Below are 113,165 nucleotides of genomic sequence, written 5' to 3'. Positions count from 1 at the left end.
TCATGCACGGCGGCCCGTTGGGACCGTTGCACGGATTGCCGCTGGGTGTGAAGGACCTGCAGGACACCGCGGGCCTGCTGACCACCTACGGCAATGTCGGGCTGCGCGGCAACATTCCAGTGAAAGACAATTCGCTGGTGGCCAAATTGCGCGCAGCGGGTGCCATCGTCACGGCCAAGACCAATGTGCCCGACATGGGCGCCGGTGCCAACACCCGCAATCCGGTGTGGGGCGCAACGGGCAACCCCTTCAACCCCGCGCTCAACGCCGGCGGTTCTTCCGGCGGCTCGGCCGCCGCGCTGGCCGCCGGCATGCTGCCGATCTGCACGGGCTCCGACACGGGCGGCTCGCTGCGCATTCCGGCGGCGCTTTGCGGTGTGGTCGGCCTGCGGCCTTCACCCGGTCTGGTGGCCAATGACGCGCGGCCGCTGGGCTGGTCCGTGATCTCGGTGCTCGGGCCGATGGGGCGCAATGTGGCCGACACGGCGCTGCTGTTTGCCGCCAGCGTGGGGGCGAATGCACACGACCCGCTCTCTTATCCAGTGGACGCCTCCACCTTCTGGCCCCTGAAGCAGGTGGATCTTTCAAGCCTGCGCGTAGGCACCACGGAAGACTTCGGGATGTGCATCGTGGACCCGGAAATCCGGCGCGTGTTCCGCCAGCGCGTGGAAGCCATCCGGCCACTGGTGGCCAACTGCGAGCCGGTCGACCTGCAACTGGGCGACGCCGACCGCGCCTTCGACACCTTGCGTGCCGAAAGCTTTGTGGCCGCCTTCGCCGAGACCTATCGCAAGGCCCCTGAAACGCTGGGGCCCAATGTGCGGGACAACATGGAGATAGCCGCCGCCATCACGCTGGCGGACCGCGCCTGGGCGCACCTGGAGCAGACACGCATCTCGCGCCGCTTTGCCAAAGCCTTCGAACAGTACGACCTCATCCTGGCGCCCACCACACCGGTGACGCCCTTCCCCTGGACGGAGCTGTATGCCGGCAACATCGACGGCCAGGCCATGCGCAACTACTATCACTGGCTGGGCCTGACTTATGTGGTGACGCTGGCCACCAACCCGGCGCTGGCCCTGCCCTGCGGCAAAGACGAACACGGCATGCCGTTTGGTTTGCAGGTCATCGGGCGCCTGCATGGCGATGCGCAACTGCTGGCAGCGTGTCAGGCGCTGGAAGAGGTCTTTGAGACCGATGACAGCTTGCGAAGGCCCCAAGCCGACTTGCAGGTTTTGCAGGAGGCGCGGCCGGAACTCAAGTCCATCGTCACGCATCCGCCGGAAATCAGCGCGGCGCCCGGCATGGGTGGTTTCACGGCTGTGTGAGGATTTTTTTGCCCGGTTTATGCACCAAACAGGCCCGCAGCGCAGGCAGAATCTGCGCGAGCAGCTATAAAATCAATAGCGCACGGAAGTCATTGACATTGGTGTGCGTCGGTCCGGGAATCACCAGCCCACCCAGCGGTTCGAAGTAGCCATAAGCGTCATTGCGGTCCAGGTACTGGTCCAGCTTCATGCCTTTGGCAAGTGCGCGCTGCAAGGTATCGGGCGCCACATAGGCGCCCGCGTTGTCTTCCACGCCGTCAATGCCGTCTGTGTCGGCTGCCAGTGCATACACACCGCTCTGGCCTTGCAGGGCCAGCGCCAGGCCCATACAGAACTCGCCGGCGCGACCGCCTCTTCCACGTTGTTCGCGTGGCGTGCCTTCGGGCTGCTTGCGCACTGTCACGGTGGTTTCACCGCCGCTCAAGATCACGCAGGGCTTGCTGAAGGGCTGGCCCTTCATCGCCACTGCGCGGGCCAGTGCCGCATGCACCTTGCCGACTTCGCGGGACTCGCCCTCCATCTCGTCGCTGAGGATGTAGGTCTGCAAACCGGCTTCGCGCGCCACGGCGGCGGCGGCCTCCAGGCTTTGCTGGGGCGTGGCGATCATGTGTACTTCATGGCCTTTGAATGCCGCGTCACCGGGCTTGGGCGTTTCCAGCGCGCCCTGCTCCAGCAGGCTCATGATGGCGCCCGGCACTTCGATGCCGTAGCGCTGAAGAATGGCCACTGCGTCGGCGCAGCTTGTCGCGTCGGGCACCGTGGGGCCGCTGGCGATGATGGAGGGGTCGTCGCCCGGCACATCGCTGATGGTGAGCGTCACCACACGCGCCGGCGCGCAGGCCGCAGCCAGGCGCCCGCCCTTGATGCGCGAGAGGTGCTTGCGCACGCAGTTCATCTCGGAAATGTTCGCGCCGCTGTTGAGCAGCGCCTTGTTGATGCGCTGTTTGTCTTCCAGCGTCAGGCCTTCGGCCGGCAAGGTCAGCAGCGCGGAGCCGCCACCTGAAATCAAACACAGCACCAGGTCGTTTGCCGTCAGGCCCTGCACCATGGCCAGGATGCGCTGGGCCGCTTCGAGGCCGGCCGCGTCGGGCACGGGGTGCGACGCTTCGACGATCTCAATGCGTTGCTTGAGGCCTTCAGGCCGCGGCGGAATATGGTGGTAGCGCGTGACGACCAGGCCTTCAAGCGGCGCATCGGACGGCCACAGGGCTTCGACCGCCTGCGCCATCGAGCCGCCGGCCTTGCCCGCGCCGATGACGATGGTGCGGCCGCCGCTTTCGGGTGTGGGCGGCGTGGGCAGGTAGCGCGCGGTGTTCTCCAGCGGCAGTGCGCGCCTGACGGCGGCCTGGTAGAGATGCTCCAGGAATTCGCGCGGCTGCTTTGCCGGGTCGGGTGTGGGGGCTGGGGTGAAAGTCTTTGCTGCAGTCATTGAAATGTCTCCACCCCGGATTGTGCCGTGGTAACCGGGCAGTAACCCGGCAGAAGGGGAGGGTGTTTTAAGGGCAATGCGCTGAAGCCCGTCCCTAGAATCGTTCGTCACCACCACCCAAGAAGAAAGCAGCATGAACTCCTACCTCGCCTTGGGCATCGCCATCATTGCCGAAGTCATTGCCACCACGGCCCTGAAGTCCAGCGACAGCTTCTCGCGGCTGGTGCCTTCCTTGATCAGCATCGCCGGCTACGGCATTGCACTTTATCTTTTGACGGTAGCGATGAAAGCCATCCCCACCGGCATCACGTATGCGATCTGGTCGGGCCTGGGCATCGTGCTGATCAGCATCACCAGCTTTCTCGTTCACAACCAGAAAATCGATCTCTGGGGCATGCTCGGCATGGCGCTGATCATTGCGGGCGTGGTGGTACTCAACCTGTTCTCGAAGTCGACCATGGCGTGATGCGCCAGCCTCAAGGTCAGGCTCAATCTGTTTTAGCGCCCGCTTCAAACCAGCTCTTGACGGCCAGTCGTTCGGCGTCGGTCATGCCGGTAGCGTTGTTCATGGGCATGAGTTTGCTGACGACGGCCTGCTGGTAGACCTGCTGCGCGTGGCTCTTCAGCGCAGCAGGTGAATCAAGCCGCACATTCTTCATCTGCAACTGCGCGCCGTGGCACATGTAGCAGCGCTGGGCCATGATGGCCTGCACATTCTTATAGTCATGTTTGCCGCTAGCCATTTCTGAACCTTGGGATGTAGCTACCGAATTGATAGCAATCGGTGCGCCCGTCGTGGCAGCTGTTGCGGCGGACGGCTCCGGTTTCATCCACACAATCACGCCGATGATGACAGCCACCCCCACCATCGCATAGGCCAGCGGGTGCCGGTTGCGGCCCAGCTTGTAACCGTGGCGCAGCACAAAGAACTGGCGGACGGCCGCACCGGCCAGCATCATCAGGATCAGCACCAGCCAGTTTTGCGGATGGCTCCAGGTGAAGCTGTAGTGGTTGCTCAGCATGGCAAACAGTACCGGCAAGGTGAAGTAGGTGTTGTGCACACTACGCTGCTTGCCGCGCTGGCCGTGCACGGGGTCGACCGGCTCACCGGCCTTGATGGCGGCCACCACCTTGCGCTGGCCTGGGATGATCCAGAAGAACACATTCGCGCTCATGGCAGTGGCCATCATGGCGCCCACCAGCAGGAAGGCGGCACGGCCGGCGAACCAGTGGCAGGCCAGCCAGGAGGCTGCACAAACCAGCACCGCCACCAGCGCGCCGACGATGGCATCACCATTTTTCTTGCGCCCGAACAGCTGGCAGATACCGTCGTACAGCATCCAGAACACCACAAAGAAAGACAGCGCCACGGCGCCGGCCGCACCGGGCGACCAGTTCATCAGCGATTTGTCGATGAGGTACGTGCCGGCGTTCCACAGATAAGAGATCGTGAAAAGCGCAAAGCCCGACAGCCAGGTGCTGTAGCTTTCCCAGTAAAACCAGTGCAGGTGGGTCGGCAACTGTGGCGGCTTGACGGCGAATTTGACGGGGTGATAAAAACCACCGCCGTGCACGGCCCAGAGCTCGCCGCTTACGCCCTGCTTTTTGAGGTCTTCGTCTTCGGGCGGCGTGAGGCTGCTGTCAAGAAAGACAAAATAAAACGAAGAGCCAACCCATGCGATGGCGGTGATGACATGGACCCAACGCAGCAGCAGGTTGGCCCAGTCGAGGAGGTAGTTTTCCATTAGCGCTCAACTTGTGCAAAGCTGCTCACCACTGCGGGCGCTGTAAGCAGAAAACTTCGGTCACGAACAAGAGAAAGTGTGGGTTGTGGCCCTCCTTCTTTCCCGGCTCCGCTGCGACCTCGTGATCCGAGTTTATCGGCTTTGGGCTTTAGCGCAAAGCCTGCGCGGCCTCCTCTTGGGTCGTATTGATGGTTTGAAGGAGCTGAGCTGCCACGGCGACGGCGATGACTTCAGGCTCTTTGCCGGCGACGCCTGGCACGCCGATGGGGCTGGTGATGTGCGCCAGCTCCTCGGGCGTAAACCCTCTGGTCTCCAGCCGATGGCGAAAGGCCGCCCATTTGGTTTTGCTGCCGATCAGGCCGATGTACGGCAAGTCGGATTTTTCGCGCTGGCGCAGCAGGCAGGCAGCCACGATGTCCAGGTCTTCGGCGTGGCTGAAACTCATGATGAGCACACGGGACTGCGGAGCCAGTCCTGGCACCGCGGCTTGTACCGGGTCCGAATGTTCGGCCTCCACGCGCGGTGGCAAACTGGTCGGAAACACGCCGTCGCGGCTGTCTATCCAGGTGAGTGAAAAAGGCAAGGGTGCCAGCACTCGCACCAGCGCATGGCCGACATGGCCGCCGCCGAACAGGGCCACCGGCGTCAGCGCGGCCTGTCCCAGCCGCTGAGCCAGCACTGGCGTGTCAACCGCACCGACACGTTCAAAGCGCAGCTGGACCACACCGCCGCAGCACTGGCCCAGCGACGGGCCCAGCGCCACGCGCTGTGTTGTCGCCTCGCCCTTGCCCTGGACGGCGCGCTCAGTGTCATCCGCCAGCAGCGCCCGCGCTCTGGCGATGGCGTCATATTCCAGGTTGCCACCGCCTATCGTGCCTACCAGCGCATCGGCAAATACCGCCATCCAGGTGCCCGCCTCGCGCGGCACCGAGCCTTGCGTCTGCGCGACCTGCACCAGCACCGCCGATTCTGAAATCAGGCGGGTCAGAAATTCATCGAGTTGCAGGCTGGAGACACTGGAAACCATTGGTGACGAGTTGGCGAGTGGGTGGACAAAATATTGGGCAAAATGCCTTGGACCCCACCTTAGCACCACCTTGGCGCCGGGCAGTTACCGGGCGTGATGGCAGGTATACAAAGAATCCAATGGGCCGGCCACCAGAAAAGCCGGCAAAGGCAAGCATGATGAGACACGATATGTCCGATTCCACACCACGCCGCTTCTGGTTGATGGCCCTGCTTTCGGCGGCCGCCGCAGCCGTTGTAAGTGCCTGCAAGACCGCGCCGGAACCCGCGGCTCCTACGCCCACCAAAGCCCCAGAACCCTCTTCTCCGGTGGTAGGACCCGTCGCGGGACCGCAAGGTTCAGCCAGAAGCTCCGGGGCGACTACGCCACGCGCTTACCGGGAAGACGGTGCCACACATATCTACGGGCTCAATTCAGACCGCATCTACAAAGGCCGCATGCCGCCGCTGCTGTATGCCATTGGGGTGCTGAATGTAGAGATCGACAGGGTGGGCCGGGTGACCCGCCTGGACTGGATGCGGGCGCCGCGCCATGCGCCCGAGGTGATCGCGGAAATCGAACGTACCATCCAGCAGGCATCTCCCTTCCCGGCGCCTGCGCGCATGGGCAAGGTGGTTTATACGGACACCTGGCTTTGGCACAAGAGCGGCAAGTTCCAGCTCGACACGCTGACTGAAGGGCAAGACTAGCCCCCACGGTCGCTCACTGCGTGTAGCTTCCTGCCCCCCGAGGGGGCCGCCCGCCTGTGGCCCGGCAAAGCCGGTTCCACGGCTCATGCTGGCCTTGTTACGGCTCGCTTCGCATCGCCTTTCGCGTCGCCTCAGCAGCCGTTCACATCACTCTATCTTTAAGTTCTGGGTTTTGACGACGTTGCGCCAGGCGCGGTAGTCGGCTTCGATGAAGTGGCCCAGCAGTGCGGGTGAACCGGGGGCTGGCTCTACCGCGTCGGCCTTGAAACGTGCGATCACATCGGGCTGGGCTACGACCTTGTTGATCGCTGCGTTCAACATGTTGACGATGGCCGGTGGCGTACCAGCGGGTGCAGCCAGGGCGAAATAGTTGACGACGTCGATGCCGGCCAGGCCGGCTTCGGTCATGCTGGGCACATCTGGTAGAGCGCTGGAGCGTTTGGCGCTCGTTACGGCCAGCGGCTTGATGCTGCCGTTCTTGATGAAGGGCAGCAAGGCCGGGATGGTACCGGTGATGAGCTGGATTTGCCCGCCAATCATGTCCATGGTGGCAGGGGCCACACCGCGGTAGGGAATGTGCGTGATGAAGGTGCCGGTACGGGCCTTCAGCAGCTCCAGCACCAGGTGATTGACACCACCCGCGCCGGCCGAACCGTAGTTGAGTGCGCCGGGCTTCTGCTTGGCCAGCGTGACCAGCTCTTTCATGGTGTTGGCGGGCAGCTTGGTATTGGCCGCCCAGACCAGCGGACCACTGGCGATCATGCCGACCGGGGTGAACTGGCGCAGCGGATCGTAATTGGCGCTGGGCAAGGAGGCCGCCACCGTGGTGAAAGGTGAAGCTACCAGCAGCAGCGTGTAGCCGTCAGCCGGCGACTGGGCCACATACTGCGTGCCGATGGCGCCCGAGGCGCCGGCCCGGTTGTCCACCACAAAGGTGGCGTTCAAGGTTTCGCCGAGTTTTTGCGCGATCAGGCGGGCCATGGCATCGGTGCCGGCACCGGGCGCAAAAGGCACCACGATCCTGACGGCGCGGTCGGGATAAATGCCGGAGGGGGCCGACGCGGCGCTTGAGGGAGCCTGGGCCAAGAGTGCAGAAGCAGGAACTACCAGGCTGGCAGCAGTACCTGCAGACAACAGCAGGGCTTGACGGCGACTCAGGGCGCTCATTGGCTTGACATTCATGGGAGGAGAGGAATAGTTATCAAAACACTCGATTGTCGCCGCGACGCATGACGCCGCGGTGACACGGTGGCGACCTTCCCCCAAGTCCCAATGTCCGGAGAGTCTTCAGCTGCCGCGGTAGGTGGAGTAGCTCCAGGGGCTCACCAGCAGAGGCACGTGATAGTGCAGCCCGGGGTCGGCCACGCCGAAGTCCAGCGTCACCTTGTCCAGAAAAGCCGGCTCGGGCAATTTCACGCCGCGCGCCGTGAAGTAGCCCGCCACATCGAACACCAGGCGGTAGGTACCGGCCTTCAGGCTGGCGCTGTCATACAACGGACCGTCCGGGTTGCGGCCGTCTTCATTGAGGGTGAAGTGCTTCACCAGTGTGGCCTGCCCCGCGTGTGTGGTGTAGAGCGACGCCTTCATGCCGCCCGCCGGCACGCCGTGCATGGTGTCCAGTACATGTGTGCTCAAGCCCATGGCAGTCCTTGAAGAGTGTTTAATTTCGGTTCACTAAAAGTGTATACACTTTTTGGCATTCCGGCTATTATCGAACGATGGAATCGTCCACCACCCATAGCATCGTCGAAGCCCTGACCAAGGCCATTGTGGAGCACAGGCTGCATCCTGGCACCAAGCTGGCCGAGCAAAAGCTGGCCGACCATTTCGGCGTGTCGCGCACCCTGGTGCGGCAGGCCCTGTTTCAGCTCTCGCAAAACCGCCTGATCCGCCTGGAGCCGGCCCGTGGCGCTTTCGTGGCCGCGCCATCCGTGATGGAGGCGCGGCAAGTCTTTGCCGTGCGCCGCATGCTCGAAGCCGAGATGACGCGAGCCTTCGTACGCGAGGTCACCCCCGCCAAAATCAGGGCACTGAAAGAACACGTCGCTCGCGAGAAATCCGCGGTCGACCTGGGCGATATTTCCGGCCGGACCGAGCTTCTGGGCGACTTCCATGTGCGCATGGCCGAGCTCATGGGCAACGAGGTGCTGGCGCAGATGCTGGGAGAACTGACCTCGCGCTGCGCGCTCATCACGCTCATGTACCAGACGGCTACCGCAGCTGAACACTCCAATGACGAGCACGGGAACATCGTCAAGGCGCTGGCCGCCAGGGACGAAGACCTGGCTGTGCGCCTCATGAACGAACATCTGCTGCACGTCGAGGAAAATCTTGCTTTCGACCGCAAGGTGCCTGGCAACGACATTTCAATGGCGCTCTCATGAATAAAGATAACAAGCAATTTTCCGCCGGGCCGCCCCAAGGAAAATTAGCCCCTACTTCCGCTGAAAGGGGCAGCGTACCGCCGCAGGCACGCGAAGCGACAAGCGTGGGGGCCATATACCCGCGGGATCTGATTGGCTACGGTCGCAACCCGCCGCAAGCCAACTGGCCTGGCAGGGCCCGCGTCGCCGTGCAGTTCGTGCTCAATTACGAAGAAGGCGGTGAAAACTCCGTGCTGCATGGCGACGCCGGCTCCGAACAGTTTCTGTCCGAGATGGCTAACCCGCCCAGCTTTGCCGACCGGCACCTGAGCATGGAAGGCATCTACGAATACGGTTCGCGCGTCGGTGTGTGGCGCATCCTGCGCGAGTTTGAAAAGCGCCGCCTGCCGCTCACAGTCTTTGGCGTGGGTATGGCCCTGCAGCGCCATCCCGATGTGGCTGCGGCTTTCACCGAACTCGGCCACGAAATCGCCTGCCATGGCTGGCGCTGGATCAACTACCAGCAGATCGACGAAGCCACCGAGCGCGAACACATGCGCCTGGGGCTGGATGCGATTGAACAACTCACCGGCACGCGCCCGCTGGGCTGGTACACCGGCCGCGACAGCCCCAACACGCGCCGGCTGGTGGCCGACGACGGCCGGCTGGAGTACGACAGCGACTACTACGGCGACGACCTTCCTTTCTGGACCGAGGTGACACGCACCGATGGCCAGATGGTGCCGCGCCTGGTGGTCCCTTACACGCTGGACACCAACGACATGCGTTTTTCCCTGCCGCAAGGCTTCTCGCAGGCTGATGATTTTTTTATCTACCTGCGCGACAGTTTTGATGCGCTCTATGCCGAAGGCAGCGCGTCACCCAAGATGCTGAGCATCGGCATGCATTGCCGCTTGCTGGGACGGCCGGGCCGCATTGTGGCGCTGCAGCGTTTTCTGGACCACGTGCAAAAGCATGAGCGCGTATGGATCTGCCGCCGCATCGACATTGCCCGCCACTGGCAGGCCCACCATCCCTACAAGCCCCGGCAGGAAAGCTGACCATGGCCATCACCCTTGAACAGGTCAACACCGCACCGCGCGCCGAAGCGCTGCAACTGCTCGACGGCCTTTATGAGCATTCCCCCTGGATTGCCGACAAGGCGCTGGACGCCCGTCCCTTCCAGTCGCTTGCCCACCTGAAGCACACCATGGCGCAAGTACTGCGCGAAGCCGGCAGGGACGCGCAGGTCAAGCTCATCCAGGCCCATCCCGAGCTGGCGGGCAAGGCCATGGTCAGCAAAAGCCTGACGGCGGAATCCACGAATGAGCAAGGCAAGGCCCGCCTCACCGACTGCACGCCCGAAGAATTCGCCACCCTGCAAAAACTGAACGCCGACTACAACGCGAAGTTCGGGTTCCCCTTCATCCTGGCGGTGCGCGGCCCGCGCGGCGACGGTTTGGGTAAGCAGCAAATCATCGAGACCTTCACACGGCGCCTGCAGAATCACCCTGACTTCGAGCTGCAGGAAAACCTGCGCAACATCCACCGGGTGGTCGAGCTGCGGCTCAACGACAAGTTTGCTGCCGCAACCGCACCAGGCGACGATGTATGGGACTGGCAAGAAACGATGTCGCAATACAGCGACCCTGGCTACCTTGAAAAAGGCCAGCTCACGGTGACCTACCTCACCGACGCCCACCGCGCCTGTGCGGCCTACATCAGCAAGACCATGCGTGCGTGCGGTTTTGACGAAGTGAAAATTGACGCGGTGGGCAACGTCGTCGGTATCTACAAGGCAGCCACGCCTGGCGCCAAAACCCTGCTCACCGGCAGCCACTATGACACCGTACGCAACGGCGGCAAGTACGACGGCCGGCTCGGCATTTTTGTGCCCATGGCCTGCGTGCGCGAGTTGCACCGCCAGGGCAAGCGCCTGCCCTTCAATTTTGAAGTCGTCGGTTTTTCCGAAGAGGAAGGCCAGCGCTACAAGGCCACCTTTTTGGGTTCAGGCGCATTGATCGGCGACTTCAAGCCCGAGTGGCTGGACCAGAAAGACGCCGACGGCATCACCATGCGCGAGGCCATGCGCAACGCCGGTCTCAAACCCGAAGACATCGGAAAAATCAAACGCGACGCAGACAACTACCTTGGCTTTGTCGAAGTGCATATTGAGCAGGGACCCGTCCTGAATGAGCTCGACCTGCCACTGGGCATTGTCACCTCCATCAATGGCAATGTGCGCTACCAGTGCGAAGTCACCGGCATGGCCAGTCACGCCGGCACAACTCCCATGAACCGCCGCCGCGACGCCGCTGCGGCCGCGGCCGAGCTGTTGCTGTATGTCGAGCGGCGCGCGGCGCAAGACGGCGACTCCGTTGGCACCGTCGGCATGCTCCAGGTGCCCAGCGGCTCCATCAACGTGGTGCCGGGGCGTTGCTTCTTTTCCCTGGACTTGCGCGCACCTGTCGATGCGCAACGTGACGCACTGGTAGCCGACGTGCTCGCCGAACTCAAAAACATTTGTGAGCGGCGCGGCGTGCACTTCACAACGGAATTAACCGAACGCGCTGCAGCAGCCCCCAGCGCGCCCGTCTGGCAGCAACGCTGGGAAGCTGCCGTGCAAAGCCTGGGTGTACCGCTTCACCGCATGCCCAGCGGGGCAGGACACGACGCGATGAAGCTGCACAAGGTTATGCCGCAAGCCATGCTCTTTGTACGCGGCCAGAACTCCGGCATCAGCCACAACCCGCTTGAGAGCACCACGAGCGACGATATCGAACTTGCAATCCAGGCCTTGATGCATCTGCTCACCCATCTTTCTCCTGAAAAACAATGACCCTCACTACCGACTACGCCCGGCTCGACAGCTGGATCGACGCTCATTTCAATGAGGAAACAGCCTTCCTGCAGCAGCTCATCCGCGTGCCTACCGACACGCCCCCGGGCAACAACGCGCCGCACGCGGAGCGCACGGCCGAGCTCATCAAGGCTTTTGGTTTTGAGGCTGAGAAACACCCGGTACCCGAAGCGGATGTGCGCGGCTATGGCATGGAGTCCATCACGAACCTGATCGTGCGCCGCCACTATGGCAACAAGGGTGAAGGCATCACCATTGCCCTCAACGCCCACGGCGACGTGGTGCCACCTGGCGAAGGCTGGACCAAAGACCCCTATGGCGGCGAGATTGAAGGTGGCAAGATCTATGGGCGCGCATCGGCCGTCAGTAAGTGCGACTTCGCCAGCTTCACCTTCGCGGTGCGTGCGCTCGAATCATTGGGCGTGCCACTCAAGGGCAGCGTCGAGCTTCACTTCACCTACGACGAGGAATTCGGTGGCGAAATGGGGCCGGGCTGGCTGCTCAGGAAGGGCCTGACCAAACCCGATCTTCTGATCGCGGCAGGTTTTTCTTATGAAGTTGTGACGGCGCACAACGGCTGCCTGCAGATGGAGGTCACGGTGAACGGCAAGATGGCGCACGCCGCGATTCCCGACACGGGCATCGATGCGCTGCAGGGCGCCGTGCATATCCTCAACGCACTGTATGCACAAAACGTGCACTACCAGCAGGTGACATCACACGTGGAGGGGATCAAGCACCCCTACCTCAACGTGGGGCGCATTGAAGGCGGCACCAACACCAACGTCGTGCCAGGCAGGGTGATGTTCAAGCTTGACCGCCGCATGATTCCCGAAGAGAACCCGGCTGAAGTCGAAGCCAGCATTCGTAAAGTGATTGCCGATGCGGCCGCCGGCTGCAAGGGCATCACGGTCGATATCAAGCGGCTGCTGCTGGCCAACTCGATGCGGCCGCTGCCGGGCAACAAGCCCCTGGTCGAGGCGATCCAGAAGCACGGGAAGGCGCTCTTCGGCCAGGTTATCCCGGCCATGGGCACGCCGCTGTACACCGATGTTCGGCTCTATGCGGAAGCCGGCATTCCCGGCGTGATCTACGGCGCCGGGCCGCGCACCGTGCTGGAGTCGCACGCCAAGCGCGCCGACGAACGCCTCGAGCTGGAAGACCTACGCCGCGCGACCCAGGTGATTGCGCGGACGCTGCTCGATCTGCTGCAGCCCGGCCCGGGCTGATGGCAAGTCACTCGCGCGTGTAGTCCAGCAGCGCAAGGTATTCCTTGCGATCAGCCTTGACCCACTGCTTGACGCCGATCTCGGACATGATGCCGGCGGACTGGCTGTTCATGGCCAGCAGGGAATCCGTCAGCCGGCTGATCATGTCCGCCGGCACACCAGGGGCGGCCAGCACCGACCAGTTCACCACCGGCTGGGTTTCACCAATGACACGGCCTCCGCCTTCCTGCCATTTCCTGGCGATGGTTGGATTGACCGCACCCACCTCGGCAAGGCCTGCCGCCACCTGTGCCGACACGGAATCCTGATAGCGCGTGTAGGAAATATAGGGTTCGCGCACGTTCAGGCGGCGCATCTCGGCACGCGCGACCGCCACCGTAGCGGAAGACTCGTCGGGCATCAGTATCTTCTTGCCGCTCAGTTGCCCGACGTTGTTGATGGGCGAACTGTTGTTCACGATAAAGGCGGCCTTGTAGGGCTCGGGCCTGCGCACCAGGGGTTGGTAACCCCCGTCGCGAACCAGCTTGGACAGCTGGTTGACGGATTTCCCAAACACCATCAAGGGCTTCTGCTCCGACGATGCCTGCCGGACGAAATTCTGGATGTCGATGACGGGATCTACAACCACCTGCTTGTTGCGGATCTGCCCCCCCAGGTAATCGGCCAGGCCCCGGTAACGCAGGGCCAGCATCGAAATACTGAGGTCTGCCGTGACAGCCTCATTGATCAGGAGCCTCCAGCGATCCGCCCCTCCCAGCAGGCTCGCCGCCTGCTGGCTCCAGCTGAACATGGGAAAGCCAGCCACGGCAACCGCGGTGCCCATCACACCGCGAAGAACCGCGCGGCGACCGGTAACTTGTGACAGCAACGGAGTATTCATTTGATCACCTTCAAAGGGTTAATTGCAGATTGCACAGTCTTCTTCGCTGCCTCGTCTTCCCATTGCCTGGCAGCTGTCAAGGTCGCCTTGAATGCCAGCGCACTCTCAAGCAGCCATTTCTTGTTGTCTTCAGACAGGGCGTAGCTCAACCTGAACTCGTCCATCGGCATGCGGTCTTCCCGCACGGCCCTGATCAACCGGTCAACCTCTGCCGCGGCGTGCGCGGGCGTCGACAGCAGCACGAGGCGGCTCATCTTGTCGGGGTTGTTGGGTACATGGCAATTCACGCACTGCGACTCGCGCATCTGCAGCGCCAGGTCCCGGTAGCGCTTGTCGACGTTGCCCAGGTACGGGTTTTCCGGCCGGTACAACCCGTCGAACAGGGTCACAGCAGGCTGGGTGCGGCCTTTGTCGTCGGTCCACAGCCACGGCCCCTGGTATTTCTCATGCTGCACCGCCAGCACCGGCTGCAGCATTGGTGTGGGCGCCACGTCGGTGAATTGCGCCACTTTGATGGTGCTCGTCTCAGGACTGATCCACAGCATCATGCTGCGGGCGTTTTCGTACATCGCCCACTTGGCTTCCTCATGCCAGAACGGGTAGGGAAACTGTCCCGGCGGCAGCCGGTTGCGAAAGGCCGCCTCGAGCCGAACCAGGAACATCCTCTCGTCAGCCACCCATTCCACGGTATGCCGGCCGTTGAACATGAAAAGTGGTGCGTACATGCCAGTCCACGTGTCCGGAGCAAACTGTGTGAGGTTGGTCTGGCGCAGCGTCGCGTTGTCTTTCTTGTTCTGCCGGCCCCACAGCATGACGGGCGCCACATGCGCGCGAAGCTGGCTGGCGCCAAACAGGGCTTGCCGGCACTGGGTGTAGGCACTGACGTCGCCGGCCGGCGCCAATGGGCAATTGCTGGCGAGTTCCGCGGCAATTTCCGCCGCAGCTTGCGCAATGTTGGGCGGTATCGCCCTTTTTTCCTGGGCTTGCACGCCGCAGGAAAGTGCCAATGTGGCGGCCAGAAGTCCGACCCGCCATGGCGAAAGAAAAAGTGAAAATCGACTTGATTGAATCAACGTAGCCATTTTTTACTCCCTCGTGTAGTCCAACAAATCCAGGTAGTCCTTCCGTTCGGCTTTAGCCCAGGCCTTCACGCCCATCGAAGCCATCACTGCAGCGCTTTCTGAATTGGTCGCCAGCAGTGCGTCGCGCAGCTGCTGCACCATGTCCGCGGCCAGGCTGGGCCCGGCAAGAACCGACCAGTTCACCACCGGTTGCGTTTCAGCCACGACACGCCCGCCCTCTTCCGTCCACTTTTTGGCAATGGTCGGATTGACCACACCGATCTGGCCCATCCCGGACTTCACAAACTGCGCGACTTCCTCCTGGAAGCGAACATGTGTGACCCGAATCTGGCCCAGCTTTTGCCGCCGCAGCTCCGCCAGGGCCACCGCGCTGGTGGCGGCAGACTCGTCGGGCATGATGACCTTTGCGTCAGCCGCATCCGCCAGGGTTTTGATGGGCGAATCTTTGGCCACGATGAAAGCTGCCTTGTAAGGGTCGGCGCGCCGCACCACCGGCTGATAACCGTTGTCGCGCACCAGTTTGGCCAGCTGGTTGACGGACTTTCCGAAGACGAACTCGGGCTTGCTGGCGCCTTGGGCCACCGCCATGAAGCGCTTGATGTCAACCATGGGCTCCACGACGATAGGCCGCCCCTTGAGCTGGGCGCTGATGAAGTCGGCGGCGGGCCGATAACGGTTGGTCAACAAAAACGAGTTGGTATCGCCTCCCACTGCTTCATTGACCAGCAGGCGCCAGTTCGCACCGCCAACCCCGGCAGGCTTTTTGACCGCTGCCGCTGTCGCAGCCTGGGCCCAGGCACTGCCCGGCCCACCCATTCCCCCTGCGAGGGCACCCAGGCCCAGGATTGACAACAACTGACGGCGAAGCTGCGAAGAAGGAGTTTTCATGAAAACCTTGTTGTGGAAAGCCCTACCCAATACATCGTGGCTGGATGACTTCGCTACCGCCCAAGGCTTTGTCAAGGCTTCGGAACTGCACGGCCTTGCGGCTTAATCCTTGTCACCTGCTCGATACCACTCTATGGACGGGCCGCAGAAATAGTCAAAGACTGTTCATGGCGCCAACCCTGTCAGGACTGACAGGGGAACCCTGCCAAATGGCGCGGGACGTCGCAGTCCATAGCTCCAAGCAGTCCGCCTGTCCAGTCCGAACGTAAACAGTTGTAACGAAAGCTGCCTCACCCCGTCTTCCTGGTGGAGCTTCGAATACGAGCGCGTCCCAGTCCCTTTTGAACAGGTGTCGTCTCTGGGTATTCCGTTGATTGGCAGGGACGACCAGGTAGAGGAGTCATGACCTGTCAAGCCATTCGGACTCCATGGAAAGTTAGGGCTCTAATATCACTAAATGCATCTGGTGAGTAATTACAAGGTGCGAACACTGACAGCGCCTGAGCTCGCTATTTGTTGCTCTTCGGACAAACGGCGTCACCAACCTGCAAAACTCGTCCGTACGACGCAGAACGTCGAGCTAGCCAAGGCAATGCCAAAGTTCTACTCCGGGGCGTGGCAGGCATTGTTTTTGCTGTATCGTTTTAGGGTTCGCCTCATTCCCATTGAATTCCGCCCTGCCATCCACCCGTAACCTCCTCAAGAGATCTCCCCCATGAAAAAAAGCGCACGTGCTCTTCCCAAACTTGCAGTCAAGATGACCGGCACAGTGATTGCCCTGGCAGCCCTGAGCGCCCATGCGCAAAACACGCCGATCAAGTTCCAGCTCGACTGGCGCTTCGAAGGCCCGGCCGCCCTCTTCCTCACGCCGGTGGCCAAGGGTTACTTCAAGGCCAACAAGCTCGACGTGACGGTGGACGCCGGCAACGGCTCGGGTGGGGCAGTCACGCGCGTTGCCTCGGGAACCTACGACATGGGTTTTGCCGACATGGCCTCGGTGATGGAGTTTCACGCCAACAACCCGGACGCACCGAACAAACCCGTCGGCGTAATGATGGTCTACAACAACACGCCGGCCTCTGTCATGGCGCTCAAAAAATCGGGCATCAAAACCCCCGCCGACCTGAACGGCAAAAAAATGGGCGCACCGGTGTTTGACGCCGGCCGCCGCGCCTTCCCGGTCTTTGCCAAGGCCAATAACATCACCGGCTTCCAGTGGACGGCCATGGACCCGCCACTGCGCGAAACCATGCTGGCCCGCGGCGATGTAGATGCCATCACCGGTTTCACCTTCACCTCGCTGCTGAACCTGGAAGCGCGCGGCGTGAAAGCTGAAGACGTGGTGGTGCTGCCCTATGCAGAATTCGGCGTGAAACACTACGGCAACGTGGTGATTGCTTCGCCCAAACTCATCAAGGAAAATCCGGCCGCCATCAAGGCGTTCCTGCAAGCCTTCACCAAGGGCGTGAAAGACGTGGTGACCGACCCGGCCGCGGCCATCGAGTTCGTGAAAGCGCGCGACGGCATCATCAATGTGCCGCTGGAAACGCGCCGCCTGCGCCTGGCCATCGACACCGTCGTCAACAGCCCCGACGCACGCGCTGAAGGCTTTGGCCAGGTCAAGGCCCCGCGTCTCTCGCTGATGGCCTCGCAGGTGTCGGACGCCTTCGGCACCAAGACCCGTGTCAACCCCGACGCAGTGTGGAACGGCTCTTTCCTGCCCACAGCTGCCGAGCTCAACGTGCTGCCGAAGAAATAAGAGGGATTCAGGCTCCGCGCCCGCCGGCGCTTTGCCTGTCCGGATTGCTACACTTTTAATAGCTACTAGCGCACGTTCTGACTGGGCCAGCAGCCATTTTCATACCTAAAACATGCCCCTCGCAGCCGCTGACAGCCCTTTTGTTGACTTTCGCGACGTCTGGCTCGCCTACAACGACGAGCTGCTGGCACGCAAGCAGTTCTCCGTCGAGGCGATTGACCTGCAGGTGCGCCAGGGCGAGTTCATTGCCATCGTCGGGCCCTCGGGTTGCGGCAAGTCCACCTTCATGAAGCTGGCGACCGGGCTGAAGATGCCTTCGGCCGGGAGCATTCTGATTGACGGCCGGCCCGTTACCGGGCCGCTGAAAATCTCCGGCATGGCGTTTCAGGCGCCTTCATTGCTGCCGTGGCGCACCACGGTCGACAACGTGCTGCTGCCGCTCGAAATCGTCGAGCCCCACCGCAGCCAGTTCAAAGCCAGGCGCAGGGAGTTCGAGGAACGGGCGCGCAAGCTGTTGCAAAAGGTCGGCCTGGCCGGGTACGAAGACAAATTTCCGTGGCAGCTCTCGGGCGGCATGCAGCAACGCGTGAGCATCTGCCGTGCGCTGATCCACGAACCCAAGATGCTGTTGCTCGACGAGCCCTTCGGCGCGCTCGATGCTTTCACGCGCGAAGAACTTTGGTGCATCCTGCGCGACCTGTGGACAGAGCAGCGCTTCAACGTGATTCTGGTCACACACGACCTGCGCGAATCAGTCTTCCTGGCCGACACGGTGTATGTCATGAGCAAAAGCCCGGGCCGCTTCGTGGTGCGGCGCGAGATTGATCTGCCGCGCCCGCGTGACCTGGAAGTCACTTACACCCGCGAATTCAGCGACATCGTGCACGAGCTGCGCGGCCACATCGGCGCGATGCGCGGAGCCGCCGTATGAACATGAATAACAAACAGCTCGAGCGCTGGGCGCCGTGGGTGCTGCTGGTGATCGTCGTGGCGCTGTGGCAGGCGGTATGCGCTGGCTTCTCGGTGCCGGAATTCATCTTCCCTGCACCACTCACCATTGCCCAGGCCATGGCTGAATTTGCCGGCCCGATTGCCGAAGCCGCCTGGAAAACCTTCTGGGTCACCATGGTCGGTTTTGGCCTGTCCATCGTGGTCGGCGTGTTGCTGGGTTTTCTCGTCGGTTCGTCGCGGCTGGCCTATGCCGCGGTCTATCCACTGCTCGTGGCCTTTAACGCCGTACCCAAGGCCGCGATTGTTCCCATCCTCATCGTGTGGTTCGGCATTGGCGTGGGCCCCGGCATCCTCACGGCTTTTTTGATTTCGTTTTTCCCCATCACCGTGAACATGGCCACGGGCCTCGCCACACTCGAACCCGAGCTGGAAGACGTGCTGCGTGTGCTGGGCGCCAAGCGCTGGGACGTGCTGGTCAAGGTCGGCCTGCCGCGCTCCATGCCTTACTTCTTCGCCTCGCTCAAAGTCGCGATCACGCTGGCTTTTGTCGGCACGGTCCTGGCCGAAATGACGGCTGGCGATTCCGGCATTGGCTACCTGATGCAGAGCGCTGGGTCACAGCAACGGCTGGCGTTGGCCTTTGCCGGCCTGGTGGTGATTGGGGCGATGGCCATGGCGATGTATGAGCTCTTCAGTTATATCGAGAAGCACACTACCGCGTGGGCGCATCGGGGATCGCAGGCCGGCTAGCACCTTCATTCACGCCGCCAGCCCGTTCCCGGCCGGGATAATCCGCCGGTACGCCTCCACAACCCGCCCATGAAAATCACCTTCGTCGATGACAGCCCGCTGATGCGCCAGACGATTGGCCAGGTCCTGGCGCAGGGCTTCCCGGACGCGAAGATCACGTCGTTTGAGACCCTGGGTGCCGCAATGGCGTTTGCCCGCGAAGAGGAACAGGACCACTGGTTGATCGACCTGGGTTTGCCAGATGGAAGCGGCATCGACCTGATCCGCCAGGTACGCGAAACCTTCCCTTTGACGCATATCCTGGTCATCACCGTGTTCGCGGATGCGGACAACATCGTCAACAGCATTCAAGCCGGCGCCAACGGCTACCTGCTCAAGGAAGACATGCAAAGAGCCCAGTCGCTGGCCTCTTCGATCGAGGCGATTCGCCAGGGCGGCACGCCGCTTTCGCCCTTGATTGCCAGCCGCCTGCTGGCGCGCATGCAAATACCCGGCCTCCAGACCCTGGCAAAAAGCGAGCCTCTCCCCACGTCCTCCCCATCGGCACCGCCGGACACGCCGGCCCATGGCCTGGCGCCGCGTGAGGTCGAATTGCTGCTCCTGCTGGCGCGCGGCTACACCTACCAGGAGGCAGCCAAGCTGATGGCGGTGGAACTGGGGACCGTGCAAACCTATGTGAAACGCATCTACACCAAGCTCGCTGTGAATTCGCGAACCCAGGCGATTTTTGAGGCCCGCGCGTTGGGTATCTCGTTGTGAGGTTTCTGGCCTGGCTGTCTCTGGCTTGGGGCCTGCTGGCAAGCGCGGCCTTCGTGCAGCCTTTGCCCATCACGCTGGAGGAAGCCAGGCTCTCCGTGACGATTTCCCCCTCCCACCGCGAGCAAGGCGAGTTGCGCGAACTGGGACGGCAGCCCTTGCCCTGGAAGTGGGACCAGAATTTTCCCCGGCAGCAGGGCGTAATGCATTTCACGCTGGATGTGCCGATAGAACAAACCCTGCTGGCGCAACTGAAAGCCGACGGCCGCCAGGGCCTGGGGGTTTCATCGCTGCAGATGGGCAACCGTTATCGCTACCGCATCAACGGCAAGGCCTGGCACCACGTAGGCTGGAACCAGCCGAACACGCAATTCCGCACCGGCCCGCGCTGGCAATTGCTGGCAGCCCAGGACCTGCAGGAAGGCGTGAATATCCTGGAAATCGACATCCGCGCGGAACCCGCCAGCAACGCCGGGCTGGCCCGCATTGAGGTCGGGGATGAATTCACGTCGCTGGCCGAGCATGAACGCGAAGTCAATCACCGCAAGGGACTGGCCTTGATGTCCGGGACCCTGTCGGCACTCATAGGCCTGATGGCTCTTGCGCTGTGGTGGCAAAGCCGCGACAAGGCTTACCTGGTCACCGGCCTTGGGCAAGCTTGTTTCGTCCTTTGGCAAGTCGATTTTTTTATCGACTATCCACCGGTTCCCACCTGGGTCTTCAACGCGGCCAGGTCGGCGATGTATGCCTATTACGCCGGGCTGATGTGCTGGGTCAGTGTGCTGCTGGTCAGGAAACCCGCGCCGTGGCTGAACCGATTGCTCCAGGCATACCTCTGGACGGCCTTACCCACCTTGGTGGCCGGTGCCGCCTTGCAGGACTACCGCGTTTACGAGCGCTTCTGGATACCTGCCAGCCTGCTGCTGGGCGCGGTCTGCATGGCCCGTTACACCCACGTCATGTGGAAGAAGTCCGACGGCACGGTAAGGCTTAACGCATCGTTGGCGGGCATCACGGTCGCCTTCGGCCTTTACGACCTGGTGCTCACCTTCTCACCCTCTGGTTTCGGCAGGGCCAACCTGCTGAATTATTCGTTCCTGTTCTATAACTTTGCCGTCGGCATGATGATGGTGCGCAATTACTGGAGCATGCAAAACAGGATTTTGAAGCTGCGTTATGAAGGCGCCCTGAAAGTCCGGCAAGCGACCATGCTGGAACGGCAACGCCTGATGCAGGATATCCACGACTCGGTCGGCTCCCAATTGGTGGCGCTGGTGAGCCTGGTCAACAGCAGCGCACCGCGGGAAGTATTGCGGACGCACACATTTGAGGTCCTTGACGAACTCCGGATCGCGGTGGATGCCATCGAGAACGTCGACGGCGACCTGGCGGTCGTCCTGGCCACCATGCGGCACAGGCTGCAACCCAGGCTTGATTCCGCCGGTGTGTCCCTGGTGTGGGAAGTGGACGCCCTGCCGCGGTTTGAACTGCTGACGCCCAAGGATATCCAGCACATCCAGCGCATCCTGCTGGAGGTGTTTACCAACATCATCCAGCACGCCAAGGCGACACGCGTGGTCTTTGCGGCCCATTGCGAGTTGCCAGATAGCACCGAGGGTTCTCCGCCAAAGGTTGCGCAAGGACCCCGCCGTATGATCCGCGTCAGCATTAGCGACGACGGGATCGGCATGGGCAGCACGACCACCCGGGGGCGCGGCCTTGCCAACATGCAAAGCCGCGCCGAAATGCTGGGAGCGACGCTCGCGGTGACGGCAGGAGAGGTACGGGGTACTACTGTCAGTTTGGCGATTCCACTGCACTAGAAAACCGGGCCGGGGTTGCCCGGCCAGCAGACCTCAGACGAGCACGCCCAAGCCGGAGCAAGAACCGGCCTAAAGAAACCGCTCCAGCAACCGCCGCGATCCCCGGTCCAAAGCCGTCATATCCTTCACGCTGTACTGCACCCCCTGGCTACCGGCAATCAGCAAACCCGTGCGCCCCAAACGGCGAATATCTTCTTCGCCCTTGAGCACGAAAGACGTTTCGCCCCGGTCGGTTTCCACTGTCCACACACTGGGGGTGGCAAAGGTCGAAACACTTTTCAGCCGTGTGACTTCAGGCACAAAGTCGCGCAGGGCCAGTTCTTCTTCCAGCAAGGTACGCGCATCCGCCGGCAAGGCCTGCAGGCTTTCGACCCAGGCGACTTCATGCCCTTCGGTATTAACCAGTGAGATGCCTTCATCAGGCGCTGCAAGCGGAAAGGCCCGCACAGGCACCACGCCGGGATGCTGCTGGCCGCCGGCATCGATGAACACCAGCCGTCCTGACGCCGTGCGCTGCAGGGAAAACGAAGATGAATGAGAAGAGGTCGTTGTCATGTGCGGTCCTTGCCTCAAGGGTTGCCGGCGTGCTGCGCGGTGTGCGCCAACTGCGCGGTAGCCAGCGCGATGCGGCTTTGCTCGGTTTCCTCACCAGCCTCATCGCTGTCGACCTGGCGGGCCTGGGCTTCGTACAGGCGCCAATAAGCGCCCTGCTTCGCCATCAATTCATCGTGCGGGCCCACTTCGACCACCTGGCCGCGGTCCATCACCACCAATCGGTCGGCCTTGCGCAGCGTTGAAAGGCGGTGCGCAATGGCAATCGTGGTCCGGCCCTGCACAAGGTTATCAAGCGCGCGCTGGATTTCTTTTTCGGTTTCAGTGTCCACCGACGACGTGGCTTCATCCAGGATCAGGATGCGCGGGTCGATCAGCAAGGCCCGTGCGATCGAGATGCGCTGGCGCTCGCCGCCCGACAGGCCTTGGCCGCGCTCCCCTACCAGCGAGTCATAGCCCTGCGGCAGGCGCAGGATGAACTCATGCGCGTGGGCGGCGCGCGCCGCCGCGACGATTTCAGCGCGGGTGACGCCGGGCTTGCCATAGGCGATGTTTTCCGCGATGGTGCCAAAGAAAAGAAAGGGCTCCTGCAGCACCAGGCCGATGTTGCGGCGGTAGTCGGCCACGCCGAAGCGGCGGATGTCGGTGCCGTCAACGCTGATGGAACCATCGCTCACGTCATAGAAGCGGCAGATCAAATTGACCAGCGTGCTTTTGCCCGAGCCGCTGTGGCCCACGAGGCCAATCATCTCGCCGGGCCGTATCTGCAAGTCCAGCCCTCGGATGACAGAACGGTTGCCGTAGCGGAACCCCAGGTTCTTCATGTCGATACGGCCTTCGAGCGTGCCAATCTTCACCGGATTGGCTGTTTCGGGCACGTTGGAGACATGGTCGAGGATGTCGAAGATGCGCTTGGCGCCGGCCGCCGCCTTTTGCGTGACCGACACGATCCGGCTCATCGAATCAAGCCGGCCGTAGAACCGGCCGATGTAGGCGATAAAGGCCGTCAGCACGCCCACGGTGATCTGTTGCCTGGACACCAGCCAGATGCCGAAAGCCCAGACCACCAGCAGGCCCACTTCGGTAAGCAGCGAGACGGTAGGGGTGAACAGCGACCAGGTCTTGTTGAGCTTGTCGTTCACGGCCAGGTTGTGCTGGTTGACCTCCCGAAAGCGCTGGGCCTCGCGCTTTTCCTGGGCAAAGGCCTTCACCACGCGGATGCCGGGAATCGTGTCGGCCAGCACATTGGTCACATCCGACCAGACGCGGTCGATTTTCTCAAAACCGGTGCGCAGCTTGTCGCGCACCACGTGGATCATCCAGCCGATAAACGGCAGCGGCAGCAAAGTCACTACCGCCAGCCACGGATTGATGGAAAACAGGATGACCGCCGTCATCACGATCATCAGCACGTCCGTGGCAAAGTCCAGGGCATGCAGCGAGAGAAACACGCAGATGCGGTCGGTTTCCGAGCCGATGCGCGACATCAGGTCGCCAGTGCGTTTGCCGCCGAAGTAATCCAGCGACAGATCCAGCAGGTGGTCAAAGGTGGCGGTGCGCAGGTCGGCGCCGATCCGCTCAGACACCAGGGCCAGCAAATAAGTGCGCGCCCAATTCAGCGCCCAGCCCAGCACGGCCGCGCCCAGCAGGCCGCCCAGCAGCGCACCGACCTTCCAGGGCTCGATCTGCTGGCCGTTCTGGAATGGGATCAGGATGTCGTCCATCAGCGGGATGGTGAGGTAAGGCGGCACCAGCGTGGCGGCGGTGGACGCCAGGGTGAGCAAAAAACCGGCCAGCAACTGGTAACGGTAAGGATCAGCAAACCGCCACAGGCGCAGCAACACCCACGTCGAAGGCGGCGTATGCAGTTCACGGGCGCAGGCGGGGCATTCCTCGCTGTCGGGCGGCAGCGGCAGGTCACATTCGGGGCACAGGGCCACATCCTCGGACAGCCCCGCGGACTGGGCTCCATCGGGGTTCCGGGCTGGTACCTGGGCTTGCTGCTGGGCGAACAGCCGCACCAGGCGCAAGGCCTGGACATTGGCGCCCAGCGTAAATCGCCAGCTTGCCAGCCGCCTGCCCCCCTCGTGCAGCTCCAGCGTGCCCACGCCGGCATGGTCGAAATGACGCAGTGAAAGCCCCTGCAACGCCGTACCCGCCGCGTCTACCGTGGGCCAGCTGGCCCAGGCGCCTTCAGGGCCGCGGGCCAGCAGCCGGCGATCGGTCAGGGCCAGCAAACCCTGGGCAAAATGAAGTTGGTTATTCAGGTCAACCACCAGCGTGCACAAAACGTTCTCTTGAGTTGCAAGTTGCGAGCGAAGTCCCGCCAAAGCGGGATCGGTAAGGCTGGAGTCGTCTGCCGGGTGGTTATGTTGCATTGTGTTGTGAAATCTTGGCGTCCCGCATCGGGTGCGGCAGGGTCTTCGCAGTTTCGTATTTGCGCGAATGGAGCCCGAAACACAGGGATTTTCGCCGAATGCGGCCTGAAACGACGGAGTATGACCATTTGGACCTCCCGAAAATGAGGAAACCGTCAAAATCGACCCTTGGCAACCCATCGCCCGCAACAAGAACAACTACATAACGAGACTCAGGGACCCACCGAGACCTTGACCGGCCTCACACTGAAATCCAACGGCCAGGCCGAACCTTGCGCCTCAGGCGCCAGAGCCATGCTTTGCCGGCACTTTTGCGAACAATGAGCCCACAGGACGATATCAAGCTGCTGCGCATCAATTACCTGCGCGGCCCCAACATCTGGACCTACCGCCCTGTACTTGAGGTATGGCTGGACCTCGGTAGCCTCGAGGACTTCCCCTCCAACCTGTTGCCAGGGTTCAATGACCGCCTGGTCGCCCTGCTGCCGGCCCTGCTGGAGCACCAATGCGGCGTGGGCGAGCGCGGCGGCTTCATCCAGCGCCTGCAGGAAGGCACCTGGTCCGGCCATGTGCTGGAGCATGTGGTCATCGAGCTGCTCAACCTTTCCGACATGCCCACCGGCTTCGGCCAGACGCGCAGCACCTCCCAACGCGGCGTCTACCGCATGGTGTTCCGGGCACGCGACGAGCAGGTCGCCCGCACCGCCCTGGCCGAAGGCCACCGCCTGCTGATGGCCGCCATCAACGGCACGCCCTACGGCCCCGCAGACGTGCAGGCTTCGGTCGACAAAATACGCGCCAAGGTCGACGACTGCTACCTCGGGCCCAGCACCGCCTCCATCGTGGTGGCCGCCACCGACCGCCGCATTCCCCATATCCGCCTGAATGACGGCAACCTGGTGCAACTGGGCTACGGCGCCAGCCAGCGCCGCATCTGGACGGCCGAAACCGACCTGACCAGCGCGATTGCCGAGGGCATTGCCCACGACAAGGACCTCACCAAAAGCCTGCTCGCCACCTGCGGCGTGCCGGTGCCTGAAGGCCAGATCGTCAGCACGGCCGAAGAAGCCTGGGAAGCCGCTGAAGACATCGGCCTGCCGGTCGTCGTCAAACCCTCTGACGGCAACCATGGCCGGGGCGTGTCCCTGGACCTCAAAACCCAGACCGAAGTTGAAGGCGCATTTGAAGTCGCAGCCCGGCACGGCAGCGAAGTCATGGTCGAACGCTTTGTGCGCGGCAATGAACACCGCCTGCTGGTAGTGGGTGGCCGCGTGGTGGCCGCCGCGCGCGGCGAGGCCGCCTGGGTCACCGGCGACGGCGCCTCCACCGTCTCACAGCTCGTGGATGCCCAGCTCAACATTGACCCGCGCCGAGGCGTCGGTGAGGACTTTCCCCTCGGCCGTATCAACACCGCCAGCGACGGCGCCATCATCCTTGATCTGCAACGCCAGGGCCTCAGCCCCGAAGCCATACCGGCGGCCGGCCGCGAAGTGTTGATCCAGCGCAATGGCAATGTGTCGATTGACTGCACCGACCAGGTTCACCCCGACGTTGACCACATCGTGTCGCTGGCCGCGCGTGTGGTGGGCCTGGACATCGCCGGCGTCGACGTGGTGGCACAAGACATCTCACGCCCGCTGCATGAGCAGGGCGGCGCCATCGTCGAGGTGAACGCCGGCCCCGGGCTTTTGATGCATCTCAAGCCGGCTGAAGGCGCACCGCGTCCGGTGGGCCGTGCCATCTGCGACCATCTTTTCCCCGTCACCGAGTCCGACGAACCCGACGGCCGCATTCCCATCGTCGGCATTGCCGGTTCCAGCGGCAACCAGCGCGTGGCGCGCCTTGTCGCCTGGCTACTGCACCTGTCCGGCAGGCACACGGGCCTGGCCTGCCGGGACGGCCTCTTCCTGGACCAGCGCTGCGTGGATGCGACCGACTGCACCAGCTGGGAAGCCGGCCAGCGCCTGCTGATCAACCGTGCCGTGCAGGCCGCCGTGTTTGAAAACGGCGCCGACACCATCTTGCGCACCGGCCTGCCCTATGACAAATGCCAGGTGGGCGTCGTCACCGACCTCGGCGGCGCAAAAAGCCTGGCGGAGTTCGACATCACCGAAGACGACCAGATGTTCAAGGTCATGCGTTCGCAGATCGACGTGGTGCTGCCCAGCGGCGCCGCCGTGCTGAACGCCGGCGACGCGCGCATCGTGGAGATGGAAGAACTGTGCGACGGTGAAGTCATTTTCTACAGCACCGACCCGAAGGCTCCCGCCATTGCGGCGCATTGCGCCAAGGGCGGCCGTGCGCTGTACCCGCGCCAGGACCAGGTGGTACTGGCCACCGGTACCAGCGAGGCTTTTCTCCCCGGCCTGGGCAAGCTCGCCGCCTGGCGCGAGCGCCGCGGACTGTCCGAGGGCGCGCTGCTGGCCGCTGTAGGCGCCGCCTGGGCACTGGACATACCGCTCAACCTGATAGGCGCAGGCATGGAAGCTTTTGAAACCACCCCTAAGAACACCGGGAGTGCCGAATAATGGAAGTGTCCCGTATCCGCGCGCTGCGCGGCCCCAACCTCTGGAGCCGCCACACGGCCCTTGAAGCCATCGTGGCTTGCACTGCGGTGGAATGCAACATTGCCGGGTTGCCCGGTTTTGAACCCCGCGTGCGCTCACTGTTCCCCGAGATGGGCGCCTTCCGCCAGACCGGCCATGCAGGCCCCGTCTCGCTGGCGCACGTGCTGGAAGCCGCCGCGCTGGCACTGCAAACCGCCGCCGGTTGCCCCATCACCTTCAGCCACACCGCCGCCACGATTGAAACCGGCACCTACCAGGTTGTCGTCGAATACAGCGAGGAAGCGGTCGGCCGGCTCGCCGTCGAGCTTGCACAAGCCTTGATCCACGCCGCGCTACGCGACACCGCGTTTGACCTGGACGCCGCCATTGCCCAGCTGCGCGAGCTCGACGAAGACGAGCGCCTGGGCCCAAGCACCGGCGCGATTGTCGACGCCGCCGTGGCACGCGGCATTCCCTACCGCCGCCTCACCAAGGGCAGCATGGTGCAGTTCGGCTGGGGCTCCAGACAACGCCGCATCCAGGCCGCCGAAATTGACGCCACCAGCGCCGTGGCCGAATCCATCGCCCAGGACAAAGACCTCACCAAAAAGCTGCTGCGCGCCGCCGGCGTGCCGGTACCGCTGGGCCGGCCTGTCACCGATACGGACGACGCTTGGGCTGCCGCCCTCGAAGTGGGTTTGCCGGCCGTGGTGAAACCGCTGGACGGCAACCAGGGCAAGGGTGTCACGGTCAATATCACCACGCGTGACCACCTGGACATCGCCTACAAAGCGGCCGCTGAATACGGCGAAGTCATGGTCGAGAAATTCCTGCCCGGCAGCGACTTCCGTTTATTGGTGGTCGGCAACAAGCTGGTAGCGGCCTCGCGGCGCGAGCCGCCGCAGGTGGTGGGCGACGGCCTTCACACCGTGCGCGAGCTGGTCGACATCGTCAACCAGGACCCAAAACGCGGCGAAGGCCATGCCACATCGCTCACCAAGATCCGTTTTGACGAGATCGCTGTGGCGCGGCTCGGCGTGCAGGAACTCACCCCCGACTCCATCCCCGCCAAGGGCCGCCGCGTCATCCTGCGCAACAACGCCAACCTGAGCACAGGCGGCACCGCCACCGATGTGACCGATGACGTGCATCCGGCCGTGGCCGCGCGCGCCGTGGCGGCGGCGCAGATGGTCGGCCTGCATATCTGCGGCGTCGATGTGGTGTGCGAAAGCATGCTGCGCCCGCTCGAATCGCAAAGCGGCGGCGTGGTGGAAGTCAATGCCGCCCCTGGCCTGCGCATGCACCTGTCGCCTTCCTACGGCAAGGGCCGCGCCGTCGGCGCAGCCATGATCGACGAGCTCTTTTCGCCCGGTGACAACGGCCGCGTGCCGGTGATCGCCGTGACCGGCACCAACGGCAAGACCACCACCACACGCCTGATTGCCCATTTGCTGGCCGCCGACGGCCTGCGCACCGGCATGACCAACACCGACGGCGTGTACATCAACGGCCGGCAGACCGACAGCGGCGACTGCAGCGGCCCCAAGAGCGCCCGCAATGTGCTGATGCACCCCGATGTCGATGCGGCCGTGTTTGAAATCGCCCGCGGCGGCGTGCTGCGCGAAGGCCTGGGTTTTGACCGCTGCGAAGTCGCGGTCGTCACCAACATCGGCAGCGGCGATCACCTGGGCCTGAACTACATCACCACGGTGGAAGACCTGGCCGTGCTCAAACGTGTGATCGTGCAGAACGTGTCGACCAACGGCTACGCAGTCCTCAATGCTGCCGACCCCATCGTGGCCGACATGGCCGCCACCTGCCCCGGCAAAGTCATATTTTTCGCCGCAGACAGGCACCACCCCCTCATGGCGACGCACCGCGCGCAAGGCAAACGCACCGTGTATGTCGACGGCGGCATGCTGGTGGCTGCCGAGGGCGCGTGGGTCGAGCGCATCGCGCTGCAGGGCGTGCCCCTCACGCGCGGAGGCACGATCAGCTTCCAGGTTGAAAACGTCATGGCAGCCGTTGCCGCCGCCTGGGGCGCCGGCCTCAACTGGGACACCATCAAGCGCGGGCTCTCCAGCTTCGTCAACGACGCGCACAACGCACCCGGCCGCTTCAACGTCATGGACTACAAAGGCGCCACCGTGATCGCCGACTACGGCCACAACCCCGACGCCATGCGTGCGCTCGTGTCGGCCGTGAACGCCATGCCTGCCACGCCTTCACAGTGCCGCAGCGTGGTGATCAGCGGCGCGGGCGACCGCCGCGACAGCGACATCCGCGACCAGACCATCATCCTCGGCGCCGCGTTTGATGAGGTCATCCTCTACCAGGACGCTGCCCAGCGCGGCCGCGCCGACGGCGAAGTGATGTCCTTGCTGCGTGAAGGTCTTGAAGGTGCTCACAAGGCACGCCGCACGAAGCAGATTGACGAGATACGCGGTGAGTTCCTGGCCATCGACACCGCGCTCTCGCGCCTGCAACCCGGCGACCTCTGCCTCATCCTGGTCGACCAGGTGCAGGAAGCGCTGGACCACCTCGCCGCGCGGGTGAAAGAAGCAGCCAAAGAGAAGGTCACGAGTTGACTCCCCAGGCCTGCAGTCGGCAAAAATGAGGAGCGGAAGACGCCAGGGGCATCACCCTGCTGCCTTTCGCCGCCTCCGAAGCCTGAGAGACGCGAAAATCACTTCCAGAGCTCAAAATTTAAACAAAAAGAGGCCGCAGCCCAAACAAAACCTGCGCAAGCAGCTCCTGAATTGATAGCAAATTCAGGCTGCCTGCCCGACGTTAAACTTCTCCCATGACCTGGAACGCGTCCCTCGCCCTCGACTACACCCACCAGGCCGGCAAGACCCTTGCCCACTTTCGCCACAACGGTCCCCTGCGCATCCTGCAAAGCCTGTACCCCGAAGGCGACGCCATCTGCCACAACGTCATCGTGCACCCACCCGGCGGCCTGGTCGGCGGTGACACGCTGGACCTGACCTTCACCGCAGCGCCTGGGGCGCACGGCCTGGTCACCACACCTGGCGCCACGCGCTTTTACCGCTCCGCCGGTGAGCCCGCCCTGCAGCGCACGCAGCTCGACCTGCAAGCCGGCGCACGCATGGAATGGCTGCCGCTCGAAGCCATTTGCTACAGCGGCTGCCTTGCTGAAAACCGCCTCACCATGACGCTGGCGCCGGGCGCCGAGCTGATCGGCTGGGACGTTACCGCCCTGGGCCTGCCCGCGGCCAGCCTGCCGTTTGAGAGCGGCAGCTTTCGCCAGCACATCGAAGTACCCGGCGTGTGGCTGGAGCGTGCGCGCATGGATGCGTCGGACACCTTGCTGATGAACAGCCCACTCGGCATGGCCGGCCATCGCTGCGTCGCGTCGCTCTTTTTTGTGGCCGGCAGCAAGCTGGAGCGCAATCGCCGCCAGCAGGCGCTTGACTGCGCACGTGAAGTCATAGGCGCCCATTCACTGAGCGCCACGGCAGGCGCCACCAGCCCCGACGGCCAGGTCGTCGTCGTGCGGGTACTCTCGCCCGTCGTGGAGCCGGCCATGGCCTTGCTCAAGCAGGTATGGCAAACCTGGCGCACACAGCTGTGGCAGCTGGCGCCTTCTACGCCCCGCATCTGGTCGATGTAGGACAGCACAAGGCCGGTAAGGCTTGGGGGACAGGCTGTACATAAAACCATTTCCGGAAAATTCGCTACGCATAACCCGCTTTCCCCCGGATCTTGTGGCCTTTAGTTAGCTATAGGCGCACGGATTCCAGGCCCATCCAAGGCGCTGAAAGACCTGTCCTACAGGTGAATAGGCATAGGGCACGGTTTACCCGGACCTTTTCCTTTCACTGCCGGTTCATGCTGCGGCCCAGACTCCCTCTATCGATATCCATCGAGTTTCGAACAAGGAGTTTGACCATGACCTCATCCCTTAATTTCCGCCTTGCGCGCATTGCAACCTGTTGCGCTGCCGCCCTGCTTTCCCTGGGTGCCACTGCCCAGATTGCTTCCGGCACCACCGGGATTGACGCCACAGGTGACGCCAAAAGCGAAATGAACGCTTGTAAAACCGGCAAAACGCAGCAAGACCGCGAGACCTGCATGATCGAAGTCAGAAACGCCAATGCCGCCAAGCGCGCCGGCAAGGTCGACAACGCCAATGGACAGTTTGCCGCCAACGCACTGAAGCGCTGCGACGTCTTCAAGGGCGAAGACCAGGTTGCTTGCCAGGCCCGCATCGTGGGCTACGGCAAGACGGAAGGCAGCGTGGCCGGCGGCGGCGCCATCCGTCAGGTTGAGACCGTCGTTGTCCCGGCAGACGCCACGAACGTGCGCGTTCAGCCGCAGACCTCGACAGACATTGTGGTGATCCCGGGACCTGCCGCAGCACCGCAATAACAGTTGCCACTCGCTCCGCCGGGGTTTGATGAATTCACCGGATGGAAGCAGAAGCAAAGGTGGGCCGCTTGCGGCCCACTTCTTTTTTGTGTGCTCGCAGCGCTTCTGAAAAAACGGGTTTGTTGTGGCGTTGCGCTTTTTTCTGAGGGCGGTTGGCCGGGGGTTGCCCGGCAGCAAGTAACTTTTCTTTGCTTCGCCAAAGAAAAGTCACCAAAAGAAAGGCGACCCGCAGTCTGGGTCCCTACGCTGCGCTTCGGGCAACCTGCGCTGCTCGACTCCGGCGGCGGTCCGCAGAACTCGCTACGTTGCACTTCGCTCAAACAACTGCGGCCCGACCTTCCGCCTCCGTCTGCGCTGCTCGGCCCAGCCAGGACGGGGGAAGTCCGAATTCGAATTCAAAAACCAATACCAACAAGGACACGCCACGGCGTGTCCTTGTTTCTTCCGGTTTTGGTATTCCTTCCCCACCCCCTTCTGTATGCGCCGAGGAGCGCAGGGCCAGACGGATCAGGGCAAAAACTTGTTTGAGCGAAGCGAGTTGTTTTTGACCCCGGCTGGACCGAGCACCGCAGGTTGCCCCGGAGCGCAGCGTAGGGGTCGCAGACAGCAGGGTCGCCTTTCTTTTGCTTACTTTTCTTTGGCGAAGCAAAGAAAAGTGAGTTGCATGCCGGGCAACCCCCGGCCAGCAGTCCTCAGCAAAAAGCCCCGCGCCGGAACAAGCACCAGGCCCAGAGAGAAATTAAACCGGTCTCACCCCATCAGCCTTAAACATAGCCTTAATCCCCCTAACAGCCTGCCGAATCCGCGCCTCATTCTCAATCAGCGCAAACCGCACATAGTCATCCCCATGATCACCAAAGCCGATGCCGGGTGACACACACACCTTGGCCTTGTCCAGAAGCTGCTTGGCAAACTCCAGCGAACCGAGTTTGCGATAAGCCTCCGGAATGCGCGCCCAGATGTACATCGATGCTTTCGGGCAGTCCACTGGCCAGCCCGCTTCGATCAAGCCTTTGTAGAGCACGTCGCGCCGGGCCTGGTACTGGGCCGCGATGTCTTTCACGCATTGCTGGTCGCCTTCCAGCGCGGCGATCGCGGCTACCTGCAGCGGCGTGAAGGTACCGTAGTCGTGGTAGCTCTTGATGCGCGCCAGCGCGGCCACCAGGTCGGGGTTGCCCACCATGAAGCCGACGCGCCAGCCCGCCATGTTGTAGCTTTTCGAGAGCGTGAAGAACTCCACCGCGATGTCCTTGGCGCCCGGCACCTGCATGATCGAAGGCGCCTTCCAGCCGTCGAACACGATGTCGGCATAGGCCAGGTCGTGCACCACAAAGATGTCGTGCTTGCGCGCCAGCGCGATCACCTTCTCGAAAAATTCCAGCTCCACGCACTGTGCGGTGGGGTTGGAGGGGAAACCCAGCACCATCATCTTGGGCTTGGGGTAGCTGCCGCGAATGGCTTTTTCCAGCTCGGCAAAAAAATCCGTGTCCGGTGTCAGCGGCACCGAGCGGATGTCGGCGCCTGCGATGACCGCGCCATAAATGTGGATGGGATAGCTCGGGTCCGGCACCAGCACGGTGTCGCCGCGGTCCAGCGTGGCCAGCATCAGGTGGGCCAGGCCTTCCTTGGAACCGATGGTGACGATGGCCTCGCTGTCCGGGTCAATCGCCACCTGGTAACGGCTTTCATACCAGTGCGCAATGGCACGCCGCAGGCGGGGAATGCCCTTGCTGGCTGAATAGCCGTGCGTGTCGGGCCGCTGCGCGACCTCGGTGAGCTTGCTGACGATGTGCGCCGGCGTGGCCCCATCGGGGTTGCCCATGCTCATGTCGATGATGTCCTCACCACGCCGGCGCGCCGCGAGTTTCAGCTCGGCCGTGATGTTGAAGACGTAGGGAGGAAGGCGGTCAATGCGCGCAAAGCGGCGCTTGCCTGAAGAAGAGGCGGACATAAAAGACTTTCACGTAAGCGCCCGGAACCGTCCGAGCGACGTGGCCGGCAATGGGGCCGGCCCGAAAGCATCCTAACCGATGACGCGGCGGCTTGCCACCCCGGCCTTAGCGCCCCGCAGCAGCTGAATCCGGGCACGAAGGAACTCAAACGCCAGAACCAGCAGGAATCCGCAGGCATACGCCAGCATATCCATCCAGTCGGCCACCGAACCCAGCAGGATCTTCAATACCCGGTTCTGCACGTGCCAGCCATTGGCGGTTGCGATGTATTGGGCCAGCTCGACCAGGCAACCCACCGCAAACGCAGCCAGCGCCAGGCCACTGGTATTGGCCTTGACCACAGCCCTGAGCAGGAAGTACACCCACACCACAGCCAGCACATCACCAACAAAACCCCGCACCCAGCGGTGGTGCGACCACACGGTGGCAATCAACACTTCAATGACAAAAATGAAGAGTGCCCACAGCGCCGCTTCACGGTCAAAGCGCAACGTCGCGCGGGGCGCAACCGTCTCAGTCGGGGACATGGATGCGCGCCTTCACATGCTTCAGGTTGGCCACAATGGTGAAGGTCATCACTACCAGCAGTGACCAGGAGCTCCACTTGCCCACATGGACAAGGGACCAAGCACCCAGCTGGTTGGGGTAGTGCCACAGGCTGAAGAACGTACTGATGTTTTCAGCCACCCAGATAAAGAAGCCGATCAGCAGAAAAGCCAGCAACAGCGGCATGCTCCTGTCCCGGTCGTAGGGTCTGAAAATCACCGAAGACCTGGCATATAAACCGCCCAGACAGGCGGCGATGTACCAGCGGTAGTCGTCCCAATAGTGGTGCGTGAAAAAGTTGCCGTAGATCAGTAATGCGATCACCACGCCCATCCAGTAAGGCGGGTGATGCCGGATGCGCAGGTCAAACAGCCGCCACGCCTGGATGATGTAGCTGCCGACGGCCGCATACATGAAGCCCGAAAACAGCGGCACGCCAAACACCTTGGTATAGGCAAAGTCAGGGTAGCTCCAGGACTGGATGGAGCCGGACGTCTTGAAAACCTCCAGCGCAAAGCCCACCAGATGGAAGAGGCAGATGGCTTTCAGTTCATCCAGGGTTTCCAGCTTGGCCAGCACCATCCAGCCTTGAATCAGCAGCGCGATCACCAGCAGGAGGTCGTAACGCGGAACACCGGCGACGCCAGCCCGCGGCACCAGGAACACCGCCGCAAAAAACAGCCCGGCAAAGAGGCACGCCCTTGCTTCCTTCAGGCCGAAACAGCCGAACTCCACCAGAAAGCGGCGAAAACCCGATAAACCCTCGTGAGATTTCGTCCGTATCAGCCAGTTGTCCAACGCAAGCAAAGCCATCGGCATGTACCTTTTTGTGATTGTTTTTAGCCGGCTTGTTGCGCTCCGGGGTGGTGACCCTCCCCCCTGCGACAACCGATTCAGCGACCGCAGCGATTCTACGTTCGAAGAATTGATATGAATATCGGTATGCCAGGCACAAAAAAGCCCGGACCAACCGGGCTTTGAGTCACAGCAGCGGGAGGCAGCCTGCTTAAATCGCCACCAGCTGCCGCACGCCGTTGGTTTCCATGTCCTTGCCCTGCCCGCGCGCAATGAACTCGCCGCGCTCCATCACCAGGTAGTCGTCGGCCAGCTCCTGCGCGAAGTCATAGTACTGCTCCACCAGCAGGATCGCCATGTCTCCCCGATCCGCCAGCATGCGGATCACGCGGCCGATGTCCTTGATGATGCTGGGCTGGATGCCTTCAGTGGGTTCATCGAGGATCAACAGCTTGGGTTTGGCCGCCAGTGCGCGCGCAATGGCCAGCTGCTGTTGCTGCCCACCCGAGAGATCACCGCCGCGCCGGTTCAGCATCTGCTTGAGCACCGGGAACAGCTCATACAGCTCGGTGGGAATGGGCGTCGATGCGCTCTTATAGGCCAGGCCCATGCGCAGGTTTTCTTCCACCGTCAGGCGCGCGAAGATTTCGCGACCCTGGGGGACAAAGCCTATCCCTGCCCTGGCACGTTCATACGGAGTGCTGGCTTGAATCTGTTTTCCGTCGAATTCAATGGTGCCGGTCTTGATGGGCACCAGGCCCATCAGTGACTTGAGCAGCGTGGTTTTGCCTACGCCGTTGCGGCCTAGCAGAACGGTGACCTTGCCGAGGTGGGACTCCAGGCTCACGTCTCTGAGGATGTGGGAGCCGCCGTAGTATTGGTTGATGTTTTTTACTTGAAGCATGAACGGCCTCCGTCGAGAAATGTGCCGATTCTTGCTCCGGCGGGAGTGCTCTTTTTGGAGTGTTGCTGGCCGGGGGTTGCCCGGCGACAAGTAACTTTTCTTTGCTTCGCCAAAGAAAAGTCACCAAAAGAAAGGCGACCCGCAGTCTGGATCCCTGCGCTTCGCTCCGGGCAACCTGCGGTGCTCGAGGCAAGCGGGGTCTCGCTCGAACTCGCCTTCGGCTCAGACAATCGCGATCCCTGATCCGCTTGCCTCTGCGCTCCTCGGCCCAGCCAGGACGGGGAAGTCCGAATTCGGGTACCGAATTCAGAAATACCGCAAACCAATACCGACAAGGACACGCCATGGCGTGTCCTTGGTTCTTCTGGTGTTTGGTATTCCTCCCCCACCCCTTCTGTATGCGCCGAGGAGCGGAGGTTCAGGCGGATCAGGGATCGCGATTGTCTGAGTGCAGCGCAGCGGAGCGAGTTCGAGCGAGACCCCGCCTGAACCGAGCACCGCAGGTTGCCCCGTAGCGCAGCGAAGGGGTCGCAGACAGCAGGGTCGCCTTTTCTTTTGCTTACTTTTCTTTTGGCGACGCAAAAGAAAAGTGAGTTGCCGCCGGGCAACCCCCGGCCAGCAATCCGCAGACGAGAGCACAACGCCGGAGCCAGCACCGGCGAAGAGAAAACTTCACCGGCCAAGGTACACCTCAATCACCCGCTCATCGGCCTGAACCTGATCCAGCGTCCCCTGCGCCAACACAGACCCATCACACAACACGGTGACGATCTCCGAAATCGTTTTGATAAAGCTCATATCGTGCTCCACCACCATCAGCGAATGCTGCCCCTTGAGCGTCAAAAACAGCTCCGCCGTGCGGGCCGTCTCTTCATCGGTCATGCCAGCCACCGGCTCGTCAAGCAACAACAGCTTCGGGTCCTGCATCAGCAGCATGCCGATCTCCAGCCATTGTTTTTGCCCATGGCTCAGGTTGCCGGCCATGCGGCCCACGCTATCAGCCAGATGAATCGTCACCAGGATCTCGGCCAGGCGGTCGCTCTGGGCCGAGTCGAGCTTGAAGAACATCGAGTGCTTCACGCCCTTGTTGGTCTTCAGCGCCAGCTCCAGGTTTTCAAACACCGTCAGCTGCTCAAACACCGTGGGCTTCTGGAACTTGCGGCCAATGCCCAGCTGGGCGATTTCGGCTTCCTTGTGGCGCAGCAGGTCAATCGTGCTGCCGAAAAACACCGTGCCTTCATCAGGCCGGGTCTTGCCGGTGATGATGTCCATCATGGTCGTCTTGCCGGCGCCATTGGGGCCGATGATGCAGCGCAGCTCGCCGGGGGCGATGTCCAGGCTCAGCTTGTTGATGGCCTTGAAGCCGTCGAAGCTGACGCTCACATCTTCCAGGTACAGGATGCGGCCGTGCGTAACGTCCACTTCACCGTGCGGGTTGGCAATGCGGCTGCCGCTGGCGCTGCGGCCGCCGGATTCCGTGTTGCTCTTGCCGGCTTGCAGCGCGGCGAGGCGCTCCTCCACGCGGCGTGCGCCTTGCTCCAACAGATCGGGCGTCATTTGGCACCGCCTTTGCGAAGCTTCTTGACCAGGCCCACCACCCCATCCGGCAGGAAGAGCGTGACGCCGATAAACAAGGCGCCCAGAAAGTACAACCAGAACTCCGGATACGCCACCGTGAGCCAGCTCTTGGCGCCGTTGACGATGAAGGCGCCCACAATCGGCCCGATCAGGCTGGCGCGCCCGCCCACTGCGGCCCAGATGGCGATTTCGATTGAATTGGCAGGGCTCATTTCACCAGGGTTGATGATGCCGACCTGCGGCACATACAAAGCACCGGCCACGCCGCACATGATGGCCGAGATGACCCAGATGGTGAGCTTGTAGCCCAGCGGGTTGTAGCCCGAGAACATGACGCGCGTTTCCGCATCACGAATGGCCTGCAGCACGCGGCCAAACTTGCTGCCGACCAGCCATTTGGCAAACAGGAAGAATCCCAGCAGCGTCAGGCCCGTCATGACGAACAACGTCATGCGCATCGAAGGTGTGGCCAGCGGGATGCCGAGAATGCGCTTGAAGTCGGTGAATCCGTTGTTGCCGCCAAAGCCTGTCTCGTTGCGAAAGAACAGCAGCATGGCCGCAAACGTCATGGCCTGGGTGATGATGGAAAAGTACACGCCCTTGATGCGCGAGCGGAAGGCAAAGAAGCCAAACACAAAGGCCACAATGCCGGGCACCGCCACAATGAGGAACAGCGTCGCCACAAAACTGTCGCTAAACGTCCAGTGCCAGGGCAGTACCTTCCAGTCAAGAAACACCATGAAGTCCGGCAAGTCACTTTTGTAGTTGCCGTCACGGCCGATCTGGCGCATCAGGTACATGCCCATGACGTAGCCGCCCAGCGCAAAGAACACGCCATGTCCCAGCGAGAGGATGCCGGTGTAACCCCAGATCAAATCCATGGCCAATGCGCAGATGGCGTAGCACATGATCTTGCCGAGCAGCGCCACGGCGTAGGTGCTCATGTGGAAGATGCTGCCCTCGGGCACCCACAGGTTCAGGATGGGCGCGATGGCGCAGACGGCGATCAGCGCCATCATGAAGGCGCTCCAGCCGCCGCGCGTCAGCAGCGGGCCTTTGGAGGGAAGCTGCACGTGGGAGGCCGCGGTATTGGGGGTAGCCATGGGGGAATGGGTGGAGGTGCTCATGCTCAAGCCTCCGCCGATCTACCCTTCATCGCGAAGATGCCTTGCGGCCGCTTCTGGATGAAGATGATGATGAAGACCAGCACGGCGATCTTGGCCAGCACGGCGCCCGTCCAGCCTTCGAGGAATTTGTTGAGGATGCCCAGGCCCAGCGCGGCATACACCGTGCCCGCCAGCTGGCCCACGCCGCCCAGCACCACCACCATGAATGAATCGACGATGTAGCCCTGGCCCAGATCAGGCCCCACATTGCCCACCTGGCTCAGCGCGCAACCGGCCAGGCCCGCAATACCGGAGCCCAGCGCGAACGCATAGGTATCGACCCGTGCCGTGTTCACGCCCATGCAGGAAGCAATCGGCCGGTTTTGCGTGACGCCGCGCACAAAGAGGCCCAGGCGCGTCTTGCTGATCAGCCACGCCACGCCCAGCAACACTGCAACGGCAAACACAATGATGACCAGCCGGTTGTACGGCAAAGACAAGTTGCCCAGCACCTGCACACCGCCGCTCATCCATACCGGGTTTTCAACACCGACGTTTTGCGCACCGAAGATGGAGCGCACCAGCTGCTGCAGCATCAGGCTGATGCCCCAGGTGGCGAGCAAGGTCTCCAGCGGGCGGCCGTAGAGGAAGCGGATCACGCTGCGCTCCAGCGCCGCGCCCATCAGCGCTGAAGCCATAAAGGCCACCGGCACCGCGGCCAGCAGATACCAGTCAAAGGCGCCGGGAAAGTATTTCTGGAACACGCCCTGCACCACATACGTGGCATAGGCGCCAATCATCATCAGCTCGCCATGCGCCATATTGATGACGCCCATCAGCCCGTAAGTGATCGCCAACCCCAACGCCACCAGCAGCAAGATACTGCCCAGGCTGATGCCGCTGAAAATCGCGCCCAGCCGGTTGCCCCACTCCAGCGAAGCATCTACCTTGGCCAACGCAGCCTGCAGCGCCACCTTCACGTCGGCATCGGCCTCGGTGCCAAGGCGCTCAATCAGCACCGTCTTGGTATTGGGGTTCTTGCTGGCAGACAGCAGTGACGCTGCCTCCAGGCGCTTGGCTTTGTCCGTGCTGCCCAGCATGATGGCGGCGCGCATCAGCTCCAGCTGGCTCTTCAGCTCTGGCACCGTCTCTGCCGCGTAGGCTTTTTCGATCAGCGGAAGCCGCGCTTCCTCGGTGTCGCCGCCCAGCGTCTTGATGGCGTCACGCCGCTGTGCCTCGTCTTTGGAAAACAGCTTCAGCGCCGCCAGCGCGTTGTCGAGCTCGCTGCGCATCAGGTTGGGGTTGATCACGTCTTCGGCATCGGCCGGCAAAGGCACTTCGGCGCCGGTGATGGGGTCAAAGGCTTTGTCGTCCTTGACCACAAACACCTTGTCGCCCTTGGTCTTCACTGCGTCATCAGACAGCGCCTGGATGAACGCAGCCGTCTTGTCATCTGCCGTGGCGGCAGCCTTGCCCAGCGCCTCCACACGGGCCTCCGTCTCTCCAATTGCCATGCCTTTTACCTCCTCAGGGCTCAAAGCATGGGCGCTAGCAGCTATCAAAAGCGTAGCAAGAAGGAGGAAGCGGTGAAGTGGGTGACGGAGCATAAGGGGGAAAGAACCTGTAGGTTGGGCGCAGCACGCTCAGCAAAAGCGTGGAGCGCCCAGACTGCAACCTCCTGAAAGGATACCGGCCTTGCTTACCTAAGAGCAAGTACCGGACCGTAGACGCCAAACGGCGTCAAGATTGGAAGAGGCGTAGCGAGCGGGCCAAGGTGGGTTCTGCGGCGCGGAACCGTACATCAGTACGGTGAGCACCGCAAAGCCCAGATTGGCTCGCGCAGTAGCTTCTTACTTCTTCACCGGCTCATCAGGCTTCTTGTCGTTGCCTTCAATGTACGGAGACCATGGCTTGGCCTTCACAGGGCCAGGCGTCTTCCACACCACATTGAACTGACCGTCAGCCTTGATTTCGCCGATGAAAACCGACTTGTGCAGGTGATGGTTCTTCTCATCCATTTTGCTCACGATGCCGGAAGGCGCGTTGAAGGTCTGGCCGGCCATGGCGGCGATCACTTTGTCGGTGTCGGTGGACTTGGCCTTTTCAACAGCCTGCTTCCACATGTTGATGCCGATGTAGGTGGCTTCCATCGGGTCGTTGGTCAGAGGCTTGTCAGAGCCAGGGAGCTTCTTGGCTTTGGCATAGGCAGACCACTTCTTGATGAACTCGGTGTTGGCCGGGCTCTTGATCGACTGGAAGTAGTTCCAGGCAGCCAGGTGACCGACCAGGGGCTTGGTGTCCACGCCGCGCAGCTCTTCTTCACCCACGGAGAAGGCAACCACTGGCACGTCTTTGGCCTTCAGGCCGGCATTGCCCAGCTCTTTGTAGAAAGGCACGTTGGAGTCACCGTTGATGGTGGACACCACAGCCGTCTTGCCGCCTTGCGAGAATTTCTTCACGTCAGCCACGATGGTTTGGTAATCGCTATGGCCGAAGGGGGTGTATTTCTCGTCGATGTCGGTGTCTTTCACGCCCTTGCTCTTGAGGTATGCGCGCAGAATTTTGTTGGTGGTGCGTGGGTACACATAGTCAGTGCCCAGCAGAACCCAGCGCTTGGCACCACCGCCGGCTTTGCTCATCAAATAATCGACTGCAGGAATAGCCTGCTGGTTAGGCGCCGCGCCCGTGTAGAACACGTTCTTGGACAGCTCTTCACCTTCGTACTGCACGGGGTAGAACAGCAGGCCGTTCATTTCTTCAACCACTGGCAGCACCGACTTGCGGGACACCGACGTCCAGCAGCCGAAAATCACGGAGACCTTGTCTTGGCCGAGCAGCTGTTTGGTCTTTTCAGCAAACAGGGGCCAGTTGGAGGCCGGGTCAACAATCACGGGCTCGAGCTTTTTGCCCATCACGCCGCCCTTGGCGTTGATCTCTTCAATCGCCATCAGCACGGTGTCTTTCAACACGGTTTCAGAGATGGCCATGGTGCCCGACAGGCTGTGCAGGATGCCAACCTTGATGGTGCCGCCCGCCTGGGCAAAAGCAGCAGGCATGGCGCCAAGGCCAGCCAGTGCGACGGCGGCGGTCATCGCCTTGAGGGTAAATCGACGTTGTTGCATGTGAATCCTCGCTCCGGTAGATAGGTGTGTGAGTCGCGTTTCGCTGCGCCAAACCCTGGGGAACCCAAGGCTTTTACACAGCGATGAACCGATTCTGGGGACCGGAGGGGGATTGGGGAATACGCCGGGTGGCGTATGTGGGGTGGGCGCTATGCTGTGGGGTACCGGTGGAGGCCGGCATCTGCGGGGAGGCTACAGCGCCTGTTCAGCGCTCCCCTATCAAATCAAAAAGAACGAGGGCTCTCTTATATGAACGCGCCGATTTCCCGCACGTCACACCTGGCCATCCTTGCCTTGACCGCCGCAATCCTCGCCGGGTGCCAGACCACCCAGCCCGGCACAGGTGCAAGCAATCCGGAACCCGTGATTGTTTCCTCCTTACGACAAGGAGGAAAAGGCGTCCCCAACGGCCGATCAGATTCGACAGCGCCCTACTTCCGGATAGTCAAGCTGCCAGTCTCCACCGACCCGGCCTTCGGCTACTCAGCCGCCAAACCCATCAAGACAGGCCCAAGAGACAAGAGCTTTCACCACCTCTACCTCAACTCACTGCGCGGACCCAAAGGCGAGCCCGTGACCTATGAACGCCGAGGCGCCTGCTGCGAATACCAGGACAAATCGATCCCGACGGGTGGCGGGCTCCCCTCAGGTGGCGGACTGCTGGATGTTTACGACATTCAGGTTGACGGAGGCAGCAAGAAGATCACGATTTACGTGGATATGTACCGGTCGGGGCCGCCGGTTTTGCCGGTTGGGTTTACGGGTCGGTAGTGACTACAGCACCAACTCACGCATATACGCGACTGGAACGATAGGTGTTAGCCTCTCTTGAACAAATCCGGACCAGCCAAAATGCAGAATAAATCAAAGGGTACAAAACGAACGCCTGCGACCCTAAGATCAACGAGTGGCGCAGGGTTTGAATTTGAAGATTTGATCAGTGCCTGGCTTAGCGTGAAGATGCTCACGGGTGAACAAATCCCCGCAATCGGCGGTACCGGCGTCCAAATTCAGGCACAAGTTTCCAGCCTAGGTTGGCGCATTGATGATCTGCTCCTGACGACCGAAGAGCAGTCTGGAAGAACTGGACACCTTGCCATCTCAGCGAAAGGCAATCTACAGGTCAGTGGTTCGGGCCTTCCAGCAGATTTCGTGACACGCGCATGGACTCAGCTGCTAGATTCAAAGGGCCCAATGCAGTCAGATGGTGATGGTCTAGCCCTGATAACGCTTGGCACGCACGACGTTTTTCATCCGAATTGGAGAGAAGTGAAGAACGCTTGTAGCGGTTCCGATGTAGCACTCGCCTTAAACCGAATTCGCGGCAACACTAATCAGTCAAAGATATTTGACAGCGTGAAACATCCCGACAAAAGCGTTCCCGCTGCATCTGACGAAAAGACAATTGAACTCATTCGTCGACTGCATGTTTTGCCCGTGGATCTGCAATTCGCATACTCTGAGACTGAGATGCAGTCAATTGCGCAATGCCGACAACTTCTGAGGAGTGGAGCCGCGACTGAGGCACAACTGCTGTGGAAAGAGCTCGTCAATGCGGCGAGTGAGGTACGGATCCGAAGAGGTACCAGAACCCTGCAAGAACTCTGGTCGCTGCTCCGTACCAAGTTCGAACTTCGACTACATCTAGACTTCGAGCGTGATTGGGAAACACTCATTTCCATCACATCCGATTACAAAGCTCGCATAGAAACAAAGCTTCCATCGGGTTACAGCATCCCACGGACTAAAGAGACATCGAAGCTCGAAACTGCGATTTCGGAGACATTACTCACCGTGGTATTTGGGGATTCAGGATCTGGGAAATCCGCACTCCTGAAAACCGTGCTCGACTCCCGATTCGGAGCATGGACGCAAGTTTGGTTCGGACCCGAAGAACTGAAAACCGCACTCAGTGCAGTGCGTCGAGGCACGCTGCCCCTTAAACATGAACTCGCGCGAACTCTCAATGCAGCAGCGAATCTGAAGAATATCCTCGTGATCGACTCCGCTGAACATATCGATCCAGCGGAGTCCGGAGCGATTCGCCAACTTCTCAGTTCGATTCTAGGTTCACCCGGGCAACTCGATGGCTCGACTTGGCGGATTGTCTTCAGCACGCAGGCCCAGAGTGGGGTCTCAGGCGTCGAGGCCATGTTCGGCGCTCACCGGGCGACACAGGTGGAAGTGGGATCTTTAACAAGTTTAGATGTGAAATCAGCGTTAGGGGCGTCGCCCTCACTCGCTTGGTTGACGGGACATGACGAAACGGTCGCTGCTCTCGGGAATCTACGGACACTAGCCTGGGTGGCTAAGGCCGGCACTGCTCTGGGCTCTAGCGAAAATGGCCTAACCTCTCACACAGCGATTGCAGATCAACTCTGGACATACTGGACGGCTAATCGCATCGACTTAAAGGCGCTCATGATGCGCCTTGCAAAACGCGAAGCATCCTTCGAAAGAAGCTTTGCGCTAACCGAACTGGATGCGGCTGACGCCGCGACGCTAACGCCATGGCCGGACAAGCTACCACTTTATTTAAATCAGCGAACCAACCGTATCGAATTCGAACACGATCTAGCGGCCGATTGGGCACGCTTTCAGTTTCTCAAACAGGGCTGGACTGACACCGCTCAATGGGCGGCATTTGCTGAGAATCCTCTTTGGACTAATGCGCTACGAATGCTAGGCCAATTCCTGCTTCGCCAGGCCGCGGGGCATGGAACGGCATGGGATGATGCATTTAGAGCAGCGGAGAGGTCTGGGTATACCTTGGCGGGAGACATTTTGCTCGATGCACTCTGCCTTGATCCTGGGGCTGAACGGTTTCTGACAGAGCGCATCGACCTGCTTTTGACGAACGGCGCAGTACATTTCACTAAGCTGCTGATTCGATTTCACCATATCGGTACCGTTCCGAGTGGTGGCCTAGCCGATAACACGTCATCGCTCGCGTTATACCTGGAAGCACAACATCGCTCGATCGTCATCAGCCGCTGGCCTCCGATTCTCCGATTCCTCATCTCGCAACGAGAAAAACTGAACGGATTGGTTTCTTCTCCTCTAGCAAAAATAGTCAAAACTTGGCTAACCGGTACTCCTCGCCAATTCGTCGATGGAACTCCGATGCCATTTCGTCGAGATCTTGCTGATTTGATCTTAGCCATGGCGCGGACCGTTCAGGTGGAGAAGGGGCACGGCGTCATGTACTTGATGGATGACCCTTTGATCTATACAGCTGCGCTTTCCGGGGCCGAAGATCTACCAGATGAGATTGGAGCTTGGGCATTGGAGCTCGCTGGCAGAAGAAAGATCGATGACGGAGTTAGCGCACGAATCGCCAAAACTCTCCGCCAACAGGCAGAGCAACATGAAGAGCGTCTGCGCACTGATCAGAAATACAAAGAGCGGCATGAGAGAACGCGAGAAATCTCACCGGTAATTGGGTCTTTCCGGCGAAAGTTACCCGCTTGGCCGCTTGGGGCAAGTAACAAAGTCGATAGAGACTTTCGAACGGCCTGCTTTAAAGAAAATAGTATTCAATTTTTGATGCGTGCGCGGCCGGGCGTAGCGTCGGAGGTCCTGCTTGCACTTATTATCGAAAACAAGCCGGAGCGAGATGGCGGTTCAGGCGGGCACGAAGTCGAGCTAGGCCTTGAATTTTTTCCGGATTGCTATCCGACTATTTTTTGGAAAAGCCCCTTCTTTCCATTTCTTTATATCGCGCCAACTGTAGCTCTTAAAGCGCTTATCGAACTTGTCAATTTCTGTACCGAAAGATGGGTCGCGGAAGTCGTGGGTAGGGGCGACAGAAAAAAACCTGTACCCGGGCTCACGCTTCGACTATCGGATGATACAGAGAAGGTCTTCGCTGGCCCGTGGCATGTCTTTGACTGGACGCAGACCAACTCTCATCATCATGGGAGCTTGTTTTGCTCGCTTGACGGACTAGAACGTTGGCTTGTACTTCAACTTGATGCTGGCATCGATATCACGCCACATCTCAACCAGATACTGAAAGAAGGTGAGTCAGCAGCTTTTATTGGTCTATTGGTCAATATCGGGAAATACCGTCCGCCACTTCTCTGGGGTGTATTGGCTCCATTGTTATCGGATCCGTACATATTCTTCTGGGATTCCAATCGCGTCAAGAATATTGGTTTTAGTTTCGATAGTTTCACCTGGAGCCGTAGTGGTGAAGAGTTGTTTGATATTGCACGTTCTTGGACTCTCGCTCCACACCGGAAGATGACGTTGCAGGATATTGTCATTGAACAACTCGCTAACAATGTTGCTCTATCAGAGCTACTTCAGACACTAATTCCTAGTTGGGTTCTCCCGGTGGATCCAAAAGAACGTTTGGAGAGCAAGCTGCTCTTCGCACTATTGAATCGCGATAACCACCAAACAGTCATCGATGCTGAAACGGGAGATCAGGTTTCGGGTTTTGTTTGTCCCGAAGATCTTCGACTAGAAGTTCAAGCGTGGGAGAGTCAGCACGCAAAGCCTCTCGAATACTTTTTGCTCCCCGGGCGCTGCGAGAAACTTCTGCAAGCCAATCGACCCGTAGAAGAAGCCGAGGCCGTTGACATGTACAGCCTTCTGAAGCACTGCGAAACTGATGAGGCTGGAGATGATGTACCTAGAAGAACGTGCCAGCTCGCCCTAGCGGCAACGCTTGTTGTTCTGGCGGATGGTTGGTTGGCACAAACGCCGGAGGCACAGGAACATGTGCACTCGATCATCCAAACAGCTGCTGCGGAGGCCCCATCCACATCAGAAGACATTCGCAAGTTTCGTATGGGGAACTACTCCAACGACCTAAAGTTCGTCGCGTATGCAGTGATGAAGCTCTGGATGAAGCACGATGAGGACGTCGTCAAGTGGGAGTCATTAGTGCTTCGGCTTTTCACAAGCGGCAACTTTGCAGCTGCCGGCTCGATTGTCGGGATTGCATATGGTCATCGGCAACAACTTGGCTCCTCTTGGTGGCGGCTACTTCAAATTGGCGTGTTTTGGTCTGGGCTCACTTTATTGTCACCTCGCTACGGCGACGATGCTCAAGCGGAGCGAACTTGGGGAGTTTGGCTAGCAAGACTGAGAGCTCTCTCCCTTAGAGGTGAAGATGTGACGATAGCGAATCTTCGCATTGCGCGTACTGCCGCAGGATGCGAACGACTGGATTTTCAACGACGAGTGCGTGCGTTCAAATCAAGCAAAGATACTTGGCAGTCCGAACCAGAGCGTCGGATGGGAATGGGTCTCGATGGCGATTTTCTCAAGGTACTGTTTAGTTGGCTTATTGATGGATCCGGAACAGGCCATTGGTCAGATGACAGTCAACTCGTAATGAGGCTTTGGGCCTATGAAACAGAGCGAGCCGGAGCGCGGGCTAAAGAAGAGAATGGTGAGTACGACCTCCCTAGTAGCCTCGGATACGAAATACTTCAAAAACTAGCTGAATTCTCGATCGCAGCACCGTCGACAGAAGCGCGGGCGATATGGGAGCCTGTTCTGAGGCATGGACCTGAAGCACATTATGCGATCGGTCATTTCATCAGCAGTCTTTTCCTTAGTCTCTCGAAGAGGGCGGACCCAAATGCATTCGAGCAGATCTGGCGAGCAATGGCGGAATACGCACTTGAGAGAGCTGAAAATCAGAATAATCAACGCTTATTGTTTCGTACGGAGAGTTTGCTTTGTGCCTTGCTCGGCTTTGGCAATGCAGACGCGCTTCTTAAATTGAATTCAGGTGCAGCAACGCGGATGCATGGCATCTACGAGAAGTGGGCAGAACTTCATTTGAGGCGTGACGAAGAATCTCTCACTAAGTTTTGCTATTTCCTTTCGACTGTGTTTGGTGCGCCATTACGTCTTTCCGGTTTAACCTGGATTTCCAAGACCTTAAAGGCAGGCGGTTCGTTGGAAAAATGGTATCGCGATAGCACCGGAGAGGCGCTCGTTGAATTGGTCAATACTGCTTTGAGCCAAAACTCTCAAGATCTCGTAAAAGATACTCAGGCACGCGATGCGTTAGTAGAAATCACAGGTACGCTAGTAGCGAGAAATATTCCTATCGCATTATTGCTTCAGGAGCGGATTAAGTTGTTGCGGTAGATCAGGCATGAGCTAATGCAGTACAACACAAAACAACCTCACACTCGCAACACAGACAAAAGCCACTCCTCAAAGCGCCGAATATTCCGCTGCTCCCGCCGCTCAGGCGGGTAGGTAAGGAAATAAGCATTCCCGCTGTCGACCTCGATGTCGAAGGGCTTCACCACTTTGCCCGAGGCAATCAGATCGGCGAACAAGGCGGCATCAGCAATGGCAATACCCTGCCCCCGCTCTGCACTCTGGACGCACATGTCCAGCGTGTCAAACAGTTGTTCACCTGTACCTTGCAGATCGGGCAGGCCGGAGCCGCGCAGCCAGGTCTGCCATTCGTGGCGGTTGGCTCTGGCGTGCAAAAGGGTGACTTTCGCCAGGTCGGCGGGCTGGCGCAGGCCGGCGGCAAGTTGCGGGATGCACAGGGGCACCAGACGCTCGCGCATCAGCGGCACTTCAACCACTTGCGCCCAACCGCCTTTGCCGTGGGCAATGATGACGTCTGCATCGGTGCTGCTGAAGTCGGGTGCGTCTGTCCAGTGGGTGGCGACACGAATCTCTAGCCCCGGCAGGGCCGCCTGCAATGCCGGTAGGCGGGGCAAGAACCACCTGACGGCCATGGTCGGCGGAAACTGCACTCTGAGGACATCGCTGCCGCGCCGCACGCGTGCGCTGGCTTCGGCCAATGTGGTCATGGCTTGGCGCACTGGCACCAGCAGTTGCTGGCCCTCCGCCGTGAGCGTTAGGCCGCGGGCTACGCGCACGAACAGCGGGCAACCGTAATACTCCTCGAGCAACTGCACCTGCCTGCTCACGGCGCCTTGGGTCAGGTTAAGCCGGGTGGCTGCGCCTGTGAAGCTGCCGCAATCAGCAGCCGCCAGAAATGCCTGCAAGGCATACAGGGGTGGCAGGGCCTGCATGGCTCAGGCGCGCAACGTGAGGTGGGAAGGAGTGGCTATCATGCGCGCAGTTTATCGTGGCGGCCCGCCGCGGCAGCAGCCCATAGCAACCAGTACCAGGCATGCATGCCACGCATGGCTGACCCCAAAAACTTTCGATGGTGCCGATACGCGGGTACTCCTACGATGGCGCCCTGTTCATTCCTTCCCACACACGCCCCACACCATGGTTATCAGCTCGAACGCGCTCGCCTACATAGACGTCATCAACAAATACCTGGCCCTGCTGGCCAAAGGAGACGTGCGCGGCATCGTGTCGCTGTTCAGCCCCCAGGGCATGGTGAACTCGCCCTTCCTGGGCGTGCAGCCGGCGGGGGCCTTCTTCGACCAACTGAAGGCGGCGACGCGGCGTAGCGTGCTTGAGAACCCAGAGGTGTTTGTCAGCGGGGTCGGCTCGCGCCGGGCTACCGTCTGTTTTACCTACCAGTGGGAGCTGGCCGACGGATCGCATGTGAGCTTTCGCTGTGTCGATCTTTTTGATTTCGATGAGCAGGGCCTGATAGCGACCATGACCATCATTTACGACACGGCGCCCATACGCGCGGAAGTGGGCGACAAGTACCGCCGCGCGGACGCTTCATGATTGATTAATACATTCACCACAACGCCAACCCAACCCCAAGGAGAACCACCATGCCCAAGATGATTTTTGTCAACCTGCCGGTAAAGGACCTTGCCGCATCGACGCGCTTTTACAAGGCGATAGGCTGCGAACAGAACATGCAGTTCAGCAACGACCAGGCCGCCATGATGGTCTGGTCGGAGGCGATCAGCTTCATGCTGCTGACGCATGAGTTTTTCGGGAGCTTTACCTCCAAGCGCATCGCCGACGCACAGCAGACCTGCGAAGTGCTGCTGGCCCTCTCGCGCGACAGCCGCGAAGAGGTGGACGCCATCACGCAGGCTGCGGCATCCGCCGGCGGCAAGGCCGACGTTCGCCCACCGCAGGACATGGGCTTTATGTATTCACGCGCCTTTCAGGACCCGGACGGCCATGTGTTTGAGCCGGTGTGGATGGACATGAAGGCGGCACAAGCCGCTGCGTAGGCGTTCACGTATTCGCCTACGTAGCCAGGTTCTGTCGAATTCGCCAACTCCGTTCGTCGTGATAGGGAAAGCAAGCCAGGAAAGCCCCATTGGGCGTCTTTCCTGGTTTGCCTGTTCTTAACTCAAGGAGAAAATCGATGAAGTTCCTGCGCACTTTTTTCGCCACGCTGCTCACCGCCGCAGTGGCCCTTTCCACCCTCCTCCCTGCCGCCTCCCACGCCCAGGAAAGCAAGCCGGTCAAGAGCGGCTACCTCAGCGTCAACGGCGTCAACTACCACTACCAGGTCCACGGCAAGGGCGAGCCGCTGCTGTTGCTCCATGGCGGCCTGGGGCAGTTCGACATGCTGGGCCCGATGGTGGCCGCGCTCACCAAAACGCGCCAAGTGATAGGTGTGGACCTGTACGGCCACGGCCGCACAGCGCTGACCGACCGGCCGGTCAGCCTCATCGACATGGGCGATGACATGGCGCAGATCGTCCAGCAGCTCGGCCACAAGCAGGTGGACGTGATGGGTTATTCCATGGGCGGGGGTGTCGGCTTTCGCCTGGCGGTGCAACACCCTGAGCGCGTGCGGCGCCTGGTGCTGGTGTCGGCCGGCTACGCGCAAGACGGCTTCTTCCCCGAAATGCTGCCGATGCAGGCGCAAGTCGGCGCGGCGATGGCCGACATGATGAAGGAAACCCCGATGTACAAGTCCTACGCCGCGGTGGCGCCGCGCCCGCAGGATTTCCCGAAGCTGCTAGACCAGATGGGCGCCTTCATGCGCAAGCCTTATGACTATTCGGAAGACGTGAAGAAGCTCGCGATGCCGGTGATGCTGGTCTTTGGCGACAGCGACATGTACCGCCCCGAGCACATCGTGAAGTTCTACCAGCTGCTGGGCGGTGGGCTGAAGGACGCAGGCTGGGGCCGGGAGCACATGGCCAAGAACCGGCTGGCGATCTTGCCGGGGTTCACGCACTACGACCTGTTCCTGGCGCCGAATCTGGCGCCCACGGTGCTGCCCTTCCTCGAGGGGAAGAGCAATACGGCCAGCTGGGCTCAGCAGGTTGCGGGGCAGAGGTAAGGAGAGCAGCGGGAAAGCCGGAGCTCTTTATCGAGACTCCGGCCTGGCCTTGGCGTGATGGCTATCGGTCATTGCAATATTGTCGTTAGTGAGCGACGTTGTGAAGCTGTTTGCGCGTGTCACTAGTGATGATCATGTGTGTGATGCGCATCCGGAACGTGCGCATGGCTATGCCGGGCCGGTTGATGGCGGTGAGAATGGCTATGAGACCCGGCTGGCATAACCTCGTGCTCGTGGTTGTGATGCCCATCGTCATGCGTATGGGCGTGCTCATGCTGCATGGCCTGGTGCGTATGCTCATGCTGATGGCGTTCCAGCAGATGAACAAGCACGCCTGCCAGCATCAAGACTCCACCTCCTGCCATCATCCAGCTGGCTGAGCGGTCACCTAAGCCGAAAGCAACCAACGCTCCGATAAAGGGGGCAAACGCAAAGACTGACCCCGTCCTTGCGGCTCCGAACTCCCGTTGTGCAAGCAGGTAGAAGCGCAGGCTCAGGCCATACCCGGTCGCGCCCACGGCCAGCAGCACCAGCCCGGCCGACAGGCGGGGCAGCGGTTCCCCAAGGAGCCATGCCGCGATGGCCGTGGCTGTTGCTCCCAGCGCCGCCTTGGCCATCACGACCTGGCCGGGATCGCGCTCAGCCAAGGCCCGTGACAGCGTGTTGTCCGCACCCCAGGCGGCGGTTGCTACGAGGACGGCAACCAGGCCCGCCAGCTGCGTTCCGCCGAAACGGCCCTGGTCGAGTACCAGGGTGGCGCCACCCACCAAGAGCAACGCCATGGCGGCCCAGACCCTGCGGTCCATCGTCTCCCGATAGAGAAGCCAGGCCAGGACGGCGGTGAACAGCGCTTCCAGGGTCAGCATCAGGGATGCGCTGGTGCCACTGGTGCGCTGCAGTCCCCAGGCCAGAGCGACTGGTCCCACCACAGCGCCAAAGGCCGCCACCGCCAGAAGTCGCGGTGTGTCCGAGGCCATGAGCCTGGCTTCGCGCTCGATGGGCTTGCGCAGCAAAGCGCCTATGGCGGCAGCGCCGGCGTAAAGGAGGGCCGCCGTGGTGAACGGCCCCAGCCCGACCCCAAAAGACTGGACCAAGGGCGTGCTGATGCCAAACAGCGCTGCCGCCAGCAGCGCCAGTGCCCCACCTCGAAGCGCGGGAGCGTTCATGCTGTGCCTGGCCTTATTTGCCGGTGAAGTTCGCAGCGATGAAGTTGCCGGGCAAGGTGAAGAAAACGTACAGAGTCTCTTTGGCCTTGTCCTTGGCCGCCGGGTCCTTGAAAGTCACCTTCCACTCTTTACCCTTCTTGCCGTCCACCTGCTCGACCTTGTCGTGTTTGATGGCCTTCCAGGCGGCGTCGATCTTGCCGTTGGCGACCAGGCCGTCCTTGCGCTGCATGGCACAGCTAACTACGGTTTTTTCTTCAGCTGGCTTGCTGCCGTGGAAATGGCAGCTGCCGCCCTCGGAGGCTGCGACTGGCGTTGCCACTGCGAAGGTAGCGGCGGAAGCGATGGCGATAAGGATGTGTTTCATGAAAATTCTCCTGAAGGGTTGAGTCAAGGGTTATCAAGGGTTAAAGGTTGTTCCGCGTGGGGTCTTCGCTCTTGTCGATATCCATGTCCTGGTGGATGTGTTTGTGCTCTTCGGCCGGGAACCTGAAACTGTTCGGGTCCGAGTCATGCGAGTAACCGTGTAGCTGCATCAGCAGCAACAGCCCGCCCGCGTAAATCAGGGTCACATTGGCAGCATAGGCAAAGCGCTTGAACGACGGACCTTTGCGCCACAGCGCAAGGACCGCCACCATCACGCTGAGCGCCATGATCTGCCCGACTTCCACACCGACATTGAAGCTCAGGATGCGGCCCAGCATTGCAACGCCTTCGTCTCCTAACGGCAGTTGCTGCAGGCGCGTTGACAGCCCAAAGCCGTGCAGCAAGCCGAAGATGAAGACCGCGCCCAGCAAATTGGGTGATTTGGCGTCGAAGTACTTCTGGAAGCCGCCGTTGTTGTCGAAGCCCTTGTACATGACGCTCATCGCGATGACGGCGTCCACCAGGAAGTAGTTCCAGGTGATCTTGAGGTACGTTGCCGCGATCAAGGTGATGCAATGGCCCAGGGTGAACGCCGTCACGAATTTGGCGATGTCCTTGAACCCTGTCAGGAAGAACACGACACCGAACAGGAACAACAGGTGGTCGTAGCCGGTGAGCATGTGCTTGGCGCCCAGCATCATGTACAGGAAGTAGCCACCGTCGAGCATGTGCTGCTGGTCGGCTTCGGAAATGCCATGGGCAGAGGCAGCCAGAGGCAGCCACAGCGCCAGCAGGGCCAGTATGGGAATGGTGAAAGGTGTTCGTTTTTTCATTGGATTTCATTGGAAATAGGTAGACCTCGGTCTATATGGGTTTGTGCTCGTGGGGACGTAGCGGCAGTGCCGGCAATTCATCCATCCAGCGGTTCACGCCATCGTTGCACCAAGCGCATTGCGGTGGCCGCAGCGCTGGCTGTGCTGCCTGCGCGATCGTCTGGATCGTCGTACAGATTGGCTTCGCCTACATGACGCTCGACTGAGCGCAACGGGCGCAGCTCGCGGGCGTAAGCCCGACTCAGGCCTGGGTTCTAGGCGGGCGCAGGAGGCCCTTGGGTACCAGCGACGGAAACGGCAACAAAGTTGCCATCGCGGGTGAAGTCGAAGGAAACTGGGGAATGTGTAGCCGGTGCGTGCTCAGTATTCCGGCTGCGTTGCTCGCTCCGTCAGCATGCATGTGATGGACGGTGCCATTGGAATCATCCGCATGAAGCGTGCCGTCTTCATGGTGGTGATGGTCGGAATCCTGCCAATGCATCACGGTGTGGCCCAAATCCTCAACGCCTTCAGAGGACATGCAGGCACCGGCCGTCGAGACAGAGGACCAGCCTACCGAGAGCATCAAGAGGAGCGACACCAGCCTGCGGAACATCGAAGCATTCTAGGGCCGGCCGGAAGCTTGGACGTGTCGAAGTGTGAATCAGGGGCATTGAAGACGCCTTTGCACGGCCGAACCAGCGGCCATGATTGACATGGTGAAGGAAACCCCGATGAAGTTCCACCAGCTGCTGGCGGCGGGCTGAAGGACGCAGGCCGGGGCCGCGAGCACATGGCCAAGAACCGGCTGGCGATCTTGCCGGGATTCACGCACTACGACCTGTTTCTTGCGCCCAGCCTGGTGCCGACGGTATTGCCCTTCCTTGACGGGAAGAGCAACACGGCCAGCTGGGCGCAGCAGGTTGCCGAGAAGAAGTAAGGAGAGCAGCGGACAAGCCGGACCTCTTTATCAAGGTTCCGGCCTGGCCTCCGGCTGTGGCCCCTTAATTCCGGCTTCGCCAGGGGCGCTGAATCGATCTGTACTGGTGAATCGATGGCGTCCTACAGGTCCTGCCCAGCCGGAGACCTAACATCCTGACTCTTCAATCAAGGAGACAACCATAGTCGTGGTTGCTCGAAGGCAAACCCCATGACAACCCCCATCATCAAGACCGCCACGGAGTCGGATGAAGCTTCAGCCATTGCCGCGGTGGTACTGGCGTTCAGTGCGGACCCCGCGGCGCGTTGGACATGGCCTGATCCAGATCAGTACCTCAAGCATTTTCCGGGCTTCGTGAAAGTATTCGGGGGCCAAGCCTTCACCCATCAGAGTGCCTATTACGTGGACGGCTATGTTGGGGCAGCACTGTGGCTACCGCCAGAGGTCCACTCTGATGAAGACGCGCTGATCGCACTGTTGCAACGCACCGGATCCGCGCAGTTCCAAAAGGATGGCGTGGCGGTGTTCGAGCAGATGGGGCGTTACCACCCGCAGGAGCCACATTGGTATTTGCCGTTCATCGGGGTCGATCCGTTTCACCAGGGCAAAGGCTGCGGCGCGGCGTTGATGCAACACGCACTGCTCCCGTGCGACCGCGACCACACGCTGGCCTACCTGGAGTCCTCCAACCCAAAGAACATTCCCCTCTATGAACGGCAGGGGTTCGAGTTACTGGGCACTATTCAGGTGGGGACGTCGCCGCCTATCTTTCCGATGCTCCGTACACCTCGGCGCTGAGGTCACGTGAACAGGCCTCCATGCCAATGAGGCAAGGCGGCAAGCTGGAAAGCAATTCGAGCAAGGCGACCCGTTTGACGTTGGGCGTACCAATATCGCTTTGCCAGACTCATCGACGCCGTGTACGGCAAAGACGTTCTTGGCGAGATCGATTCCAACAGTTACGATTGCCATGATTTCCCTTTTCAGGTGAGTTGATGAACAGTTTGACCTCTCCATCGTGGCACTCAGTTGCCTTAAACCGCAAGCCCAATAGCTCGCGGCTCGCTTGGGACGGGGAAGTCCCTTTCATTCGTTAAACCCCTACCTATGCCTCGCACCCTCTACTGTTGGCGCTGCAAGATGGAGCTTCCGATGCTTACTGACGAAGAGTGGCAGACCGTTTCGCCATTTCTCAGCAACGGGGTAGCGCAGATTAAGGCGTATAGGGAGCTGCATGGGTGTTCATTGGCTGAGGCAACATCGGAGGGCTTCGGACGGGTTGCCCTTGATGCATACGAAAACCTCACAGGCTTCAAAGAAACGAACGCAAATGCGCTGTTTCATCATCGCCTTAGTTTGTATGGTCCGCCTTGTCATTCGTGCGGGAAACCGTTGCGCACCCCGCAGGCTCACTTTTGTGCTGCATGTAGTAGCGAGCGGGCGAGTGACATTAAGGGGGTAGCATGTTCTTGAACTCTGCCGCTCAGACGGGGTTTAACATTTCGCCCGGCGCGGACACGCAGCAGCAGAATGCCGCTTTGCGGCGCTTGCTGCGTGCCGGGCAGCTTTGACGTCAGGCCTCATCATGACAACCAGCACACCTCTGTTTGTGGTCGACGACGAGATGGAACTTCTTGCCTTGTGGCGGCTCGTCGCAGAAGCCAGGTTTGCCGAAGATCCGGACGACACGGATCTCTGGGGAAGTCGCTACGTAAATGAACTTTCAAAGCGGATCGGCGCCGCGATGCGGGAGGCAGCTCGGCGGAGTTCCCGGCCTGGAGAGATCGAAAAGCACGAACGCTGGGTGTTGTCCCTGCGTGAGAACATCGCTCTCCCTGTGGTGAAGCGGCGCCTACGAGAAGATGCACGATCCGCGTGGTGGGCCGAATGGAGCCAAGAAGAAAAGCAAACCTACGTCCGCGATTGCGTGTCTCCCTTCCGCCCGGACAGCGAGCTCGTGGAGGAGTTGATTTATGAAGCTGAGGCCTAATGGATCGTTCGACACAGACACGCAGCGGCATTGCGCCACGAGGCGAGCTGGCGAGGCACCCCATGAGCAGCCAACTCCGTTTCGTTATGCATTCGAGTGACGAGCGCGACTTCGCGGCCCATCTGCTTTCTGACAATAGCGTTCGATTGGTGGACGGTCCACGCTGGAAAACCTCGATTCCCGAGACAGTTCGTTCGCTTGAAGAAGTCACAGGAAGCTACTGCATCATCTGGTCCCCGCAAGATCGCGTGTCGCTAAGCGCTCGCTATGTTCCCACTTGCGACGACTGGTATTGCGAATCCGAATCGGTGACCATTCAGTTCCTTCGCTCTCAGATCTTTGGCTCCGTCATCACAGAAGGTCGCATCGCAATAAGCACTTCGGGTGCCACAGAGAGCGAAGCAACGGGTGTAGAACGGCGCTTCAAATCATTGGTCCGATTCTTCAAGAAACGCTACACGAACTCAGCAGTTCAGTGGAGCAACCCCAGCCTCCCATTCGCACCGGCAGGTCCGGGGCGGTCGGCCAACCCGAGCAAGCCTGATGCTCAGGTGTGGGTCGGCTCCCACGCACTGCGCTGGCTACAGCAAGATCACGGCCGCTGCATCAAGCAATTCACGAATTCCCTGGTCGAGGCACGCCTTGTCGAAGCAGCGGCCTAGCGGCCTGTCATGCCGCAACGGGCTCCATCAGGCGCGTTACCTTGCCGTGGATGCTTCGTGATCAGGAAGATCGCGACGAAGAGGCAACTGCTCAAGGTTGAGGCTCGCCAAAGTCAAAATCGGGAAAGTTGCTGAAGTAGTCCGTCAGCATTTCCCGCCAGGTCTCCGTGTCCTGCATGAGCGCTTCGTGATCGGTATCGGGGTTGCAGTTTGGCCCGGCTGCAAGCTCATTCCGGTGCTTCCACCTGCGCCTTGGACAGATACAGCGCTTTGCGCATATAGCCGCGCCACAAGCTCCGCGTGAAAAGGCTTACCAAGGGCTTCAAAAGTATTGATCGGCTGATGAACTCGTAGCGCCAGCGAACAGACGTGGCGGAACGGCCCGGGACGCTCTCAAACCACCACTCACCGCGAGCCTCGGTCGCCAGAAACCGCAGCACCCCCGTGAACTCTGTAATGCGGTAGGCGAAACGGCTCGGGTACTCGTAGTTTGTCAGTGTCTCCCGGGCCGAACTCCCGTCGGAGAAGACCACGGTCCGGCTCCGGCCCGCAGCGTCCCACGGACCCGTTTGGTTCAGCGACCCCGTCACCGATGGGAGTGGTCCAAATCCCGTGAAGATCGTTGTGAGGTCGATGGGAACGATGTGCAGGAAGGTCTTTTCCCGGGATGCTTCGACCGTCGTGACTACTGTTGCTGCGGCGGATTTCATGGTTAATTCCTTGTCTAGAGTTGGTTTTACGGGTGTGGATCAAAACGCGATCAACTACCCGGTTAGTGAGACGTGCAGCTCACCAGGTAATGAGGGGTGAACGGCCCAGCCAGGTGTTGGTGTGCACCTGGTCCAGGACGAAGTTCGCCACGTCCGCCCGCGCGATCGTTCCTCCGTGGAAGCCGGAGAGATCCGTGAGGGCCCGGATTTCGTGCCTGGCAGGTTTGTCGTTCAGGACCGAAGGACGCACCAGCACCCAGTCCAACCCGCTGCCCCTGACGATGGCTTCCTGCCGGTTCTTGTCGGCATACACCTTGCGCAAGAGGACGGGAAGAATCAACCGGTCAAATACAAACCCTCCGTGACCGGCGCTGTCGCCCGCCCCGATACCGGTGATGCACACGAGGCGCGAAACTCCGGCGGCCTTCATGGCGCTGACAAGCGCGCTCGTTGCCGAGGACAGCACGGTCACTTCACGAAACGGACTGACCGGCGTGCCCAGGGAACTCACCACGGCATCCATGCCTTGCAGCGCCTTGCGCAGCACGGCTTCGTCACGGGCGTCGCCGATGAAGACTTCGGTGCCTTCCAGGCCGCTTGCCTTTGCGGAGGAGCGCACGAGCGCGCGAACCTCGAACCCGCGTGCAAGCGCTTCCTTCACGATGAGCCGACCCGTGCCGCCTGTGGCGCCGAGCACCAGGATCTTCGGGCGTGCAAGATCGGAATGCAGAGCGTTGATGGAGTTCATTGCACATCTCCTTGCAGCTTGCCTTGCGCGAGCAGTTCACGCGTACGTTTCAGCGTTGACAGCAGGGCTGCCTTGTAGCCTTTGTCGCTGTCGAATTGCGCCTGCTCGGCCTGCTCTTCTGGGCCATTCGGCTCTTTGCCGCGAAGGCCAATGTAGCAATAGAAACGAAGCTGAAGCTGGCCCGCGTCGTCTTCAAAGAGCTCGTTGACAATCGCGCCTTCGCGCGGGCCAGTGGCCTGGAAAAATGTCACCTTGCTCTCGGGCTCGAAAGCGATGATTTCACGCAGGTCGGTGCCGGCGATGGTGGCTTCGCGGACGATGTGGGTTTTACTCTCTTCCACGACTTCGCAGTAAGTGCAAAGGCCGGGCGGAAGGAAAAGCCGGGCGTCGCGCGCCTTGAGGACCAGGCCGGCCCACGCCTGGGATCGCGTGAGTGGCACCTCGCCTTGTGGGTTTACCTGAACAGTGGCGGTCGAATAGATCATGATGATTTCCTTGATTGAGGTTTCGAAGTGTTCAAGTTATGAAGGCCCGCGCTCAGGCCGGTGCCGAAATTTCGGCGGCGAAGTCGCGGTACGAGCGCAGCGGGCGGCCCAGCAGCTTCGTCAGGCGCTCGACGTCGCCCGCTTCAGGCGCCATGCCGTCCGTCAGGAAGCGCTCGCTCATCAGGCGCATGTCATACGCCATCCATGCAGGCATGAAGTTGCGCAGGTTCTTCTCGAAGCCGGCCGTGTCGTCGCCGCCATAGGTGATAGGGCGATTCAAAACGCCAGACCAGATCGCGGCGACAGACTCGCCGGTCAGCGTATCGGGGCCTACCAGGTTGATCCGCTCCAGCGGCAGCGGCCCGGGCGCACGTTCACGGCGCAGCAGCTCAATGGCTGCGATCTCGCCGATGTCACGCGCATCGACCATGGCCAGGCCCTTGCTTCCGATAGGCATGGGGTAAACGCCGTAGCCCATCACCACATCTTTGATGGTGTGCTCGTTGTCCATAAAGTAGGCCGGCCGCAGGATGGTGGCGCCGAAACCCATCTGCTCCAGCATCCGCTCGACGCCGAACTTGCCGGCGAAGTGGGGAACGTTCAGGTACTTGTCGCTGTGGATCACCGACAGGTAGACGATCCGGTCAATGCCCGCCTCGCGTGCCAGATTGAGCGATATGAGAGCCTGCGTGAATTCATCGGGCACCACCGCATTGAGCAGGAACAGGGTGGAGACGCCTTTGAAGGCGGCGCGCAGGGAGTCCACATCAAGCAGGTCGCCCTGCACGACGTTCACGCTCGCCGGAAAGTCCGCCTTTGAGGGGTCCCGGACAAGTGCGCGCACATCTGCGCCCCGGTTGACGAGTTGTTGGACAACGTTGCGGCCGATGTTGCCGGTTGCGCCGGTGATAAGAATGGTCATGAAATTACTCCGTTTGGGTTGAAAGAGCCTTGATCTTCATCGTTTCAATTAATTCCGAATAGCCGTTATATTTAGACCATCTGTCTCATTGGTGGAACACATGGACTTATTGGCACTTGCCGACTTCACGCTTGTCGCCCGCCACGGCGGCTTCGGACGGGCGTCCCGCGAATCAGGGCGCCCCAAGGCCACCCTGTCCCGCCGGGTGGCCGACCTGGAAAGCGGCCTTAACCTGCGGCTTTTTGAGCGGGGAGCGCGCGCGCTGAAGCTCACCGAAGAAGGCCGCGCGCTGTTCGAGAAGACCTCCGTGCTGCTCGCCGAGCTCGATGAAACAACGGCGGCAATCTCCTCTGGTGGGGACGTGCCGCGAGGACGGTTGAGGGTGAGTGCGCCACTGCTCTTCTCGCAAGCGGCAATGGGGAAGCTGGCGGCCCAGTTCGCCATGAAATACCGCGACATCCGCCTGGAGGTCACGACGGAAGACCGCTCCGTCGACATGGTGGAAGAGGGGTACGACCTGGTGATCCGGGTGAATCCGGACCCCGACGAAAGCCTGGTAGGCCGGATCTTCCTGAGGGACCAGATCGTGATGGTGGCTCACCCCGGGCTTCGCCGGCCCGCGGGCGGGAAACCCATACCGGTCGTGGTGCGCGGAGGTGGAGTCAGCGAACAGACGGCTGTCTGGGAACTGACGGAGAAGGGAAAGAACAAGCGCCTGACCGTCCAGCCTGTGCTGAGCTTGTCATCGCTGTTTATGGTCCGCGATGCGGTGCGCGCGAATGTCGGCGCGGCGCGCCTTCCCTTGTCGCTGGTGATCCCCGACCTGGCGGCCGGAACGCTGGTGCAATGGGGCGACGCCGGGGGGCCCGAGGTTGCGCTGTGGGCGCTCTACCCTTCTCGCCGCCTGCTAAGTGCTCGTGTTTCAGCCTTCCTGAACTTCCTGAAGGAAGCGTTTCCTGAAGGAACACCGGATGAATTGGCCGCTTACATCCGGTGAGTCAGTTCTAGCGCTTCACTTCAAAGATCAAATTGAATGGTGTCTCTGCAGCCCGCCGGAAATGCGTGAAGCCGGCTTTGCGAAACACCTCCGCCAACCTCGCCTGCCCGGCCTGCGCGCCCAGCACCAGCTTGCCGCCTTCTGAAATTGCATGCGCGCAGCAGATCAGGCATGAGCCTGTGTAGTACAGCTGCCCTACCGGGTTGAGGTTGTCTTCAATCTTGTCGTTGGCAAAGGGCTCTACCAGCATGATGGTGCCGCCGGGTGCGAGTGTTTCTGCGGCGTGTTTGGCTGCGGCTACCGGGTCGCCCAGGTCGTGCAGGGTGTCGAAGAAGCAGATGAGGCTGTATTGCTTGTTGGGGTAGTCGGCGGCGCGGGCGGTGTCGAAGTGCACGCGCTCGGATACGCCTGCCCTGGCCGCATTGATGCGGGCATGGGCGATGGATTCGGCATGGGTGTCGAAGCCATGAAAGCGTGAGTTGGGAAAGGCTTCGGCCATGAACAAGGTTGAATGGCCGTGGCCGCAGCCTATGTCGGCTACATCCACACCAGCTTCCAGCAGCTTCTGCACGCCTTCCAGGGCGGGCAACCATTCGGCCACCAGGCTGGCCTTGTAGCCGTTGCGGTAGAAGGCGGCGACGCCACAGGCCAGGCGTTCGTGGTGGTCGCCCCAGGCCACGCCCTCCCCTGTGCGAAAGGCGTCGATGGCTTTGTCTTCGTCAAACCACATGGCGGCGGGCACGTTCCATGCAGGTGGGATGAAGAAAGGGCTGCTCTCGTCGGCCAGCACCAGCGCGTGTTCGTCGCACAGCTCATAGGTGTCGCTCACGGCGTGGTAGCTGATGTAGTGGCCGGCGGCCTGGGCGTTAAGCCATTCGCGCACATAACGCTCGGCGCAGCCTGCGCGTGCGGCGAGTTCTTTGGCGCTCAGCGGGCCGGCGTGGGCCATGGTTTTGTAGAGGCCCAGCTTTTCGCCGATGCTGACCATGAGGCCGGTGTAGGCGGCGGTCAGGTCGCCGATGGTGCGCATGACGAAGGTTTCGAGCTTGGCCTGGTCGAGGGTGGCGGTGGTCACGGTTGTAGGTACTTTCAGGATGGATAAAAAGGGTTGAAGAAAAGACCCACGGGGTGAGTCCAAGCCGCAATGATCCGCGTCAGTACGCAGAGATGGCAGAGCTAAACTTGCCCTGAAACGGTCTGTTCATGCCATGCAGCGTGACTTCAGTGGTTTTCCTATGGCTTTTGGCCCACACTCCTGCCCACCATGACCCACTTCGGATCCAACACCCTGCACGTGAGCCTCGTGGCCCTGCCCGATGCGGTGATCTCCACGCTGGCGGGCATCCTCGACGTGATGAACGGCGCTGCGTTGATGGGCCTGGGTGACGCCAAGGCGCAGCCACCGTTTCAGATCGACATCGTCGGCGAGCGGGCCGGCCCCTTGCCATTGGCCAGCGGCGTGCCGATCGAAGTCCAAAAATCCATTGACGACATTGAGTCGACCGACATCGTGATCGTGCCGTCGGTGCTGCTGGCGTCCGGGGGCTGGCAGAAAGGCCGCTACCCGCGCCTGGTGGCCTGGCTGCAGCGCATGCATGCGCGCGGCGCGATGCTGTGCTCGGCGTGCTCAGGGGTTTTCCTGCTGGCTGAGACAGGCATCTTTGACGGCAAGGATGCGACGGTGCACTTCGGTTATGCCGATGCTTTCACGACTCTTTACCCTTCAGTGACTGTGCACCCCGAGCGCGTGCTGGTGATCTCGGGCCTGCGTGAAGAGCTGGTCTGCTCGGGCGCATCGACCACCTGGCACGACATGGTGCTGTACCTCACAGCGCGGCACGCAGGCGCCACCACAGCACAGGCGGTGGCGCGCATGTTTGCGCTGCAATGGCACCAGGACGGCCTGGCGCCCTACATCGTGTTTGAAGGCAAGAGCGACCACGGCGACGGCGAGGTGCTGAGCGCGCAGCAGTGGCTCGCACAGCACTTTTCAGTGGCCAAGCCGGTGGAAGAAATGATCAAGCGCTCCAAGCTGGCTGAGCGCACCTTCAAGCGGCGCTTTACCGCCGCCACCGGCATTGCGCCGCTGGAATATACACAACGCCTGCGCATTGAAGACGCCAAGCGCCGCCTGGAGCGTACTGATGCGTCGATCGATGAGATCAGCTGGCGCGTGGGATATGAAGACCCTGCGTTCTTTCGGCGCCTGTTCAAGCGCACCACGGGCATGGCGCCTGGGGCATATCGCAAGCGCTTCTGCATTCCGGAGTTCGCGCGCTCTTGAGGCTCAGCCACGCGCTGATGCGCCCATGAATAAAAAGGTATGCGTTTCGCCTCAGTAGCCACGGCGCAATGACAACCAAAGACGGCTCGTCCAATCCTGCCAATACTGGCAAGATCAACGCAAGGGCCATTGGGGCAACGGCAACAAACCAGAACAAAACGGGCTTCCCCGCCTTCCGTTAAACCTGTGGGAATACGGCGCACCGGCCAACGGGCGCGCTGCACCTCCCGATACGCCGCAAAGAAGGGTGGGTTTCACACGCTGACTACGTAGAAGTCCCCATCCCCGCCCTCTTCTTCCGACCCGGCACTCAAGAGAGAATCATGGATATCGTTGCTGCCCGCGCTCCCACCTCGCCCACGGAAGAATCCTCTCTCAATGACGTCCACCCCGCCAGCAGCCACCGGAAGCACTCATCGATGAGCCCGCGCGAGGCCTGGATCAGCGGGCAACTGGTCCACACGTTCATGCGAAATGCGGAGCCCACGCTGCATGCGGCCGTGCTGGTGATCGGAGTGATCGTGGTGATGCTGCACAAAGATGTGCCGTCATGGGACCTCTGGGTATGGGCTGTGGCCGCGGGCTCGATCACTTTTCTGCGCTACGCCATCCTGCATGCGTACCGCAAGCGCCTGGCTGAGGCCGACGGTGTGGCGTTACAGGAGTTCATGTCGCTCTACGGATGGGCCTGGCCCTTGAGCGCGGCGGTCTGGGGCTCGCTGATGTTTGTGGTGTACCGCCAGGCGCCCATCGAAGACCAGCTGGTATGCATTTTGATCCTGGCGGCCACCGCGGCGGTCACAGTGGCCTCGTCCCCGCCGAGTTTGCCCAGCTTCACGGCGTACTGCAATTGCCTGAGCGGATCAGTGCTGGCAGCCCTGGCCTGGCGTATAGACCTGACGGGAGGCTTGCCTTCGATGCTGGATACCGGCGCCGAGATGGCGGTGGTGCTGGTCTTCCTGTGGATTGCCCATGTGACGGGCCGGCGCATGTACCGGGCCAAGCGCATCAGCCTGGAGCGGCAGTTCGACCGCCAGGAGCTGATCGTGGCCCTGGAGGAACGCAAACAGGCGCTGGCGGACGCCGAGGCCGTGAGGAGCCGCTTTATCGCCAGTGCGGCGCATGACTTGCGCCAGCCCGTGCATGCGCTGGGCCCCTATGCCGACTGGCTGACCAAGGAGCCGGAGTTCGCGGTGCAGATCGCACGCAAGATTGCGGAATCCACGCGCAAGATCGATGAAATATTCGAGTCGCTGTTCGACCTTGCAGGGTTGGACCCGGCTTCGCTGAACGTCCACCTGCAGCCCGTGGACCTGCCCGCGCTGATCCACACGCTGACCGACAAATACACACCGCTGGCGCACGAAAAGCACCTGCGCCTGCGCACACGGTCCGCCGCAGGACGGGCGCTGTCAGACCCGGTGCTGCTTACACGGCTGGTGGGTAGCCTGCTGTCCAACGCCCTGCGCAACACACATGGCGGCGGCGTGCTGCTGGCGGCACGGCAGCGCCAGGGCAAGTGGCGCATAGAGCTGTGGGACACAGGCACAGGCACGGCGCATGAGCGGCAGCAGACTTTTTCCCAAGGCATCCCGCAGCAGGGCATGGCCGAAGGCTTCGGGCTGGAGCTGGCCGCTGTCTACCGCTTGAGCCAGCTGTTGAAGCATCCCGTCGGCATGACGGACCGCCGGGGGCGGGGCAGCGTTTTCTGGGTAGAACTGCCCTGGTATGAAGAAGGCGGGACTACGCCGCCAGCGCTCACCCCTCCATCAGAGGCATCGCCTTCCGCAGCCGGCCGGGCGAAACACCATAGAGCTGTTGAAAATGCCGGATGAAATGCGAAGCATCCGCGAACCCGCATTCGTAGGCGATGGTGCTCACTGGTGAATCCGTTGAGGTCAACAACCACCGGCCATATTTGAGCCGGGAGCTGCGGTAAAACTCCGAGGGCGAGGTGCCAGTTTCCGCCAGAAAAACCCTTTCCAGCTGCCGGCTGCTGGAATCCACAATTTTGGCGATGACGGCAATTTCGAGCGGCGTGGTGATGTTCTTTTCCATCAGCACAATTGCCTGCCGGAGCTTGTCGTTGTCGGCGGATGCGTAGCCCAGCGCGCGCCGGCGTGCGACATGCGAGATGGCGGATTTGCGGGTCACCGTCATCTGGTGCACTACCTTGGCGGCACGGTCCGGGCCACAGTGCAGGCGAATCAGCTCGGTGGCCAGCTCGATGATCGAGATACCCCCCGCGCAGGTAATCCGGTCGCCATCGAAGACGTAGTCGCAGTTGGTCGTGTAGGGCAGCGCGGGGAAAGCCTCCTTCCAGTCATTGACATGGAAGGGATGAACGCAGGCCATCCTGCCTTCCATCAGCCCATGCCTGGCCAGCACAAAGCTGCCGGTGCAAATGCCGATCAGCGGCACGCCACTCTTCGCGGCATGGTTCAGGAACTTCACCCCCCTGGGGTCAGCCGTTTTCATGAAGGGCAGCAAACCACCGATGACAGCCACGTAGTCAAAGTGGCAGTCCGATGAGGCTGCGGCCAGCGTGGGCACTTCCACTCCGCAACTCGAAGTTACTGGCTCACCTGCAGCACTCAACACGGTCCACGTGCAGCGAACCTGCCGGCTCTGGTCGCCAAGGTCCGCCGCATGGCGCAACGCGTCGCACAGCCCCGCCAGAGACAAGAGGGGAAACCGTGGCCAGAGAAATATACCGACCCTCAATTCCACGCCGGTTTTGGGAGCTGTTTTTACCTTGGCCGCATCCAGCCGGTCCACCAGCTGGTTGCCCTCATCTTGTACGCCAGTCCTCTTGCCCGACCTGAGTGGCGCGCTCCGCGCTCGCTTCGGTGCCGCGGTTCCGGGCGCGGAATCGCCCTTCGTTGGTAATTTTTCCGAATGTCGCATACGTTCAATTTACACGCCAAAGCCTCCTATGACAAGTTGACAGCGCTTCATACCATCCACCCCGTCAGTTAGAGATTCGTCAACTACCAACAGGAGTTCTTCGTGAAGAAAACATTCATCGCACGCCTCTTATGCATGCTTCTAACCGCAGGGACGATGCTGCCAACCGCCAACGCCCAGGCATTGCAAACCGTCGAGAAAGACGCTTTGACGATCGCGTTTACCGGTGACATGCCAGGCACGGGCTACCAGGACGGCGCCATGATCGGCTACGACGGCGAAATCCTGCAGCGCGTGGCGGAAGCCGTCAAGCTCAAGGTAAAACCGGCACTCATGGAGTGGTCGGGCACCATTGCTTCAGTGCAGGCCAAGCGTGTCGATGTGATGGCCGGCACCATGGGCTGGACAGAGCAGCGCTCGAAGATCATGACCTTGAGCGACCCGATCCATTACTTCAAGAACGGCATTACCCAGTCGAGCAAGACCAACTGGTCGCGCCTCAAGGACCTGGAAGGCAAGAAGGTTGGCACGATCACCGGGTTCTCGTTCATTCCGGAGCTTCGCAAAATCACCGGCCTGCAACTGACGATGTATGACACATCCGACGCGGCGGTGCGCGACCTGCTGGCCGGCCGCATCGATGCCGTCATCGGCGACCCGCCCGTCATGCAATACGCCATTTCGCGCAACCCGCAATGGAATCTCAAGTTCAACGCTTTCACTGACAACAACCCGGACTACCCCTTGCTCACCGGGCTCGGCCAGGTGGTGTTTGGCCTGAACAAGGACAACCCGGAACTGGCCAAGGCCGTGAATACGGAAATCGCCAGGCTCTGGCAGGGCTGTGAGCTGAAAAAGATCGGCGGCAAATACGGCCTGGTGCAGGACGTCTGGTACATGCCCGTGGGCCAGAACTTCCGCGCCGGTGTTGACCGTCCGGCCGACTGGAAACTGCCGTCCTGCAAATAGCCCTCCGAAGCCCGGATACAGGCGAATGTGCGGGGGTCCGCGCGTACGTTTGCCTGCACCAAAGAAACCGATCCAATGAACAACACACTGTTAAAAGTCGATGGGCTGAAGAAGAGCTACGGTCCGCTTGAAGTGCTCAAGGGGATTTCCTTTGACCTGAGCAAAGGCGAAACCCTTTCGCTGATCGGGCCCAGCGGCTCCGGAAAGTCGACCTGCCTGCGCTGCCTGAATTTTCTGGAACAACCAGGTGAAGGCGCCATCGTGCTTGATGGTGAGCGGATAGGCCAGGTGCCAGATCGACGTGGCGGCTTCCGCTTCATGAATGACCGCGAGCTTGCGCCGCAGCGGCGCGAGATCGGCATGGTGTTCCAGCTGTTTTATTTGTGGCCGCACCTGAACGTTCGCGACAACGTCGCCCTGGGCTCCATCAAGGCCGGCGGCATGTCGAAACCCGAAGCCTATGAGCTTGCAGACGCCATGCTGGAAAAAGTCCACCTTTCCAACAAGGCCGGGGAATACCCGGAACGGCTCTCCGGAGGGCAACAGCAGCGCGTGGCCATTGCAAGGGCATTGGCCCAGCAGCCCAAGCTCATTCTTTTTGACGAGCCGACCTCCGCGCTTGACCCGGAGCTGGTTGGTGAGGTGCTGACGGTAATCCGGGAGCTGGCCGAAGAAGGCCGCTCGATGATCCTGGTCACGCACGAGATCCGCTTTGCCAGGGATGTGGCCGACCGCGTGATCTTCATGGATGGCGGCCATATCGTCGAACAAGGTCCCGCTATCGATGTCATCAACAACCCCCAGCTGGAACGCACCCGCAGCTTTCTCGGCCAGGTGGCGGACAACCCGGGGTTGGCCGGGTGATGGAACAGCTTGGAATTTTTGGTGGCATTCTCGCCGTGCTGATGGGCGGCGCGGTGACCGCCGCGGTGGTGGCACTCGGTGCTTTTGCCATGGCGCTGGCGGGCGGAATGCTGCTGGCGGTAACGGTGACCTTCGCGCGCTTCCGCCTGCTGAAGTTGGCCATTGCCGCTTACGTCGAATGGATGCGCAATGTACCGGCATTGGCCCACCTCTTTGTGATCTATTTCGGGCTTGCGGCCGTGGGCATCCGGCTCTCGCCGCTGGTGGCGGCCATCCTGGGCCTTGGGCTGGTCGGTGCGGCGGTGTTGTGCGATGTGTTTGCCGCCGGGCTCAAATGCCTTCATGCCGGGCAGCGCGAGGCGGCGCTTTCGGTCGGCATGACGCCGCGGCAGACGCTGGTTCACGTCCTGCTTCCTCAAATGCTGCGGGTGACCTGGCCATCCCTTGGCAACTACACCAGCCAGCTGCTGAAAGACACCTCCATTGCGTCGGCGATTGCCGCGCCGGAAATCATGTTTTTTGCCAGGAACCTGGTGACCTCCACGTTTGAGACCACCTTGATTTACCTTGCCGCCATGCTGTTGTACGCAGCCATGGTGCTGCCGATCAGCTGGGGATTTGCCAGGGCCGAAAGCCGTATGGAGAACAAGCGATGAACAGCTTTTTTGCGGTGTTCCTGCAATACTGGCCCGAGTGGGCGCCCCGACTTGCCGAAGCGGCCAAAGTGACGGCAAAGCTGTCGTCTGCGGGCTTTGTGATGGCCCTGCTTCTGGGCGCCGCTTTGGTGGTCATGCTCCGCAGTGGCCGGCCGGCCCTGCGTTTTGCCGCGAACTTTTTCATCCAGTTCGTGCGCACCGTGCCCCTGCTCGCGTTGCTGCTGGCGCTCTACTTTGCGCTGCCGCCGCTCGGCCTCACGCTGCCGGGCTTCTGGGCCGGGGTGATCGGGCTGGGCCTGCACGGCGCGGCGTATGTGGCGGAGATCCTGCGTGGGGGCCTGCAGTCGATTCACCGCGGACAGCGTGAAGCGGCCCTGGCCGTTGGCCTGGCGCCGCGCCAGGTGTTCATGCATGTCGTGTTTCCCCAGGCTCTGCGCGTCATGCTTCCGCCCCTGCTGAACACCTATGTGGCGCTGCTGAAAGACAGCTCACTGTGCGCATTGATCGCAACCGACGAACTGATGCTCACGGCGCGGGCCATGTCCAGTGAGTTCTTCCTGCCCCTGCACATCTTCCTGCTGGTGGGTGCCTTCTATTTTGCGATTGCTTTCCCGCTGTCAATGGTTTCGCGGGCGCTTGAAAAACGCCTCTCGCGCGGCCGGCGGGTCATGGGCACCACATGAGCTCTACCTCCAATATCACCGATATAGTCAACCCCTCGCTGAGCTACGCCTCGATGGAGCAAACCCTTGAAGCGCTTGCCAGCGGGGAGATCAACAGCGAAACGCTGGTCGAAAACCAGCTGTCGCGAATAGATGCCTTTGACGCCAAACTTCACGCTTACGTAGACGTGTATGCGGACGAAGCCCTGCAAGCCGCCCGCGGCCTGGACAAACTGAGGCAGGCCGGTTTCACGGTTGGCCCGCTTCACGGTGTGACCATCGCCGTCAAGGATCTTTTTGAAATCAAGGGCCATGCCATCACCGCAGGCTCCAAATCGCTCCCGCCGCGGACGTCCTCCATGACGGCCACGGTGGTTGACCGTTTGAGGGCCGCAGGCGCAATCGTCCTGGGAAAAACCCACACCGTGGAGTTTGCCTTTGGCGGCTGGGGCACCAATACCTCAATGGGCACACCCTGGAATCCTTGGGACCTTGCAACCCACCGCGTGCCCGGCGGGTCAAGCAGCGGCTCCGCAGTCGCGGTTTCTGCGGGCATGGCCTCTGCCGCCCTGGGCACGGACACCGGCGGCTCCGTTCGCATCCCGGCCGGGCTCTGCGGGCTGGTGGGGCTGAAGACGACGCATGGCCTGATCAGCCGGTACGGCCTGGTCGACCTGTGCCCCACCCATGACACGGTGGGGCCCATCACACAAACCGTGAGGGACTGCGCGACGATGCTGGACGTCCTGGCAGGGCCGGACCCGCAAGACACGGCGTCCCGCTTTTCGCCCGTGCGTTCGGTTTCAAAGGAGATTGAAAAAGATGTCAGGGGAATGCGGGTCTGGACCTTGCCGACCGCTGAACGTGAGGAAGTGGACCCGGAAGTCCTGAAGGCCTATGACAGGTCTCTTGGCGTGTTCGCTGAGTTGGGCATGACCATGGTGGACAAGCCGCTCCCGCAAAGCCTCGCGCAATCCATGCGCATTGCAGGTAGTTTGATGAGCGCCGAAGGCTATGCCAGTCTCGGCACGCTTTTTGAGCGCAACGAACTGGAGTTTGACCCGAACATCAAGCGGCGGATCATGCTGGGCCGCGATATCGGCGCCAGGCAGTACATCAACCTGCTGCGCGAGCGCGAGTCCGCAAAGGCCGAGATGCTGGAAGCCATGGACGGCGTGGATGTCTGCGTATTCCCGACCAACGCGATCACGGCCATTCCCGTGAGCGAAGTCGACGAACTCAGTACGCCGCTGTCACGGTTCGGCCGTTTTGTGAACCTGCTGGATTTGTGCTCGGTTGCCGTTCCTGCGGGGCTTTCTGCCAATGGCCTGCCGGTTTCCATCCAGGTCATCGGGCGCCCTTTCGCCGAGCCCACGATCTTGCGCGCGGCGTTTGCCTTCGAAAAAGCAACGCCCTGGAACCGCCTGTACCCCGCGGGGCTTGAGCTGAAGTCCTGAGCCCGAAGGCCCAGCAACACTCGCGGCCAGTACACGGCCTGGTTCAATCCATCGTCGGTTTTCGCCTACAAAAAGCAGCGCCAGCCTCGCTGGAACTTCCCCTGCCGTGTACGGAAAATGGCAGTCATCATGCCCAGCAACGCGGCCCCGGCCTCGGCAAACCCGCTTTTCGCTTTCGCTTCATCCCTGTGGCCGCACATACGCCGCTGGGGCTTGCCCGCGTTCGCCATCATCGTGCTGGGCCTGCTGGTGTCCCATGCCCACAAGGTGGACTGGGCGGGCGCCTGGCAGGCGCTCTGGCGTTATTCGCCTCTCCTTCTTCTTGCCGTGCTGGGCCTGGCTACCCTCAGCCATGCGCTGTATGGCTGCTTTGACCTGATTGGCCGACACCACACGCGGCACAAGGTGCCAGCCCTGCAGACCTGGGCGATTGCGGTGACCAGCTATGCCTTTAATTTGAACCTGGGATCCCTGGTCGGCGGTGTGGCGTTGCGGGCGCGGCTGTATACGCGTGCGGGGCTGGATGAAGCCACCATCGCACAGGTGGTGGGCCTGAGCCTCGCGACAAACTGGCTGGGTTATGGCCTGGTGGCAGGCAGCCTGTTTGCCGCCGGCGCCATTGCGCCGCCCAGCCAGGCGCACATTGGCGCGACAGCGCTCCGTGTGCTGGGTGTGGTGATGGTGCTGCTTGCACTGGGCTATGTGGTGGCGTGCGCGTTTGCGCGGGGGCATGAATGGCGGGTGCGCGGGCGGCGGCTGCAGTTGCCTTCAGCGCAACTGGCCGCCCTGCAACTGGGTATTTCAGCGGCCAACTGGGCGCTGATGGGCGCTGCGATGTATCTGCTGCTGGGCCAGAAAGTGCCTTACGCCACAGTGCTGGGTGTGCTGATGGCGGCTTCAATCATAGGGGTGATCATGCCGATTCCCGGCGGGCTGGGGGTACTGGAGGCGGTGTACCTTGCATTGCTTTCGGGCAGCGTGCGGCAAGGAACGGTGATGGGCGCCGCGCTGGCCTACCGCGCGCTTTACTATCTTTTGCCGCTGCTGGGCGGGCTGGTGCTGTATGCGTTGCTGGAACGGTATGCACCCGCTCATGCGGACACCGATAGCTGACACGGATTCATCTGGCAGCCGAGGCAGCATTTCCCTACCACCGGACCAGGGGTACGCAGCCTGCAAGCGCCGCTCATCGTATTGGCCTACGATGGCCCGTTGTTCGCCGCGCGTCCTGCCGTCTTCCTGCGTTTTTTTCTTTTTCTTTCTCTTTTTCCTCATCAAGGATCACCATGTCACAAGCACTTGCCTACGCCGCCCAGTCGCCCACCAGTCCACTCGCTCCCTTCACCATCGAGCGGCGGGCGCCGGGGCAGACGGATGTGGTGATCGATATTCTTCATTGCGGCGTGTGCCACTCGGACCTGCACACGGCACGCGGTGAATGGGCGGGCGTGAATTTTCCTGCGGTGCCCGGCCATGAAATCGTCGGGCGGGTCACCGCCGTGGGCAGCCTGGTCAGCAAGTTCAAGGTGGGTGACACGGTGGGCGTCGGTTGCATGGTGGACAGCTGCCAGCACTGCCGGCCCTGCGCGGACGGCCTGGAGCAATATTGCGACAACGGGTTCACCGGCACCTACAACGGCCCCGAACAGGGCACCGGCGCCAACACTTATGGGGGTTATTCCAGCCAGATCGTGGTGCGTGAATCGTTTGTGCTGAAGATCTCGCATGATGCAGGTAGCCTGGCCGCAGTGGCGCCGCTGCTGTGCGCCGGCATCACCACCTATTCGCCGCTGCGCCATTGGAAAGTCGGCCCCGGGAGCAAGGTAGGCGTTGTTGGCCTGGGCGGGCTGGGCCACATGGGCGTGAAGATCGCCGCCGCCATGGGTGCGCATGTGGTGCTGTTCACCACATCGGCCCGCAAGCGTGAAGACGCCTTGCGCCTGGGCGCCAGGGAAGTGGTGGTGTCAACAAATGCCGATGAGATGGCGGCACATGCCAACAGCTTTGACTTCATCCTCAACACGGTGGCCGTGCCGCATGACCTGGACGCCTTTCTCGTTTTGCTGAAGCTGGATGGCACCATGACGCTGGTGGGAGCGCCAGCCAGTCCGCACCCTTCACCCGGCATCTTCAACATGCTGTTGAAGCGCCGGCGCCTGGCGGGCTCGGCGATCGGCGGCATCAGGGAAACGCAGGAGATGCTGGACTTCTGCGCAAAGCACGGCATCGTCTCAGACATTGAGCCCATCCGCATGGACGAGATCAATACCGCGTATGAACGCATGCTCAAGAGCGATGTGAAGTACCGCTTTGTGATCGACATGGCCAGCATGGAAGCGGCCCGCTAACGGAAGACGTCTGGCCTGCCGTTGCATGACGGCGGCCGGTAAATCCCTGGGGTCAGTCGCCGCTTCCGATGAGGTCTTCGAGTTGCTGTGGATCAACGGGTTTGGTGAGGTGCTGGTTAAAACCTGCGTCAGCGGCTCTTTGTTTGTCATCCGACTGGCCCCAACCGGTCAGGGCGACTATCGTGGCTTGCGCGGCTTGGCCCTCGAGCTTCCTGATCTGCCGGCAGGCCTCATAACCATCCATGCGGGGCATGCCGATGTCCAGGATGACCAGGTCCGGCCCGAAGCTGCCGGCCACATTCACCGCGTCCACGCCGTCACCGACGGTACGCACCTCGTGGCCCATCACGGTCAGCAGCTGCGCCAGTGTTGCAGCGGCGTCGGTGTTGTCGTCCGCCACCAGGATACGGCGTGGATGAAAGGACGGCCTTGCCGAAGCTGCCGGTTGCAGGGCACGCACCGGCAGCGTGGCCACACGCGGCAGCCAGACCGTGAATCTGGTGCCCCGGCCCTCTGCGCCCGGCTCCACCCGCACGTTGCCGCCGTGCATTTCAACAATTTTCTTCACCAGCGTCAGACCGATGCCGAGCCCGCCCTGCGCCTTGGGCGTGTAGGGGCTGGGTTCGCCCTGCACAAACATGTCAAAGATGCTGCTGCGCAGATGCTCGGGGATGCCGATGCCGGTATCTTCGACGGTGACTGTCACGCCGTCGCTGCCGGTTTGGGTTTTGAGCTCGACCACGCCGCCTTCGGGGGTGTACTTGGCGGCGTTGTTCAACAGGTTGGTAAAGGCCTGCGACAGGCGGACTTGGTCGCCGTCGACCGTGACCTCATCGTCCGGAAGCGCCACGCGAAGCTGGTGCTGCCTTTCGGCCAGGGCGGGGCGGCTGGTTTCCACCGCGCTGCGCAGGGCGTCGGCCAGCCGGGTCTTTTCCAGGCGCAGCTCCAGCTTGCCGCGGCTGATGCGGCTGACGTCCAGGAGATCGTCGACCAGGCGCGTCATGTGGGCCAGCTGGCGGTCCATGATGGCGCGGGTCTTTTCGAGCCCCGCCGGATTGGCGGCGACACGACGCAGTATCTCCACGCTGTTGCGCAAGGGCGCCAGCGGGTTGCGCAGCTCATGCGCCAGCATGGCGAGAAACTCGTCTTTCATGCGGACCATCTGCTCGGCTTCATTGCGCGCGGCGCGCTCGTTTTCGAGCAGCTTTTCGCGCTCCTGGGCGGCTTGCTGGGCGCGCTCATAGAGCCGGGCATTGTCGATGGCCACACCGGCCTGGGCGGCGATGCTGGCGACCAGCCTTTCTGCACGTTCATTAAAAACACCGGCCTCCGGGTGCCCCAAAAACAGCCCCCCTATCACCTCGCCGGAGCCTGAGGCCACCGGCACCGCCAGGTAGCTGCGCACCGGAAGATGCCCGGCCGGCGTGCCATGGTGCTGCGGCGATTGGCCGTAACGCGGATCCTTCCATACATCCTCAATGCGGATGGGCGGCGCACCAGCAAGGGTGGGGCCAAACAAGGCGGTGCTGCGCGGGTCGACGAATTTTTCGAAGTCTTCACGCCGCACACCGGACAAGGCATGGAGCACGTAAGCCTTGCCGCCCTCGCCAGGGGTGTTGCAGAAAAAGGCGCCGAACTTCGCGCCGCTGATTTCAGTGGCCGCATCGGTGACGGTCTGCACCAGGGCCTTCACCTCGAGCTTGGCCGTCAGGGCTATGCCCGTCTGGTTCAGAAGTTCCAGAACCCGTGTTTCTTCCTTCAGGTTTTCTTCGGCGCGGCGTTGTTCGGTGATGTCGCGGAACACCCAGACGCGGCCGACGTTGCGGCCGTCGACAAACTGGATCTGCGAAGTGCGCTCGTAAATCCGGCCGTCCCGCATACGGAGCAGGTCAAAACTCTCGGCGGGCGACTCGCGGTAAATGGCGTCCACCCTGTCCATGAACTCGCGCGCATTGTCGAATTGGCGGCTCACCACCGGCAGGATTTTGGCGTGGTGGCGCGAAGCCATGACCTCTTCGTCCAGCCGCCACATCCGCGCATACTGCTGGTTGAAGCCGGTGACCCTGCCCGAGGCGTCGGTCGCCAGGATGCCGTCGCGGCTGGCTTCCAGCGTGGCACGCATCATGGACAGGGACAGCGCGAGTTCCCCGGTTTTTTGTTCCAGGTCAGCCTTGGCCGCATGCATGGCGTCCTCAGCCCTTTGCCGCGCGGCCAGAATGCTCTGGGCGTTCTTGATCGCCACTGAGCGAAGCAGGCTGTCTTCGTCGTCGCGAGGGGCTTGCATTATTTCTTCTCAAGCAGGGCAGCGGCACGCGCGGTGCCTTCGACGCGTGCGCGTATCTTCTCGAACGCGGTATCGCGGCTGGTGGAGGTGTCGTCACAAAAAGGGGAAAAACCGCAGTCGTCGGTGGTGCCCAGTTGCGCCAGCGGTATGTAGCTTGCGGCCTGCAGCACACGTTCGCAGACCTCTTCGGCCGTTTCCACCTCAGCCCGTATGGGCGCCACCACGCCGACGAATACCCGCTGGTCGGCCTTGAGGTACTGGCGGATGATCTTGAGCACGCGTTCGGGTTCTTTTTCTCCGGCCAGCGCAACATAGAAGTTGCCGGCCTTGAGTTCAAACAGGCTGGGCAGCAGCTCTTCGTAGTCCACATCGGCGCTGTGGGTGGAGTCGCGGTCACCGCCGGGGCAGGTGTGCACGCCGATGCGCTGGCGGTCCGCTGCGGAAAAGCGCGCGAGTGCGAGGTTGTTCAGGTCGATGAAGCTGGTGAGCAGGCCGCCCGAAGGATCGATCTTCATGGCGAGCCGGCCTTCCGTGAAGTCGATCTGCACCTTGTGCGCGCCCTTGTCCAGGCAGCGACGCATCTCGGTTTCATGCTCACGGAGCAGGTCTTCCAGGAATTGCCCGCGCGGATAACCCGCAATGCCCTCGTCCGGATACATCAGGCTCAAGGCGGATGGGGAAATAACGGCCTGCTTGACCGGCACCTTGCTGTAGCGCATAGCCACATCAAGGTAGCTGTCGGCATAGCGCCTGTAGCGAAAAGGCCCTTCGGTGAGCCGCAGCATGCGGCGGGTATGGCCGGCGGCGAACGGAATCCGGAATCCGTCAGGCGAAGTGTTGGGCAGGCCATGGACGCAGTAAGTCCAGAAGTTATGGTACTTGCGCTGCTCGCCATCCGTGATGACCGGAGACCCGGTGGCCTCAAAGCGCCTGATGGTGTCGCGGATGGCTTCCTCATACAGGGGTTGCAGTTCGGGAGATTCGGCATTGCTGTCGCTGATGGCGTCCAGCAGGCTGGCAGGACGCGGAATGCTGCCTATGGGTTCGGTGGGGATCTGCATGTTGCGACCACTATAAGTACGCACACCATCCGGCCATGTCGGCTAAAACCGATAGTTGCAGCTGGTGACAGGCCCGCCTTCGCGATACAGGGTTTTCCTGGGGGTGACGGGTTCTGCGAGGTTTCAGGCAACCCGCCCCGGCCCGCCCGGTCTGTAAACCGCTATCAATTACATAGCTGTTCGCGCCGGTTTCACAAGGGCTGGAGGCCAAAATCACTCATAAATCATCGCCACCAAGGCTACTGGGGGCGTTGAAGCCGCCCCTCCGTGCAGCTTCATGTCCAATACGGGCATGGAACCGACGAACGACACACCCCACACCGACCAGCGCCTGACGGCCCTGGAGATCAAGGCCAGCTTTACCGAAGACCTGCTGGACCAGCTCGACAAGGTCATCGTGCGCCAGCAGCAGCAAATTGACGCGCTGGTGCGCGAAGTGGCGGCGCTGAAAACCGGCCCGGCACGCGATGGCGATGTGACGGCAGGCCGCAGCCTGCGCGACGAACTGCCGCCGCACTTCTAGGCCCGCGCGCGTCTTCGTACCGTTCAACCATCCAGATGGCCGGCGAGCTGGTCGAGGGTGCCGCCGTAGCCCTCGGTGAGCGACGGCTTCAGCGCTTCAAAGTACTGGCGTTCCGCCGCCACCTCGCCGAAGGGCTGCGCGCGCAGGGACACGATGGTGTTTCCGTTTTGCTCTTTGAAGGTCACCGTGTTTTCAATTTCCAGAGGACAAGCATCGCTGAACGGTGCGCGCGCAATGCCGCAGTTTTCATTGGCGAAGGAGTTCAGCCACACGATGCGTTCACGCGGATCGATTTCGCGGTAGTTGAACCTGCCCCACATCGTGGACGCGCCCGGGAACTTCATGGCGTAGTGGAAAAATCCGCCGGGCCTGAACTCAAAGCGGAGCATTTCAATGGTGCAGCCCTTGGGCCCCCACCACTGCTGGATGCTGGCGCCTTCGCTCCACGCTTTCCATACGCGTTCACGCGGCGCCCTGAACAGGCGGTCGATCACGAACGGGGAAGCCACGGCTGACCGGGTGTTATTTGCGAACATTTTTCTTTCCTTTTTTTGCGGAAGTTGGTGGGACGGACGTGTCCGGCTGCAGAAACGCGTCGAGCTTGTCAAAGCTGTCTTCCCAGACATTGCGGTACAGCGCCATCCAGCTGGCGACTTCCTTCAGGGGTGCCGCCTCCAGCCGGCAGGGCCTGGTTTGTGCCGCACGCCCGCGTGAGATCAAGCCGGCCCGTTCGAGCACCTTCAGGTGTTTCGAAATGGAGGGCTGCGTCATGTCGAAGGGCGCCGCCAGTTCATTGACGGTGGCCTCGCCTGAAGCAAGCCGGGCGACGATGGCCCGGCGCGTCGGGTCCGCAAGGGCGGCGAACGCCATGTTGAGGGTGTCGGGGTTCATTAATCGCCTTAAATTGCCAATCGTTTATATAGCCTGATGGCTATATTAAGGTGACGACTACACGATGTCAACCGCGCGTCGCACGGACGCCCGTGACCGCTGTTCTATTCAGCTACCAGAGGTTCTTGCCGTCGATCACTGTGACGGGGGCTTCGGCCGCGTCAAAGCCGTCAAAGAGCCGCGCATTCACACCGATGCTGCGTGTGGTGCCGTCCCAGCTGCCATCCATCTCGAAGGCGGGGCTGTCTGAATAGGTGTACACCCCACATTCGGCGCAGAAGTGGTGCGCAACCTGTTTGGTTTGCCAGCGGTAGATGGCATCGCCGTCAGGGGGCGAAGTGACGTGGAACTGCTCGGGCCTGTAGTAAGCCCGCAGCGGCGCGCTTTTGGCACAGAACGAGCAGGTGCAGCGTGTGAGCTGCGCTGGAATGTCACCCTCAATGCGGAAGGTATTTTTGCCGCAATGGCAGCTGGCCGTGATAGTCATACAAGGCTCCCCTTTAAAGCTGAGGCACGTCATGATAGTTGCGGTTGGTCATATCGCAAACGCACAAAAGCCCACCGGCGTTTCCACCGACGGGCTTTCAGCAAACCATGAAATGCGTTACATCGCGCTCATCAGTTCCTGTTTACGGGCGGTGATCTGCTCGCCCAGTTCCGTCATATCCAGTTTGGTGGCGCGGGCCTTGGGGAAGATTTCGTTCTGCTCTTCCTTCACGTGGTGCTTGACGTATTCGGACATCACCTTGATCTTGGCGTCAAACATCTCGCCGTCAGGCTCCAGGCCTTCGACCTGCGCAATCAGATCCTTCAAGGTAGCGTGCTCCACGTTGGCTTCGGGAATCAGCTCATGGTCTTGCAGGGCGGCCTTGACGGCGGGGTAGAAAATTTCCTCCTCAACCTGGGCGTGCACCGTCAGCTCCTTGCAGATCTGCGCTACCAGCTCCTTCTTCCTGTCGGTAGAACGGCTTTTTTCGTACTGCTCAAAGAGGTCGCTCACCAGTTTGTGGTCGGCCCGGAGCATGGCGGTTGCTTCTCTGTGAACGGGCGCCTTGGCGGGGTTCTTCGTCGCTGTGGACATGATGTTTCCTTGATGTGTTGCCTGTAGTGGATGGGTGGATAGTGGATAGGTAAGGGGCTTTCGCCACAGCGGCCCGGAAGCACGCTGTCTGGCGATTTTTCCGGGCCCCGGAAAACGGTGAGGTAGGTAAACCGAGCCACGCCTTGTAGGAAATTGAGAGAGCCGGGACAGCGGACTGCCCCCTCACATCCGCCCTGCATAAAAAGACGACGGCGACACATCGCACTTCAGCACGCGCTCCATGTAAGCGATGGACTGCTTTTTGTAATCCGCCGATTCGGCGGCGGTGCAATCGACCGGCACCTTCAGCTTGTACTCGCGCAGGAACCCATCCATGGCGGTCAGTTGCACGCAGATGTCCGTGGCCAGGCCGGTGATGACGATTTCCCGGGCCTGCATGCGTGACAACAGCAAATCCAGCGGTGAGCCGAGGAAAGCCGAGTGCCTGGGTTTGAGGATGGTGAGGTCGTCGCTTTGCGGGCGCAGCAGCTTTGCCATTTCTGCGGACGCACCGTTGCCGGCCGCGCAACGCGCCACCAGGCTTTGAAAGTCCGACTGCCAGCCGCCGTAGTTGTCATTGGCATAAATGGCCGGTACGCCCGCCTTGCGCAACGCGGCTTTCAGCGCCGAGGTAGCCCGCGCGGCCTCCACGGCCGTCGGGGCCAGGTCTTTGGCCTCCGGAAAATCCAGCGGGTTGATGAAGTCAATCAGCAGCAGGACGGTGCGGCTGCGCGGAAGTTCGTCAGCTCTCACGTGCACCCGCCGGCAAGGGCAGAGATTCAGGAGAAGCTTCCTTCAGGATGCTGATTTTTCCGTCAGCCTCCAGGCATGCGTACTTCATGTCGGCCTGCGCACAGTCTGCCTCACGCAGGGATTGCTCAACATCGGACAGCGGAACGCGGTGCCGTTTCAGGACATCCTGGAATATTTCGCCTTTACGCCCGATCAGCACCGCGCGCCCTTCCACCAGGCCTTGCATCTTCACACTGCGCGAGGTCAGGTAGGCGATCACCACGTTCAGCAGGACCAGGGTTGCTGCCGCCAGCAGTCCTCCGGTTACAGACTCCTCACCACCGTTCAGGCCGTTGGAAACCGATTCACTCAGCAGCATGACGACCAGCAGGTCAAAGGGTGTGAACTGCCCGACCGTACGCCGCCCGGACAGGCGCACCATGGCCAGGAGGGCGAGGTAAATCAACACGGCGCGTACCGGCAGTTCCCACCAGGACGCCTGGAGGTCAAACATGTGTGCCTCCCCAACCGGGGTGCAGAGGTTGATAAAGGGCTGATTGCGCCATAAACGTCACAGGCTGCCTCTTGGGAAGTCCATGGGAATTCCTGGGAAATCTCAGGAATCTTAGGGAAAGAACTAAATGCTAGGGTTGCCGGCCTGGACTAAGCTGTAGGACGAAAGCCAGTTAGCAAGCCAGTGATTCGGGCAGGTCCGGCTCGCGCCAACCGCCCTAGCCGTCTCCTTTGTTCAATTTCTGCCAGGCCCCGACAAAACCGCCCGGCAACCCGCCCGCAGGTGCACAAACATGCCACTTCCCCCTGATTTCAAGCCATCGGATTTTTCCATCGGCTCCATTTCGGACAGGCAACTGGTGAACCTGGCCAAGCTGGCCGGGGCCATGGACGAGGGCGACGCGCTCACACCCGAGCTTCAGGAGTTCACGCTGCTGATCATGGAGAGGTGTGCTGACGTGGGCGACAAATACACCAGCACCAAGCACGGGCGCACCGCAGGCGACGAGATACGCGCGCTGTTCGGCGTGTATTGACCGCCCGCCTTCCACTATCAAAAGGATAGCAAGTTGCGCCGGTTTTAATTGGCCTGGAGGCCAATTTGACCCATTTATTGGTACTGGTCAGTGGCCGGCTTGCGCGGTGGCGGCATCTGCGGCGCCGGTCCCGGCAGCGGCACTGGTGCGCAGCAGCACCGCCGCCAGTACAGCGGCCAGCGCCGCAAACACCGCGCCCACCACAAACGCCATCTGATATCCGCCATTCAGCGCTGCCACCGCATCGGCGCCGCCCGCGGCCAGGGATGAGGTGCGCGCTGCCGCCAGGCTGGCCAGCACGGCCAACCCCAGGGCCCCGCCCATCATGAAGGAGGTGTTGACCACGCCTGAGGCAATGCCCGATTCGCTTGGGTCGACGTCGCTCATGGCCGCCAGCAGCACGGGGTTGAACGCCACACCCGCACCCAGGCCCAGCAGCAGCATGCCGGGCAGCACATCGGCCACAAAGCTGCCGCCCACCGGCGCACGCGCAAAGAGCGCCAGCCCCACCGCCGCCAGCAGCAGCCCGGCGGCGAGCGGCGCGCGTATGCCAAAGCGCATCACGATCTTTGCAGACAGGCCCAGCGAGAACGCTGCCATGATCAGGTTGGCCGGCAAAAACCCGAGGCCAACCTGCATGGCGCTGTAGCCCAGCACCAGCTGCATGTACAGCGCCGAGATAAAGAACCAGGCGAACATGGCGGCCGCCCACAGCACGCCCACCACATTGGCGGTGGCCACATTGCGCAGGCGGAACATGGCCAGTGGCACCAGCGGCGTTTTCACTTTGGACTCAATGACCAGGAAGATCGCCATCAACACGGCGGCCACGCCCAGCAGGCCCAGTGTCTGACCTGAAAGCCAGCCGGCCTCGTTGCCGTTGACGATGCCGTACACCGCCAGCATCAGCGAAGTGGTGACGGTGATAGCTCCCCATACGTCCAGCTTTGCGCCGACGGCCTGGCCCTTGCCGCCGGGCAGCAACATGACACACAGCGCAAACACCGCGGCGCCAATCGGCAGGTTGACCAGGAAGATCCAGTGCCAGCTCAGCGAATCGGTCAGCACACCGCCCAGCAGCACGCCGATGCTGCCACCGCCCGCGCAGACAAAACCGTACACACCCATGGCCTTGGCGCGCTCGGCCGGCTCGGTGAAAAGATTCATGATGAGGGAGAGCGATATCGCCGAGACCACCGCGCCGCCCAGGCCCTGCACGGCACGCGCCACCACCAGCAGCACCTGCGAATTGGCCAACCCGCAGGCCAGCGAGGCCACGGTGAACAACGTGAGTCCCGCCAGGAACAGGCGGCGGTGGCCATACAGATCACCGAGCCGCCCGCCCAGCAGCAAAAAGCCGCCAAAGGTGAGCATGTAGGCATTGACCACCCAGACCAGCGAGGTCTCGGTAAAGGCCAGGTCGGTGCGGATGGAAGGCAGGGCCACATTCACGATGGTGGTGTCCAGCACGATCATCAGCACGCCCAGGCACAGTACCGTCAGGGCCCACCAGCGCTTGCGGCTGTCCATGTCTTTTGTCATTTTCGGTCTCTCCAATGTTCTTTCAATGTCTTTCAATGTTCTTTCACTGAGTTCGGTCAATCCCTCAATCAGACCTTGCGCTGCAGAGTTTCCTCGCGCCGAGATGCTATCAAATCAGTAGCTGCTTGCGCACATTCTCCTTGGGCACGAGGCTTTTTTTACTATAAAACAGGGCGAAAAATGGCGCCGGAGCCGCGGGCGGCCTCCTGCACATGAACGATGCGCCCCCTTCGGGTGCGCCTGTGGATGTGCCGTGTCCTACACAGGCAACCGCATTTGGCGGATAGCAGCGGCATTTCCGGTTGATTAATTTAGCGCTCAGGAACGGGAGCATCGTGGCCCTCCCCACCTGGCACCCGGGCATCCAACACAGGCCGCTGACCTTTCCCATGGGACCTTTCATGCTTTTGACTCCATTCCCCGGTCGGGGCGCCAAAGTTGCCACCCTTGCCGCGCTGAGCCTCGCCGCGCTGCCGGTGCTGGCGGATCCTTCGCCCGCGCTGGACCGCGCCAGCCTGTCGATCGGCGCCTTTCATGCGGACCCTACCTTCAATGCCGCGGTGGACACCCGCTTCGGGCGGCTGGACTCGGGCGACGTGAACCGCAGCAGCGTCACCATGCCGCGCGTCAAAGCCGATGTGCTGCTGTTTGACAGCCAGGGTTTGTCGCTGGACTACTACCAGTACAAGCGCGGCTACTCGGACTCCCTGGTCAGCAACACCAATGTGGGCAGCGGTACCGTCACCACCACGGGCAGCGCCAACCTTGACGTGAAGCTGGACTTTGCCAGGCTGGCCTACAAATGGTGGCTGGGCTCGGGCAATACCGTGCTGGGCCTGGGCGCGGGCGCTGCTTACTACCGCGCCAACCTGGACTTGCGTGCCACGGCCGCGGTGGGCGGCACCACCGGCGCCATCAACGAAATCTACAGCGACGACGCCGTGGCGCCACTGCTGGAAGTGGGCCTGCGCCACGCCATCACACCCGACCTGCGGCTGTTTGCCGATGCCTCCGGCGTGAAAAAAACCGGTGGCAGCGTCCGCGGCGAAATCTACAACGCCGCGGTAGGTGTGGAATGGTTTCCCCTGAAAAATGTGGGCGTGGTGCTGGACTACGGCCTGACCGACATTGACCTGCACCGCGACAGCAGCAACGCACGCTTTCGCGTCAAGCTCAAAGGGCCTTCGGCTTTCCTGAAAGTGCGGTTCTGAGGTTCCCATCACCCTTGCTCCGATTTGCTCAGAATTTTCTCGAACCTGCTGCGTATCTGGTCAGGCGGCTGAGCCGGCGCGGGTCTGCCGCAGCATGACAGCGGCGAGGATGGCCGTGCCCAGCACCAGTGCAGCGCTGATGCCGGCGGTGACCTGGAAGGCCTGGGCATACGCATCGCGTGAGGTGCCGAGTAAGGCCGCGCCACTGGTGCCGGGTAATTCAGCCGCCACCGCCACAGCGCCGCCCAGCGTGCTGCGTGCAGCCTCCGCCGCCATGGCCGGCACATCGCTGAACACGCTGCCTTCCATCGCATGGCGATACACCGCCGTCACGACGCTGCCCAGCACGGCGATGCCGAGCGCGCCACCGAACTCCGAGCTGGTTTCCGAGATAGCCGCGGCGGCGCCGGCACGCTCCGGTGGCGCGGAACCCACAATCAGGTCGGTGCCCAGGGTGACTACCGGCGCCAGGCCCAATGAAAAAATCACGCTGCCGATCACCAGTGTGGCAAGACCCGAGGCGCCGCCTACCTGCGTCAGCACGCCAAAGCCCACAAAGGCCAGCGCCAGCCCACCCGTGACGGCCAGCCCGGCACGGATGCGCCGCGCAATGACAGGCGCCAGCATCGAGCCCACCACAAAACCCAGCGCCGACGGCACCGACCACAGGCCCGCTTCCAGTGGAGAAAGGCCAATCACGAGCTGCAGATACTGCGCGATGAAAAGAAAGGCGCCAAACGCACCAAAAAAACAGAAGGTGTTGATGGCCAGGGCCGCGCTGAAAGCGGGCACACGAAACAAGGCCAGGTCAATCAACGGACTGGCCAGTGTGCGTTGCCTGTGCAGAAAGGCCGCACCAATCGCCAGCCCGGCAAGAATGCAGCCAACGGCCAGCCAGCCCAGGCCGCCTTCTGCAATGCGCTTGAGGCCGTAGATGACGGCCAGCACGGCCGCCAGCGACTGCGCCGCGCTCAGCAAGTCAAGCCGGCCGGCGCCGGGGTCACGGTATTCGGGCAGCAGGATGGGGCCCAACACCAGCAGCAGCACCATCACCGGCACGCTGACCAGGAACACGGAGCCCCACCAGAAATGCTCAAGCAGCACGCCGCCGACCAGCGGGCCTATCGCGCCGCCCACCGAATAGCTGGTGATCCACACGCCGATGGCCACGGTGCGCTCGCCCGCATCCAGGAACATGTTGCGTATCAGCGAAAGCGTGGAAGGCGCCAGCGTCGCTCCGGCAATACCCAGCAGCGCACGCGTGGCGATCAGCATTTCAGCTGTAGTGGAAAACGCCGCCAGCACCGACGCGGCACCAAACGCGGCGGCGCCCATCAGCAACAGCCGGCGCCGGCCGATGCGGTCGCCCAGCGTGCCCATGGTGATGAGTGAGCCGGCAATCATGAAGCCGTAGATATCGACCATCCACAGCAATTGCGCGCCGGTAGGCTTGAGGTCGGCGCTCAGGTGCGGCACCGCGAGGTTCATCACGGTAAGGTCCATGGAATACAGGAGGCACGGCAGGGCGATGACGGCCAGCCCTATCCAGTCGCGGCGCGTGGCTTTGGGCGAAGCCGTCATGCAGCGCCGGCCTCGGCATGGCAGCACGCCGGTGCGGACTGGGTGGCCGGGGCGCTATGGACCGCTTTGTCAGCGCTGTGTGTGTCAGGGCTGTTTGTGCTGGCGTCATATTTATCATGGTGGCGCACCCATGCCATGGGGAAGGGCAAACCGCCTTCATCGCGCCCCTTGGGGGTGAGGTCCATGTAGCTGTAGGCGCCCACCAGCATGTCTGCGCCGCGGGCGTAGCTGGAATAGGTATGGAAAATGTTGCCCTGGCCGTCCTGGTAGAAAACGCTGACACCATGCAGCTCCTGCATGCCACCGCCCTCGACTTCATTCATGCGGTAGTTGTAGTCAAACTTTCCGCTGGCCAGCTCTTCGGGCGTGAAGGAGACGTGATAGTCGTGGTTGAAGTCATTGCCGAAGGATGACACCCACTTGAAGCGCCAGCCCATGCGGCGGTGGAAGGCGGCAAGGTCGGGCTGCGGCGCGTGCGACACCACGGCCAGCGTGATGTCGCGCGCCGCCAGGTGCGGCAAGGCGCCGTCGATGTGGTCTGAAAGGAAGGAGCAACTGGGGCAGCCTTCCTTCCAGCCGGGCCCAAACATGAAGTGATAGACCACCAGCTGGCTGCGCCCCTCGAACAGGCCGGCGAGGGTCTCCTTGCCCGTGGGGCCGTCGAATACATAGGGCTTGTCGACCCTGAGCCAGGGAAGGCGGCGCCGTTCGGCGCTCACCAGGTCCCGATGGGCGGTGAGTTCTTTTTCACGGGCCAGCAACAGCTGGCGAGCGGCAAGCCATTCACCTTTGGACACCACGGCGTGGAAGGCGGGGTTGGCAGCGTTTGCGGGGGGGGTTGCGGGGAGTAAGGTCATGGTGGAGGTTCCCTGGAGATGATCAGTTCAGTGATGGGTCGGGTTGCTGGAACAGTGGCCTACTGGTTCAGGATGTGCAGGATGTTGCCGTCAGGGTCTTTGCACCAGGCGCCCTTGAAGTCGCCGGCCACATGCACATCACCCTCCAGCCGCATGCCCGGCATGTCGTAATGCTCAAACACCACGCCCTTGGCCTTGAGTGCTTTCATGATGCTGTCGAATTCATCGCCTACACCCCAAGTGGCGGATGTGGCCTTGTTGGTACCGGCAAAGTCAGAGACATACACCAGGAGGACGGCAGTGCCGCTCTGGTAGGTGAGCACATCCTCTTCGGTGGTTTCAAGCGGCGTGAGGCCGAGCTTTCCTTCATAGAATTTTTTGGCGGCGGCGAGGTCCTTGACGGCGATGGTCGCCATGACGTTTCGGTTGGCAAGCATGGTGAGATCCTTTCATCAGGTGGTGTTAAAAAATGGTGGGAAACGGAAAGATGGCGGTGCCTTCAAAGGTGCCGCGTTTCGGCGGGCGGACGTTCCCAGTGGTTGTCACGACCGTCTTCAAACGTGACGGGCGCCCCGGCCATTTCGGCGTCGCTGGCATCAAGGCAGGCGACGTTAATGGCATATAACTCGCCGACAGGGCTGTCGGCATGCACGTGGCCGAATACTTTCACACCGCAGCGGCTGCAAAAGCTGTGCGTGATCATGTAGCCACCAAACTCGTAGGCCGTCAGCGTGTCTTTGCCCTGGAGCAGCCGAAAGGCCTGCGGCGCCAGCATGGCTTTCCAGAAGCGGGACTTCAGGCAACTTGAGCAGTTGCAGCGGCTGGTGCCCTCTGCCAGATCCAGATCGCATTCGACGCGCACGGCGCCGCAGTGGCAGGCGGCGGTGTAGGTTTTTTTCATGGTTCAGCCTTCAGCGCCTTCAGGCCATCAACAACCTGTCGAGCTTGCGGAAAGCGCCGCCCCAGCCCTCGTTATGACTGTCGCGCGCGGCCTGGTCGTAGAAGCGCTCGTGCTTGAAGACCAGTTCGGTGCCGGCGCCCGACGGCCTGAGCGTGATCGTCACCAGGGAGATGCGCTCGGGCGTGCTCTTCCAGCCCCAGTCAAACACCAGCTTGCCGTAAGGCGCAACTTCGAGGTAGGTGCCTTCCACGTCATGCGTTTCCTGGCCAGGCACACCGAACTGGATGTGGTAACGGCCACCCGCGCGCACGTCCATGTCGGCGATGGTCACCCTGCTTTCCTCCTCAGGGCCGAACCACTGCGCTAGCGCTTGCGGGTCGGTCCACGCGCGCCAGACTTTTTCGGGGGCGACGGGGTAGTGCCGGGTGAAGTCGACGGACTGTTTTCCTTGCGGTTGGTTTTGGGACTTGCCTTGCGTTGTGCTTCTTTCCATGGCGGGTTCAACTCCTCTTGGCGGTAAAGGTAACGGCCCAGTGCGTCCAGGCGCACAGACCAGAATTTCTCGTATCGGGAAAGCCACATGGCGGCCTCCTGCATGGGCTCTGGCGAGATAGCCAGGTTCACCACCCGTCCGTCTTTGGCGCGGGTGACCAGGCCCGCGCCCTCCAGCACCCGCAGGTGCTTCATGAAACCAGGTAATGACATGCCGTGCGGCTCTGCCAGTTCGCCCACCGAGAGATTGCCCTGCTCCAGGGTCTGCAGCACCTTGCGGCGGGTCGGGTCTGCGAGTGCGGCAAACACGGCATTGAGGGTGTCGGTTTCCACATCGCTTTCAACATCGTTTTTATACTTAACCATTTGGCTTAGTATTAACAAGGCAGCGACTCTTGTCAACCCGCCCACGGTAGAAAACTGTTTCTTTGTGTTGAAGTTGAACAGGCTGTCCACATTGGTGAGCCGGTGGGTACGGCAAATCAATGCGTAGCGGGCGTCTCGTCACCAAACCGTCACAAGAAAGCCTCACGCTGATACTTCAATTAGAGGATGCGACACGTTCCGGCGCTGCCTACACTGCCCAACGGATCACCATCACCACTACCCTGGGAGGCGTGCCATGCTGCTGTGCAACTTCAACGTCAACAACCTGTTTGTGCGCTACAAGTTCGGGAAGACATTTCCCGGTGACCAGAGCGGCAAGAGTGCCGTGGCAGGCGCCGCCTCCACCAACACCGGTTACCTGCCGCTTTACCAACCGGGCGCGTTCGAGATCTTCAACGCCGAGCAGCGCGAGCTCGCGGCGCTGGCCATCACGCAGGGGGGTGATGTCAGTCCCGACGTGGTGTGTGTGCAGGAGGTCGAAAGCCTGATCGCGCTGCGGGAATTCAACGACAGCTTTCTGGACGGCGCCTATTCTTACGCGGTGGTGCTTGACTCGCGCGACCTGCGGCAGATTGACGTGGGCATCCTCTCCAAATATCCGATAGAGAGCATCACCACACATGTAGACGACCTGTCGAGCGACCCGACGACAGGCCCATACACCTTCAGCCGGGACTGTCTGGAGGTGCGCGTGCGTGTGAGGAAAACAACCTCCGTGACCCTGTTCATCAACCACTTCAAGTCCAAGCTGGCCATGGGCAAGACCGAAGAGGCGAGAGCCAGGGAGAAGGAGAAGGCCGACCGCAAGCGCAAGCTGCAGGCGGACACGGTGGTGAAGCTGCTGAAAGAGCGCTTTCCGGGCCCCGAATTCAAGTCCGGCTATTTCGCGGTGCTGGGTGATTTGAACGACACACCGCTGGCGCCCCAGCTTTCAGGCCTGTGCGTGAAGGCCGGGCTGATAGACGCGTTGGCGGCGCTGGAGCCGGCGGAGCGATGGACGCATTACTGGAAGGCCAAGAACAGCGTGTCGCAGCTGGACCATGTGCTGCTGTCGCCGGCGCTAGCCGGCAAACTGAAGAAAAATGGCATCCATATCGAGCGCCGCGGCATCGGTTTCAGGTCTGAATCCAAAAAAGTTGATGGCGGCTATTTGCCCAGGCAGGTCCGTGTCGAGGTCATGGAGGACGACCCGAACCCCGAGCACATCGATTTTCAGTTCGAGCGCTTTGCCGAAGTTTCCAGCGGCAACGTAGCTTCGGACCATTGCGCCGTTTTTCTCGAATTCAAGCTCTAGGCCAAAAATGCCGCGGGATATCGCGCAAAGAAATGTGTCCGGCACCTGCCTGCATGTAAACCGGCGCAACACCCTGCAAGAACGCTGGCATCAGGGCCGGGGGTAGCATCCAATGATGCTTATGACTGACTACTCCCGCAGGAAACCCATGAACCAGCCCACGACAGCAACATCCTCCAACACTTTTCCGAGCCTGGACCGCCCCCGGATTTATGGGTTGTGGTCTTTACTGGCCCTGGCTGCCGCCGCCACCCTGCTGGCTACGCAGGTGCAAGCCCAGCCGGCGGAGCCAGCCGCCGCGGCTTCGGCGACCTCTGCTGAGTCGACAACAGCCGCCAAGTACGATCCCAAGGATCTGGAACGCGCATTCAACTTTATGGATAAGACCAGTGACGGCAAGGTCAGCCGCGACGAAGCGTCAAACTTTCGCGGTGTCTCCAAGCACTTTGACCAGGCGGACCTCAACAAGGACAACTTTCTCTCACGCGAGGAGTTTGACAACGCGATGAACCGCAGCAAGGCGCATTAGCCCTCAGCCTTAAAGCGGCATCAAAGTGCCCGGGAGCGCGGAGCATGCTGGCCGAAGACGTGGCAGGCGCGCCATCAACTGCGTGAAGAACACCGGACCCAGACCTGCTCCCTGACCTCACACTACTCAGCGCCGAGCCATTGCTTTTTGGCGGCGGGGGAGCCAGGATATGACTATTGCGTCGGCCGCACGCGTCATTTTTTCAAGGCCGGCGCAGGGCTCCCCGCTAGACTTGCTTTTTCATCTCCATGCCAGGAGGCGATATGGCCACCCACGAACTGTTTGCATACATCCACGTTAAAAATGCCGTCGAGGCGATGGCGTTTTACACCTCGGTTTTCGGTGCCACCGAAAAATTCCGGCTGACAGAGCCCGGCGGGCGCATTGGCCACGCCGAACTGGATTTTGATGGCGCCACGCTGATGGTTTCAGAGGAATTCCCGGAGTACGGTATCGAGGCACCCGATGCCAACGCGCCCGCCACGGTCACGCTGCATCTGCATGTTGACAACTGCGACGAGGTGATTGAGCGCGCCCTGAAAGCCGGTGCAAGGCTGGAAATGGCGGCACAGGACCAGTTCTATGGCGAACGCTCCGGCAGCTTTCGCGATCCGGCCGGCTACCGCTGGAGCGTGGGACACAGCATTGAAGCGGTATCACCTGAGGAAATGCAGCGCCGGTACACGGCGATGATGAATTCACCGCCTGCTTGAGGATGCTATTAAAAATATAGCAACTCGCGCCCGTTATTAACGGTCAGAGGTCGAATTTCATGGAAATCCCCGCAGCACTGTGACGGTTCAGGCGCCGTCTTGCGGCGAGGCGGCCGGCAGGCCCTGTCCAAGCACGCGCCGCAGCGTTTCGAGGAGCTCGGTGTTGGAGGTTTTGGCTTTGACCAGCACGGCGGCTGCCCGCGTCGCCTGAGCCCTGTCCACCTCCAGCGCCGAGAAAATCACCACCGGCGGCGGGCCGTTCATTCCCTCGATGTCTTTGAGCAAATCCCAGCCCGAGCCGCCAGGCAGGCTGAGGTCCAGCAGGACCAGGTCGAAGCGCTGCTCCTGCAACCGGTCGCGCGCTTCCTGCACCGTGTCGGCAAAAACGAAGGTTGCAAACCCCTGGGCAATGGTCGCCGCGATGCGCTGGATATCCGGGTCGTCTTCAACGTGCAGGATGACAGCCCGGGCTTCGGTCGAACCGGCAATGGCGCGCCGCACGCCGAGCACGAGCATGTTTTCGTCGATGGGCTTTTCCAGCCAGTCCGACACCGTCAGGGACTGGTCATTGAACTGCACCCGGCCTTCAGCCGCCGAGGCCGACACCACGACGATGGGCACGTCGCGTGTGTGCAATTGGGCGCGCAGCGCCCGGATCAACGCAATGCCATCCTGGTCGGGCAGTTTCAGGTCTATGGTGACGGCGGCGTACCGTTTTCTTGCCAGCTCCGCCATGGCCTGCTTTGCCGTGAATACCGTTTCAGTGTCAAAGCCGCCCTTGTCGAGCATCATGCTGATCAGGCGCGAGATGTCCTTGTCGTCCTCGCAGATCAGGACGCGCTGCCGCTGCTCAACCAGGGCGGAGAACCCGGAGGTGCGGACCGGCGAATCCACCCATTCGGGCAACTCGAAGAAGAAGGTGGTGCCGGCCCCGGCCTCGGTATGAAAACCGATGCTGCCGCCCAGGCGCTCGATGATGGCCCGTGAAATATTGAGGCCCAGGCCTGTGCCGCCTTTCTGGCGGGTGTCGGAGGAGTCGGCCTGGGAGAACTTCTGGAAGATGCGGTTGCGGAACTCCTCAGGGATGCCAGGCCCGTGGTCCCGCACTTCGACCCTTATGCCGGCATCGCTGCGTGACACCTGGATATCTACCGTGCCGCCTTCGGGTGAAAACTTCATCGCATTGGAGAGCAGGTTGGTCACCACCTGCGTCAGCCGGTCGCTGTCCACCCTGACCTGCAACTCCTCGTCCGGGAAATCAAGCCGAAGATGCACATTTTTGGCGGCACCGTATCCCTCGTTGGCAGCCAGTGCCTGCGCCAGCAAGGGCTCGAGCTCGACAACCTGGAAGTCCAGCGTCATCTTGCCGGACTCGATCTTCTCGATGTCCAGGATATCGTTGATCAGCCGGATCAGGCGCTCACAGTTGGTCTTCGCGATACCCACCAGCGTCTTGACGGTATCGGGCAACTGGCCGGCGACACCGCCGGAAATAAGGCCCAGCGAACCCCGGATCGAGGTAAGCGGCGTGCGCAGCTCATGGCTGACCGTCGAGACGAATTCGCTTTTCATGCGGTCTATGCGCTTGAGTTCGGTGACGTCGTTGGCCAGCGTGTAGAAACCGATCACCTTGCCCTCATCGGGGCCGTCGCCGTAGCGCGGGAAATAATTGACCACATAGTCGCGCATGCCGCCACGGGCTGTTTTTTGCGCGCGTTCGTAGACAACGGGGTAGCCCTGCAGCACTTCGTCCACCCGGGGCTTGACTACCGCATACATCTCATCACCCAGGATTTCACGGATGGTCTTGCCTTCGAGCTGCTCATTCGTCAGGCCGAAGACTTCCTCATAGGCCCGGTTGTGAAAGCGTAATTGCTGATTGGCGTCGGCGTAAGTGATCCAGGCCGGCACGGTGTCGGTGATCTCGCGCAGCTGCGCCTCGCTGGTGCGCAGGGCCTCGGTGACACGGCGCATTTCGGTGGTGTCGCGGCCCGTGCCGCGATAGCCGGTGAATTTCCCGTTAGCGTCGAATTTCGGCACGCCACTGATGCTGAAGTAGTGCAGCCGCCCCTTGGAGTCCAGCCGTGTACTTTCAAGGTCGCGGAAAACCTCGTGCCGGGCTATCGTGGCCTTGTACTTGGCCAACGCGGCGGCTTCGATGTTGATGTAGTCGAGTTCCCATGGAGTTTTGCCATGGGCCGATTTTGTGATGCCCGTGGCGCTTGGGACTTCTCCGGGAACTTCGACGAAGCGGAAATTCTCGTCCTGCTCCCAGAACCAGTCGGACGACAGCGCGGTGAGCGCGCGAAAGCGCTCCTCACTTTCCCGCAGGACCTGCTCGGTCTCCTTGCGCTCGGTGATGTCCTGGATCTGCGCGATAAATTGAAGCGGCTTCCTGTCCGCATCCCGCACGAGGGAGCAGCTCATGTAGCCCCAGACAATGCGACCGGACTTATGGATGTAGCGCTTTTCGACGTGGAAGGATTCGATCTCCCCGGCCAGGGCCCTGCGGCGCTGCTCCAGGTCCCATGCGATATCGTCGGGATGCGTCAGGTCATGGATGGTGCGCGAAAGCATCTCCGCCTCTGAATACCCCAGCATCTGGCAAAAAGCGGTGTTGACCTTGAGCCGGCGGGAGTCAATGCCGATCAGCGTCATCCCGATGGCCGCATGCTCAAACGCGTTGCTGAACTGCTTGTCGCTAACCGTGAAGACATCGTTGTCCGTGCTGATGGACTCGTTCACCCTGAGGCTTGCGCCTTCCGAGTCATTCACTGCAGCGGCGCTGCCGCTCAGTGCGATGCCTGAATCCTCAAACGAGGACTCCCCGGGCGGCATGGCGCCGGCCTGCTCACCTCCGAGTGTGAAGTAAAAAGTGCTGCCCTCCCCCACTGCCGAGTTGGCCCAGATCTTCCCGCCGTGGCGGGTGATGATGCGCTTGACGGTCGCCAGCCCGATGCCGCTGCCGGCGAACTCATCGGGTGAATGCAGCCGCTCAAAAGTCCCAAAGAGCTTGTTGGCGTAGGCCATATCGAAACCGGCGCCATTGTCCCGCACAAAGTACACCGTCTGGCCGTCAGGCCCCGCTTCCTTTCCGACCAGGATTTCGGTATGCGGTTTTTTGGACGTGAACTTCCAGGCATTGGCGATCAGGTTCTCCAGCACCTGGCGGAGCAGTGCCACGTCCGCCCGGCCCCAAAGGTTGGGCTCGACGGTAATGCGCACCAGGCGCTCGGGATCGTTTTCTATCCATTGCTTGATGATCTTGGCCGCCTCGGCGCTGATATCGACAGATTCCCAGTTAAGGCTGGTCCGCGACAGCTGGGCCAGAGAAAGCAGGCCATCGGTCAGCTCACCCATTCGATGCACACTGCTGCGGATGCGGCCCAGGAAGTGATGCGCGCGCTCACCGGATTCGCGCGGGACCGCTTTTTCAAGCAGCGCGCAGAATCCATCAATGGTGCTCAGCGGTGTGCGCAGGTCATGCGCCACGGAGTACGAGAAGGCCTCGATCTCCCGGGTGGCGGCTTCCAGCTGGGCGGTCCTTCGCAGCACGCGCTTTTCCAGGTTGACGTTGAGCTGGACAATCTCCTGCTCCGCCTGCCTGCGTTTGCTGATGTCGGTAATGGTGCTGACATACCCCGACGGCGCGCCATTTCCCTCCACCAACGGCTGCACGTTGATCAGTGCCCAGAATTCACTGCCATCGGACCTGCGGTGGCACACCACACGGTTCAGCTGCGGCTGGCCGGTGCGAACGGCGGCAACACTGGGCCACTCTTCCCTGGGCATTGGCGTGCCGTCTTCACGGAACCTCAGCCATTCCGGCTCAACTGAAGTCTGGCCTTTCAGCTGGGCCAGGGTCCTGCCAAGAATGCGCTCGGCGCTGGCATTGCAATCAACAATGTGGCCCTCTGCGTCCCGCAGCACCACCCCCTCGACCAGCGCGCCCACCACCGCACGGAAGCGGGCCTCGCCCACCCGCAACGCCATCTCCACTTCCTTGCGCGACGTAATGTCGGCACCAACGCCCCGATAACCCTCAAAGACGCCGTCGTCGTCAAACATCGGTTCGCCGCTCACGCTGCGGTAAATGACGCGACCATCCTCATTGGTCAAACGGTATTCAAAATTGCGGAACGGCAGATGCGCCTGCAAGACAGCCTTGTGCTCTTTCCAGGTGCCGACAAGCGGTGCAGAGTTGGGAAGATCCCATCGGCATTGCCCCTCTCCAATGACCTGGGTTCCCAACGCGAAACGTTGCGGGTCATTGGAAACAAAGACATTGCGGAAGTTTTTATCCTGCTCCCAATACCAATCGGACGAAAGACCGGTGAGGCTGCGAAAACGCTCTTCGCTGCGACGCAGTTTGGCTTCAGCCTCAAGGCGCGCAGTGATGTCGGTACCCACGCCGTGGTAGCCGGTGAAACGGCCATTGGCATCCACCATGGGCTCCCCGCTGATGCTCAAGGTCACACGGCTGCCGTCTTTTTCTTCGCGTTCGTATTCAAAGTTGCGGAAAACTTCGTGGCGTTCCAGCTGGGCGCGGTGGTTGGCCCAGAGCTCCTCGTTGGCCGGACTGTGATCGATCTCCCAGCGCGTTTTACCGATATGCTCACTGATCACACGCCTGGCTTCTTCCGTCTTGCCACCGGACAGCTTGGTGAACCGGAATTTTTCGTCGGTCTCCCAATACCAGTCGGACGAAAGGCTGGCCAGGCTGCGGAATTGCCGCTCGCTGCTGCGCAGGCGCGCTTCATCGGCCAACTGCTGGGTAATGTCTTCAGCGATGACCAGGACATGCGTCACCGCACCGCTGGAATCCTTCAGCGGGACCTTGCGCATGTGGACGTGAATAGCGCCCCTGTGTTTTGTATAGGTAAGCCGGTCAGGGAACTCCTGCATCTCACCTGAGGCAATCAGGCTCAAGTCCGCCGCATACATATTGTGGGCATGGGCCTTTGGCCAGAGATCATGAACCGTGCGGCCCAGCGCTTCCGCGCGGGTGACGCCGTACAGCTCTTCTGCCGCCCGGTTCCAGGCCATGAAGCGATGGTCCTTGGCGGATTTCATGTGCAGGGCGACGGGGAGGTTCTCAACGATGTCGTCGAGCAGGCGGGCAACCTTGCGTTCTTTTTCCTCGGCACGCCTGCTTGCCGTGACATCGCGTGTGATACCGCGATAACCCACGAATTCCCGATGCTTGTCGAACACCGGCACACCACTGATGGAAAAATAATGCGCGACGCCGTCGTCCAGCACGCGTATGTACTCGAAATCACGGAAGGGCTGGCGTTCGGCCAGCACGGCCCGGTGGTCTTCCCAGGACATGGTGACCGGAAGTGCACCGGGCAGTTCCCATCGGCATTTGCCGACGGAGCTGTCGAGATCCTTATCCCGTGATCTGTTGCTGAACTCGGCCGCGAAATCGGTGAACCGGTACTGGGCATCCTGCTCCCAATACCAGTCTGACGAGATGGTGACAAGGCTGCGCAGGCCGCTGATATCGTCCCTGAGCGCTTCAACCATGTGCCGCTGCTCGGCGATTTCGAGCTTCAGCGCATCATTGGCGGCTGCCAGCGCAAGCGCTTCATCCTGCATGCGCTGCTGGGCTTGTGCGGGGGTCTCATCACGCTTCATTGCGGCACCTCCCCAGCGGCAACCGCTCTGCCCGGGGAAGGCGTGGGCGTTCCCATCAGGCCAAGCTCACGGTGGACTGGGGTGAATGCGCTTGGCAAACTGAGGTTCATCCGCCGATGGTGACTTTCTTAGCAAAGGGGCGGCTCTACAGGCCCCGCCTTGAGTAGTTGCCGCACTGCAAGTGTGTAATGCTGCATTTATTTACGCTATAGGACAACACCCTGATTTCTTTCGGACGTGTCTTCCAGCAGACTGGCTCATTTTTTGCATACTTAAGACCTCTTAAAAAGAGATCAAATAGGTCCTCCGAATTACATGAAGTACGGACCTGCACCTTGGTAATTATTACCATCACGCCGCCCAAATAGTCTGGGGGTATTCCAGCGGCAGCCCGGTTGCTTGCAGAGGTAGTTCCCAGCGGGTTGCGCTACCATGAACCCCCTCCTCCCCCGTCTCCCTGACCAGAGAGCGACTACCGATTGAAATACCTTGTGGCCGTCAGGGCCCTGTGCGAGTTCACGGCCAAGCATGGCGACCTGGACTTGCGCTTTACGCCGTCGCCTTCCGCGCAGGAGGGTATGGCCGGGCACGCCTTGGTGGCTTCGCGCCGCGGAGGGGCTTATGAGGCCGAAGTCAGCCTGGAGGGAGAGTACAAGACCTTGCGGGTGCGCGGCCGCGCCGACGGCTATGACCCGGAGCACAACCAGCTTGAGGAGGTCAAAACCTTCAGGGGCGATCTGCACGCCATGGCCGACAACCGGCGGAACCTGCACTGGGCGCAGCTGAAGATTTACGGCTGGCTGTTGTGCGAGTCCAGAAAATTGCAGGACATCAACCTGACGCTGGTGTACTTTGACGTGGCCAGCACGCAGGAAACCCCACTGACCGAACATTTTTCCGCGGCGTCGCTCAAGGAGTATTTTGAAACGCAGTGTGAACGTTTCCTCGCGTGGGCGGACCAGGAGCTGGCGCACCGCCAGGCGCGCGATGCGGCGCTGGCCAGGCTGGCCTTTCCGCACCCCACCTTCAGGCCCGGCCAGCGCGAACTGGCCGAGGCGGTTTACAGAACCGCGCAAGCCGGCACCTGCCTGATGGCGCAAGCGCCCACCGGAATCGGCAAAACCATCGGCACGGTGTTCCCGCTGCTCAAGGCTGTGCCGAAAAAACAGCTCGACAAACTTTTCTTCCTGGCGGCTAAAACACCGGGCCGCAAGCTGGCGCTGGATGCCCTGGACCGGATCAAGGGCAGCGCCGGTACCCATGAGCAGCCCCTGCCCTTGCGCGTTCTGGAGCTGGTTGCGCGGGACAAGGCCTGCGAGCATCCGGGCAAGGCCTGCCACGGCGATGCATGTCCACTCGCCAAAGGTTTCTACGACCGCCTTCCCCTGGCTCGCAGCGCGGCGGTAAAGCATGCTGCCACACACGGCACACTGGACAAAAGTGCGCTGCGCGAATTGGCGCTGGCCCACCATGTGTGTCCCTACTACCTGAGCCAGGAGCTGGTGACATGGTCGGACGTGGTCGTGGGCGACTACAACTATTACTTCGACACCAGCGCATTGCTGCACGGCCAGACCGCCGGCAACCAGTGGCGCGTGAGTGTGCTGGTGGATGAGGCGCACAACCTGGTAGAGCGGGCGCGCAAGATGTATTCCGCCACCCTTGACCAGGCAGAGCTCCAGCAAGTGCATGCCACGGCTCCCCGTGCCGTCAAGGGAGCGCTTGAGCGGCTCAACCGGAGCCTGAATGAATTGCAGCAGCCGCAGCAGGCCGCGGACGAACACTACCGGGTCTATCCGGAGCTGCCGGCTTCTTTCCTGAAAGTACTGGGGCAGGCGTTGACCCAGGTCACCGACTTCCTGCTGGCCAACCCCACACGCATGGACGGCGCGCTGCAGGACTTCTACTTCGAGGCGCTGCACTTTTCGCGCATGGCCGATGCCTTCGGCGAACATTCACTGTTTGATGTAACGCTACTGCAGGACAACGGTAGCAATGAGAACAGCGGAAGCGTCTTCGGCGGGCAGGTCACGCTGGGCGCCGGAGCTGGACAGAGCTGCGCCGTACTGAACATTCGCAACGTGGTGCCTGCGCCTTTCCTTGCGCCACGCTTTGCCGCTGCGCAATCAACAGCGCTGTTTTCCGCCACGCTGAGCCCGCAGAATTACTACGCCGACACGCTGGGCCTGCCCGCCGGCACGGTATGGTCGGACGTCCAGTCGCCCTTTCTGGCCGAGCAGCTCCGGGTGTCGGCGGTGAGCGATGTTTCCACGCGCTTTCAGGACCGCGATGATTCGCTCTCACCCATCGTGGACCTGATGGCGCGGCAATACGATGCCAAGCCGGGCAACTACCTGGCGTTTTTAAGCAGCTACGACTACCTGCAAAAGCTCGTCAAGCTGTTTCGGCAGCGCTACCCGCACATCCCCGCGTGGGAACAGACGCGTGGCATGGAAGAAACTGCACGCGATGCCTTCCTGGCGCGGTTCACGCCGGCCTCGAAGGGCATCGGTTTTGCGGTCCTCGGTGGCTCCTTTGCCGAAGGCATCGACCTGCCAGGCGACCGGTTGATTGGTGCCTTCATCGCCACGCTGGGCTTGCCGCAGGTCAACCCGGTGAACGAACAGATCCGGGAACGTATGGGTGCGAACTTTGGCGCCGCCCAGAGTTACGACTACACCTACCTTTACCCCGGCCTGCAAAAAGTGGTGCAGGCCGCAGGGCGTGTCATACGCACCACCTCGGACCAAGGTGTGGTGTATCTCATGGACGATCGCTTTACCCGCCCCGAAATACAAAACCTGTTGCCCGGATGGTGGGAAGTGTCGCGCGTGCGCGCCCGGCACAAGCAAACATCAGTGGTCTGAACCCCGCTCGAGGCTACCCAAATTAAAAGGCCCGCAAATGCGGGCCTTTTGATGGGGCGAATAATTGCCCCGCAGAAGCTGACGGCATTTAAAACACGCCAAACAGCATCAGCAGCAAAATCACACTGAGGGGAACGCCGAGTAGCCAGGCAATGATAGGCATTTGATTCTCCTAAAAAGTTGTCATGTCTGGAAGACAACTTCAATGTAGATCCCCGCTCAGGGCGCCCATGCCAGTAGCAATGCCTGATGCAGGTAAGGAATGGCTGACGCGCTTGTAGTAGCAGGCCCTGCCCCTTGCAGGTCAAGAAGCCGTCACCCTCAAATTGAAGCTAGATGAGCTTGCGGGCCAATCAAAACAGGCGCAAGCAGCTCCTGAAAAGATAGCACCCTGCGCGGAGTGTGCCCGCCGATGCTGCTAGCATCACCGGACATCAAAAAAGTCACTGCTGGCTCAACTGGAGCGCGCCCAGCATGTTCTGCAGCGGCTGCGTTTCAGGCAGGACATACACCACACCATAGCTCTTGCCGAGCATGGGGCCCACGACGGTGTCGTAGAAGCTGGCAGGCACCACCACGCAACCCAGCGAAATGCGGTTGTCGTCAGGCGTTTCGGAAGCCAACCGGTCGGCACGGCGCTCTGCTGCGGGCGCGGGCCGAAGCCGGTGAATGGCGAGTTTGGCCGCGTAGTCGATCCACACAATGGCTTCGCCGCTAAGGTTATGGCCTGGCTCGGAAACAAAGCGCCCGGCCGGCGTGGTGCGCTCGTCCGCGCGCAAACTGGCTACGCTGCGTTGGGCAAGGCCGGGCACGGAATGGTCGCCGGGCGTAAGGCCCGTCAGCGCGGGCGATGCACCGCGCAGCTGGCCCGTGGATTCGAATACAAAAATCCGGCCGGCCTTTTTATCGACCACCACGAAGGGCAGGCCCTGATTGTCTCGCGCGTCCATGATCCACCGCAGTGCATGACGCACATCGGCGGACGCCGATACCAAGGGCATCTCGGGCATGGAGCTGGCGGCTCGTGGCGTTACCGCATCTGGGCTGTGCTGGGGCTGAGGGTCAACGGAAATGGCGGCTGCCCACATCGGTGCAGCAGCAAGGACGGCAAGAGCCACTGTACGAACAGCTTTTGAGTGCAATGCCTTGCCTGTGAACAACATTCTGGTCCTGTGGGTGATTCCATGACATGTGCAAATGCACATGAAAAAGCCGGGCCTCAAACCTTCAGGGGAAGAGCCCGGCCGTGGTTGCACCATGTTAGTGATGCAAGCAAATGTTCACAATGGAAAAACCCTTAAATACCTCCGCCAAATTGCTATGTTTTTTGTAGCAAACGATTATTTACTGATCTGGGAATACCCCCGTTTTTTTGTTCAAAAATCAGCGCCATGGAATTTGGTAACAACAGCTTCTTGTGCGCATTTTTTCGCATCAGAGATGCGGGAACGCAACAGTGGCAAAACGGAAGTGGCGATCCCTGTTACAAATGAAGAGGGGGTCTTCAGTTACGCGGGGGCACGGGTGTCTACGTCGCAGGCTTGAGGCCTTGCCTTGCGGCAAGCTGATGGGCTGCCGGAAAAACCTCGGCAATGGATTTGACCTCTGGCAAGACATAAATCACGCCGTAACTTGCGTTGAAGGCGGGCTTCAGTACATTTTCAAAAAAAGCCACCGGCATGTTGATGCATCCGTAGGAGATGCGGTTGTCGCTGGTGTCTTCTGACGCCAGCCTCTCCAGCCGGCGTTCGCTGGGCTCAAGGGTACGGACGCGGTGCATGGAAACCGCCGCGTCATAGTCCACCCAGACAACATCTTCCCCCAGCGTATTGCGGCCAGGCTCACCCATGAACCGGCCAGCCGGGGTGGTGCGTTCATGAGGCTCCACCTGCGCGATGGGCCGTCCGCCAATGCCGGTCACCGAGTCGTCGCCCCGGGCGGCCCCGATCAATACCGGCGTAGCACTGCGCAGCTTGCCGGAAGGTTCAAAAACAAACACCTTGGTGTTTATCTTGTCGAGGATGACGAAGAAGAGCCTGCGGTTGTCCCCGGATGCCACCACCCAGTTGGCGACCTGCCGCGCCTCATCCGACGCGGGTTCTTCGCCGAAGTCGGCGAAGCGCAAAGACGGTGCGAATTGCAAGGCAGCGAAAGGGCCGGGATTGATTGCGGAAGAGGAAACTGGACGGGCGTGAAAAAGTGGCAATGTCAGGACAAGCAGCGCCGCGCCCAACAAAACGCCCTGTTTGATGCCATCGAGAAGTTCTGCGCGGCTGGTACCAGCCCCTTCGCCGGCCGGGGGCTTCCCGTCACCGGGCGGACAAGGCTTCGATACAGGCGAGGCAAACGTGTTCATAAAAACTGACGCATGGCCTTATGCATGGGCAATAAAGTTTTTACCAGCCATGTAAAACGCTCCGGAAGCCATGCCCGTAAAGGGCATGGCAGATCCGGAGCGGCGTCACACCAAGGCGCATGACGGGCTGAACTTAGTTACGGTCAGCTTGTGCCGGGCGTTCGGTCTGGAAGCCGGCCGTATTGCTGTCGGTCGTGGTGGCCGGTGCTGCCGAAGTTTCCGGAGTGGCCGTACCCGTACCCTGGTTTTGCATGGTGGTCTGGCCTGTGCTGTCTCCGGTAGTCGGTGGTGTGGAGGTATCCGTCTGGGCGTATGCCAGACCAATGGTGCCCACCACAGCGGCAGCGGCTACGGCAGAGGTCAGGGATTTGGATAATTTCATGTCTTGCTCCTTTAGTCATGCCATCACAGGCATCGGTTGGTAAATGGCTGGCCGTATTGCCAGCTAAGTCCAATTTACGAGCGGGGCACGGGGCACGGCGTCGGCCCGATACGGACCATCGTGTAGGACAAGCGAGGTCACAAAATGCTACGTCCTGAACCAATACAAACACTTATCGATCGCCTTGCGGAAACGAATCCACTCGGGAAATTCCCACAACAGCGATCACCGCACGGCGCTCGAAATACGACGGAACTGATACCCGTGGCTGAAACACGCATTGCTCGCCACTGCCGCAGCATTCAGTTCGTTGGTCAGCGCATCAGACTTATTCGTTGGGGTTGTTGCCCCGCACGCCATGCTCGGCCTTGATGGCAAGTTGAATTCGTTCGAGCTGGTCAATGAGTTGGTCTATGCGCGGAAAATCCTTCACCGGCGCTTGTTGCAAGGCTTCGAGTTGCGCACGAAGCCGGGCGTACTCCGATGACAGGTCAGGTTTCACACCGGCACCGCATTCGGTTTGGCGTTGGTGTCATTCAAGGAGTGGATTTCTGACGCGCCGAGCTTGGTATTTTTCTCTTGGGAGGAGGCTGAAACGCCGAAAAGATCAACCTGCTGCACCCCTTCGCTGCGCGGGCCATATTGCAGGTCCGGACCGATCAGACGCTGCAGTTCTCCATAGCCGGTAGCCAGCGCTGTGTCATAAGCAGCAAAACTGATGTCAGAGCAGGAAACCGACTCGAATACCAGGGGGTTCGCGTGACTCTCCAGAATGCGCCAGCAAAATTCGCCGGGCGCTGGTTCTTCAACTGTCAAGGCCAGGGAGCGCAGGGGTACATTGAGTTGCGCATTGACCAGTGTGGAATAACTCATGAAGCAAACATCCTAAAAAAAGGCCATGGCGGCCGGGCATGACGTTCTTGCGCAGTTGAGAGCGTGGCCGAAAAATATCAAGAGAATTAAAAGTAACTTTCAGCGTCGGCACCGCCCATGATGCAAACAAAATGTGGACGGAAATATGAGACTCCAGATTCATGTCAGCGTGATGATTTCATTGAATTGGGAAGAACTTTTTTGCATCAGGATGAACTGGCAACCGGCACCGATTCGACCGACAAATTGACCACCGAGTCCGCTGCACAGTTTACGCATGAGGCAGCAGCACGCAGCGGTGATTAGTACCGGAAAAATGTAGGAGAAGACCGACAAACATCAGGTCGGGCCGCGTCATGCGAAATGGTTATATTGCAGGTTGGCCAGCCAGCGCATGGTGCGCAGCGGCACACAACGAAAAGCCCATGAAAAGCCTTTACAAATATTTTTTTCGGGGCCTCATCACCGTCCTGCCGGTGGCATTGACGGTATACCTTCTCTATATCTTCCTGGCGTGGATGGAAACCGCAGCCTTGTGGGTCCTGCGCCCGCTCATCGGAAGTTTTTACCTGCCAGGTATGGGCTTGGCAGTCGGCATTCTGACCATTCTGGCCATTGGTTTCCTGGTGTCCCAGAAAAGTGCACGCAAGCTGCTGTCTTTTGTGGAGATTCCCTTCACCAACCTGCCTGTCGTCAAAAGCATTTATTCGTCGCTCAAGAGTTTTGCCGACTACTTTGCGCCCTCGAGCAAACAGGGCGAACAAAGCGTGGTGATATTACGCATGCCAGGGCATGCGATGGAAATCGTGGGCCTCATCACGCGCCGCAGTTTTGCCGACCTGCCGTCCGGATTTTTGCCGGGTGAGCGTGTTGCGGTTTATTTACCGATGGGCTACATGATCGGCGGCTATACGGTTTTTGTACCTTCAGAATGGGTGCAACCTATCGACATGTCGGTGGAAGAAGCCATGCGCTCGTCGCTGATTGCATGGATGGCCCGCCCCCCGTCGACAGCAGGGCGCGATCCGCAATAAAGACCAGGCACATGACCCCCCGGCCGCCACTGAATCGCCCATAAAAAAGCCCGGCAGGCGGAGAAAACTCCACCTGCCGGGCTTTGTCGAGCCGCCCCGTTTTATCGGGCCTGGCGCGGTGCCGGGCCTGGGCCACGACCGGCGATGTGCCGGAAAGTAATGCGGCCCTTGCTCAGGTCATAAGGCGAGAGTTCCAGCGACACCTGGTCGCCGGCAAGGATACGGATATGGTTCTTGCGCATCTTGCCCGAGGTGTAAGCCACAAGCTTGTGGCCGTTGTCGAGCGTGACGCGAAAGCGTGAATCCGGCAACACCTCATCTACCAGACCGTGCATTTCAATCAGTTCTTCTTTGGCCATGATGTAACTCCTAGGGAATTGGAAAAATTGTCCGTGATGTCTGTCGTAAGGGCTGGCAAGGCTTTATGCGCAGGCCGGCGTTGAACGCTCGTGAATCCAGCCCAGGGCGTGTTCCGTCGCGTAATGCACGGCCGCGGCCGCGCTGTCAAAAAGGCCGCTGAAGCGCATCACGCGGTCATGCGTTGCGCTGCCGCGTCCGGAGCGGATGGAGACCGATGCAGCGTAGCCATCGCCTTGCTGCTTGGCCAGTGGTGAGACAAGGTACTTGCCCACCGCGATTTTGGTTTGATCTATGTTCATAAAATTCTGCGCCGGGTATGTTTCCCAGCTTGATAAATAAGGAGTAATCGGCTTGCGAGCAAGCCGGCGGGTGTTCGGTTTCCACCCGCCAGGCCCTTTGTCAAGGGGCTGGGCTGGTTGAGCCATGCGTGGGCACTGTCGGGAATAGTGCTCGCCGGGAAAACGGAACAGTGTTGAGAAGTTCAGCGCTGTATGGGCACTGAAAACACTGTGGATTCGGGCTCTGGGAAGCGCCGCAATTGAGAAGGAAGCCTGTTGGGAAAAGGCCTCGATGTAAAAAGCTGATGCTTTACCGAAGCTCTTATTGTAACCGCCTGCCAGAAAACACGCTTTTACCCTGCCGCAGACAATCGCTTGCCCCATCTTTTGCAAGCAGGAGCCGCGGAACCGGCTTTGCCGGGCCGCAGGCGCAGCGCCCCCTCGGGGGCAGCGCAGTACGCGAAGCGACAAGCGTGGGGGCTCTAGTTTTAGCCCTCAAATTGCGGGTGAAGCTGCTTGATGCGGTTCATCGCCATACCCGCAGCAGCCGTACGGGTTTCGACGCCCAGCTTGGCATAGACCCGCTCCAGGTGCTTTTTGACGGTGGCCGGGCTGGAGCCCAGGATGTCGCCGATATCGCGATTGGTCTTGCCCTTGACGACCCAGTACAGCACTTCCGCCTCCCGCGCCGTGAGCTTGAAGCTCAGACTCATGGCCTCAACCACGGCATCGTCGGAAATCTCTCGCATGACGATCAGCCAGTCAGCGCTGCCATCGCCGTCACCGGTCTGTTGATGCAGGCGGAAGGTCAATCGGCGCGGCCCGAATTCCACGGCCAGGCGCGGCGGCTCAATCCGGCGCTCGGCCTCCACCAGATGGCGGCGCAGCCAGTTCAGCACCGGCTCTGGCGTTTGCGGCGCCGATGTCCCGTAGTACCGCATCAAAAGGTCGCGGGCCAGCGGCGTTTGCCAGACGAGTTTACCGTCGGCCGCGCCGCCCATGCGCACGGTGATGCTGGCGTAGCCGAAAGCGTCGAGCGCATTGCGCGCCTGGCCTGCCTGCCGCGCTTCCTGCCGGGCGCGCCGGGCGCCTTGCAGATGCACGCCCATCCGGGCCATCACTTCCTTGGGCTTGATTGGCTTGGTCACGTAGTCCACACCACCGGCCTCCAGCGCGGCCACCAGGTGCTCGGTTTCGGTGAGGCCCGTCATGAAGATGATGGGGATGTGGGCTGTCTCTGGCATGGCTTTCAGGCGCTTGGCGACTTCAAAACCATCCATGCCAGGCATCATGGCGTCGAGCAAGACAATGTCGGGCAGAGCCTGCAGCGCGCGCTGTAGCGCCGCTTCGCCGCCGGTGGCCACCAGCACGGTGTAGCCCGACTCATCGAGCGCGTCATGCAGCACCGAGAGGTTGTCGGGCACGTCGTCAACAATCAGCACGACGTCGCTGTTGGCCCGGTCCAGCGTCCGGTCCAGGCGCCCGCCCTGTAGTGATACGCCTTCAACTTCAAGCACGCTGCTCATGGCCGGTCTCCTGGTTGGCTAGCTGGCGCCCCATGGCCTCGAACTGGAATTGCCGCGCTAGCACACGCATCTCATTGACAAAAGCCGCAGTCGCCGGCTGTTGCCGTTCGATCTCTGCGAGGGTGTTCATGATGCCCCGGTAGAAACCGAGGTTGACGACTTCAAGCAATGCGGCGAGCTGGGATGCGTCTGGCAATGCACGCGGCGGCGCAGGCCCAACAACGGTGGGGCTGACCTCTTCCTCTGCCACCTGATAGACCCACTTGAGGGCCAGCCGCCGCTCCAGCCAGTCGATCAACTCGGTGTGCCGCACCGGCTTGAGGATGAAGTCCTCAGGCAGGATGCCGGCATCGTTGTCCATGCCCTTGTCAAATGCATTGGCCGAAACAATCGCCAGATGGATTCCGGTGTGCCCGGACCCGCGTACACGGCGCAGGGTTTCCCAGCCATCGATGCCAGGCATGGCCAGGTCCATGAAGATCACATCAGGCTGGTAGCCGGCCGCCAGCAGATCCAGGCAGTCGTGGCCGCTGGCGGCCGTGCGAAGCTCGAAGCCCATAGGCTCCAGCAGTTGCACCAGCAATTCCCGGTCAGGCTCTTCGTTGTCTACCACCAGCAGCTTGCGGCGGTCGCCCTCATACCCGCGCGGCTGGCGCCTGGCCGGCTTGTCGATGGCGCCTTTCGCGGCCCCCGCAGCCACGTGCACCTCTGGCAAAAACAGCCGGATGCGAAACGCCGAGCCTTTTCCGGGCGTGCTGTCCACCGTCATTTCGCCGCCCATCAAGTCGGTCAGCATCTTGGCGATCGTGAGGCCCAGCCCTGCGCCCGGTGTGCCTTCGGCGCTTTGGCCTGCCGTTGCGCCACGGGCAAAGGGCTCAAAAATCTGCGCCAGCTCCTCTTCACGCATGCCGGGGCCTGTGTCTTCGATGTCAATGTGGGCCATCTCGCGCGCATGGCGCAACCGGAAGGTCACCTGGCCTTGCGATGTGAACTTGATGGCATTGCCCAGCAAGTTGATGAGAATCTGGCGAACTCGCTTTTCATCTGCGCGCACCAGTTCCGGCAAATTGCCGCTGGCCTCAAAGCTAAAGCCCAGGCCCTTTGCGGCCGCCTGCAGCTCAAACATGCCCGCCATCTCATGCACGCAATCGGCAAAGTGCATGGGCTTGACGTTCAGCGTGAGCTTGCCGGCTTCGATGCGGGCAATGTCCAGCGTGCCCTCAATGAGCGACAGCAAATGCTCGCCGCCGCGCTTGATGACGCTGACGGCCTGCTTGCGGTGCGGCGGTATGGCGCTGTCTTCACCCATGAGCTGCGCATAGCCCAGGATGCTGTTCAGGGGCGTGCGCAACTCGTGGCTGATTGCGCTGATGTAACGGCTCTTGGCCTGGTTGGCCTGGTCGGCATGGTGGCGGGCCTGCTCCGCCACCACCCTGGCCTGCTGCAGCGCTTCGTCAGTCTGGCGGTGCGACTCGATTTCGCGCATCAGCAGGTGCGTCTGGCGATTGGATTCTTCTTGCGCCACCTGCCGGCTTTTGTGCGCCAGCACCAGCCACCAGGCGACAAGCCCCGCGATGACCAGCAAGGCCATGTAGGCCTTCAAAAAGCCTGAGCGCAAGGCGGCGGCCGGTGCCTCCATCATGTCCGTGTCGGCAGCGGCCATCAGCAGTGCAGTCAACTCCTGCCTGTATAGCAGCCCGAACACGCTGGCCAGCAGCGGGACGATGACCAGCATCAATAAAAGGAAGTGGCCTAGCCCTGTGTCCAGGTAAGGCCAGGCGCGGCGCGGCAACAGCCAGCGCAGCGCGCCCGACCATTGGGCCGACAAGCTGGCCTGCGGTTTGCACAAATCGCCGCAGCGCGCGTCCAGCGTGCAACACAGCGAACAGATGGCGCCCTGGTAGGCCGGGCAATGCGCCATGTCCGGGCCTTCGTAATCGCGCTCGCAGATCACGCATCGCTTGAGCACATACGGCTTGTAGTTGCCCTCGGCATCCGTCTCAGGCGCTTCGCCATGGCGGGCGATGTAGTAACGCCCCTTTGTTGCCCATGCAATCAGCGGCGAGGCCACAAATGCCGTGCCCAGCGCGATCAACGCCGAGAAAGCCTGAGCCAGGGGGCCGAACAGGCCCAGATGGGCGGCTACCGATAGCACCGACGCCAGTGCCATCGCGCCCACACCGACCGGGTTGATGTCGTAGAGGTGGGCGCGCTTGAATTCGATGCCCTTGGGGGACAGGCCCAGGGGTTTGTTGATGACCAGGTCGGCCACCACTGCCATCATCCAGGCGATCGCGATATTGGAATACAGGCCCAGCACGTCGCCCAGCGCCTGGAACACGTCCATCTCCATCAGCATGAAGGCGATCAGGGTGTTGAACACCACCCAGACGACGCGCCCAGGGTGGCTGTGCGTCAGGCGCGAAAAGAAGTTGGACCAGGCCAGCGAGCCCGCATAAGCGTTGGTGACATTGATCTTGAGCTGCGAGATCACGACAAACAGCGCGGTCGCGGCCACGGCCCAGCCGTAATGCGGAAACACGTATTCATAGGCCGCCAGGTACATCTGGTTCGGGTCCACCGCGCGGTCCAGCGGCACCATATGCTGGATCGCCAGATAGGCCAGGAACGCGCCGCCCAGCATCTTGACCACACCGAGCAGCACCCAGCCGGGGCCGCCGGCCAGCACGCTGGCCCACCAGCGGCGAGTGTTGCCGGCGGTGCGCGCGGGCATGAAGCGCAAGTAATCGGCTTGTTCACCCATTTGCGTGATCAGCGCAATGCCGACCGTCAAGGCGGCACCAAACAAGTGCAGATCAAATCCCGAAGTCGTGCCTTTTTCACCTTTGTAGTGCGTGATTCCAACAAAAGCCCCGGGATCTCGCACCAAAACATAGATAAAGGGCACAACCAGCATGACCAGCCACAGCGGCTGGGTCCAGATCTGCAAGCGGCTGATGACGGACACCCCATAGGTCACCATCGGGATCACGACCAGCGCACAAATCAGGTAGCCCCAGCTGGGCGGAATGCCCAGCGCCAGTTCCAGCGCGTAGGCCATGACAGCCGCCTCCAGCGCGAAGAAGATGAAGGTGAAGGACGCGTAGATCAGCGATGTGAGCGTTGAGCCGATATAGCCGAAGCCGGCCCCGCGCGTCAGCAGGTCCATGTCCACACCGTAGCGGGCGGCATAAATGCTGATCGGCAAGCCGGCCATGAAGATGATCAGCCCCGTGGCCACGATGGCCCAGAAGGCATTGGTGAAGCCATACTTCACCAGCAGGGTAGCGCCGACGGCTTCGAGGATCAGGAAGGAGGCTGCGCCAAATGCAGTGTTGGCGACCCGCCATTCCGACCATTTGCGAAAGCGCTGCGGCGTGAACCGCAAGGCGTAGTCTTCCATCGTTTCGCTGGCGACCCAGCTGTTGTAGTCGCGCCTGACCTTGATGACGCGTTGCACCGGCGCATCGGGATCGCCGGTGGCAAGCGGCGCTGGCGCCCACGGGGGCACGGCCTGCGCAGGCAAGGGCAGCGGAGCGGCCGGGGTGTCCATGGGGGTGGCGTCAATACGTCATAAGGCGAAGCCTGCTGAAGTGCAGATTCCATGCCACAGCGGGAAAACCAGTGCCGCGCGCACCATCCTGTGGCACCATTCTTGCACCCCGTTCCCTACACATCCTGCCGCAGCCGCCCCCGGAGAACCCATGGAATTGACGCCGAGAGAAAAAGACAAGCTGCTGATCTTCACCGCTGCGCTGCTGGCCGAACGCCGCCAGGCCCGCGGCCTGAAGTTGAACTACCCCGAAGCCGTCGCGCTGATCAGTGCCGCCGTCATGGAAGGTGCGCGGGACGGCAAGTCCGTCGCCCAGCTCATGAGCGAAGGCCGCACCGTGCTGACCCGCGCCGACGTGATGGATGGCATCCCTGAGCTGATCCCCGACATCCAGGTCGAAGCGACCTTTCCCGACGGTACCAAGCTGGTCACTGTGCACCAGCCGATCGTTTAAGCACTACCAAGATTGCCACCATGCCGACCAAAACCAAAACCGCTCTTTTTTTGATAGCTGCTTGCGCCCTATCGACTAGGGCTAGTGCCCATATTGACCATGATTTCGGTGCTGCGGTGCATGGCCACGCCGGTGCCCTCCTCAGCGGCGCCCTCCACCCGTTGACAGGCATGGACCACCTGGCAGCGATGGTGGCCGTGGGCCTCTGGAGCGCCTTGGCTGCGCGCCGCGCGGGCCCTGGGCTGTTGTGGGGCCCGCTGGGCTTTGCCGGCATGCTGCTGGTGGGCGCCCTGCTGGGGCTGCAGGGTGTGCATATTCCCGCGGTCGAGCCCATGATCGCCGCTTCGCTGCTGGTCACGGGGTTGCTGGTCGTGACGCGCTGGCAGGTGACTGGCATCGCGGCCGCGGTGATCGTCGGTGCGTTCGCCCTCTTCCACGGTCTGGCCCACGGCCATGAACTCGCCGGAGCGCCCAGCACCTGGGCAACCCTCTCGGGCATGCTGGCCGCCACGCTGCTGCTGCACCTGGCAGGCCTGGGTGCGGGCTGGGCGCTGCGCAGTGCCAATGTATGGCTGCCGCGCGCCGCAGGCGCTGCCGTCGCCGCCTTTGGCGTGACCCTGCTCGCCCAACTGGCTTGAGGCACATCATGATTCCAGGCGAACTCATCACCGATGGACCAGACCACACACTCAACGCAGGCCGGCGCACGCTGACCGTCGTCGTGCAGAACACGGCCGACCGCCCCATCCAGGTCGGATCGCACTACCACTTCGCAGAAACCAACGGCGCACTCGGCTTTGACCGCGACGCAGCGCGGGGCATGCGGCTCAACATCGCGTCGGGCACGGCCGTGCGCTTTGAGCCGGGGCAGCAGCGCACTGTGGAATTGGTCGAATTTTCCGGGGACCGGAAAGTGTTCGGCTTTCGCGGCTTGATTCAAGGGAAGTTGTGATGCCCCCACGTTCATCACTTCGTGTATTCACTGCCCCCCGAGGGGGCGCTTGCCTCCCTCGCGGCGGCCCTGCGGGAGCAATTTGATGGCAACGATTGGACGCCGCGCCTACGCGGAAATGTTCGGCCCTACGGTGGGTGACCGCCTGCGTCTGGCCGATACGGATTTGATGATCGAAGTCGAAGCCGACTACACCTTGCGCGCCGGCAGCTACGGCGAGGAAGTCAAATTCGGCGGCGGTAAAACGATTCGCGACGGCATGGCCCAGTCGCAAAAGACGCGGGCCGAAGGCGCCATGGACTGCGTGATGACAAACGCGCTCATCATCGACCACTGGGGCATCGTCAAGGCCGACATCGGCCTCAAGGGCGGACGCATTGCCGCCATCGGCAAGGCCGGCAACCCGGACACGCAACCCGGCGTCGACATGATCATCGGCCCAGGCACAGAAATCATCAGCTGCGAAGGCATGATCGTCACAGCCGGTGGCATCGACTCGCACATCCACTTCATCTGCCCGCAGCAGATTGAAGAAGCGCTCACCTCCGGCATCACCACCATGCTGGGCGGCGGCACCGGTCCGGCAACCGGTACATTCGCCACCACCTGCACGCCCGGCCCCTGGAACATCGAGCGCATGCTGCAGGCCGCCGACGCCTTTCCCATGAACCTCGGCTTCCTGGGCAAGGGCAATGCCAGCCTGCCCGCCGCGCTGCACGAACAAATTAACGCCGGCGTCATCGGCCTGAAGTTGCATGAAGACTGGGGCACCACGCCCGCAGCCATCAGCAACTGCCTGGATGTGGCGGAAGAAACCGACACGCAGGTTGCCATCCACAGCGACACGCTCAACGAATCCGGTTTTGTCGAAAACACGATTGCCGCCACCAAGGGCCGCAGCCTCTGCGCCTTCCATACCGAAGGCGCCGGCGGCGGGCATGCACCCGACATCCTGCGTGTGGTGGGCGAGGAGAATTTCCTTCCCTCCTCCACCAACCCGACCATGCCCTACACCGTCAACACACTCGACGAGCACGTCGACATGCTGATGGTGTGCCACCACCTGGACGCCGGCATTGCCGAAGACCTGGCGTTCGCCGAAAGCCGCATCCGCAAGGAAACCATTGCGGCCGAAGACGTGCTGCACGACCTGGGTGCGATCAGCATGTTCAGCTCCGACAGCCAGGCGATGGGCCGCGTCGGCGAAGTCATCATCCGCACCTGGCAGACGGCGCACAAGATGAAACTGCAGCGCGGCAAGCTGCCCGGAGACAGCGATCGCCACGACAACTTCCGCGCCAAACGCTACATCAGCAAATACACCATCAACCCCGCAATTGCACACGGCATCTCGCACGAGGTAGGCTCGGTCGAATTGGGCAAGTGGGCCGACCTGGTGGTGTGGAAACCCGCCTTCTTCGGCATCAAGCCTGCGGTGATTCTCAAGGGTGGCTTTATCGCCATGGCCGCCATGGGCGACCCGAATGCCTCCATCCCCACGCCGCAGCCGGTGCACTACCGGCCCATGTTCGGCGGCTTCGGCGGCGCGATTGCCAGGGGTTCGCTGACTTTTGTTTCCCAGGCCGGGCTGAACGCCGGCGTCAAGGAACGCTTCGGCCTGGCCAAAACCCTGAGCGCAGTGAAAAACATCCGCGGCGTGCGCAAGCAGCACATGGTCCACAATGCCTACCTTCCCAAAATGGAGGTTGACGCCCAGACCTACCTGGTGCGTGCGGACGGCCAGCTACTCACCTGCGAGCCGGCCACCAGCCTGCCGATGACGCAACGCTATTTCCTGTTTTAAGGTTCCATGCTCCAGGTTTCCAAAGTCATTTCGCAGGGCGCAGGCCTTGCCCCTGTTCTCGTCAAACGCGCCTCCACCGTCGAGCTGGACTGGGACGTGCGCCAGAAAAGCCGCTTTGACGCGACCGATTCGCTGGGCCGCCAGCTGGGCGTGTTCTTGCCGCGCGGCACGCTGGTGCGCGGCGGCGACGTGCTGGTGGCCGAAGACGGCTCCATGGTCAAGGTGATTGCCGCGCCGCAGGAGGTGCTGCGCATCACCGCCTGCACGGCACACGGCTCGCCCTTCGACCTGACGCGTGCTGCCTACCACCTGGGCAACCGCCATGTGCCGATAGAGCTCAAGCCCGACCACCTGAAAATTGAACCCGACCATGTGCTGGCCGACATGCTGCGTGCCATGCACCTGATCGTGAACGAGGTGGAAGAAGCCTTCGAGCCCGAAGGCGGCGCCTACAGCGCGGGCGGCCACAGCCATGGGCATGACCATTCTTCCGGCCATTCCCATGGCCATGCGCAGCCCGCCCCCGCACCCCACGTGCATGGCCCCGACTGCAACCACGGCCACGACGACCATGCCCACGAGGCCAAGCCGGTCGCCATCCAGATCCACAGGCACAAGCCGCACTAGGCCGCAGATGGATATGTCCGCCCCGCCTGCAGGGCAATTACCGGCTTCCAGCCTGCTCCAGCTGATCTGGCTGGCCTCCCCGGCCTTGCCAGTGGGCGGGTTTTCATACTCCGAAGGGCTTGAAACCGCCATGGAACGGGCGCAACCCGCTACAGAAATGATAGCGAGCGACTGGCTCACCGACCAACTCCAGATCAGCCTTGCACGCGGTGACCTGGCGGTGATTGCCCAGGCTATCCCCGCCTGGCGCTCAGGCGACCTGCCACGCGTGCAGCAACTTAATGCCTGGGTGCTGCAAACCCGGGAAACCAGCGAGCTGCGCGCCCAGGCCGAGCAGATGGGCAGATCCCTGCTGGACTGGCTGCGCAACCATGACGGCGCCAATGCGGCGCACATTGAGGCCTGCGCGCAGATGCAACCCACCTTCCCCGTCGCCTTTGCGCTCGCCGTTTCGCAGACCGAGGCCGGCGTGCGCGACTGCCTGTTGGCCTATGCCTTTGGCTGGGCCGAAAACATGACACAAGCCGCCATCAAATCCGTGCCTTTGGGCCAAAGCGCCGGCCAGCGCATGCTGGCGCGCCTGGCTGGCGCCATACCCGCAGCGGTTGAGGCCGCCATGCAGCTGCCCGATGATGAGCGCCAGGCCTTTTCGCCCATGCTGGCCATTCTTTCGTCGCAACACGAAACCCAGTATTCGCGGCTTTTCCGCTCCTGACATCTCCTCGCAAACTACCGCACCCCCACAAAGCCATCCATGAGCCTGCACCACATCGCCAACCGC

The 113,165-nt window shown here is 61.3% G+C and carries 104 protein-coding genes and 2 pseudogenes (2 of these 106 running past the window's edge); 51 read left to right on the top strand and 55 right to left on the bottom strand.

Translation table 11 applies throughout. The features are described 5' to 3' along the window. On the top strand, positions 1–1,328 hold the 3' portion of the coding sequence (locus tag ACQ4MS_RS15195; protein WP_431095469.1) for an amidase. Its footprint begins 190 nt before the window's first position; only the last 1,328 of its 1,518 coding nucleotides appear in the window; the start codon falls outside the window, past its left edge; its stop codon occupies positions 1,326–1,328. Positions 1,329–1,392: 64 nt separating this feature from the next. Here the strand turns inward: ACQ4MS_RS15195 and ACQ4MS_RS15190 are convergent, their stop codons facing one another. After that, positions 1,393–2,757, bottom strand: coding sequence for a glycerate kinase type-2 family protein (locus ACQ4MS_RS15190; protein ID WP_431095468.1), 1,365 nt, complete (start codon positions 2,755–2,757; stop codon positions 1,393–1,395). A 133-nt stretch (positions 2,758–2,890) separates the two neighbouring features. On the opposite strand from ACQ4MS_RS15190, the gene ACQ4MS_RS15185 reads away from it, so the two are divergent. After that, complete coding sequence (locus ACQ4MS_RS15185; RefSeq protein WP_431095467.1) at positions 2,891–3,223, top strand: DMT family transporter; 333 nt, start codon at positions 2,891–2,893, stop codon at positions 3,221–3,223. A 22-nt stretch (positions 3,224–3,245) separates the two neighbouring features. On the opposite strand, the gene ACQ4MS_RS15180 is transcribed toward ACQ4MS_RS15185, so the two are convergent. After that, positions 3,246–4,502: a urate hydroxylase PuuD gene (locus ACQ4MS_RS15180; protein WP_431095466.1), complete on the bottom strand. Its 1,257-nt coding sequence runs from the start codon at positions 4,500–4,502 to the stop codon at positions 3,246–3,248. 148 nt (positions 4,503–4,650) lie between these two features. Next, positions 4,651–5,529 (bottom strand): xanthine dehydrogenase accessory protein XdhC, encoded by an 879-nt coding sequence (gene xdhC / locus ACQ4MS_RS15175; protein WP_431095465.1) that lies wholly within the window; start codon positions 5,527–5,529, stop codon positions 4,651–4,653. A gap of 170 nt (positions 5,530–5,699) precedes the next feature. On the opposite strand from xdhC, the gene ACQ4MS_RS15170 reads away from it, so the two are divergent. Beyond that, complete coding sequence (locus tag ACQ4MS_RS15170; RefSeq protein ID WP_431095464.1) at positions 5,700–6,218, top strand: hypothetical protein; 519 nt, start codon at positions 5,700–5,702, stop codon at positions 6,216–6,218. 147 nt (positions 6,219–6,365) lie between these two features. On the opposite strand, the gene ACQ4MS_RS15165 is transcribed toward ACQ4MS_RS15170, so the two are convergent. Then, positions 6,366–7,400, bottom strand: coding sequence for a tripartite tricarboxylate transporter substrate binding protein (locus ACQ4MS_RS15165; RefSeq protein WP_431095463.1), 1,035 nt, complete (start codon positions 7,398–7,400; stop codon positions 6,366–6,368). 105 nt (positions 7,401–7,505) lie between these two features. Then, a complete protein-coding gene (gene uraH / locus ACQ4MS_RS15160) occupies positions 7,506–7,859 on the bottom strand; it encodes a hydroxyisourate hydrolase (protein WP_431095461.1) in 354 nt (117 codons plus the stop codon). Positions 7,860–7,936: 77 nt separating this feature from the next. Between uraH and ACQ4MS_RS15155 the strand changes: the two genes are divergently transcribed. Genes ACQ4MS_RS15155 through ACQ4MS_RS15140 form a run of 4 tightly spaced genes read left to right on the top strand, consistent with a single transcriptional unit; the run spans position 7,937 to position 12,670 of the window. Next, positions 7,937–8,602, top strand: a complete 666-nt coding sequence (locus ACQ4MS_RS15155) for a GntR family transcriptional regulator (RefSeq protein WP_431095460.1) — start codon at positions 7,937–7,939, stop codon at positions 8,600–8,602. Next, on the top strand, positions 8,599–9,642 hold the full coding sequence (gene puuE, locus ACQ4MS_RS15150; protein ID WP_431095459.1) for an allantoinase PuuE: 1,044 nt from the start codon (positions 8,599–8,601) through the stop codon (positions 9,640–9,642). The genes ACQ4MS_RS15155 and puuE overlap by 4 nt, the downstream gene beginning before the upstream one ends. A 2-nt stretch (positions 9,643–9,644) precedes the next feature. After that, positions 9,645–11,420: a 2-oxo-4-hydroxy-4-carboxy-5-ureidoimidazoline decarboxylase gene (gene uraD, locus ACQ4MS_RS15145; RefSeq protein ID WP_431095458.1), complete on the top strand. Its 1,776-nt coding sequence runs from the start codon at positions 9,645–9,647 to the stop codon at positions 11,418–11,420. Then, positions 11,417–12,670 carry a M20 family metallopeptidase gene (locus ACQ4MS_RS15140; RefSeq protein ID WP_431095456.1) on the top strand — a complete coding sequence of 418 codons (1,254 nt, stop codon included), beginning with the start codon at positions 11,417–11,419 and terminating at the stop codon, positions 12,668–12,670. Before uraD ends, ACQ4MS_RS15140 begins: the two co-directional genes overlap by 4 nt. A 7-nt stretch (positions 12,671–12,677) precedes the next feature. Here ACQ4MS_RS15140 and ACQ4MS_RS15135 read toward each other — a convergent pair whose 3' ends face one another. From ACQ4MS_RS15135 to ACQ4MS_RS15125, 3 genes are read right to left on the bottom strand one after another with little or no spacing between them, the layout of a single operon-like run. Then, positions 12,678–13,550, bottom strand: a complete 873-nt coding sequence (locus ACQ4MS_RS15135; protein ID WP_431095455.1) for a phosphate/phosphite/phosphonate ABC transporter substrate-binding protein — start codon at positions 13,548–13,550, stop codon at positions 12,678–12,680. Then, a complete protein-coding gene (locus tag ACQ4MS_RS15130) occupies positions 13,547–14,632 on the bottom strand; it encodes a hypothetical protein (protein WP_431095454.1) in 1,086 nt (361 codons plus the stop codon). The genes ACQ4MS_RS15135 and ACQ4MS_RS15130 overlap by 4 nt, the downstream gene beginning before the upstream one ends. Before the next feature lie 3 nt (positions 14,633–14,635). After that, positions 14,636–15,520, bottom strand: coding sequence for a phosphate/phosphite/phosphonate ABC transporter substrate-binding protein (locus tag ACQ4MS_RS15125; protein ID WP_431095453.1), 885 nt, complete (start codon positions 15,518–15,520; stop codon positions 14,636–14,638). Positions 15,521–16,277: 757 nt separating this feature from the next. On the opposite strand from ACQ4MS_RS15125, the gene ACQ4MS_RS15120 reads away from it, so the two are divergent. The 5 genes from ACQ4MS_RS15120 (at position 16,278) to ACQ4MS_RS15100 (ending at position 21,559) form a co-directional block, all read left to right on the top strand. Next, entirely contained in the window at positions 16,278–17,279 is a 1,002-nt protein-coding gene (locus tag ACQ4MS_RS15120) for an ABC transporter substrate-binding protein (protein ID WP_431099599.1), read from the top strand. Between the two features lie 112 nt (positions 17,280–17,391). Then, the gene (locus ACQ4MS_RS15115) at positions 17,392–18,210 is read left to right on the top strand and encodes an ABC transporter ATP-binding protein (RefSeq protein ID WP_431095452.1); all 819 of its coding nucleotides are present in this window, start codon (positions 17,392–17,394) and stop codon (positions 18,208–18,210) included. 2 nt (positions 18,211–18,212) lie between these two features. Continuing rightward, a complete protein-coding gene (locus ACQ4MS_RS15110) occupies positions 18,213–18,980 on the top strand; it encodes an ABC transporter permease (RefSeq protein ID WP_431099598.1) in 768 nt (255 codons plus the stop codon). Between the two features lie 69 nt (positions 18,981–19,049). Then, positions 19,050–19,739 (top strand): response regulator, encoded by a 690-nt coding sequence (locus ACQ4MS_RS15105; protein WP_431095450.1) that lies wholly within the window; start codon positions 19,050–19,052, stop codon positions 19,737–19,739. After that, a complete protein-coding gene (locus ACQ4MS_RS15100; RefSeq protein WP_431095449.1) occupies positions 19,736–21,559 on the top strand; it encodes a sensor histidine kinase in 1,824 nt (607 codons plus the stop codon). Before ACQ4MS_RS15105 ends, ACQ4MS_RS15100 begins: the two co-directional genes overlap by 4 nt. 69 nt (positions 21,560–21,628) lie before the next feature. On the opposite strand, the gene ACQ4MS_RS15095 is transcribed toward ACQ4MS_RS15100, so the two are convergent. Next, positions 21,629–22,114 (bottom strand): DUF1854 domain-containing protein, encoded by a 486-nt coding sequence (locus ACQ4MS_RS15095; protein WP_431095448.1) that lies wholly within the window; start codon positions 22,112–22,114, stop codon positions 21,629–21,631. A gap of 14 nt (positions 22,115–22,128) precedes the next feature. Continuing rightward, a complete protein-coding gene (locus tag ACQ4MS_RS15090; RefSeq protein ID WP_431095447.1) occupies positions 22,129–24,489 on the bottom strand; it encodes an ABC transporter ATP-binding protein in 2,361 nt (786 codons plus the stop codon). 320 nt (positions 24,490–24,809) lie between these two features. Between ACQ4MS_RS15090 and cphA (ACQ4MS_RS15085) the strand changes: the two genes are divergently transcribed. The 4 genes from cphA (ACQ4MS_RS15085) (at position 24,810) to ACQ4MS_RS15070 (ending at position 31,427) form a co-directional block, all read left to right on the top strand. Beyond that, positions 24,810–27,017 carry a cyanophycin synthetase gene (gene cphA, locus ACQ4MS_RS15085; protein ID WP_431095446.1) on the top strand — a complete coding sequence of 736 codons (2,208 nt, stop codon included), beginning with the start codon at positions 24,810–24,812 and terminating at the stop codon, positions 27,015–27,017. Continuing rightward, a complete protein-coding gene (gene cphA / locus ACQ4MS_RS15080) occupies positions 27,017–29,623 on the top strand; it encodes a cyanophycin synthetase (protein WP_431095445.1) in 2,607 nt (868 codons plus the stop codon). The genes cphA (ACQ4MS_RS15085) and cphA (ACQ4MS_RS15080) overlap by 1 nt, the downstream gene beginning before the upstream one ends. Before the next feature lie 215 nt (positions 29,624–29,838). Then, positions 29,839–30,669, top strand: a complete 831-nt coding sequence (locus tag ACQ4MS_RS15075; RefSeq protein WP_431095444.1) for an urease accessory protein UreD — start codon at positions 29,839–29,841, stop codon at positions 30,667–30,669. 278 nt (positions 30,670–30,947) lie between these two features. Then, positions 30,948–31,427 (top strand): hypothetical protein, encoded by a 480-nt coding sequence (locus ACQ4MS_RS15070; protein WP_431095443.1) that lies wholly within the window; start codon positions 30,948–30,950, stop codon positions 31,425–31,427. Positions 31,428–32,166: 739 nt separating this feature from the next. Here the strand turns inward: ACQ4MS_RS15070 and alaC are convergent. The 8 genes from alaC to urtA form a co-directional block, all read right to left on the bottom strand. Then, entirely contained in the window at positions 32,167–33,378 is a 1,212-nt protein-coding gene (alaC, locus tag ACQ4MS_RS15065; RefSeq protein ID WP_431095442.1) for an alanine transaminase, read from the bottom strand. A 72-nt stretch (positions 33,379–33,450) separates the two neighbouring features. After that, positions 33,451–33,906, bottom strand: a complete 456-nt coding sequence (locus ACQ4MS_RS15060) for a DUF2809 domain-containing protein (RefSeq protein ID WP_431095441.1) — start codon at positions 33,904–33,906, stop codon at positions 33,451–33,453. Then, complete coding sequence (locus ACQ4MS_RS15055) at positions 33,893–34,738, bottom strand: DUF817 domain-containing protein (RefSeq protein WP_431095440.1); 846 nt, start codon at positions 34,736–34,738, stop codon at positions 33,893–33,895. The genes ACQ4MS_RS15060 and ACQ4MS_RS15055 overlap by 14 nt, the downstream gene beginning before the upstream one ends. 193 nt (positions 34,739–34,931) lie before the next feature. Further along, complete coding sequence (urtE, locus tag ACQ4MS_RS15050; RefSeq protein WP_431095439.1) at positions 34,932–35,624, bottom strand: urea ABC transporter ATP-binding subunit UrtE; 693 nt, start codon at positions 35,622–35,624, stop codon at positions 34,932–34,934. Positions 35,625–36,296: 672 nt separating this feature from the next. Further along, on the bottom strand, positions 36,297–37,181 hold the full coding sequence (gene urtD / locus ACQ4MS_RS15045; RefSeq protein WP_431095438.1) for an urea ABC transporter ATP-binding protein UrtD: 885 nt from the start codon (positions 37,179–37,181) through the stop codon (positions 36,297–36,299). Then, entirely contained in the window at positions 37,178–38,329 is a 1,152-nt protein-coding gene (gene urtC, locus ACQ4MS_RS15040) for an urea ABC transporter permease subunit UrtC (protein WP_431095437.1), read from the bottom strand. Before urtC ends, urtD begins: the two co-directional genes overlap by 4 nt. A gap of 2 nt (positions 38,330–38,331) precedes the next feature. Next, on the bottom strand, positions 38,332–39,915 hold the full coding sequence (urtB, locus tag ACQ4MS_RS15035; protein ID WP_431095436.1) for an urea ABC transporter permease subunit UrtB: 1,584 nt from the start codon (positions 39,913–39,915) through the stop codon (positions 38,332–38,334). A 243-nt stretch (positions 39,916–40,158) separates the two neighbouring features. Further along, positions 40,159–41,430: an urea ABC transporter substrate-binding protein gene (gene urtA, locus ACQ4MS_RS15030; protein WP_431095435.1), complete on the bottom strand. Its 1,272-nt coding sequence runs from the start codon at positions 41,428–41,430 to the stop codon at positions 40,159–40,161. Positions 41,431–41,679: 249 nt separating this feature from the next. On the opposite strand from urtA, the gene ACQ4MS_RS15025 reads away from it, so the two are divergent. Further along, positions 41,680–42,201 (top strand): hypothetical protein, encoded by a 522-nt coding sequence (locus ACQ4MS_RS15025; protein ID WP_431095434.1) that lies wholly within the window; start codon positions 41,680–41,682, stop codon positions 42,199–42,201. A gap of 81 nt (positions 42,202–42,282) precedes the next feature. Continuing rightward, positions 42,283–47,544: a hypothetical protein gene (locus ACQ4MS_RS15020; RefSeq protein ID WP_431095433.1), complete on the top strand. Its 5,262-nt coding sequence runs from the start codon at positions 42,283–42,285 to the stop codon at positions 47,542–47,544. A gap of 38 nt (positions 47,545–47,582) precedes the next feature. On the opposite strand, the gene ACQ4MS_RS15015 is transcribed toward ACQ4MS_RS15020, so the two are convergent. Continuing rightward, on the bottom strand, positions 47,583–48,455 hold the full coding sequence (locus tag ACQ4MS_RS15015) for a LysR substrate-binding domain-containing protein (protein ID WP_431095432.1): 873 nt from the start codon (positions 48,453–48,455) through the stop codon (positions 47,583–47,585). A gap of 205 nt (positions 48,456–48,660) precedes the next feature. On the opposite strand from ACQ4MS_RS15015, the gene ACQ4MS_RS15010 reads away from it, so the two are divergent. From ACQ4MS_RS15010 to ACQ4MS_RS15000, 3 genes are all read left to right on the top strand, one after another. Continuing rightward, positions 48,661–49,077 carry a nuclear transport factor 2 family protein gene (locus ACQ4MS_RS15010; protein ID WP_431095431.1) on the top strand — a complete coding sequence of 139 codons (417 nt, stop codon included), beginning with the start codon at positions 48,661–48,663 and terminating at the stop codon, positions 49,075–49,077. Between the two features lie 50 nt (positions 49,078–49,127). Beyond that, entirely contained in the window at positions 49,128–49,541 is a 414-nt protein-coding gene (locus ACQ4MS_RS15005; protein WP_431095430.1) for a VOC family protein, read from the top strand. Between the two features lie 137 nt (positions 49,542–49,678). Beyond that, complete coding sequence (locus ACQ4MS_RS15000; protein WP_431095429.1) at positions 49,679–50,608, top strand: alpha/beta fold hydrolase; 930 nt, start codon at positions 49,679–49,681, stop codon at positions 50,606–50,608. A 122-nt stretch (positions 50,609–50,730) separates the two neighbouring features. Here the strand turns inward: ACQ4MS_RS15000 and ACQ4MS_RS14995 are convergent, their stop codons facing one another. The 4 genes from ACQ4MS_RS14995 to ACQ4MS_RS14980 form a co-directional block, all read right to left on the bottom strand. Next, on the bottom strand, positions 50,731–51,774 hold the full coding sequence (locus tag ACQ4MS_RS14995; RefSeq protein ID WP_431095428.1) for an EamA family transporter: 1,044 nt from the start codon (positions 51,772–51,774) through the stop codon (positions 50,731–50,733). A gap of 13 nt (positions 51,775–51,787) precedes the next feature. Then, on the bottom strand, positions 51,788–52,138 hold the full coding sequence (locus tag ACQ4MS_RS14990; protein ID WP_431095427.1) for a DUF6488 family protein: 351 nt from the start codon (positions 52,136–52,138) through the stop codon (positions 51,788–51,790). Positions 52,139–52,178: 40 nt separating this feature from the next. After that, a complete protein-coding gene (locus ACQ4MS_RS14985; protein ID WP_431095426.1) occupies positions 52,179–52,970 on the bottom strand; it encodes a HupE/UreJ family protein in 792 nt (263 codons plus the stop codon). A gap of 241 nt (positions 52,971–53,211) precedes the next feature. Next, positions 53,212–53,490: a hypothetical protein gene (locus tag ACQ4MS_RS14980; protein WP_431095425.1), complete on the bottom strand. Its 279-nt coding sequence runs from the start codon at positions 53,488–53,490 to the stop codon at positions 53,212–53,214. A gap of 252 nt (positions 53,491–53,742) precedes the next feature. On the opposite strand from ACQ4MS_RS14980, the gene ACQ4MS_RS14975 reads away from it, so the two are divergent. Together ACQ4MS_RS14975 and ACQ4MS_RS14970 are read left to right on the top strand one after the other, a co-directional pair. Further along, positions 53,743–53,889 (top strand): hypothetical protein, encoded by a 147-nt coding sequence (locus tag ACQ4MS_RS14975; RefSeq protein WP_431095424.1) that lies wholly within the window; start codon positions 53,743–53,745, stop codon positions 53,887–53,889. 210 nt (positions 53,890–54,099) lie between these two features. Continuing rightward, complete coding sequence (locus tag ACQ4MS_RS14970) at positions 54,100–54,687, top strand: GNAT family N-acetyltransferase (RefSeq protein ID WP_431095423.1); 588 nt, start codon at positions 54,100–54,102, stop codon at positions 54,685–54,687. 7 nt (positions 54,688–54,694) lie between these two features. Here the strand turns inward: ACQ4MS_RS14970 and ACQ4MS_RS14965 are convergent. After that, positions 54,695–54,861, bottom strand: a pseudogene (locus ACQ4MS_RS14965) (IS110 family transposase); the annotation flags it as partial. A gap of 613 nt (positions 54,862–55,474) precedes the next feature. Between ACQ4MS_RS14965 and ACQ4MS_RS14960 the strand changes: the two are divergent. After that, on the top strand, positions 55,475–55,879 hold the full coding sequence (locus tag ACQ4MS_RS14960) for a hypothetical protein (protein WP_431095422.1): 405 nt from the start codon (positions 55,475–55,477) through the stop codon (positions 55,877–55,879). 62 nt (positions 55,880–55,941) lie between these two features. After that, a complete protein-coding gene (locus ACQ4MS_RS14955) occupies positions 55,942–56,541 on the top strand; it encodes a hypothetical protein (protein ID WP_431095421.1) in 600 nt (199 codons plus the stop codon). Between the two features lie 227 nt (positions 56,542–56,768). Here ACQ4MS_RS14955 and ACQ4MS_RS14950 read toward each other — a convergent pair whose 3' ends face one another. From ACQ4MS_RS14950 to ACQ4MS_RS14935, 4 genes are all read right to left on the bottom strand, one after another. Further along, the gene (locus ACQ4MS_RS14950) at positions 56,769–57,251 is read right to left on the bottom strand and encodes an SRPBCC family protein (RefSeq protein WP_431095420.1); all 483 of its coding nucleotides are present in this window, start codon (positions 57,249–57,251) and stop codon (positions 56,769–56,771) included. A 79-nt stretch (positions 57,252–57,330) separates the two neighbouring features. After that, positions 57,331–57,999: an NAD(P)-dependent oxidoreductase gene (locus ACQ4MS_RS14945; protein WP_431095419.1), complete on the bottom strand. Its 669-nt coding sequence runs from the start codon at positions 57,997–57,999 to the stop codon at positions 57,331–57,333. Next, entirely contained in the window at positions 57,996–58,484 is a 489-nt protein-coding gene (locus tag ACQ4MS_RS14940; protein WP_431095418.1) for an AtaL-like protein, read from the bottom strand. Before ACQ4MS_RS14940 ends, ACQ4MS_RS14945 begins: the two co-directional genes overlap by 4 nt. Before the next feature lie 52 nt (positions 58,485–58,536). Next, positions 58,537–59,406: an SDR family oxidoreductase gene (locus ACQ4MS_RS14935; protein WP_431095417.1), complete on the bottom strand. Its 870-nt coding sequence runs from the start codon at positions 59,404–59,406 to the stop codon at positions 58,537–58,539. 100 nt (positions 59,407–59,506) lie between these two features. Here ACQ4MS_RS14935 and ACQ4MS_RS14930 point away from each other — a divergent pair, with 100 nt between their 5' ends. Beyond that, positions 59,507–60,403: a LysR family transcriptional regulator gene (locus tag ACQ4MS_RS14930; protein WP_431095416.1), complete on the top strand. Its 897-nt coding sequence runs from the start codon at positions 59,507–59,509 to the stop codon at positions 60,401–60,403. Between the two features lie 7 nt (positions 60,404–60,410). On the opposite strand, the gene ACQ4MS_RS14925 is transcribed toward ACQ4MS_RS14930, so the two are convergent. Next, entirely contained in the window at positions 60,411–61,478 is a 1,068-nt protein-coding gene (locus tag ACQ4MS_RS14925; RefSeq protein WP_431095415.1) for a class I SAM-dependent methyltransferase, read from the bottom strand. 189 nt (positions 61,479–61,667) lie between these two features. On the opposite strand from ACQ4MS_RS14925, the gene ACQ4MS_RS14920 reads away from it, so the two are divergent. Both ACQ4MS_RS14920 and ACQ4MS_RS14915 read left to right on the top strand, forming a co-directional pair. Next, positions 61,668–62,687: a GlxA family transcriptional regulator gene (locus ACQ4MS_RS14920; RefSeq protein ID WP_431095414.1), complete on the top strand. Its 1,020-nt coding sequence runs from the start codon at positions 61,668–61,670 to the stop codon at positions 62,685–62,687. A gap of 323 nt (positions 62,688–63,010) precedes the next feature. Continuing rightward, positions 63,011–64,522, top strand: a complete 1,512-nt coding sequence (locus tag ACQ4MS_RS14915; RefSeq protein ID WP_431095413.1) for a sensor histidine kinase — start codon at positions 63,011–63,013, stop codon at positions 64,520–64,522. On the opposite strand, the gene ACQ4MS_RS14910 is transcribed toward ACQ4MS_RS14915, so the two are convergent. Beyond that, entirely contained in the window at positions 64,446–65,417 is a 972-nt protein-coding gene (locus ACQ4MS_RS14910) for a GlxA family transcriptional regulator (RefSeq protein WP_431099597.1), read from the bottom strand. The two genes, ACQ4MS_RS14915 and ACQ4MS_RS14910, sit on opposite strands and share 77 nt — an antisense overlap. A gap of 279 nt (positions 65,418–65,696) precedes the next feature. Here ACQ4MS_RS14910 and ACQ4MS_RS14905 point away from each other — a divergent pair, with 279 nt between their 5' ends. The 7 genes from ACQ4MS_RS14905 to ACQ4MS_RS14875 all read left to right on the top strand — a co-directional run bounded on the left by ACQ4MS_RS14905 (position 65,697) and on the right by ACQ4MS_RS14875 (position 72,550). Then, positions 65,697–66,563, top strand: coding sequence for an ABC transporter substrate-binding protein (locus tag ACQ4MS_RS14905; RefSeq protein WP_431095412.1), 867 nt, complete (start codon positions 65,697–65,699; stop codon positions 66,561–66,563). 75 nt (positions 66,564–66,638) lie between these two features. After that, positions 66,639–67,427: an amino acid ABC transporter ATP-binding protein gene (locus tag ACQ4MS_RS14900; RefSeq protein ID WP_431095411.1), complete on the top strand. Its 789-nt coding sequence runs from the start codon at positions 66,639–66,641 to the stop codon at positions 67,425–67,427. Beyond that, on the top strand, positions 67,427–68,083 hold the full coding sequence (locus tag ACQ4MS_RS14895) for an amino acid ABC transporter permease (RefSeq protein WP_431095409.1): 657 nt from the start codon (positions 67,427–67,429) through the stop codon (positions 68,081–68,083). The genes ACQ4MS_RS14900 and ACQ4MS_RS14895 overlap by 1 nt, the downstream gene beginning before the upstream one ends. Next, positions 68,080–68,766, top strand: a complete 687-nt coding sequence (locus tag ACQ4MS_RS14890) for an amino acid ABC transporter permease (RefSeq protein ID WP_431095408.1) — start codon at positions 68,080–68,082, stop codon at positions 68,764–68,766. The genes ACQ4MS_RS14895 and ACQ4MS_RS14890 overlap by 4 nt, the downstream gene beginning before the upstream one ends. After that, entirely contained in the window at positions 68,763–70,202 is a 1,440-nt protein-coding gene (locus tag ACQ4MS_RS14885) for an amidase (protein WP_431095407.1), read from the top strand. Before ACQ4MS_RS14890 ends, ACQ4MS_RS14885 begins: the two co-directional genes overlap by 4 nt. Before the next feature lie 129 nt (positions 70,203–70,331). After that, entirely contained in the window at positions 70,332–71,315 is a 984-nt protein-coding gene (locus ACQ4MS_RS14880; RefSeq protein WP_431095405.1) for a lysylphosphatidylglycerol synthase domain-containing protein, read from the top strand. 173 nt (positions 71,316–71,488) lie between these two features. Continuing rightward, the gene (locus ACQ4MS_RS14875) at positions 71,489–72,550 is read left to right on the top strand and encodes an NAD(P)-dependent alcohol dehydrogenase (RefSeq protein ID WP_431095404.1); all 1,062 of its coding nucleotides are present in this window, start codon (positions 71,489–71,491) and stop codon (positions 72,548–72,550) included. Between the two features lie 52 nt (positions 72,551–72,602). On the opposite strand, the gene ACQ4MS_RS14870 is transcribed toward ACQ4MS_RS14875, so the two are convergent. Together ACQ4MS_RS14870 and ACQ4MS_RS14865 are read right to left on the bottom strand one after the other, a co-directional pair. Then, a complete protein-coding gene (locus tag ACQ4MS_RS14870) occupies positions 72,603–74,834 on the bottom strand; it encodes an ATP-binding protein (RefSeq protein WP_431095403.1) in 2,232 nt (743 codons plus the stop codon). Then, positions 74,834–75,895 (bottom strand): 5-methyltetrahydropteroyltriglutamate--homocysteine methyltransferase, encoded by a 1,062-nt coding sequence (locus ACQ4MS_RS14865; protein WP_431095402.1) that lies wholly within the window; start codon positions 75,893–75,895, stop codon positions 74,834–74,836. The genes ACQ4MS_RS14870 and ACQ4MS_RS14865 overlap by 1 nt, the downstream gene beginning before the upstream one ends. 292 nt (positions 75,896–76,187) lie before the next feature. Here ACQ4MS_RS14865 and ACQ4MS_RS14860 point away from each other — a divergent pair, with 292 nt between their 5' ends. Then, on the top strand, positions 76,188–76,418 hold the full coding sequence (locus ACQ4MS_RS14860; RefSeq protein ID WP_431095400.1) for a SlyX family protein: 231 nt from the start codon (positions 76,188–76,190) through the stop codon (positions 76,416–76,418). A gap of 23 nt (positions 76,419–76,441) precedes the next feature. Here ACQ4MS_RS14860 and ACQ4MS_RS14855 read toward each other — a convergent pair whose 3' ends face one another. From ACQ4MS_RS14855 to ACQ4MS_RS14830, 6 genes are all read right to left on the bottom strand, one after another. Beyond that, entirely contained in the window at positions 76,442–76,954 is a 513-nt protein-coding gene (locus ACQ4MS_RS14855; RefSeq protein WP_431095398.1) for an SRPBCC family protein, read from the bottom strand. Further along, positions 76,941–77,309, bottom strand: coding sequence for an ArsR/SmtB family transcription factor (locus ACQ4MS_RS14850; protein ID WP_431095397.1), 369 nt, complete (start codon positions 77,307–77,309; stop codon positions 76,941–76,943). The genes ACQ4MS_RS14855 and ACQ4MS_RS14850 overlap by 14 nt, the downstream gene beginning before the upstream one ends. 112 nt (positions 77,310–77,421) lie before the next feature. After that, positions 77,422–77,796, bottom strand: coding sequence for a GFA family protein (locus ACQ4MS_RS14845; RefSeq protein WP_431095395.1), 375 nt, complete (start codon positions 77,794–77,796; stop codon positions 77,422–77,424). 117 nt (positions 77,797–77,913) lie between these two features. Next, the gene (locus ACQ4MS_RS14840; RefSeq protein WP_431095394.1) at positions 77,914–78,390 is read right to left on the bottom strand and encodes a hemerythrin domain-containing protein; all 477 of its coding nucleotides are present in this window, start codon (positions 78,388–78,390) and stop codon (positions 77,914–77,916) included. Between the two features lie 183 nt (positions 78,391–78,573). Then, positions 78,574–79,143, bottom strand: a complete 570-nt coding sequence (locus ACQ4MS_RS14835) for a cysteine hydrolase family protein (protein WP_431095393.1) — start codon at positions 79,141–79,143, stop codon at positions 78,574–78,576. Beyond that, on the bottom strand, positions 79,133–79,636 hold the full coding sequence (locus ACQ4MS_RS14830) for a DUF421 domain-containing protein (protein WP_431095392.1): 504 nt from the start codon (positions 79,634–79,636) through the stop codon (positions 79,133–79,135). The genes ACQ4MS_RS14835 and ACQ4MS_RS14830 overlap by 11 nt, the downstream gene beginning before the upstream one ends. 292 nt (positions 79,637–79,928) lie before the next feature. Here ACQ4MS_RS14830 and ACQ4MS_RS14825 point away from each other — a divergent pair, with 292 nt between their 5' ends. Beyond that, positions 79,929–80,171, top strand: a complete 243-nt coding sequence (locus ACQ4MS_RS14825; protein ID WP_431095391.1) for a hypothetical protein — start codon at positions 79,929–79,931, stop codon at positions 80,169–80,171. A gap of 87 nt (positions 80,172–80,258) precedes the next feature. On the opposite strand, the gene ACQ4MS_RS14820 is transcribed toward ACQ4MS_RS14825, so the two are convergent. Then, entirely contained in the window at positions 80,259–81,713 is a 1,455-nt protein-coding gene (locus ACQ4MS_RS14820; protein WP_431095390.1) for a DHA2 family efflux MFS transporter permease subunit, read from the bottom strand. Positions 81,714–82,114: 401 nt separating this feature from the next. Between ACQ4MS_RS14820 and ACQ4MS_RS14815 the strand changes: the two genes are divergently transcribed. Next, entirely contained in the window at positions 82,115–82,924 is an 810-nt protein-coding gene (locus tag ACQ4MS_RS14815) for a hypothetical protein (RefSeq protein ID WP_431095389.1), read from the top strand. A 60-nt stretch (positions 82,925–82,984) separates the two neighbouring features. Here ACQ4MS_RS14815 and ACQ4MS_RS14810 read toward each other — a convergent pair whose 3' ends face one another. The 6 genes and pseudogenes from ACQ4MS_RS14810 to ACQ4MS_RS14785 form a co-directional block, all read right to left on the bottom strand. After that, positions 82,985–84,505 (bottom strand): MFS transporter, encoded by a 1,521-nt coding sequence (locus ACQ4MS_RS14810; RefSeq protein ID WP_431095388.1) that lies wholly within the window; start codon positions 84,503–84,505, stop codon positions 82,985–82,987. Continuing rightward, entirely contained in the window at positions 84,502–85,362 is an 861-nt protein-coding gene (locus ACQ4MS_RS14805; protein WP_431095387.1) for a DUF899 domain-containing protein, read from the bottom strand. Before ACQ4MS_RS14805 ends, ACQ4MS_RS14810 begins: the two co-directional genes overlap by 4 nt. A 59-nt stretch (positions 85,363–85,421) precedes the next feature. Further along, complete coding sequence (locus ACQ4MS_RS14800) at positions 85,422–85,799, bottom strand: VOC family protein (RefSeq protein ID WP_431095386.1); 378 nt, start codon at positions 85,797–85,799, stop codon at positions 85,422–85,424. Between the two features lie 62 nt (positions 85,800–85,861). Further along, entirely contained in the window at positions 85,862–86,263 is a 402-nt protein-coding gene (locus tag ACQ4MS_RS14795; protein ID WP_431095385.1) for a GFA family protein, read from the bottom strand. A 19-nt stretch (positions 86,264–86,282) separates the two neighbouring features. Beyond that, positions 86,283–86,645 (bottom strand): annotated as a pseudogene (locus ACQ4MS_RS14790) (SRPBCC family protein); the annotation flags it as partial. Further along, on the bottom strand, positions 86,627–87,121 hold the full coding sequence (locus ACQ4MS_RS14785; protein WP_431095384.1) for an ArsR/SmtB family transcription factor: 495 nt from the start codon (positions 87,119–87,121) through the stop codon (positions 86,627–86,629). The pseudogene ACQ4MS_RS14790 and the gene ACQ4MS_RS14785, both read right to left, overlap by 19 nt. Before the next feature lie 256 nt (positions 87,122–87,377). On the opposite strand from ACQ4MS_RS14785, the gene ACQ4MS_RS14780 reads away from it, so the two are divergent. From ACQ4MS_RS14780 to ACQ4MS_RS14770, 3 genes are all read left to right on the top strand, one after another. Next, positions 87,378–88,436 (top strand): endonuclease/exonuclease/phosphatase family protein, encoded by a 1,059-nt coding sequence (locus tag ACQ4MS_RS14780; protein WP_431095383.1) that lies wholly within the window; start codon positions 87,378–87,380, stop codon positions 88,434–88,436. A 148-nt stretch (positions 88,437–88,584) separates the two neighbouring features. After that, the gene (locus ACQ4MS_RS14775; RefSeq protein WP_431095381.1) at positions 88,585–88,965 is read left to right on the top strand and encodes a hypothetical protein; all 381 of its coding nucleotides are present in this window, start codon (positions 88,585–88,587) and stop codon (positions 88,963–88,965) included. Between the two features lie 263 nt (positions 88,966–89,228). After that, positions 89,229–89,678: a VOC family protein gene (locus ACQ4MS_RS14770; RefSeq protein WP_431095380.1), complete on the top strand. Its 450-nt coding sequence runs from the start codon at positions 89,229–89,231 to the stop codon at positions 89,676–89,678. 87 nt (positions 89,679–89,765) lie between these two features. Here ACQ4MS_RS14770 and ACQ4MS_RS14765 read toward each other — a convergent pair whose 3' ends face one another. After that, the gene (locus tag ACQ4MS_RS14765) at positions 89,766–95,318 is read right to left on the bottom strand and encodes a PAS domain S-box protein (RefSeq protein WP_431095379.1); all 5,553 of its coding nucleotides are present in this window, start codon (positions 95,316–95,318) and stop codon (positions 89,766–89,768) included. Positions 95,319–95,797: 479 nt separating this feature from the next. Here ACQ4MS_RS14765 and ACQ4MS_RS14760 point away from each other — a divergent pair, with 479 nt between their 5' ends. Next, positions 95,798–98,185, top strand: coding sequence for an ATP-dependent DNA helicase (locus ACQ4MS_RS14760; protein WP_431095378.1), 2,388 nt, complete (start codon positions 95,798–95,800; stop codon positions 98,183–98,185). Between the two features lie 443 nt (positions 98,186–98,628). Here the strand turns inward: ACQ4MS_RS14760 and ACQ4MS_RS14755 are convergent, their stop codons facing one another. Further along, positions 98,629–99,195 (bottom strand): hypothetical protein, encoded by a 567-nt coding sequence (locus ACQ4MS_RS14755; protein ID WP_431095377.1) that lies wholly within the window; start codon positions 99,193–99,195, stop codon positions 98,629–98,631. A 247-nt stretch (positions 99,196–99,442) separates the two neighbouring features. Here ACQ4MS_RS14755 and ACQ4MS_RS14750 point away from each other — a divergent pair, with 247 nt between their 5' ends. After that, complete coding sequence (locus tag ACQ4MS_RS14750) at positions 99,443–99,730, top strand: hypothetical protein (RefSeq protein WP_431095376.1); 288 nt, start codon at positions 99,443–99,445, stop codon at positions 99,728–99,730. Here the strand turns inward: ACQ4MS_RS14750 and ACQ4MS_RS14745 are convergent. The 4 genes from ACQ4MS_RS14745 to ACQ4MS_RS14730 form a co-directional block, all read right to left on the bottom strand. Continuing rightward, positions 99,714–100,328: a hypothetical protein gene (locus ACQ4MS_RS14745; protein WP_431095375.1), complete on the bottom strand. Its 615-nt coding sequence runs from the start codon at positions 100,326–100,328 to the stop codon at positions 99,714–99,716. The two genes, ACQ4MS_RS14750 and ACQ4MS_RS14745, sit on opposite strands and share 17 nt — an antisense overlap. Before the next feature lie 346 nt (positions 100,329–100,674). Further along, positions 100,675–100,923: a hypothetical protein gene (locus tag ACQ4MS_RS14740; protein ID WP_431095374.1), complete on the bottom strand. Its 249-nt coding sequence runs from the start codon at positions 100,921–100,923 to the stop codon at positions 100,675–100,677. A 328-nt stretch (positions 100,924–101,251) separates the two neighbouring features. Continuing rightward, the gene (locus tag ACQ4MS_RS14735) at positions 101,252–101,425 is read right to left on the bottom strand and encodes a hypothetical protein (RefSeq protein WP_431095373.1); all 174 of its coding nucleotides are present in this window, start codon (positions 101,423–101,425) and stop codon (positions 101,252–101,254) included. Further along, positions 101,422–101,796: a hypothetical protein gene (locus ACQ4MS_RS14730; RefSeq protein WP_431095372.1), complete on the bottom strand. Its 375-nt coding sequence runs from the start codon at positions 101,794–101,796 to the stop codon at positions 101,422–101,424. Before ACQ4MS_RS14730 ends, ACQ4MS_RS14735 begins: the two co-directional genes overlap by 4 nt. 425 nt (positions 101,797–102,221) lie before the next feature. Here ACQ4MS_RS14730 and ACQ4MS_RS14725 point away from each other — a divergent pair, with 425 nt between their 5' ends. After that, positions 102,222–102,830 (top strand): DUF502 domain-containing protein, encoded by a 609-nt coding sequence (locus tag ACQ4MS_RS14725; RefSeq protein ID WP_431095371.1) that lies wholly within the window; start codon positions 102,222–102,224, stop codon positions 102,828–102,830. A gap of 101 nt (positions 102,831–102,931) precedes the next feature. On the opposite strand, the gene infA is transcribed toward ACQ4MS_RS14725, so the two are convergent. The 4 genes from infA to ACQ4MS_RS14705 form a co-directional block, all read right to left on the bottom strand. Further along, the gene (gene infA / locus ACQ4MS_RS14720; protein ID WP_092132708.1) at positions 102,932–103,189 is read right to left on the bottom strand and encodes a translation initiation factor IF-1; all 258 of its coding nucleotides are present in this window, start codon (positions 103,187–103,189) and stop codon (positions 102,932–102,934) included. A 63-nt stretch (positions 103,190–103,252) separates the two neighbouring features. Next, positions 103,253–103,489, bottom strand: coding sequence for a hypothetical protein (locus ACQ4MS_RS14715; RefSeq protein ID WP_431095370.1), 237 nt, complete (start codon positions 103,487–103,489; stop codon positions 103,253–103,255). Between the two features lie 467 nt (positions 103,490–103,956). Continuing rightward, on the bottom strand, positions 103,957–104,994 hold the full coding sequence (locus tag ACQ4MS_RS14710; RefSeq protein ID WP_431095369.1) for a response regulator: 1,038 nt from the start codon (positions 104,992–104,994) through the stop codon (positions 103,957–103,959). Beyond that, positions 104,978–108,547 (bottom strand): hybrid sensor histidine kinase/response regulator, encoded by a 3,570-nt coding sequence (locus ACQ4MS_RS14705; protein WP_431095368.1) that lies wholly within the window; start codon positions 108,545–108,547, stop codon positions 104,978–104,980. Before ACQ4MS_RS14705 ends, ACQ4MS_RS14710 begins: the two co-directional genes overlap by 17 nt. 151 nt (positions 108,548–108,698) lie before the next feature. Here ACQ4MS_RS14705 and ACQ4MS_RS14700 point away from each other — a divergent pair, with 151 nt between their 5' ends. The 7 genes from ACQ4MS_RS14700 to ureG all read left to right on the top strand — a co-directional run. Continuing rightward, on the top strand, positions 108,699–109,001 hold the full coding sequence (locus tag ACQ4MS_RS14700) for an urease subunit gamma (protein ID WP_122953870.1): 303 nt from the start codon (positions 108,699–108,701) through the stop codon (positions 108,999–109,001). A gap of 20 nt (positions 109,002–109,021) precedes the next feature. Continuing rightward, on the top strand, positions 109,022–109,639 hold the full coding sequence (locus ACQ4MS_RS14695; RefSeq protein ID WP_431095367.1) for a HupE/UreJ family protein: 618 nt from the start codon (positions 109,022–109,024) through the stop codon (positions 109,637–109,639). 8 nt (positions 109,640–109,647) lie between these two features. Beyond that, positions 109,648–109,953: an urease subunit beta gene (locus tag ACQ4MS_RS14690; RefSeq protein ID WP_431095366.1), complete on the top strand. Its 306-nt coding sequence runs from the start codon at positions 109,648–109,650 to the stop codon at positions 109,951–109,953. Positions 109,954–110,038: 85 nt separating this feature from the next. After that, the gene (gene ureC, locus ACQ4MS_RS14685) at positions 110,039–111,757 is read left to right on the top strand and encodes an urease subunit alpha (protein ID WP_431095365.1); all 1,719 of its coding nucleotides are present in this window, start codon (positions 110,039–110,041) and stop codon (positions 111,755–111,757) included. A 6-nt stretch (positions 111,758–111,763) separates the two neighbouring features. Beyond that, positions 111,764–112,384, top strand: coding sequence for an urease accessory protein UreE (gene ureE / locus ACQ4MS_RS14680; RefSeq protein WP_431095364.1), 621 nt, complete (start codon positions 111,764–111,766; stop codon positions 112,382–112,384). Positions 112,385–112,397: 13 nt separating this feature from the next. Next, positions 112,398–113,099, top strand: coding sequence for an urease accessory protein UreF (locus tag ACQ4MS_RS14675; protein ID WP_431095363.1), 702 nt, complete (start codon positions 112,398–112,400; stop codon positions 113,097–113,099). Between the two features lie 39 nt (positions 113,100–113,138). Further along, positions 113,139–113,165: the 5' portion of an urease accessory protein UreG gene (ureG, locus tag ACQ4MS_RS14670; RefSeq protein WP_431095362.1), read on the top strand. It continues 642 nt past the right edge of the window; 27 of the gene's 669 nt are visible here — the first part of the coding sequence; the start codon lies at positions 113,139–113,141; its stop codon lies off the right edge, out of view.

Source organism: Polaromonas aquatica, assembly GCF_050626995.1.
Lineage (GTDB): Bacteria > Pseudomonadota > Gammaproteobacteria > Burkholderiales > Burkholderiaceae_C > Polaromonas > Polaromonas aquatica_A.
The sequence above is the reverse complement of the archived record's forward strand: the minus strand, read 5'-3'. Positions and strand labels throughout refer to the sequence as shown.

Coding starts and splice junctions, on each gene's coding strand:
- ACQ4MS_RS15190 (WP_431095468.1), bottom strand. CDS start 2,757: ATGACTGCAGCAAAGACTTTCACCCCAGCCCCCACACCCGACCCGGCA.
- ACQ4MS_RS15185 (WP_431095467.1), top strand. CDS start 2,891: ATGAACTCCTACCTCGCCTTGGGCATCGCCATCATTGCCGAAGTCATT.
- ACQ4MS_RS15180 (WP_431095466.1), bottom strand. CDS start 4,502: ATGGAAAACTACCTCCTCGACTGGGCCAACCTGCTGCTGCGTTGGGTC.
- xdhC (WP_431095465.1), bottom strand. CDS start 5,529: ATGGTTTCCAGTGTCTCCAGCCTGCAACTCGATGAATTTCTGACCCGC.
- ACQ4MS_RS15170 (WP_431095464.1), top strand. CDS start 5,700: ATGTCCGATTCCACACCACGCCGCTTCTGGTTGATGGCCCTGCTTTCG.
- ACQ4MS_RS15165 (WP_431095463.1), bottom strand. CDS start 7,400: ATGAATGTCAAGCCAATGAGCGCCCTGAGTCGCCGTCAAGCCCTGCTG.
- uraH (WP_431095461.1), bottom strand. CDS start 7,859: ATGGGCTTGAGCACACATGTACTGGACACCATGCACGGCGTGCCGGCG.
- ACQ4MS_RS15155 (WP_431095460.1), top strand. CDS start 7,937: ATGGAATCGTCCACCACCCATAGCATCGTCGAAGCCCTGACCAAGGCC.
- puuE (WP_431095459.1), top strand. CDS start 8,599: ATGAATAAAGATAACAAGCAATTTTCCGCCGGGCCGCCCCAAGGAAAA.
- uraD (WP_431095458.1), top strand. CDS start 9,645: ATGGCCATCACCCTTGAACAGGTCAACACCGCACCGCGCGCCGAAGCG.
- ACQ4MS_RS15140 (WP_431095456.1), top strand. CDS start 11,417: ATGACCCTCACTACCGACTACGCCCGGCTCGACAGCTGGATCGACGCT.
- ACQ4MS_RS15135 (WP_431095455.1), bottom strand. CDS start 13,550: ATGAATACTCCGTTGCTGTCACAAGTTACCGGTCGCCGCGCGGTTCTT.
- ACQ4MS_RS15130 (WP_431095454.1), bottom strand. CDS start 14,632: ATGGCTACGTTGATTCAATCAAGTCGATTTTCACTTTTTCTTTCGCCA.
- ACQ4MS_RS15125 (WP_431095453.1), bottom strand. CDS start 15,520: ATGAAAACTCCTTCTTCGCAGCTTCGCCGTCAGTTGTTGTCAATCCTG.
- ACQ4MS_RS15120 (WP_431099599.1), top strand. CDS start 16,278: ATGACCGGCACAGTGATTGCCCTGGCAGCCCTGAGCGCCCATGCGCAA.
- ACQ4MS_RS15115 (WP_431095452.1), top strand. CDS start 17,392: ATGCCCCTCGCAGCCGCTGACAGCCCTTTTGTTGACTTTCGCGACGTC.
- ACQ4MS_RS15110 (WP_431099598.1), top strand. CDS start 18,213: ATGAATAACAAACAGCTCGAGCGCTGGGCGCCGTGGGTGCTGCTGGTG.
- ACQ4MS_RS15105 (WP_431095450.1), top strand. CDS start 19,050: ATGAAAATCACCTTCGTCGATGACAGCCCGCTGATGCGCCAGACGATT.
- ACQ4MS_RS15095 (WP_431095448.1), bottom strand. CDS start 22,114: ATGACAACGACCTCTTCTCATTCATCTTCGTTTTCCCTGCAGCGCACG.
- ACQ4MS_RS15090 (WP_431095447.1), bottom strand. CDS start 24,489: ATGCAACATAACCACCCGGCAGACGACTCCAGCCTTACCGATCCCGCT.
- cphA (WP_431095446.1), top strand. CDS start 24,810: ATGAGCCCACAGGACGATATCAAGCTGCTGCGCATCAATTACCTGCGC.
- cphA (WP_431095445.1), top strand. CDS start 27,017: ATGGAAGTGTCCCGTATCCGCGCGCTGCGCGGCCCCAACCTCTGGAGC.
- ACQ4MS_RS15075 (WP_431095444.1), top strand. CDS start 29,839: ATGACCTGGAACGCGTCCCTCGCCCTCGACTACACCCACCAGGCCGGC.
- ACQ4MS_RS15070 (WP_431095443.1), top strand. CDS start 30,948: ATGACCTCATCCCTTAATTTCCGCCTTGCGCGCATTGCAACCTGTTGC.
- alaC (WP_431095442.1), bottom strand. CDS start 33,378: ATGTCCGCCTCTTCTTCAGGCAAGCGCCGCTTTGCGCGCATTGACCGC.
- ACQ4MS_RS15060 (WP_431095441.1), bottom strand. CDS start 33,906: ATGTCCCCGACTGAGACGGTTGCGCCCCGCGCGACGTTGCGCTTTGAC.
- ACQ4MS_RS15055 (WP_431095440.1), bottom strand. CDS start 34,738: ATGGCTTTGCTTGCGTTGGACAACTGGCTGATACGGACGAAATCTCAC.
- urtE (WP_431095439.1), bottom strand. CDS start 35,624: ATGCTTCAAGTAAAAAACATCAACCAATACTACGGCGGCTCCCACATC.
- urtD (WP_431095438.1), bottom strand. CDS start 37,181: ATGACGCCCGATCTGTTGGAGCAAGGCGCACGCCGCGTGGAGGAGCGC.
- urtC (WP_431095437.1), bottom strand. CDS start 38,329: ATGAGCACCTCCACCCATTCCCCCATGGCTACCCCCAATACCGCGGCC.
- urtB (WP_431095436.1), bottom strand. CDS start 39,915: ATGCTCCGTCACCCACTTCACCGCTTCCTCCTTCTTGCTACGCTTTTG.
- urtA (WP_431095435.1), bottom strand. CDS start 41,430: ATGCAACAACGTCGATTTACCCTCAAGGCGATGACCGCCGCCGTCGCA.
- ACQ4MS_RS15025 (WP_431095434.1), top strand. CDS start 41,680: ATGAACGCGCCGATTTCCCGCACGTCACACCTGGCCATCCTTGCCTTG.
- ACQ4MS_RS15020 (WP_431095433.1), top strand. CDS start 42,283: ATGCAGAATAAATCAAAGGGTACAAAACGAACGCCTGCGACCCTAAGA.
- ACQ4MS_RS15015 (WP_431095432.1), bottom strand. CDS start 48,455: ATGCAGGCCCTGCCACCCCTGTATGCCTTGCAGGCATTTCTGGCGGCT.
- ACQ4MS_RS15010 (WP_431095431.1), top strand. CDS start 48,661: ATGGTTATCAGCTCGAACGCGCTCGCCTACATAGACGTCATCAACAAA.
- ACQ4MS_RS15005 (WP_431095430.1), top strand. CDS start 49,128: ATGCCCAAGATGATTTTTGTCAACCTGCCGGTAAAGGACCTTGCCGCA.
- ACQ4MS_RS15000 (WP_431095429.1), top strand. CDS start 49,679: ATGAAGTTCCTGCGCACTTTTTTCGCCACGCTGCTCACCGCCGCAGTG.
- ACQ4MS_RS14995 (WP_431095428.1), bottom strand. CDS start 51,774: ATGAACGCTCCCGCGCTTCGAGGTGGGGCACTGGCGCTGCTGGCGGCA.
- ACQ4MS_RS14990 (WP_431095427.1), bottom strand. CDS start 52,138: ATGAAACACATCCTTATCGCCATCGCTTCCGCCGCTACCTTCGCAGTG.
- ACQ4MS_RS14985 (WP_431095426.1), bottom strand. CDS start 52,970: ATGAAAAAACGAACACCTTTCACCATTCCCATACTGGCCCTGCTGGCG.
- ACQ4MS_RS14980 (WP_431095425.1), bottom strand. CDS start 53,490: ATGTCCTCTGAAGGCGTTGAGGATTTGGGCCACACCGTGATGCATTGG.
- ACQ4MS_RS14975 (WP_431095424.1), top strand. CDS start 53,743: ATGGCCAAGAACCGGCTGGCGATCTTGCCGGGATTCACGCACTACGAC.
- ACQ4MS_RS14970 (WP_431095423.1), top strand. CDS start 54,100: ATGACAACCCCCATCATCAAGACCGCCACGGAGTCGGATGAAGCTTCA.
- ACQ4MS_RS14960 (WP_431095422.1), top strand. CDS start 55,475: ATGACAACCAGCACACCTCTGTTTGTGGTCGACGACGAGATGGAACTT.
- ACQ4MS_RS14955 (WP_431095421.1), top strand. CDS start 55,942: ATGAGCAGCCAACTCCGTTTCGTTATGCATTCGAGTGACGAGCGCGAC.
- ACQ4MS_RS14950 (WP_431095420.1), bottom strand. CDS start 57,251: ATGAAATCCGCCGCAGCAACAGTAGTCACGACGGTCGAAGCATCCCGG.
- ACQ4MS_RS14945 (WP_431095419.1), bottom strand. CDS start 57,999: ATGAACTCCATCAACGCTCTGCATTCCGATCTTGCACGCCCGAAGATC.
- ACQ4MS_RS14940 (WP_431095418.1), bottom strand. CDS start 58,484: ATGATCTATTCGACCGCCACTGTTCAGGTAAACCCACAAGGCGAGGTG.
- ACQ4MS_RS14935 (WP_431095417.1), bottom strand. CDS start 59,406: ATGACCATTCTTATCACCGGCGCAACCGGCAACATCGGCCGCAACGTT.
- ACQ4MS_RS14930 (WP_431095416.1), top strand. CDS start 59,507: ATGGACTTATTGGCACTTGCCGACTTCACGCTTGTCGCCCGCCACGGC.
- ACQ4MS_RS14920 (WP_431095414.1), top strand. CDS start 61,668: ATGACCCACTTCGGATCCAACACCCTGCACGTGAGCCTCGTGGCCCTG.
- ACQ4MS_RS14915 (WP_431095413.1), top strand. CDS start 63,011: ATGGATATCGTTGCTGCCCGCGCTCCCACCTCGCCCACGGAAGAATCC.
- ACQ4MS_RS14900 (WP_431095411.1), top strand. CDS start 66,639: ATGAACAACACACTGTTAAAAGTCGATGGGCTGAAGAAGAGCTACGGT.
- ACQ4MS_RS14895 (WP_431095409.1), top strand. CDS start 67,427: ATGGAACAGCTTGGAATTTTTGGTGGCATTCTCGCCGTGCTGATGGGC.
- ACQ4MS_RS14890 (WP_431095408.1), top strand. CDS start 68,080: ATGAACAGCTTTTTTGCGGTGTTCCTGCAATACTGGCCCGAGTGGGCG.
- ACQ4MS_RS14885 (WP_431095407.1), top strand. CDS start 68,763: ATGAGCTCTACCTCCAATATCACCGATATAGTCAACCCCTCGCTGAGC.
- ACQ4MS_RS14880 (WP_431095405.1), top strand. CDS start 70,332: ATGCCCAGCAACGCGGCCCCGGCCTCGGCAAACCCGCTTTTCGCTTTC.
- ACQ4MS_RS14875 (WP_431095404.1), top strand. CDS start 71,489: ATGTCACAAGCACTTGCCTACGCCGCCCAGTCGCCCACCAGTCCACTC.
- ACQ4MS_RS14870 (WP_431095403.1), bottom strand. CDS start 74,834: ATGCAAGCCCCTCGCGACGACGAAGACAGCCTGCTTCGCTCAGTGGCG.
- ACQ4MS_RS14865 (WP_431095402.1), bottom strand. CDS start 75,895: ATGCAGATCCCCACCGAACCCATAGGCAGCATTCCGCGTCCTGCCAGC.
- ACQ4MS_RS14860 (WP_431095400.1), top strand. CDS start 76,188: ATGGAACCGACGAACGACACACCCCACACCGACCAGCGCCTGACGGCC.
- ACQ4MS_RS14855 (WP_431095398.1), bottom strand. CDS start 76,954: ATGTTCGCAAATAACACCCGGTCAGCCGTGGCTTCCCCGTTCGTGATC.
- ACQ4MS_RS14850 (WP_431095397.1), bottom strand. CDS start 77,309: ATGAACCCCGACACCCTCAACATGGCGTTCGCCGCCCTTGCGGACCCG.
- ACQ4MS_RS14845 (WP_431095395.1), bottom strand. CDS start 77,796: ATGACTATCACGGCCAGCTGCCATTGCGGCAAAAATACCTTCCGCATT.
- ACQ4MS_RS14840 (WP_431095394.1), bottom strand. CDS start 78,390: ATGTCCACAGCGACGAAGAACCCCGCCAAGGCGCCCGTTCACAGAGAA.
- ACQ4MS_RS14830 (WP_431095392.1), bottom strand. CDS start 79,636: ATGTTTGACCTCCAGGCGTCCTGGTGGGAACTGCCGGTACGCGCCGTG.
- ACQ4MS_RS14825 (WP_431095391.1), top strand. CDS start 79,929: ATGCCACTTCCCCCTGATTTCAAGCCATCGGATTTTTCCATCGGCTCC.
- ACQ4MS_RS14820 (WP_431095390.1), bottom strand. CDS start 81,713: ATGACAAAAGACATGGACAGCCGCAAGCGCTGGTGGGCCCTGACGGTA.
- ACQ4MS_RS14815 (WP_431095389.1), top strand. CDS start 82,115: ATGCTTTTGACTCCATTCCCCGGTCGGGGCGCCAAAGTTGCCACCCTT.
- ACQ4MS_RS14810 (WP_431095388.1), bottom strand. CDS start 84,505: ATGACGGCTTCGCCCAAAGCCACGCGCCGCGACTGGATAGGGCTGGCC.
- ACQ4MS_RS14805 (WP_431095387.1), bottom strand. CDS start 85,362: ATGACCTTACTCCCCGCAACCCCCCCCGCAAACGCTGCCAACCCCGCC.
- ACQ4MS_RS14800 (WP_431095386.1), bottom strand. CDS start 85,799: ATGCTTGCCAACCGAAACGTCATGGCGACCATCGCCGTCAAGGACCTC.
- ACQ4MS_RS14795 (WP_431095385.1), bottom strand. CDS start 86,263: ATGAAAAAAACCTACACCGCCGCCTGCCACTGCGGCGCCGTGCGCGTC.
- ACQ4MS_RS14785 (WP_431095384.1), bottom strand. CDS start 87,121: ATGGTTAAGTATAAAAACGATGTTGAAAGCGATGTGGAAACCGACACC.
- ACQ4MS_RS14780 (WP_431095383.1), top strand. CDS start 87,378: ATGCTGCTGTGCAACTTCAACGTCAACAACCTGTTTGTGCGCTACAAG.
- ACQ4MS_RS14775 (WP_431095381.1), top strand. CDS start 88,585: ATGAACCAGCCCACGACAGCAACATCCTCCAACACTTTTCCGAGCCTG.
- ACQ4MS_RS14770 (WP_431095380.1), top strand. CDS start 89,229: ATGGCCACCCACGAACTGTTTGCATACATCCACGTTAAAAATGCCGTC.
- ACQ4MS_RS14765 (WP_431095379.1), bottom strand. CDS start 95,318: ATGAAGCGTGATGAGACCCCCGCACAAGCCCAGCAGCGCATGCAGGAT.
- ACQ4MS_RS14755 (WP_431095377.1), bottom strand. CDS start 99,195: ATGCCCGAGATGCCCTTGGTATCGGCGTCCGCCGATGTGCGTCATGCA.
- ACQ4MS_RS14750 (WP_431095376.1), top strand. CDS start 99,443: ATGTTAGTGATGCAAGCAAATGTTCACAATGGAAAAACCCTTAAATAC.
- ACQ4MS_RS14740 (WP_431095374.1), bottom strand. CDS start 100,923: ATGAAATTATCCAAATCCCTGACCTCTGCCGTAGCCGCTGCCGCTGTG.
- ACQ4MS_RS14730 (WP_431095372.1), bottom strand. CDS start 101,796: ATGAGTTATTCCACACTGGTCAATGCGCAACTCAATGTACCCCTGCGC.
- ACQ4MS_RS14725 (WP_431095371.1), top strand. CDS start 102,222: ATGAAAAGCCTTTACAAATATTTTTTTCGGGGCCTCATCACCGTCCTG.
- infA (WP_092132708.1), bottom strand. CDS start 103,189: ATGGCCAAAGAAGAACTGATTGAAATGCACGGTCTGGTAGATGAGGTG.
- ACQ4MS_RS14715 (WP_431095370.1), bottom strand. CDS start 103,489: ATGAACATAGATCAAACCAAAATCGCGGTGGGCAAGTACCTTGTCTCA.
- ACQ4MS_RS14710 (WP_431095369.1), bottom strand. CDS start 104,994: ATGAGCAGCGTGCTTGAAGTTGAAGGCGTATCACTACAGGGCGGGCGC.
- ACQ4MS_RS14705 (WP_431095368.1), bottom strand. CDS start 108,547: ATGGACACCCCGGCCGCTCCGCTGCCCTTGCCTGCGCAGGCCGTGCCC.
- ACQ4MS_RS14700 (WP_122953870.1), top strand. CDS start 108,699: ATGGAATTGACGCCGAGAGAAAAAGACAAGCTGCTGATCTTCACCGCT.
- ACQ4MS_RS14695 (WP_431095367.1), top strand. CDS start 109,022: ATGCCGACCAAAACCAAAACCGCTCTTTTTTTGATAGCTGCTTGCGCC.
- ACQ4MS_RS14690 (WP_431095366.1), top strand. CDS start 109,648: ATGATTCCAGGCGAACTCATCACCGATGGACCAGACCACACACTCAAC.
- ureC (WP_431095365.1), top strand. CDS start 110,039: ATGGCAACGATTGGACGCCGCGCCTACGCGGAAATGTTCGGCCCTACG.
- ureE (WP_431095364.1), top strand. CDS start 111,764: ATGCTCCAGGTTTCCAAAGTCATTTCGCAGGGCGCAGGCCTTGCCCCT.
- ACQ4MS_RS14675 (WP_431095363.1), top strand. CDS start 112,398: ATGTCCGCCCCGCCTGCAGGGCAATTACCGGCTTCCAGCCTGCTCCAG.